Source organism: Pseudomonas lini, assembly GCF_001042905.1.
GTDB classification, from domain to species: domain Bacteria; phylum Pseudomonadota; class Gammaproteobacteria; order Pseudomonadales; family Pseudomonadaceae; genus Aquipseudomonas; species Aquipseudomonas lini.
Window position 1 is genome coordinate 572411 of sequence record NZ_JYLB01000003.1, and the last position, 115343, is coordinate 687753.

Here is a 115343-nt window from a genome sequence, read left to right on the forward strand (position 1 = left end):
AACAGCGCTACTGGAACACCCAGATCGCAGTGAACACCGCGCCGGTGGCGACAGTCGCCGAGCGCCAGACCCTGTCGGCCCGTTGGGATGCGGCTCGCACTCATCAATGGCTGACCGAGTCCCACGCCGCGTATCGCACGCAACCGGAAGAACTGCTGATCGCCGCCCTCGCCGCGACGCTGGCGGAAGCTGAAAGCCGTGCCGATATCGTGGTGGATCTGGAGCGCCATGGTCGCGATGCGCCGTTCGAGGGCCTGGATGTCAGCCGCACCGTCGGCTGGTTCACCACCCTGTACCCGTTGCGCGTGAATTCCAGCGGTGCCCCCGGCGACCGGGTGCGCAACGCCAAGGAGGCCTTGCGCGCTGTACCGGGCAATGGCCTCGGTCACGGGCTGCTACGCCAGCGTGGCGCGTTGCCGCCAAGCCGTGGCGATGTGCTGTTCAACTACTTGGGGCATGAGCAAACGCCACAGGGCTGGTTGCGCGCCAGCAGCCTGACCCCGCCGCCAGAAGTGGCACTGGCCAACCGGGTGACCCATGGCCGTGAGGTGGTGGCGTGGCTGGAAGACGGCGTGTTGCATGTCGAATGGCACAGCGTCACGCCGAGCGCCGACAGCCGCTTTCCTGCTCGCCTGCTGGAGCACCTGCAAGCGCTGGTCGGGCATTGCCTCGACCCACAGGCGGGGGCGCTGATGCCATCGGATTTCCCGCTGGCCAAAGGCATGAACCAGGCGACCCTCGACACCCTGCTCAAACGCTTGGGGCCGAAGAAGTGAGCCCCGGCATCGACCTGTATTTGACTTCGGAGTGCGCCGTTCGCGGCGCACGTGCCTCCTCGTTTTTCTGGATTGAACACTGCTGCCATGCATGACCAAATCGAAAACATCTATTCGCTGACGCCGCTGCAAAAAGGCCTGCTGTACCACGAGGCCTATGCGCCCGAGTCCCGGGTTTACTACCAGCAAATGAGCATCGGACTGGCCGGGGACCTCGACCTCGATGCGTTCCGTCAGGCCTGGCTGGCCTTGATGCAACGCCACGCAGTGTTGCGCACAGCGTTTCTCTGGGAAGAGCTGGACGACGCCTACCAGGTGATCCTCAAGGAAGTCGATCTGCCGCTGCGGGAAGTCGATTTGCGCGGTAACCCGCAAGGGCTGACGGCATTGGCGGCGGAAGATCACGCACAGGCTTTCGAGCTGGGCGCGGCACCGTTGATGCGTTTGACCCTGGCGCGACTGGACGATCAAAACGCTCAAGCGCACTGGTCGCTGCTGTGGACCCACCATCACCTGTTGCTCGACGGCTGGAGCGTCGGTTCGCTGCTGGCGGACTGGCGTGATCTGTACCGCGCGGCACGACGCGGGCAAAGCGCGGCGCTGGAAACGGTACGTCCTTTTCAGGATTACGTGGCTTATCTCAGCGAGCGCCCCTCGGCCGATGAATTCTGGCGCAGTCGTCTGGCGGACTTCGCCAACACTACCCGCGTACCCGAGTCGGACCCCCGCGGCCTGCTCGCCGACCCGGTGGAGGCACACCTGCCCTGCACCGAGCATCAACTGATGCTGGATGCCGCAACAACCGTTCGCCTGACCGGCTTCGCCCGGGACAACAACCTGACCGTCAACACCTTGCTGCAAGCGGCTTACGCTTATCTGCTGGGCCGCCATAATGGCAGCGACGAAGCCCTGATCGGCGTCACCGTGGCCGGGCGTCCGCAGCGCCTGAGCGGCGTCGAGCGCATGGTCGGTCTGTTCATCAACACCTTGCCGTTGCGGGTACGCTGGGACGATGCGCCGACCGTTGGCCAATGGCTCGCGGGCATCCAGGACTGGAATGCCGAAATGCGCGAGCACGAACACACACCACTGGCCAGTCTGCGGGCATTGACCGCGCTGCCGCCTGGTGGCGAGTTGTTCGAAGCGATCATGGTATTCGAAAACTTCCCGTTCCCCCGGGAGCTTGATCAGATCGACGACGGTCTCGTCGGGTTGCCGGATGCCGAACACTCCGCGCCTTTGCGCCACACCGGTGGACGCAACAACTATCCGATGTCGCTGATCGCCTCGATGGAAAGCGAACGCTTGCAGCTGCATCTGGTGCATCAGCGCAAACGCTTGTCCGATGCCGCGGGTGCGCGCCTGCTGCAGCAATTGGTGGCGCTGCTCGAGGAACTGGGCCGCGATGCCACCCGACCACTGGCCGACGTGCCGCTGTGCCCGGAGCAGGAACTGAGCCTGACCCGCACCTGGGGCAATGGTGCAACCCTCGAACTGCCTGACGCTCCGCTGCACGAACTGATCGCCGACCAGGCCCGACGCCATCCCGAGCGTGAAGCCGTGCGTGACGCCAACGGCGTGCTGAGCTATGGCGAACTACTTGAAGCATCGACTGGACTGGCCAGTGTCTTGCGCCAGCGCGGTCTGCAACAAGGTGACCGCGTCGCGCTGGCCCTGCCCCGTTGCAACGACGCAGTGGTCTCGCTGCTGGCGGTGATGCAGGCCGGCGGTTGCTTCCTGCCGCTGGACCTGGGCCAACCGGCCTCGCGCCTGAGTGCGCTGATGATCAGTGCCGACGTGGACTTCATCATTGGTGTGCCGACGTTCGATACCGCCTCCGCTCAGGTCGTCGACGCATCAGCCCGCGCCACCGGCATCGACCTGCCAGCGGTGGATCAACAGGCCTGCGCCTATGTGATTTATACCTCCGGCTCCACCGGTACGCCGAAAGGCGTGCGCCTGTCCCATCGCGCCATCGTCGCGTATGTCAGTGGCATACTCGCCGAGCTGGGTTGCGCCCAGGCTGAACAACCCTGGCGCCATGCATTGCTGTCGACCCTGGCGGCGGACCTCGGTTACACCCAGTTGTTCGGTGCGCTGGTCAGCGGTGGCAGCCTGCTGCTAGTGGACGACGACACCCGTGCCGACCCGAACGCCTTGGCGCAGTGTTTTGCCGAATTCATCCCCGATCTGGTAAAGCTCACCCCCAACCATCTGCACGGCTTGCTCGCCGCTCACCCCGACGCCAGCCTGCTGCCACGCCATGCTTTGTTGCTCGGTGGCGAAGCACTGCAAGGTGCGTTGCTGGACACCATCCGAGCGCTGCGTCCGGAACTCGCGGTTTACAACCACTACGGCCCGACCGAAAGTGCCGTGGGCATTTGCCTGTCACGTATCGATCAACCACTGGCCGGTGTGCAACCGCTGGGCCATCCGCAGTCGAACCGGCAACTACGGGTTCTCGATAGCCACGGTCACGCTGTGCCTGTCGGGATGCCGGGTGAGCTGTGGGTCGGCGGTGAAGGCCTGGCCATCGACTACCTCGGCGATCCGGCGCAAACCGGCGCGCGTTTCATGGCCGTTGCCGACCTGCCCCGCGCCTACCGCACCGGCGATCGCGTGCGCTGGCTGGAATCCGGCGAACTGGCGTTCCTGGGACGCGTCGACAACCAGATCAAACTGCGCGGCTATCGCATTGAGCTGGGCGAAGTCGAAGCCCAGATCAAACGCCTCTCGAACAACATCGAGCAAGTGCTGGCTCGCGTGGTACAGCCAGCCAACGAAACACCGCGCCTGATTGCCTGGCTGGTCGCCAGCACGTCTCTCTCCACCGACAAACTGCGCTCCGACCTGGCCCTTCGGGTTCCGGATTACATGGTGCCGGCAGACTTCATTGCCCTCGACGCGATCCCGCTCAATGCCAACGGCAAGCCGGACATCGCAAGCCTGCCATTGCCCGATGCCCCGACCAGTCAAGACAACTACGAGGCCCCGCGAGATGCGGTGGAAATCGCCTTCGCCGAGATCTGGCAGGATGTGTTGCGGGTCGAACGCGTCGGTATTCACGACAACTTCTTCGCCCTGGGCGGCGATTCGATTCTCAACCTGCAGATCATCGCTCGCGCCCACCAACGCGGCATGAAGCTGACGCCCAAGCAGTTGTTCGAAAACCGCACCATCGCCGAAATTTCTGCGGTGATCAGCCAAGGGGCGAACTACAGCCGTGATACGTCCAGCGCCGTGCGCCATGTGCCGCTGACACCGGGTCAGCACGCTCGGCTCGAAGCCGGCCCACTGACGGCGGACTGGCGCTGCGTGGCCATGAATGCACCGATCAGCGTCGAGGTGTTGAACCGCGCCGTGTTAGCCCTGCAACAGCAACACCGTGCGCTGCAACTGGGTCTGGTCCGACAGGCTGACGGCACTTGGGCACAGACCCTGCCCGCCACACCTAAACCGGTCAGCGCCAGCCGTCAGCCACTGAAGCTCGACGACTCGAACGCATTGGCCGAACTGGCCGAAACCACCCTGGCCACGCTGGATCACGCGGCAGGCGAAGGCTGGCACGCGTGCCTCTCGGAACACGGCGACGCCGTGCTGTTGGTCACCCATGCACTGCGTCTGGATGCGGTCTCCTGGGCCTTACTGATGACTGACCTGGCGCTGGCTGTGGCTCAAGCGCAATACGATCGTGCGATCGAATTGCCGCGTCACGGCGGCAATCTGGATGAATGGGCCGAGCATCAGAACAACTACGCCGCCGATGAAGACGGGTTGGAATCGGCCTGGGAATACTGGCTGCAATACGCCGGTGAAACCCTGCCGTCCGCCCCGCAACCGGGTGACATGGCCACTGAAAGCCGCGTGCAAATTCCGGCACCACTCAGTGCTCGCCTGAGCCTGCTGCAACGACGTAGTCATGCGCCCTGGGCGTCGCTGGTGGCCACGGCAGTCGCCGCGGAACTGGCACATCAAAGTGCTGAGCAAGGCGTCTGGCTGACACTGGATCGCGGCCGCTGCGAGCGCGCACGCTTGCCGCTCACCAGTCCCCTGAGCCATACCGACTTCAACCCGGCCACGGTAGTCGGTGCGCTGAGCCACGCCGTTCCTCTGCGCCTGACCGTGACACCGACCGCCAGCGCCGCACAGTTGCTCGCACAGATCGACGCGCAACTGGCCGCTGCACCGCACGCGGGTGACGACTACGGCGTGCTGCGTTACCTGACCAACAACGACTACTTGCACGAACCACTGCTGAGCCTGCCGCAGCCGACCGTGCGTATCGTCATGGCTGGCGAATGGCTGGCCCACGAGGGCCCTTTGGGCGAAGTCATCGCCCGCAGCTCGCAGATCGATTCCACCGGACTGACCCTGACCGTCAGCCTGCAACATGGCCATCTGCAGATCGATTGCCGTGGCCCGGGAGCCGAGCGCTGGGCCGAGGCGCTGGAACAACGTCTGAACCTGCTGGCTGCCGATGCCGAGCAAGCCGTTCCAGGAGCCCATGCATTCGCGCTGTGCCGCGCCGCCGGACACGACCTCACGGCCCTGGGTGCGAACTTCGACTGGGCCGGTATCGATGACTTGCTGCCCCTGTCGCCAATGCAGGAAGGCATGCTGCTGCACACCTTGCTGCGTCCGAACAGCGGCATTTATTTGATGCAGCAACGTTATCGCTGGGACGGCGAACTGGACCGCAGCGCCATCGAATACGCCTGGGCACAACAACTGGCCCGACACCCGATGCTGCGCACCGGCTTCTGGTGGCAGGACGGCAAGGCCGCGCTGCAATGCGTCTACCACGAGACCGACCCGGCGTTCGCCTGGTACGACTGGCGTGGCCTCGACGAAGCGGCTCGCCAGCGCCAACTGGACGCCGTGCTGGACGCCGAATGCCGCCAGGGTTTCGACATGCGCCGCCCGCCCCTGACGTTCCTTCGGGTGTTCCAGGTGGCCGATCAGGAATTCCTGATCGTGCGCAGCTTCCATCACATTCTGACCGATGCCTGGTGCTTCGGTCTGTTGATGGCCGATCTGTTCGCCCACTACCAGGCACGGGTACTCGGTCAACCCGTGGCCCGCCCGTTACTGCCATCGTTCAGCAACTACATCCATTGGCTGCAATGCCAGGACAGCTCCATCACCGAGCAATTCTGGACTCGCGAACTGGCCGGTTTCAGCGCGCCGACGCCGCTGGTGGTCGATCGCCCGGCTGTCACCGAGCAAGCGGTCGAAGCGGTGGCCAACCTTGACGTCACTCTGTCGATTGCCGACACCCGCGCACTGACCGCCTTGTGCCAACAGCACTCACTCACGCCCAACACCTGGATTCAGGGTGCCTGGGCGTTGCTGTTGTCGCGCTACAGCGGCAGCGATGACGTACTGTTCGGCGTCACGGTGTCGGGACGTCCGACCGATCTGCCAGGTGTGGAAGACATCGTCGGGCTGTTCATCAACAGCCTGCCGCTGCGGGTCAAGGTTGACGACTCACAATGCGTGGTGCCATGGCTGCAAGCGCTGTTCGCGCACAACTTCGAATTGCGTGCCTACGAACATGCGCCGCTGGTGGACATTCAGCGCTGGAGTGAGATCGAGCATGGTCGGTCGCTGTTCGACAGTCTGGTGGTGTTCGAAAACGCCCCTTTCGACGCAGGTCTGTCGGACCGTCAGGTGGACTTCAACGTCGACATCTATGAAGACCGCGTCCACACCAACTACCCGATGACCGTGGTGCTTTACCCGGGTGATCGTCTGGGTATTCGCCTGACCTATGATGCCGCGCGTTTCGACACCGACACTGTGCAGCGCATGCTCGGCCACCTGCGTCAGTTGCTGACGCAAATGGTCGCTCAACCTGATGCACAACTGGCCTCGCTGTCGCTGTTGACGCCGGACGAACGCCAGACCCTGCTGGTGGACTGGAACCGCAGTGAACTCGACTTCCCGCTGGATCAAACCTACGCCGAGCTGTTCGCCCGGCAAGTGGCAGCACATCCGCAACGCATCGCTGCCGTGTGTGGCGCCGACAGCCTGAGCTACGCCGAGCTGGATCAGCGCTCAAACCGTCTGGCCCGCGCCCTGATCGAAACCGGCGCGGGTCGTGACACCCTGGTGGCCCTGGCCGGCGAACGCGGCCTGCCGCTGCTGAGCATGATGGTCGGGGTACTCAAGGCTGGCGCAGCCTACTTGCCGTTGGACATCAAGCATCCGCCACAGCGCCTGAGCGAGATTCTCGAACTGTCCGGAGCGAAGATTCTGTTTACCAGCGACAGCGCTGATTCGGTCATCGGCCCGGCATTGGCCGCCTGCACCGCGACGCCCCGACGCCTGCGCACCGAAGTCCTGTGGCTGGCGGGCGACGCAGCACCATTGGACGTCGCGGGCAGCCCTGACGACTTGGCCTACGTGATCTTCACCTCGGGTTCCACCGGCACGCCCAAAGGCGCGATGGTCGAGCAACGGGGCATGCTCAACAATATCTTCGGCAAGGTACCGACGCTGGGTCTGTCAAGCGCGGACCGGATTGCCCAGACCGCCTCTCCGGCGTTCGACATTTCGGTCTGGCAATTTCTCGCCGCACCCATTCTTGGCGCCACCGTGCATATCCTGCCGGACGTGATTGCCCATGATCCCGAGCGCCTGCTGGAAGCGCTGGAGAACGAACAACTGTCGGTGCTCGAAGCCGTGCCGACGATGATCCGCGCCCTGCTCGACCTCGCCCGCACCGACACGCAACTGTCGGCACTGCGCTGGTTGCTGCCGACCGGCGAAGCCCTGCCACCGGCGCTGGCCCAGGCCTGGCTGAGCCGCTTTGCCCATGTGCCGTTGATGAATGCCTATGGCCCAGCGGAGTGCTCGGACGACGTGGCTTTCCATCCGCTGACCCGTGTGCCGAGCGAAGGTGGCAATGCGATGCCGATTGGCCGGCCCACCGCCAACAACCATCTGTATCTGGTAGACGCGGCACTGCGTCCGGTGCCGGTGGGCGTACCGGGGGAAATTTGCGTCGGTGGCGTCGGCGTCGGTCGTGGTTACCTGAACGATCTGGAAAAAACCCGGGCCGCGTTCGTCCCGCACCCGTTCGAACCCGGTGCCCGTTTCTACCGCACCGGTGACCTGGGGCGCTGGCGTGCAGACGGGGTGATCGAGTTCCTCGGTCGCCGCGACCAACAGGTGAAAATTCGTGGTCACCGCATCGAACTGGGAGAAATCGAAGATCACCTCGGTCGTCATCCCGCCGTGCAAGCAGTGGCCGTGATCGTCAACGCCGACCAGCGTGGCGACCTGCAACTGGTTGTGTACTGGACCGGTGACGACACGCCGGTGGCCGTGCTGCGCGAATGGCTTGCCCAACGCCTGCCGTCGTACATGGTGCCGGCCCATTGGCAACAGCTGGAGGCACTGCCGCTGAACGCCAACGGCAAGGTCGATCGCAAGCTGCTGACCGCTCGCCCACTGGACAACAGCGATCCGAGTCTTCAACGACCGCTGAGTACCGACATCGAACTGCAACTGGGCGCGATCTGGGCACAGATTCTCAACGTGGCCGCCATTGGCGCCGACGACAACTTCTTTGCCCTTGGCGGACACTCGTTGCTGGCAACACTGGTGGTCTCGCGGATTCGCAGCCAGCTCGCGGTGGACCTGCCGTTGCGGGCGGTATTCGATCACCCGGTACTGGAAAACCTGGCACGCGCCATCGACAGAGCTCGCTTGCAGACGGCCCCACTGGCGCTCCCTGCCATTACCCGGGTAGAACGTTCGCTACCGCTGCCGCTGTCGTTTGCCCAACAACGTCTATGGTTCCTGGAACAACTGAACCCTGGCTCCAGCGGTTTCAACATTCCGTTCGCCCTGACCCTGAGCGGGGCACTGAATGTCGAAGCCCTGCGCCTGGCATTCGAACAATTGATCGCGCGCCATGAAGTGCTGCGCAGCACCGTGCACAGCGATCATGGTGAACCCTGGCAGCGAATCGAGCCGGCGCAGACGTTTGTCTTGCCGATCAGCGATCTGCAACAGGTCTCGGCGCAGGAACAGGAGCCGGCCATCCAGTTGCAATTGGCCGAGGTCTTCGGCCAACCGTTCGACCTGACCCAAGCGCCGTTGATTCGTGCACGATTGCTGCAACTGGACGCGCAGACCCACGTGCTGGCCATCGCCATGCACCACATTGCCGTGGACGCCTGGTCCATTGCGCAACTGGTGGATCAACTGGCCACGGACTACATCGGCTTTGGCACGGCGACTGCCCGCATCGAAACCCCGGCCCTGCAATACGCCGATTTCGCCGTGTGGCAACGCACCCACCTGCCGGGCCCGGTCTGGCAGCAACAACTGGCCTATTGGCGCCAGCAGTTGCAAGCCAGCCCGGCGCCGCTGTTATTACCGGGCGCCCAGACCCGCGAGCATGGCGGTTGTGCACGTCATCGCAGTCGCCTGCCCGCATCGCTGGCCCGGGCCATCGGCGAGCTGGCGACAGCCCGCGAGGCTTCGCCGTTCATGCTGCTGCACAGTGCACTGAACGTATTGCTGCATCAGCAGACCGGGCGCGAAGACCTGCTGGTGGGCACCGACATCGCCAACCGTCATCAACAACAGACCGAAGACATGGTCGGCTTCTTCGTCAATCAGTTGGTGCTGCGTTGCCGCGTGACGCCCGAGCAGACATTTAATGAGCTGCTGAGCGATGCCCGACGTGTGGCGCTGGATGCCTTCGCCCATCAGGACTTGCCGTTCGACGCCCTGGTGGCCGATCTGCTGCCGCAGCGGGACGCACGCTACACGCCGTTCTTCCAGGTCAAATTGGTGGTGCAGAACACCCGTCAACAGGACCTGCATTTGCCAGGCCTGGCGATCAGCGAGCGAGAACTGGAGCCTCAGGCTTCGGATGTGGACCTGCTGATCAACATCGTGGATGACGGCGAAGGTCTGCTGGTGGTGTACGACTACAACACCGGGCGTTACGCCAGTGCCTACATCGAACTGCTCGACAGCTTGTTCATCTGTCTGCTGGAACAGCTAGTGCTGGACGCTGACACCCGCGTCGCCCAGTTGCTGCAACCACTCAATCAACTGCAACAGACCCGTCGCGAACAGGCTCAAGCCACGCTGCGTGACGCCGGCAACGCGCGTCAGAGCACCTTGGGCCAGGCCCGTCGCCGTAGCGTCGTGAAGGATGCCGAACAATGATTGTCATCGGCCAATCGACGCTCATGTCCCACTTTTCTGTACAGGTCTCAGCATGACTCAGACTCACGAAAACACGCTATTGGAAGGCTTTGAACTGTCGCCGCAGCAAGCTCACCTGTGGCGCCTGCAACAAACTCGCCTGGCCCCGACAGCGCAGCGGGCCACGCTGCGCATTCGCAGCGAACAGCCTCTCGACGGCGCACGGTTGAACCATAGTTTACGGGCGCTGATGCAACGCCACGAGATTCTGCGCACCCGTTACCAGCAACTGCCGGGGCTGTCGTTGCCGATGCAGGTGATCGACGATTCGATCGCTGATTTGCAGGCATTGGGGATCGAGCTACAACTGGACGTCGATGGCAGATCAGCAACGCTTCATTTGCCAGCGCTGCATCTGGACAGCACCAGCCTGGGTTACCTCGGCGAAGAGTGGGCCCAGGGCTACTTGCAAGCGGCGTCTGAGGAACCGCCGCTGCAGTACGCCGACTACGCCGCCTGGCGTCTGGAGTCGGTGGACGACGAACAGAGCCGGCGGTTCTGGGATGAGCAGTTCAGTGCGGTGGTCGTGGATCTGCCGTTGCCCTGGCAGCACCAGAACACGGCGCCATCCGGGCCTATCGAAACGGACCGGGTGCAACTGCCACTCGACGATGCAACCCTGCAACGCCTCGATCAGCAAGCGGCCAACCTCGGCGTCACCAGCGGCATTCTTATCCTCGCCACCTGGGTAACCCTGTGGCAACGCTACAGTGAAGCCGAACGACTGACACTGGCCTACGAACACCAGGCACGTCCGGACGTATTGGGCGATGCCCTCGGGCTGTTCTCCGAACCGTTGCCACTGAGCCTCGACACCGCGCCCGAGCTGTCGTTTGCCGCACTGTGCCAGCAACTGACCGAGCGCGTTGGCCTGCTCAACGATGCCCGGGACAGCTATCCAAGCCACTTGAGCAACGTGCCATCGTTATCGGGCGTGGGCTTTCGCGAACTCTCGGTGGCGCCGCACAGTGCCCTGAACGATGCCGGTTGGCAGATCGAACAGGCTGACAGTGTCAGTGCAGGCTGCGCGTTGCTGTTGCAGTATCAACCGCGCTCGGCCAGCACTTTGTCGCTGCATTTTGACGCCACGCTCTACACGCCAGGCCATGTTGAAATTCTCACGGGGCAACTGCTGAGCCTGATCGAACACAGCCTGCGTGAACCCTCCACCAGCCTGAACCGACTGGCGACCTGCAGCGCCGCCGAGCAACAATGGGTGACCGGCGCATTGGCCACTTCGCCAATTCTGAGCCCCGCGCAAGAACAGCTTTATGCGGCCACGTTCGCACTGCCCAACCTGGCCGCCTGCTTCTCCAAGGGATCGGCCACCAATGCCGGACGCCCGGCGGTAACCGGCCCGAGCGGCACCTTGAGCCATGCCGAGCTGGATCTACGTGTCAGTGCCCTGACCCGGCAACTGCTCGCCCAAGGCCTGGAGCCCGGTGCGCGGATCGCGCATTTCCTGCCGCGGGACATCGATGCGGTGGTGGCGCTGGTCGCAATTCTGCGCGCCGGTGCCTGCTACGTACCGATCGATCCGGCCTACCCCACCGAGCGCATCGAACATATTCTTCGCGATAGCCAGGCACGGCTGGTGCTGACCCACCGCGCTCGCGTGCAAGACCTGCCGGCGGACTGGCAACCGAGTGCGCTGGCGATTGATCAAACCATGCCGGCGGTGCCGCTACGGGATGAGCCTGAGGTCTCACGGGATCAGCCGGCCTACCTGATTTACACCTCGGGCAGTACCGGGCAGCCCAAGGGTGTGGTCATCAGCCATGCCAACGCCCTGCATTCCCTGGCGGCGCGGCTGGCGGGATATCCACAACCGGTGGAACGCTTCCTGTTGCTGTCGTCGTTCGCCTTCGACAGCTCCATCGCCGGGCTGTTCTGGAGCCTGGCCCAAGGCGGTTGCCTGCACCTGGCCAGCGAAACCGAACAGAAAGATCCGCTGCAACTGGCGCGGTTGATCCGCAGCCACGGCGTGTCGCACCTGTTGGCGCTGCCTTCGCTTTACGCATTGTTGCTGGACGAACTGGGCGACAGCCCGAGCCCGCTGAACACCGCGATTGTCGCCGGCGAAAGCTGCCCGCCAGCCCTGGTGGACAACCACTATCGCCGCCAGCCCGGCGCTCAGCTATACAACGAATACGGTCCGACGGAAGCCTCGGTATGGAGCACCGTCGCCCTCTGCCAGCCTGATCAGGACGCGGGTTCCGTACCCATCGGTCGCGCCATTGCCCACACCCGGGTGTACCTGCTCGACAGCGACGGTGCACCCGTGGCCCGAGGACTCAAAGGTGAAATTCACCTTGCCGGACCAGGATTGTCCGAAGGTTATTTGGGCCTGCCGCAGATGACCGCCGAAAAATTCGTCCGGGCCAGTCATCCCTCTCTCGACGGCCAACGTCTGTACCGCACCGGCGATTTCGCCTGGCAGGATCTGGACGGGCAACTGGTGTTCCTCGGACGTACTGACTCGCAGATAAAACTGCGCGGTTACCGCATCGAGCTGGGCGAAATCGAAACCGCGCTGTGCAGCGTCAGCGGCGCCAAACTGGCGGTGGTCTTGCTGGACACCACCCAAGCCGAACCGAGCTTGCGTGCTTTCGTTGAGTCGTCCACTCAGCTTCAGTCCAGTGCCGTGCGCGAATCTTTGGCGGCGCTGTTGCCGGCGCACATGATCCCTGCCGACATCCAGTGGCTGGCGCAACTACCACGCACCGCCAACGGCAAGGTCGATCATCGCGCCTTGCTGGCCCGAGTGCCGAACCGCAGCCTCGCGGCTTACGCGACGCCCGAAGGTCATGTCGAACAGGTGCTCGCAGCGGTATGGCAGGAGCTGCTGGAAGCCGAAGTGATCGGTCGCCACGACGACTTTTTCGCCCTCGGTGGCCATTCGTTGCTGGTGGTGCGCATGACCGCAAGGCTGCGTGCCATGCTCGGTATTGAAGTGCCGGTCAACGTCATCTTCCAGCACCCGACGCTGATCCGGCTCGCCGAGCAGATCACCGAGCCGCACAATCGCTCAGCCGTCATTACCTTGCAGGCCGGCGAAGCGGGACAGACGCCGTTGTTCTGTTTGCATCAACCTGCGGGCGGGGTACATCACTATGTGCCAATGGTCGCCGGGCTGGCGAAGGAGATGCCGGTGTATGGCATTCCGCTGCCCGAGTCGTTGCGCAGCCAAGACCTGATGGCGCTGGCCAGCGAGTACCTGCCACAGATCCGGCAGATTCAGGCTCAAGGCCCGTATCACCTGGGCGGTTGGTCCATGGGCGGATTGCTCGCGCTGGAGCTGACCCGGCAACTGGAAGCGCAAGGGCAAAGGGTCGAATGGCTGGGGTTGTTTGACAGCACCTTCCACGCCGAAGACGAGACGCTGGCGTGGGATGCACTTTACTCCTTCGTGCAGCAAGAGCTGAGCAGCGACAGTCGCCAGCGACTGGCCGCGCTCGCCCCGGAATGTCTGACGGAACTGCGCACGACCACCGCCGGGCTGGGTCAAGTGGAGCAATTGCGTTTCGCCTTGCTGCAATGGTCGACTGCCAACGGCCTGAGCCTCAACGCACCGCACGCCTACGTCGAGCAGACCTTGAATGTGATGGCCGACGCGCGTCGTTGGGTCAACGGCTATTCAGTGCCCGCCGTGCGTGCCACCCTGCACCTGTGGTGGGCCGAACAGACCCTCGTCGAGCGCCCGACCCTACCTGCGCAGTGGGACGCGATCAGCCAGCGAACCTGTCATTATCAGGTCGCCGCCGATCACGAGACGATTCTCGGACAGTCCGCCTTCCATGAACAACTCAACAAGTCGCTGGCCGTGGCCTCGACGGAAACCGTCGCATGAACCTGATTCTCTATCTCTACCGCCAATCGGCACGCCTGCTGGCGCTGGCCTCCATCACCGGTGCACTGGGCGGTCTGGCCAGTGCGGGGCTGGTGATTCTGATCAACCGCGGGCTGGCCAACCCCCAGCAACTGCCAGAACTGGCCCTGGGGTTTTTCGGGCTGTGCGTCGGCATGCTGCTGAGCAAACTCTGCTCGGAACTGTCGCTGCTGCACCTGACTCAAAGCGCAATTTTCCAGATGCGCATCGACCTGTCGCGCAAGCTGCTCGCCACCCCACTCAAACGCCTGCAAGGCATGGGCAAACACCGTTTGCTGGTGATCCTCACCGAAGACGTGCACACCTTTACCGCTGCGTTCGAGTGGGTGCCGCTGCTGTTCGTCAACGCTGTGGTGACCTTGGCGTGCTTTGCCTATCTGGCCTGGCTGTCGTGGTCGTTGCTGGCGATTCTGGCGTTGTTTTTGTTGGTCGGGTTGGTGGCGTTTCACCTGGCCGAACGCGGGCCATTGAGCCATCTGGAACGGGTGCGGCAGCAAAAGGACGTGCTCTATCAGCACTTTCGCAGCCTGATCGAAGGCAGCAAGGAACTGCAGCTGAACAACGCCCGTGGTGAAGCCTTCGTCGAGCGGGTCATCCGTCCGGGGGCCGACGAGTTTCGCGTGCGTTTTCTGCGCGGCATGGCCGGGTATTCGGTGGTGGCCAACCTCGGCACCCTGCTGTTTTACCTCAACCTGGGCGTGCTGTTGTTCATCGTGCCGTTCTGGCTGCCGCAGCCGATCACGGTGCTGACCAGTTTCACCATCACCCTGCTGTACCTGGTGCGGCCGATTTCCGATCTGATGATTGCCCTGCCGTCGCTGCGTCAGGCCAGTATCGCCCTGAACCGTATTCGCCAACTGGACGCCGAGCTGAGCACCGAAGCCCAGGCCGCCGCGCCGGTCGGTAACCTGTTCGCCAGTGAGGGCCCGATGCGCCTGTTGCTCAACGGGGTGTGCCACCGCTATCCCGGTGAACACGAGGATCATCCCTTCATGCTCGGCCCGGTGGACCTGACGTTGGAACAGGGCGAACTGGTGTTCGTGGTGGGAGGCAACGGCAGTGGCAAAACCACGCTGTCGATGCTGCTGCTCGGACTGTATGCGCCGGAAACTGGCTGCGTCGTGCTCAACGGCGTGGAGGTGGACGACGACAATCGCGAGCAATACCGCCAGCACTTCGCCGCCGTATTCGCCGACTTCCACCTGTTCGAGCATTTGCTGGGTGACGAGGGACCGGACGCCGAGCACCGCACCGCCGAAGCGACGCGTTATGTAAAGGCCTTGGGGCTGGGGCATAAAGTCAACATCGTCGACGACCGCTTTTCCACCGTGGATCTGTCCACGGGTCAACGCAAGCGACTGGCGCTGGTGTCGGCGTACCTGGACGACAAGCCGTTTTATCTGTTCGACGAGTGGGCCGCCGACCAGGATCCGACCTTCAAGCGGGTGTTCTACATGGAGCTGTTGCCGGAGTTGAAAGCCCGGGGCAAGACCGTGATCGTGATCACTCACGACGACGCTTACTTCCAACAGGCCGACCGGGTATTGAAAGTCGAGAACGGCCGCCTGACTCAGGTCCAGGCCGACGCAGCTTATGCCTGATCGGAGACCGTGATGTCAGCGCCCGGCACTCGCGTACAATTATCGCGGTACGGGGGCGCATCACCCAGTTGATGGTGCAGGCAGCACACCTTGCGCATAGAACGGTGCCGTCGCTCAACCGTCCTGATAGATGTAGTGCAGGTAGCTCACCTGTTCTTCCACAGGCAGGCGATGCAGCTTGGGGCATGACTCGCAGAGCACTGGCGGCTCGCCTTCGACCGGCTTATGCAACTGGTAATGCAGGCAGCAATGTCGGCGCAACGCAAGGCGGGGACAAACCTGCGGCGCAGGTGACTCGACCATGCGTTGCAGGCCCCGCAACTTCAGGCGCCCGTCGTTCACGGTGACCTGCTCCAGCCACTGGTGCGCCTCGGCGAATCCGTCCCTGGACAAGTCGGCATCCATTCTCGCGAAGGCGCCATCCCAGAAGGCTACCAGGTTGCCCCACAATATTTTCGGCGCCAGGCCACCGGCGGCGGCCAAGGTGGTGAAAAGCGGTGCCAGGTGCTCGTGGATCAATCGGGACCAGTAAGCTGCACGTTGTTCGTGTGTCAGCGTCGGTAATCGGGCGGGCAACCCCAGCGCCTCGGGTTGACCCTGAGCATGCAACAGCACAGCCTCCTCGCCCCAGAAGTCGACCGCGCCATGACGCGTAAGGACGCAGGCCAGGGTGGCCGGCAGAAGGATACCCAGATAGTTCATCGACCACTGCGAGACCACAGCCGCACGATTCACCCCCGGATACTGCAGGGCGAACCGGGTCAGCAGCGGTTGCAGCACGGCGGGGTCGGCAAGTTGGCTCAACGCGGTGGAAGGCTGATCACCAGGTTCATGCCGGATCAGCCGCTGTATCGGCGGCCATGCCTGGTTCAGCCATTCTGGAAATTCGATAATGCCCCCGTGGCTTTCCCTAATTAATGCAAACGATTAGCATTGGCCGATCCTATCCTCCCTCCCCTGCAAACTCAACGTCGCTAGCGACCGGGCTCATCAAGACCACATGCACACACTCCGCAATTTCTGGCGTCTCGCGCGGCCTTTCTGGGCATCCGAGGAGAAGTACCCGGCTCTGTTGCTGCTTTTGGCCACCGTGCTCATGACCCTGTGCCTGGTGGGAATCAACATCCTGACCAACTTCTGGAACCTGCATTTCTATAACGCATTGCAGGCCTTGGATTACGCAGGCTTTCTCCTGGGCAGCCTGCAGTTCATCCTGCTGCAGATCGGCATGGCCGCCTTCACCGTGGGCGCGTTCCATTTTCAGCAGAAGCTGACGATACGCTGGCGTCGCTGGGCCACCCGGAACATGCTCGATCAATGGCTGGCCAGCCAGCGTTACCAGAAGCTGAAACTGACCGAGACGGAGGTCGATAACCCCGATCAGCGGATCGCCGAGGACATCGACCTCTTTATCATCAAGTCGCTCAAGTTGAGTCTGGGGCTGTTGACATCGGTGGTGTCGCTGTTTTCCTTCCTGCATATCCTCTGGCAGGCCTCCAGCCTCGTCAGCGTGCCATTCAACGATCAGTCGCTGGTCATCCCGGGGTTGCTGGTGTGGGTGGCTCTGGTGTACGCGATATTAGGCACCGGCGTCGCGTTTTGGCTGGGGCGTGCGCTGCCAAGTCTCAACTTCATGCAACAGCGGCGCGAAGCAGATTTCCGTTTCTCGCTCATCCGCCTGCGGGAAAACGCCGACTCGGTCGCCCAGTACCGGGGAGAAGCCCTGGAAAACGCACGTTTCAACCAGCGCCTGGAAGCGGCACTGGAGAACTTCTGGGCGCTGGTAAAAAAACAGAAGCTGATCATGGGCTACTCGACCTTCTATTTGAACAGCGCCACGGTCATTCCAATGTTCATCATGGCGCCTAAGTTCTTCGCGGGCGCATTTCCCCTTGGCCGCCTGACCCAGATAAGCGCTGCCTTCGGCGAGGTGCACGCGGCCATCGCCTACCTGGTGAGCGTGTTTCCAGAGCTGTCCGAGTGGAAATCAGTGATCGACCGGTTGATCGGTTTCCAGGAGCGACTGGATAACGTTGAGGTCCAGTCGAAGGTCAGACTCGGGCAACAGACCAGCGGCCTCGATATCAAGGATCTGGACATCTGGCTGCCGAACGGCCGGCAATTGTTCAAAGGTTTCAACCTTTCACTTGAGCCCGGCGACAGTCTTTTGATCAGCGCGCCGTCCGGCTACGGCAAATCGACACTGATTCGTACGATCACGGGGCTTTGGCATCATGCTTCTGGTTCCACCTGTTATGACCGTGAGCGTGCTCTGACACTTTCGCAAAAACCTTACCTGCCGCTCGGCAGCCTGCGCGAGGCGCTCTGGTATCCCAACCCTCCCAAACGCGAAGAAGATGCCGCTCTGAGCCTGGCCATGCAGCAAGTCGGACTGCACCACTTGAGCGATCAATTGGATGAGGAACGAGACTGGTCGCAGACCCTCAGCGTCGGCGAACTGCAACGCTGTGCGTTCGTCCGGGCACTGCTGGCCCGCCCCACGGTCCTGTTTCTCGACGAGAGCAGTTCGGCACTGGACTCGGCGAACGAGGCGCGCTGCTATCAATTGCTCAAACAGACGCTACCGGAAACGATCCTGATCAGCGTCGGACACAATGCGTCGCTGGAGCGCTTCCATTGGCAAGTCCTGGAACTGCAAAGCGAGGCTCAGTGGGTGCATCGAAAGGTGAAGCAACCTGTATGAGTTCGCGCGGACTTCGGGTGCCGGGTTCAGGTCGAGCTGACGTATCATCGTTCGCCCCGCGTCCCTCCATGGCTATGCTGCCCACCGATTCGAGCTTTCTCGGCCTTGTCAGTTGCCACGTTGGCATTTGATTCCCCTTTGCGTCCGGCCTCTTTAACTTTTTGAGGGTCGTCGGAAAATCCGTGACGCGGATTCTGTCGTTTGGTCATGGCTAATCTCCTTCAAAGTAAAAACTTGTCACCTTCGTTGGATCAGCACGGCTAACTCTCGTCTCCGTTGGTACGACCAACGGGGTTTAATGGGGGTAACCGGGCATACCGCGGGCATCTTCCGGTGTCTGGATATTGCCCGCAGAGTCACTTTTCTGATGCCTGGCTGTCGTCCCTTCGGGCTCTTCGTCGCGACCGGCAGTGGCCTGAATGCAGCCATCATCAGTCGGATTGCCCGGATCGTTCACGGGCAGATTTTCAATGCTGGTTGGATGGGACCTCATGGGAGTCTCCAATTCAGGGAGATTGGTCTACTTTGGAATGGCCCGTGGCATCCAAGTGCAGGGTAAAAGACGAATGGCGCCACCCCATGCAACAACCAGCGGACAACACTCTTCAACAACGTTGTGGTACACGCTCAGTACCGGCTAAGCGCTAGATCGAATATCACGCAGCTAAGAAAAGGTTTGTGGGGGTAAATGTGGGATGTTTTTCAGACATGAAAAAGCCCAACCTGGGAGTACCCGGTCACCTTGACCACCACCATGTCAAGGTGACCACGATCAACATTTAATTTACCCTCGAGGCGGCCGTGATGGAGCTTTCCAACTGGGTCGAACAACGCGGCTCGCGTCGAGTGTCCTGCTCACGGTTATCAAGGGCAGGCTTTACATCCTCCAGCGCCGCCCATGGTTGGACGTTTGCACCGAACATCGTGCACGTTGGGGAATGGAAATTGCGTTGATCTATCTACCTCTTGCTGCATCCCGCCGCAGCGCTTGCACCACACGGCTCCATTCAAAATGGACCAGCTCTGATGCCAGGCAAGGATCTTATCCAGAGTCGTCACTCTGCTGATACCTGTACAAAACATGTACAAAATATACTAGACCATGGGTTCTTGCCTTCAAGACCAGCCGGAAGAGAATGGCGGGTGGGGTCTGAAGCAAATGAGTAGGGTTATACAACCAACAAGCTCGGTTGCTCATAAGCGCATCGCACCGCTTATATCCGCTACCCGTTGCTTGACTTTTAAAGATCGCCGTCCTAGCCTCTCTTAGGATTAAACAAAACCATAACAAATGTGGTTAATTTAGCTTTAAGGGATAGATTCAGTCGTCACTCCTAATGGAATAAGGAGTTCATCAAATTGCCCATCAACGCCAAGAATTTAACCGTATATTCATCAAAAACATACGATGACTTTCTAACTGCGCGCGATCAACTGATCATGCGTAAGTACATTTTTAATCAGCACAAGCTGAAATCAAGAACAAGTACCTCAACTGAAAACAGGACACCACGCCCCTTCCTGGCAACAAATCACAGTCAAACAAGACCACTAAGTAGTTCGACACACTTACTGGCGAATATTTAAAATATCATGCCTGAACAGGGCATCAACAACAAACAAAATCTATAACAAAGGAGTAATCGCATACAACCAGACATATAAAACAGCTGGAGCAAAACCCAAACTAACTACTGCAGACGCAATGTTAATTTAATAAAAGGAATTATACCAATGGCTAAAAGAAGCGTTGATGTTTATTTTGAAAACTACCTCGACTCCACCTTGAGTCTAACTCAAAATTCTCTGAAGTTAGATCATGGGGAATGGGATACTTATCCTCCGCAGAAGATATTGAAGCCGAGCTCTAATGTGTCCGGCAAAGGCTATTGGAAGACAGAGTCGGACGGGTTCGCTACGGGCACGGAGGCACTTTGCTCCTACGCTTTTTATGATTTTGTCACTGAGGAAATTTGCAATATAAATATCCACTGGGACGACCCATACGTGGGGTCTAATTCGTATGAAATCACGACCGATAGCGATAACGTTAAAGTTTCATATAGTGGTGGAGACGGCGATAACGCTACTGTGACCTTCAGGGCAGAAAAAAGATAACATAACGGAGCGGGGCCTTAGTTGATCAGATAGCCGCCGAGAAAATCTCGAGCGGCTATTTCAAAACTAAATTTTAGAAAGTCGATCTCGTGATACTGCTCGCTGTAACTCATGGACCTGGAGCCGCCACCTCCTGCACGTACACCTGGCACGCCGCCGGCCTGATCAGCCCCCGGTCACCGTCGTCGGTGATACCGACAATTCGTTGAGCATGCGCTGGGTCAAGGTGACCCCAAAACCAGCAATTGATATATAAAGAAAAACAGGTCATTTAAAGGAGGTACAAAACCGCCACATCACCCTATAAGAATAAATAACTTAGCGTTGGATATTCTTACAGTAGTTCACCCTTTCTCCGGCGTTCTGCCAACCGAACACAATCCCCCCGCACCACCGCAGGTGAACTTGCGTCTGAAAGGATCATCCACACCATGTAATCGATGGTCATTGACCGGTTGCCAACCTGAATGCTGTAAAGATTGTTGAACGCGACTTCTGCCTGGGGCATTCTTCGCGACGCAAATTTACATGGACGGTAACATTTGATGCGCCCTGCACCTATGGATGTGCCTATCCCCTGCGCCTGCACGCTCGATACCTCGCTTCATCCCAGCGGCCTGAAAACCTCATTACGCCTTTATGGGCTCGTTCGCATCGTCGGTTTCTGCGACACATTTGCGAGCACACCGGTTGAAATTCTTTGCGCGACGTCCGGCAAAGGCAAGGCGATTCGGGCCTTCGTTTCAAGGCTGGACGCTGAGTTGGTTGCCAGGTCGATGCCTGACTCAGGCTATCGTGTCGTACCGCTGGCACAATTCGACCCTACTGGATTTATCCAGCAACACCAGGGTTGGCTGACCGTCCACATCACCTGCGGTTTTGCCTCACAGTGCGGCACGTTACGACTTGCAAATGGCGACTTGCCACAAGCTTGGGCTGGTTTATCCATGCCCAGACGGGCCCCTGGAGCCCGGGGCGTTTCATCCACTGGGGCGAAGAAGTCGCCGAGATATTGCTCAGTACCTACCGCAGCGTCGGCATGCCCAATTACAACGCCTGGCTCAACCAGCTTGATGGCTATTCCATTCAGGCCATGGACAGCTGCGTCGAAATCGCCTGGCAGGCGTTATTGGCTTGCCGTCCCATGCGCGAAAACCACCGAGCACTGTTCAACCCTAGGGATGAGTGCTGGCGCTTTTCCGACTCGCCCATCGACCATTATTACCCCACTTGAAACCTTGAAAAGGAACTTCCCATGAGTGGCAAACCTGCTGCCCGAGTTACAGATCCCACCAATTGTCCGCTTCCGGGACATGGCACGAATCCGATTGCCAGTGGCTCCCCCAATGTGAATTTCGACGGCCTTGCCGCCGCTCGCATGACCGATAAATCCGCAGCCCGATCACCGGTGCCGTCAGCTCTACGGTTCTCATCAATGGGCTGAATGCCGCTACTCAAGGCAGTTCAGGTGGCCACGGAAACGTGGTTATAGGTGGATCCGGCACGGTCATTATTGGCGACACCTTCGTACCAGCCCCCTTCAGCGGCCTTCTGCCGATGCCAGTGCATTTCAGCGACAAGTTCAGACTAGTTGACCAAGACTCGGGCGAGCCTCTACCCAATCTTAATTACGCCATCCAGCGCGCTGACGGCAGCATGGAACACGGTGTAAGTGATCCGATGGGGTATACGCATGTAGTGAGTTCGCACCTGTCCGAAACAATCAAACTGTTTCTGGAGGACTAAGGCATGGCAGCAGATGCCCTTCATACAACCGACTGCACACAATCTTCCCCAGACCAAAGAACAAGTTTCATTATTTCTGTTTGCCCAGAGGGGCAGACAGTGAGCGTCAAAATCTATATTGGTGACTTTCATCATGGCTGAAGTGGTTAGCAAGAATGGCAGGAAAATGTCTCCCGTAGCCACAAGAGCGGTGACGCCCGTCAAAGACTCCACCCCAAAAACTGTATCGCTGGACGCAAAGAAACAGGTAAGACGGGCCGAGAATGAGGAGTATTTGAAGAATAAGAACGTGAAGGCATTTTTGGTTGCCATTGCCGAATCTGAAGGCGGTAGCTACCACGCGAAATATGGTTATGGCTGGGCACCGGGTTTTAAAACTGGAAAATGGACTTTCACTGATGAGTCCACCCATCCGGGGGCAGGTCACGGCGGAAAAACTACGGCATCGGGCATGTATCAAATTACCATTGCCACTTGGCGCGAGTATGCCGAAAAGATGGGACTCACCGACTTTACGCCTAATACGCAAGACCTTATCGCGGTCGACATTCTGCGCACCCTCGGTGTGATCGACAAGATCAAGGCCGGCGACATCCCGGGAGCAATGCCGAGGCGGCAACGAGGTGGGCAGCACTCCCCGAAGGGCCTGGTAAGAAAAATCATTATCCGCCGCAACCGTATGCCGAGTATCCAAAGTTTTTGGAGAGCTACAAATCGGCTGGAGGGACTGTCAAATGAAGTTTTCAATCCTCGCGCTCGTCGCACTTTATTGCATTGGCACCAGCACAGCGTTTGCCGATGGCTCACAGGCGACAAGCGACAGGCGCGGGCCGGCAGGCATCGCCGTCGGTGAGCCCTTGGTCGCGGCCAGGGCCAAGCTGATCAAACAAGGATGGAAGCCGACGCGGATGCATACCTCCGACGGCTATGAATATAGTGGCGTGGAGCGGGAGCTGGCTGCACACAAGTTCTTCGAGGTCGATGTCTGCTCTTTTGATAGTTCGCGTTGCATCTTGTTCTACTCAAAGAGCGGCACCTGCCTGCGCGTCGACACCATTGGGGAACAACTCAATGACATGACGGTTACGCGATGGACCGATGAGTGTCCTGACGCGCCTCCAAAAACCAAGTAAGCGCGGCGCGGGATAGCAACCGACGAAGTCCTGACCGATCAGATGCTCGATGTGATCAGCCTCCAAGACCTAATGGAAGCTTTCGTCGAGCAGAACAAGGAAAGCACCGCAGAGGAGCGCTGGGAGCATCCGGATATACGCTTCAAAGAGTTCGATTACGGCGGCCTCCACATCTACTTCGACAAGAAGCCGAAGGATGACTCTTCGCTCTACAGCAATCGCGCGCGAGACGAGTACAGCCTATATAACGCTATCCACATCTCGTTCGATAAGCGCGGAAAGGATCGTGACGAAAAGGGTCGCGAAGTTGGCATCGTCTACGCTGCCAATATCGACAACGAGAAGGTTGGCCAAACCCTGCGGTTCAGGACCAAGTTCGAGAAGCTGCTGGCTGCACTCTACTTTGGGTCCGCCAAGATCGTCGTGGACTGCGAAGAAGACGAGTTCGGCTACGGCATTTACGATTGAACAACCAGCGCCACGTCAACCTGACGATAACTGCCGGATCCTCTCTATGAGCGCGCATAGGGGTGTGATCTGGCGTGTGACTGGTTTGCACACTTGGCTAAAAAGAACGTTGCGCGTGGGTGCGAGCAGCGCTTCCGACTGGAAGATAGCCAGCCCCTCTCGCCAGATCACACCCCGATGCGGACGAATCCAAGTAGTTTTAAAGGTTGCAGCTGTATTGATATTCGAAGGGAAAAAATACTGTATCGACCACCAGCGAAAACGGCGCGTCGATCAGTAAAAAGGGGATTAACTTTCCGTGGGATTGGCCCACCAGCCACCAGTCGAACCGCACTCCGATGTAGGGGCATCGATGTTTGTCGTAATCCATCCGCATAGCGGTTGCCGCACACCCACTTAAACTGGCGATCAAAACCAGCAAAATCATTTTCCGAAACACGTAACGTCCTTATTACTTCTTTGCGCAGATCTGCGTAGACGCAGTTGCGAATAGTTAGTCACGCCCTTCCCCTTCGGCACCACCCGCATGCACTCCCCTCCGCGCCAACGGCAACCAGCGGAACGCCGAAGAAAAACTTAACGTGTGTCCGGGATTAGTTGACCACTACAATCATGCGGCGTTAAAAACAGGCTCGGAATGCTCATTTACAACCCGTAAACTCCGCTTCCTCGCCTGTTTTTTCCTTGCCTGATCGCCACTCGGCGACTTTTCGTACAGACCCTAGCAAGCAGGTGGTTGGTCAGTGCACCACTGACGGTTGGGTAGCGACCGAGACGGTGAAGGTCACGACAAACAGCACGACGAGTACCCAGAACATCCCCATGACTGTCAGCATGACGACCTTCAGGCTTTGATAAAGCCAGCGCAACCAATGGCCTTCGGGTTTTGCTTCTGAGCGGGTTCTGAGTACGCCTTTCAAATAGAAGCCGAGGAGGGCCAGCAGTGCGCCATCAATCAACAGCGCAGGCAGGCCGGCTTCGGGGAAAATGCTTCCCCACCGATAGAATGACGACCGGCTCAGGAACACCACATAACAAATGAGGCTGCCGTAGGGGATGGCTCTCCACCATTTACCGGCCAGCGCTCCGACCATCAGGCACATAATCACCATGAACGGGTTGAGGAGAATATTGATCATCCACTCCAGAACGTTGGGGAAGTAGCCCGGGGAATGGATGCTGCGCCAGATGTGTTCAAACATTGTCCAGGTTCCTGACTTCTATGGAGTAAGTGCTGCTTCGGTGCTTCCGCGCCGCGGCACGGTATCGGCGTATTGTCGGGTTACATAAGTCCTGTTGTGTAAATTAGGGTCTGTACGAAAAGTCGCCGAGTGTCGATCAGGCAGAGGGTGTCCTGAAGTTTGTGTAAACGGTCATTAGGCGCACACTGCCTTTCCCAAGGAGTCTCAATGACCGAGCCCAAGCGCACTAAACGAGTCAAACCCGAACTGGTGAAGCTGGCCGACAGCCTGTTGGCCAATTACCGGAAGCCCGAGGACCTGATCGGCGAAAACGGTCTGCTCAAACAGCTCACCAAGATGCTCGTCGAACGAGCCCTGGAAGCTGAAATGATCGAGCACCTGGGTCATGACAAAAGCGCCGCGGTTACCAATGCCGAAGGAAATGCTCGCAACGGCCATAGCGGTAAGACGTTCAAGGGCGACTTTGGCGAGCTACCGTTGGAAATCCCCCGTGATCGTCAGGGCATGTTCGAACCGCAACTGGTCTCTAAACACCAGACACGCTGGACCGGCTTCGATGACAAGGTCATTTCGCTGTACGCCCGAGGGATGACCGTTCGGGAAATTCAGGGGCACCTGCAGGAGATGCACGGCACAGAGGTCTCTCCCAGCCTCATCTCGGCGATTACCGACGCCGTTAGCGAAGAGGTCAAGGTACTCACGGGGGTACCTATTCTTCCTTACCGCGCCAGACAATCTGGGCTAACCGAAAATAATGCCACTATGATATCAGCGGAGAAAATTCTACGCTGCGCGCATTACACCCACGCCTATCGATCGAACGACTAGATCCGGCTTGAGAATCGAGGGAGTATTAATTTTTTGTGGGGGTAAATGTGGGGGTATTTTTCAGACATGAAAAAGCCCAACCTTTTCAGATTGGGCCAAGTCATTGAAAAATATGGTCGGGACGGAGTGATTCGAACACTCGACCCCTAGCACCCCATGCTAGTGCGCTACCGGACTGCGCTACGCCCCGACTAGGCGTTAAATCTGTTCCTCATCTCGAGGAACGCTCAAGAATATATCGCAAGCTTTTGAAAACTGGAAGTATTTAAAAGCAGGAATTTATTTCTTGAGAACCACCAGAACATCTTCCAACTCGGCGATCATCTGGCGGATCATTTGTTTGTATTGGGTGGTGTCGTCTTTGGCTTCATCGCCGGACAAACGCAAGCGTGCGCCGCCGATGGTAAACCCCTGATCGTAAAGAAGCGCGCGGATCTGCCGGATCATCAGCACGTCCTGGCGCTGATAATACCGGCGGTTTCCGCGGCGTTTGACGGGGTTGAGTTGAGGAAACTCCTGCTCCCAGTAGCGCAGCACGTGCGGTTTTACGGCACATAGCTCGCTGACTTCACCAATGGTGAAGTAGCGTTTGCCCGGGATGACGGGTAGTTCGTCGTTATGACTTGGTTCCAGCATAAGCCTCAACTCGGGCCTTCAACTTCTGCCCTGGACGAAAGGTGACCACACGGCGAGCCGTGATCGGGATTTCTTCTCCCGTTTTCGGATTGCGGCCAGGCCGCTGGCGTTTGTCCCGAAGGTCGAAATTGCCGAAACCGGACAATTTGACTTGTTCGTTGTCTTCAAGAGCGTGCCTGATTTCTTCAAAAAACAGTTCGACCAATTCCTTGGCCTCCCGCTTGTTCAGGCCCAGCTCTTCATACAGACGTTCCGCCATCTCAGCTTTCGTCAAAGCCCCCATACGTCACTTCCTTAACGTGGCGTTCAACCTTTGTTCGAGCGAGGTGAGGATGTTTTGCGTCGTGGTATTCACCTCATCGTCATTAAGAGTGCGCGATGGATGCTGCCAGGTCAAGCCAACTGCAAGGCTTTTTCTATGCGGATCAATGCCTTTACCCTGATACACGTCAAATAGCCTGAGGTCTGTCAGCCATTCACCTGCATTTTCACGGATTACGTCCAGTACGGCAGTGGCCGCAACGTCTTTGTCCGCCAGCAGTGCAAGGTCACGACGCACTTCAGGAAAGCGCGATAACTCCTGGAATTTAGGCATTTTGCCCAATGCCACTTCGGCCAGAACCAGCTCGAATACGAAGACCGGACGGTCGAGACCGAGGGTTTTCGACAATTCAGGGTGAATCGCGCCAACGAAACCTACCAAACGGCCTTCACGTTCGATACACGCGGTTTGACCCGGGTGCAATGCTGGGTGTTTGCCCGGCACGAAAGTGAACGAATCCAGTGCACCAGCGAAGCCCAGTACCGCTTCCACATCGGCTTTGACGTCGAAGAAGTCCACGACATCGCGACCTTGTGCCCAGCCTTCCGGCAGACGGCTACCGCATACCACACCCGCCAGCATCGGCTCTTGCTTCAGGCCTTCCAGCTGACCGACGAAGCGCAGGCCGCTTTCGAACAAACGGACGCGATCCTGCTGACGGTTCAGGTTGTGCTGAAGCGCCTTGACCAGACCAGGCCACAGGGACGAACGCATGGCAGCCATGTCGTTGGAAATCGGGTTGGCCAGCAGCAGCGGCTCGACACCCGGATTAAACAACTCGAACTGTTTCGGATCGATGAAGCTGTAGGTGATCGCTTCCTGATAACCACGAGCCACCAGCAGACGACGCAGTTCAGGCAGATCGCTGCGCGCCTCGGCCTTGGCTTGCGGTGCCAGACGGGCTTGCGGGTAACGAACCGGCAGACGGTTGTAACCGTACAGACGGGCCAACTCTTCGATCAGATCGACTTCCAGGCTGATATCGAAACGGAAGCTTGGCACTTCAACGCGCCACTGCCCTGCCCCATCAGCAGAAATGGTCAGGCCCAATGCGCTGAGCAGACGCTCGACTTCGGCCGAATCCATTTCCATACCCAGCATCTGAGTAATGCGCTGGGCACGCAGGGTGATCGGCGCGATCGACGGCAGATGCTGCTCGCTGACGGTCTCGATGATCGGACCCGCTTCGCCACCAGTGATGCCCAGCAGCAGGCCAGTGGCACGCTCCATGGCTTCACGGGCCAGTTGCCAATCCACGCCACGCTCGTAGCGGTGCGAGGCATCGGTGTGCAGGCCGTAGGAACGCGCCTTGCCAGCGACGGCAATCTGGTCGAAGAACGCGCTTTCCAGGAAAATATCGCGAGTGGTCGCGGTGTTGACGCCGCTGTGCTCGCCACCCATGACGCCGGCGATAGCCAAGGCACGGGTGTGGTCGGCGATCACCAGCGTATCGCTACGCAGGCTGACTTCCTGACCATCAAGCAGCACCAGCTTCTCGCCTTCTTCGGCCATGCGTACGCGGATGCCGCCATTGATTTCGGCGAGATCGAATGCGTGCAGCGGTTGACCCAGTTCCAGCATCACGTAGTTGGTGATGTCGACGGCAGCGTCGATGCTGCGCACGTCTGCACGACGCAGACGCTCGACCATCCACAACGGCGTAGGCTTGGACAGGTCAACGTTACGGATCACACGACCCAGGTAACGCGGGCACGCGGCTGGCGCGAGGACTTCAACCGAACGCACTTCGTCGTGCACAGCGGGAACGCTGGCAACGACCGGACGCGTGACTTGGGCGGCGTACAGCGCACCGACTTCGCGGGCCAGACCGGCCAGGGACAGGCAATCACCGCGGTTCGGGGTCAGGTCGACCTCGATGCTGGCGTCGTCCAGGCTCAGGTACTCACGAATGTCCTGACCGACTGGCGCATCGGCCGGCAATTCCATCAGGCCATCGTTGCCTTCGCCGATTTGCAGCTCGGCCTGGGAGCACAGCATGCCGTTGGATTCAACGCCACGCAGCTTGGCTTTCTTGATTTTGAAGTCGCCCGGCAGTTCGGCACCGATCATGGCAAACGGGATCTTCAGGCCCGGACGCACGTTTGGCGCGCCGCACACTACCTGGAAAGTCTCCGAGCCACTGCTGACCTGGCAAACGCGCAACTTATCGGCGTCCGGGTGTTGCTCGGTGCTTAGCACCTCGCCCACCACCACACCACTGAATTCACCGGCGGCCGGCGTAACGCTATCGACCTCAAGACCGGCCATCGACAGACGAGCAACCAGCTCGTCGCGACTTACCTGCGGGCTTACCCAGCCACGCAGCCATTGTTCACTGAATTTCATCCTGCTCTCCTAAGAATTCGTTACGACTAGCGAAATTGCGCGAGGAACCGCAAGTCGTTGTCGAAGAACAGACGCAAGTCGTTCACGCCGTAACGCAGCATGGCCAGACGCTCAACGCCCATGCCGAAGGCAAAGCCCGAAAACTCTTCCGGGTCGATCCCGGACATACGCAGCACATTCGGGTGAACCATGCCGCAGCCCATCACTTCCAGCCAGCCAGTCTGCTTGCAGACGCGGCAGCCTTTACCGCTGCACATCACGCATTCCATGTCGACTTCAGCGGATGGCTCAGTGAACGGGAAGTACGAAGGACGGAAACGCACGGCCAGTTCTTTTTCGAAGAACACGCGCAGGAACTCTTCGATGGTGCCTTTCAGGTCGGCGAAATTGATATCGCGGTCGACCAGCAGGCCTTCGACCTGGTGGAACATCGGGGAGTGAGTGATATCGGAGTCGCTACGGTACACACGGCCTGGGCAGACGATGCGGATCGGCGGCTGTTTCGATTCCATGGTGCGGACCTGTACCGGCGAGGTATGGGTGCGCAGCAACATGTTGGCATTGAAATAGAAGGTGTCATGCATCGACCGGGCCGGGTGATGGCCTGGGATGTTGAGCGCTTCAAAGTTGTGGTAATCGTCTTCGACCTCAGGGCCTTCGGCGATGCCGTAGCCGATGTGGGTGAAGAATTGTTCGATACGTTCCAGAGTGCGAGTAACCGGATGCAGACCACCGGAGGTCTGGCCACGGCCAGGCAGGGTCACGTCAATGGACTCGGCAGACAGTTTGGCGGCCAGGTCGGCCTCTTCAAACAGTGCCTTGCGGGCATTGAGAACCTCTGTGACACGCTCCTTGGCAACGTTGATCAGCGCGCCGACTTGCGGGCGCTCTTCTGCCGGCAAATTCCCCAGGGTCTTCATCACCTGAGTCAATTCGCCCTTTTTGCCAAGGTAGTGAACCCGGATTTGCTCCAGGGCATTGATATCTTCAGCGCTTTGCACAGCCTCTAGTGCTTGAGAGACGAGCGCATCCAGGTTTTCCATGTACAGACTCCAGATACAAAATAGGGGAAGAGCTTGAAGGCTCTTCCCCTATTTATGACGTTTAACACCTGGCCCCACAGAGGTGAGGCCGGGTGACTGTCGGGGGTACTTAAGCCAAAGTGGCTTTAGCTTTCTCGACAATCGCAGCAAACGCCGCTTTTTCGTTCACTGCCAGATCAGCCAGAACCTTACGGTCGATCTCGATGGACGCTTTTTTCAGGCCGGCGATGAAACGGCTGTAGGACAGACCGTTGATACGTGCACCAGCGTTGATACGAGCGATCCACAGAGCGCGGAACTGACGTTTTTTCTGACGACGGTCACGGTAGGCGTATTGGCCTGCCTTGATTACCGCTTGCTTGGCAACACGGAATACGCGCGAGCGAGCGCCGTAGTAGCCTTTAGCAAGTTTCAGAATTTTTTTGTGACGTTTACGGGCAATGACGCCACGCTTTACACGAGCCATGAGTTACTTCCTCTATTCTTGACTAAAATTAACGAAGGCGCAGCATGCGCTCGACTTTTGCCACGTCAGACGGATGCAGCAAGCTGCTACCGCGCAGTTGACGCTTACGCTTGGTCGACATTTTAGTCAGGATGTGGCTCTTGAAAGCGTGCTTGTGCTTGATACCGTTAGCAGTTTTCAAAAACCGCTTAGCAGCACCACTTTTAGTTTTCATTTTTGGCATGTTCGGATACTCCGCATTCAGTTGATAAACATAATCAGAAGGCCTGCCGTGCCCTATTGATTACTTCTTCTTTTTCGGGGCGATGACCATGATCAGCTGGCGTCCTTCCATCTTAGGATGCTGTTCGACCGAACCGTACTCGAGCAAGTCACCTTCAACTCGCTTGAGGAGTTCCATCCCCAGCTCCTGGTGGGCCATCTCACGGCCGCGGAATCGCAAGGATACCTTGGCCCTGTCCCCATCACTCAGGAAACGTACCAGGTTGCGCAGTTTTACCTGGTAATCCCCTTCCTCCGTCCCTGGACGAAACTTGATTTCTTTAACCTGAATCTGCTTCTGGTTTTTCTTGGCCGCGGCAATCTGCTTCTTCTTCTCGAAGATCGATTTGCCGTAGTCCATCAGTTTGCAAACAGGGGGTACTGCATCGGCGGAAATTTCCACCAAATCCAGTTTGGCCTCTTCAGCCTTAAGAAGCGCGTCTTCAATTGACACAATCCCAAGCTGTTCACCTTCAGCTCCAATTAACCGAACCTCGCGTGCCGAGATATTCTCGTTGATCGGGGCTTTCGGTGCAGCTCGTTTATCTTGTCTCATTTCACGCTTAATAATAATTACTCCGAATCTGGGCGACCACGCCGGGAAACCGCTTGCGCGAGAAACTCAGCGAACTGGGCGACGGGCATCGAGCCCAGGTCAGCACCTTCACGAGTACGCACAGCGACAGTCTGCATCTCGACTTCCCGATCTCCGATAACCAAGAGATAGGGAACCTTGAGCAAAGTATGCTCGCGGATTTTAAAGCCGATCTTTTCATTTCTCAAGTCAGACTTGGCACGAAATCCGCTTTCATTGAGGGTTTTTTCAACCTCAGCGGCAAAATCAACCTGTTTATCAGTGATATTCATGATCACTGCCTGGGTCGGAGCCAGCCACGCGGGGAATGCACCCTCGTAGTGCTCGATCAGGATTCCGACGAAACGTTCGAACGAACCCAGGATCGCCCGGTGCAACATAACCGGGTGCTTGCGACTGTTGTCTTCAGAGACGTATTCGGCTCCCAGACGGACAGGCAGGTTAAAATCGAGCTGAAGGGTACCACATTGCCAGACGCGACCGAGGCAATCTTTCAGTGAGAATTCGATTTTCGGACCGTAGAACGCACCCTCGCCCGGCTGCAGATCGTACGGCAAGCCAGCGCTATCAAGGGCTGCAGCCAGTGCAGCTTCGGCGCGATCCCACAGCTCGTCGGAACCAACGCGTTTTTCCGGACGAGTGGACAGCTTCATCTCGACGTCTTTGAAGCCGAAGTCGGCATAAACGTCCATGGTCAGCTTGATGAACGCAGCGGATTCGGCCTGCATCTGCTCTTCAGTACAGAAGATGTGAGCATCGTCTTGAGTGAAGGCGCGAACGCGCATGATGCCGTGCAGCGCACCCGACGGCTCGTTACGGTGGCAGGCACCGAACTCGGCCAGACGCATCGGCAGCTCGCGGTAGCTTTTCAGGCCCTGATTGAACACCTGCACGTGGCACGGGCAGTTCATCGGCTTGATGGCGTAATCGCGGTTTTCCGACTGCGTGGTGAACATGTTGTCGGCGTAGTTGGCCCAGTGCCCGGATTTCTCCCACAGGCTGCGGTCAACGACTTGTGGAGTTTTGATCTCCAGGTAGCCGTTGTCGCGCTGAACCTTGCGCATGTACTGCTCGAGCACCTGGTACAGAGTCCAGCCGTTCGGGTGCCAGAACACCATGCCCGGCGACTCTTCCTGGGTGTGGAACAGGCCCAGACGCTTGCCGATCTTGCGGTGATCGCGCTTCTCGGCTTCTTCGATGCGCTGGATGTAAGCCGCCAGTTGCTTCTTGTCTGCCCATGCGGTGCCGTAAACGCGCTGCAATTGCTCGTTCTTGGCATCGCCACGCCAGTAGGCGCCGGACAGCTTGGTCAGCTTGAAGGATTTCAGGAAGCGCGTGTTCGGCACGTGCGGACCGCGGCACATGTCGACGTATTCTTCGTGATAGTACAGGCCCATGGCCTGCTCGTTCGGCATGTCCTCGACCAGACGCAGCTTGTAGTCTTCGCCGCGGGCCTTGAACACTTCGATCACTTCGGCGCGCGGAGTGACTTTCTTGATGACGTCGTAATCTTTCTCGATCAGCTGTTGCATGCGCTGTTCGATGGCGGCCAGGTCGTCAGGCGTGAAAGGACGCTCGAAGGCGATGTCGTAATAGAAGCCTTCGTCGATGACCGGACCGATGACCATCTTGGCCGTCGGGTACAGCTGCTTGACCGCGTGGCCAACCAGGTGGGCGCAAGAGTGGCGAATGATCTCCAGCCCCTCTTCATCCTTTGGCGTAATGATTTGCAGCGAGGAATCGCTGTCGATGATGTCGCTGGCGTCGACCAGCTTGCCATTGACCTTGCCGGCCACGGTGGCCTTGGCCAGACCAGCACCGATGGATGCGGCGACCTCGGCTACGGAAACCGGGTGATCGAATGAACGTTGACTGCCGTCGGGAAGAGTAATAGTTGGCATGGCGCCTCCTCTCCTAGTGGTGACCCCTACCAAAGGTCACGTGGGTTGGGATGAGCCAGTACAAGATCCGATCCAGGCCATTCAATAACGAACGCCTGCCTTACAGCGGCAGGAGCCTTGCGGCCAACCGGAAAACCGAACCAGAGTGACTGGGATTCAAATCAGGGTTATTCGCGCCTCTGCCGCTGCCGGGACTGAAGGTCATCCGGAGCCTGCAAACGCCCGAGCGAAGCATGCTAGCACAGATGAACGGTCATCGCGGCGGCAAGGTTTTCTGCGGGGGCAAATCAGGCATTTTTATGCCAGAGTGCTGAACTTGAACCCCGCTTTACCCCTCAGATAACAAGACATTGACCCAAAAGGAGCATCCCAGCATGCGTCTGAATCGTTTATTCGCCATCGTCGCACCCGTCGTCCTGTTGCTGCCGCTGGCTGCCCATGCCGATTGGCCAAAGGGCGAGCGCGAGAAATACATGGCTCAGTGCACTCAAGCGGCCACCCCGCAGATCGGCGCTGCAGCTGCAAAGTCTCACTGCGCTTGCGGTGCCGACGCGATCAAATCGTACCCGGCTGGCGACATTCAGGCCCTGATGGATAACAAGGCCAGCCCGGAGCTGCAACAGAAAGCGCTGGGTCAAATAGCCAAATGCAAGGCCAATGCACCGGCGAAAAAGTGAGAAAAAAGTCCTTTTAACCCGGCTCACTGCCGATAAAAAGTGATGAAATTTAGCTTTTTCGTACAAATTTTTAAGGTTTTTCAGCTTTTTTTATTGTCTTTACTTTCAGCTGAAAGCCTTTTAAACCGGGGCTTTCAGCCACACGAAGCAACAAAGAAAACGTGACTGCAGGGCAAACAGCACACCCAGGGGGCTCCCAAAGCGAACATTTCGACTATGATAGTCCGGTGTGCCCAGTTGGCCTGAGCAGCACAGTACTACTGAAAATATATGTTTCTTGGAGATACACCATGTCTAATCGCCAAACCGGCACCGTTAAATGGTTCAACGATGAAAAAGGCTTCGGCTTCATCACTCCTCAAGGTGGCGGTGACGACCTGTTCGTACACTTCAAAGCTATCGAAAGCGACGGTTTCAAAAGCCTGAAAGAAGGCCAGACCGTTTCCTTCGTGGCTGAGAAAGGCCAAAAGGGTATGCAAGCTGCACAAGTCCGCGCAGAGTAATTTTCTGCCGCACTAAAAAAACCCCGTCCATGTGACGGGGTTTTTTATGGGCGAAACAAAAGCCTGAAGCAATCAGCCGCAGTTGACGCGGGTGACCACCAGGTTGTTGTCGGTGTTCAGGTTCAGGCGATCGGAGCGGTACTCCAGGGTCACCATGTCATCAGGCTTGAGGAACCGGGCATTCTGCGCGCCTGCGCGGGTACGTGCCTGCTCCAGCAATTGGGGCGAAGCCTTTTTGCCAATGGTGAATTCGGCAGCCTTTGCTTCACAACGGCTGTGGCCGGTGTCGGTCGCCACAGGGTCCTTTGCCGACTCGGTGGACGTACTGCTGCAACCGGCCAATAGAGTGGCGGCCAACAAAGTACCCAATGACGCGAGCTTCCAAGGCATGAAGCCTCCTTTTTTCAATAGTTAAGCTGAGATCGTGCGACCGCCATTTTGGCGTTTGGTTTCAAGGCGGGCTTTCGCCTCGCCCTCGATCCGGATAGCGGCGAGTGTGCCTGAGCATCGGTACGCCGTTCATCCCTCAATCGTGACTGAATATGAACGACGCTCAATAGACGTCGATGTAGTCAAAAGGCGGTTTCGGCCAATTCTGCTTGAGCGCATTGAAAATCTGCATGACCCAGACCTCGTCGCTGGCCGCGACCAATCCGACATAACCGGAACCCTTGGCCCAGGTCTCCAGACGAAACAGCAACCCGTCGATGTCCGTGCCGCCCACAGTGCCCGACGAAATATAGGCGATACCGCCCTTGGTAACCCGCAACTGAGTGTGTTCATCATCGCTGGCAGAAGCCAGCAGCTGACGCACGGCTTCGAGGGTCAAGCCGTCAGGAGTGTTCAAATCGATCTGCACAGCACGGTCCTTGAAAATTCATCAAAGACCAAGTGTCGCATAGCCCTCCCCTCATGCCTAAGTCGGAGTGCCAAACGTTCCGCAAAATGGTTAACTCGACACTCAGACATCCTGATTTCACGAGCGCCATCATGACCACCGTAAGCATCGACGCCGACATCAAAGCCAAGTGGCCACAAGGCCATAGCTCTTACAGCCCGGGCAGCCCGGAAGAGTTGGCAATCATTGGTATCGATTTGCTAGTCAAGGAACTGGGGACACAAGCCGCACAGACATTCATCGCCCAGATACTCGAGAGATACCCCGCCGATTTTATGGGCCTGACAGATAGCGAGTGATTGTAAAAACCCGCAGGCTGGCACCTGCGGGTATACAGCTTACTTCAGGCGAGCCAAACGCTGGGTCAGCAGGTCGAAGAAGCCCTGAGCGTCGCCATTTTCGACCCAGAAGGCATTTTTCGGTGCTTTCAGGCCGTCATACCAGTCGACAATGGTCTGACCGAAGGTCGGCCCTTCGCGACTATCAACCACAACGTTGACTGAACGGCCAGTGAACAGCTCCGGCTTGAGCAGATAAGCGATGACTGTGGCGTCATGCACCGGGCCACCCGACATGCCGTAGTGCTCCATGTCGCCTTTGACGTACTCGTTGAGAATATCGCCCACCAGCTTGCTGGCATTGTTGTTCAGGGCGGCGATCTGCTTCAGGCGCGCTTCACTGGTCAGGATCTTGTGGGTCACGTCCAGCGGCAGGTAGGTCAGTTTGACGCCACTTTTCAGCACCACTTCCGCAGCCTGAGGGTCGGCGAACAGGTTGAATTCGGCCACCGGGGTGATGTTGCCGCCGTTGAAGTGCGCCCCGCCCATGATCACCACTTCCTTGATGCCCTGAACAATTTCAGGCTCCTGGATCAGCGCCAGCGCCAGGTTGGTCTGTGGACCGAGCATGGCGATGGTGATGCTGTGGGGTTTGGCTGCTTTCAGGGTATCGATCAGATAGTTGACCGCATTGCCTTCGGCCAGACCTTTCTTCGGTTCGTGCACCGTGACGCCCGACAAGCCTTCCTTGCCGTGAATGTTCTCGGCATAGATCGGCGTGCGCATCATTGGCTTCGGCGCGCCCGCGTAAACAGGCACCTCTTCGCGCCCTGCCCACTCGCGGGCCAGACGCGCATTACGCGAAGTCTTGTCCAGACGTACGTTGCCAGCAACGGTGGTCAGCGCACGAATGTTCAGTTCTTCCGGCGATGCCAGGGCAAACAGCAAGGCGACCACATCATCGGCCCCCGGATCGGTGTCGATGATCAAGTCGATCTTTTCCGCCGCTTGGGCGCTTGTTGCGGTAATCAGGGACAAAAGCAGCAGACTCCGGAGCAGGTGGTGCAGTTTCTGAGCATAACGGTGCATAGCGCACTCCTTGTGCGTGGGAAGAACGGAAAGTTAGAACGTTACTCCAGCCACCAGCACGATGTTGCAGTACGGCTGACATTCGCCTGTACGAATAATCGCCCGTGCTTGTCGGCTGAGTACTTTGAATTGGTCATGACTGAGCAGTTCGCGCCGGCCCAGCGCACCTTCGGCATACAGTTCGTCCAGCGCGCTCAAGGCCGACGGTTTTTTGTCCAGAATCTCATGGGCCAGCACATGGCTTTCGACCTGCATTTCGCTGAGCACAACCTTCAAGGTACTGACGAAATCCGGAATCCCGTGGGTCAAGGCCAGGTCGATCAATTCGACGCCGGGCGGAACCGGCAGGCCGGCATCGCCGATCACCACCGTGTCGCCATGGCCCAGGGAAGCGATCAGCCGCGACAGCGCGACGTTGAGCAAAGGAGTCTTTTTCATGGTGCTTTAAAGGCCTGTACGTCGGGCAAGGTGGGAATCGAAGGTTGCGCACCAGCCCGGGTGACCGACAGCGCTGCGGCGACCTGGCCGAAACGGATCGCATCGGCCTCGCTTTTGCCGGCCGCCAAGGCTGCTGCGAAACCACCGACGAACGTGTCGCCGGCCGCGGTGGTGTCGACCGCCTTCACTTTCGGTGCCGGGAAATGCTCGAAGCGTTTGCCATCGGCGAACAGTGATCCTTGAGAACCCAGGGTGATGATCACTTTGCCGGCGCCCATGGCGATCAAGCGGGCCGCGGCGGTTTCGGCGGTGCTCAGGGTATCCACCGGCAAACCGCTCAAGGCCGAGGCTTCGCTTTCGTTGGGTATCAGGTAATCGATGGCCGCATACCAATCCGCCGGCAGCGGGCGACTGGCCGGCGCCGGATTGAGAATCACGGTTTTACCCAGCTCACGACCGCGCTTCAGAGCATGGCCGACCGTGGCATCCGGCACTTCCAGCTGACAGATAATGACATCCGCCGCTTGTAACACCGCGTCGAAACGGTCGATCACTTCGGGCGTGAGCGCGCCGTTGGCACCGGCAACAATCACGATCGCGTTCTGACTATTGTCATCGACCACGATCAACGCCACGCCGCTGGAATCTTCGACCGTGCTGACCGCCTGGCAATCGATCTGCTCGGCCAACAATGCCCCGCGCAGTGCTTCGCCATAGGCGTCGCTGCCGACACAACCGACCATCGACACCTGCGCCCCCAGCCGTGCCGCGGCCACGGCCTGGTTCGCGCCCTTGCCGCCGGAAACCGTGGCAAACGATTGGCCAATCAGCGTTTCACCACCACGAGGCAGCCGTGGCGCCCGGGTTACCAGGTCCATGTTCAGGCTGCCTATTACCACTACTTTTGCTGGCATACATCACTCGTCAATTCTGTTTCTGCGGTGCTTTTGGTTTCAGCGACTTTCTGTTTTCAACGAAAGTGGGCGAATGCGCTGGCCAGCGGCGCAGTCGATTCTCGCAGGACAATGCTGGGCGTCACGATGCGCTGATCGGTCGCCAGACCCGGCGTGGCAATCCTGCGCAACAGCACTTCGGCCGCCATCTCGCCAAGCTGCAGGATCGACTGGCCCACGGTAGTCAGCGCCGGATAGACGTAACGGCTCATCTGGATATCGTCGAAGCCGATCACCGACAACTCGGTGGGCACACGAATATTACGCTCGGCGGCGGCGCGCAACACACCGATGCCAATCATGTCGTTGCCAGCGAAGATTGCGCTGGGCGGGTTCTTTTCCAGCAGGATCGCGGCGGCGTTGTAACCGCCGGTACTGGTGAAGTCGCTTTCCAGCATGCGCTCGCGCGGCACTTCGACACCCGCCTCTTTCAAGGCGCGGCAATAACCGGCCAGACGCATCTGCGCCACGCTGGTACTCGCCGGCCCACCAATCGTGGCGATGTCCCGGTGCCCCAGATCCAACAAATGCCGGGTCGCCAGATAAGCGCCATATTCGTGATCGATGCGCACCAGATCGGCATCGAGACCTTCGAGCCCACGGTCGACGATCACCATTGGGGTACGCACACCCGCCAGACCTTCGGCCAGGCCGCTGTCACCACCGGCCGAGGCAACGATCAAGCCGTCAATGCGTTTTTCCAGCAACACGCGAAGGTAGCTGCGTTGCTTGTCCGGGTTGTCGTCGGAGTTGCAGAGGATGACGCAATAGCCATTGCGCTCGCAGTAATCCTCGATGCCACGGGCCAACTCGGCGAAGTACGGGTTGAGGCTGTTGGGCACCAGCAGGCCGATGGTCGCGGTGGTTTTCGCTTTCAATGACCGAGCCACGGCGCTGGGCACGTAGTCGAGGCTTTTGATCGCCGCCTCGACCTTGATCCGTACTTCCTCACTGACCGGCCGCGTCTTGTTCACCACGTGGGAAACCGTGGTGTAGGAAATACCCGCGAGTGCCGCTACATCCTTGATTGTTGCCATGACTCAGGTCCGCCGGCTTGCGCGCTGACTGCGATAAGTATCAAGCACCACCGCCACCACGATCACCGCACCGGTGATGATGCGTTTGGTCGGTTCGGTCGCGCCGATCTGCGCCAGACCGGCCGCCAGTACGGAGATGATCAGGACGCCGAAGAATGTGCTGATGACCGAGCCGCGCCCGCCCATCAGGCTGGTGCCGCCGATCACGACCGCGGCGATCACCTGCAGCTCCAGACCGGAGCCAGCATTCGGGTCCGCCGCTTCCAGGCGCGAAATCTGAAACAACGCAGCGATACCGGCCAGCAGCCCCATCAGGCTGAACACCAGGATTTTGTAGGGCTTCGGATTGATCCCCGCCAGACGCACCGCCTCTTCGTTGGTGCCGATGCCGATCAGGTAACGACCGAACACGGTACGCGTCAGCACGGCCTGGGCGATGAAGATAATCAGCAAGGCAATGATGAATGACGGCGAGATGCCGAATGCGATCGGGTTGGACAGCCAAGCGAAGGCATCACCGATGTAGGCAGTGCGCGAACCGGTCATCTGATACGCCAGACCCCGCGCCATCTCCAGCACGCCGAGGGACACGATGAACGACGGAATCCGCCATGCCACGGTGATCGAGCCGGTGATAGTCCCGGCCAATGCCGCTACCGCCATGCCGAGCAAGGCCGCAGGCAAGACGCTCCAGCCCCAACCGAGAATCGCCACGCTGACTGCCGAGGCCGCAAGCGCCAGCACCGACCCCACCGACAAGTCGATACCGCCGATGATCAATACGAAGGTCATGCCGACCGCCAGCACCATCAAATCGGGAATCTGGTTGGCCAGGGTGCTGAAGGTGTCGTAAGACAGGAAGTGGCTGCTCAGGACCGAGAACAGCGCGACCATTGCCAGCAAGGCACCGGCCAGGCCCAGATAAGTGCCGAGGCCGTAAAAGTTGCCACTACGTTTGCCGGCCAAAGATGCAGTATTCATGGAAGATCCCTAGGCGCTACTTCGTTGAGCAACGCATCACGTTTTTGGTAGCCGGCGAAAGCCGCGGCAAGCAAATCATCCTGGGTCCAGCTGTCACGCTCAAAAGTGTCGATCAGACGCCCTGCCGACAACACACCGATGCGATCGCAGATCAGCATCAGTTCGCGCAGGTCGCTGGACACCACTACCAGCGCTTTGCCCTGACGGGTCAACTCACCGAGTAGTGCGTAAATATCGAACTTGGCGCCGACGTCGATGCCACGGGTCGGCTCGTCGAACAGCATCACCGTGCAGTCGCGCTCGAGCCAGCGGCCGATCACGACTTTCTGCTGATTCCCGCCGGACAGTTCCGAGACCAATTGCGTCGGGCTGGAACTGCGAATGCGCATGGCGTTGATCTGACGCTGGGCCAGAGACATCTCGTCACCGTTATTGACGAAGCCACCGCTGGAAATCACCGGCATATTGCCCAAGGCAATATTGGCGCTGATCGATTGCGTCAGCAGCAGGCCTTCGCCCTTGCGATCTTCGGTGATCAGGGCGATGCCGTGACCGACCGCGTCGGCCGGCGAACGAATACTCACCACCTGAGCCGACGCCCCCAGCGCGACGGTGCCGCTGTCGGCTGTATCGGCACCGAAGATCAGGCGCAGTAACTCGGTGCGCCCTGCCCCGATCAAACCGGAAATCCCGTAAATTTCACCGGCGCGCACCTGGAAGGACACGTCGCGAACCTTATCGGAACGGGTCAGCCCTTTGACCGTCAAGGCCGGCGCGCCAATCTTGCGCGGCCCCATGTCGATGTGCTCGCCCAATTCACGGCCGACCATCAGGGTGACCAGTTGCTCGCTGTTGTAATTGGCCATCGGCTCGACACAGACCAGGTTGCCGTCGCGCAATACCGCAATGCGCTGGGCCACCCTTGCCAGTTCTTCGAGGCGGTGGGAAATGTAGATGATCGACACGCCGCGAGCCTGCAGACGAGTGATCTGCTCGAACAGCATTTCGACTTCACGGGCCGTGAGCATTGCTGTCGGCTCGTCGAGGATCAGCACGTGGCAATCGCCGATCAGGTTGCGGGCGATCTCGACCATTTGCTGATGGCCGATTCCCAGTTCGCCAACCAACGTATCTGGATCGATGGCGTCCAAGCCGACCTGGGCCATGGCCTCGATCGCCGCCTTGCGCAGCTGCTTGCGGCTGATCCAGCCGCCGTGGCTAGGCAGGTTGTCGAGAAACAGGTTTTCCGCCACCGACAACGTCGGCAACAGATTGAGTTCTTGCATGACCATGCGGATGCCCAGCTCTTCGGCCTGGCTCCGGCTGCCGGGACGGTAGTCCTGCCCCTGGAACTGCATCTGGCCGGTGGTCGGCGTGACCAGTCCGCCAATGATTTTCGACAGCGTGCTTTTGCCGGCACCATTCTCGCCGGTCAGCGCCAGCACTTCACCGCGCATCAGCGTCAGGTCGATACCGGTGAGGACGGGTTGGGCATAGGTTTTACCGATACCGCTGACCGAGAGGACAGCGTTCGGGGCGCAAAAGGACATAAAAACTCTCCATGTGCTCGCCCCAAGAGGCGAGCACCGTTGTGTCGCCAGAAGGACTACTTGGTAACCAGCACTACCGGAGTTTCGATGACGCCATTGACGCCGCTATCGACTGTCTCGCCCTTGATGATTTTCAGCGCAGTCTCGATGCCGAACACCGCTTGCCGGGCAGCAAACTGGTCGGCGGTGGCCAGGACGCGGCCATCCTTGAGCATTGGCTTGATGGCGTTGATGTTGTCGTAACCGACCACTTGCACCTTGCCGGCCTTGCCCGCCGCGCGCACGGCAGATACTGCGCCGACGGCCATGCTGTCGTTGCCGGCCAACAGGGCCTTGATGTTCGGGTATTCGCTGAGCATCGACGAGGCAACCTTGCCGCCCTTGTCGATTTCCCAATCGCCGGACTGCAGGGACACGACTTTGATCTGCGCCGCCTCCATCGCATCCTTGAAGCCCGCCGTGCGCTGCTGGGCATTGGTGGTGGTGGAAACGCCTTCGATGATGCCGACTTCGTCACCGGCCTTCAGTTGCTTGGCCAGGTACTCACCCACCAGACGCGCGCCTTTGCGGTTGTCCGGGCCTACGAACGGAACGGTGATGTTTTTGCTTTTGACCACGGTCGGGTCCAGCTGGTTATCGATGTTGATCACGGTGATGCCGGCATCGACTGCTTTCTTGATGACCGGAACCATGGCCTTTGAATCTGCTGGTGCAATGACCAATGCGTTGACCTTGGACAAAATCATTTGCTCGACGATGCGCGTTTGGCCGGCCGTGTCCGTTTCGTCCTTGATGCCGTTGGAGATCAGCTCGAAGTCGCCGGAGTGGTCTTTCTGGTAGGCCTTGGCGCCGTCTTCCATGGTCAGGAAGAATTCGTTGGCCAGGGATTTCATGACCAGTGCGACTTTAGGTTTTTCAGGGGTTTCGGCGAAAGCCGAAGAGACGGGCAATGCGGCGGATGCGGCAGCCAGCATTGCGACAGCGAGAAGACGTCCAGCGAATGGCAGCTTCATGGGTTCACTCCGATCTTATGATTATTCTGAGCAACGCTTGCGCTGGACCCTGCCCTTACGGGATCAAGCCATCAAAGGCGACCGCGCAAACGTTTGCGTAGACCGAACTATGCGAACCCTATGGAGATTTGTCAACGACCCGTTTTGTGTCTCGATTGGCAAAAGCCAACCTTTTTTCTCACGCCGTGGTGCTTACCAGATTGCCACTGCTGGAACCCTTGGCCAGCTCTTTCACCAGATTGCCCGTCACTTGAGCGAGCGCACCACTGGTATCGGCGATTTGCCCCTGAATCGACATGACAGCGATGGCTTTGGCTTCCGGGGTCGGATAATTCGCTGCCTGAGCGGCCGCCAGTTGCTGCTGCTGTTCGCGCAGTTGCTGCTGAAGTTCCTGCATGCGTTTGAGCAGTACCTGCACCGCAATACTTTGATTGCTGCTTTTTTCGGATTTGCTTTCGCCCTGAGTCTGCGCGCCGCCACCGGTTCTGACCTGGTTGTCACTACCCGCCTCTTCACCCAGCGCTTGGGCCGAGGCGTCGGACGTCGCTTCACTCAAGGCATTGATGGTCGCCGGGGACTTGCCCGCGATAGTGATGGCGCCTGTATTTGGAAAACCGACAGTAAACGACATGTGAACTCCTGGAGAAAGATTCCTTTAAAGGAGCATCGACCTGCGCGGGAGTTTCTTTAGCACTGATTTCCGATTTGGCAAGGCGATTTTCTCAATGGAGGTCGGAGAGCCGAACAAAAAAATCACACATGTTCGGAAACCCGGACGAGAAAGCGCGAAGATCATTCCGTGCTTTTCAATAATTCCTATAAAAATTAGAAGGTTAAAAGATCTTCACCTCCAATGTTGGACTGGTACAGATCCTGCTCTTCTCCTACACCCCTGGCGTTCAGATCTGCTTGGGGCCGTGTCTAGATGAACCTGCATCCGCACCGTTTCACTACGAGAGAAAACAATAATGAAATCTGCCTTCAACACTTTTATTCCGGGCGCTTTGGCCCTGCTATTGCTTCTGCCCTCCGCCCTTCAGGCAAAAGAAGTCGAAACCCAACAGAAACTGGCGAACGTGGTGATCCTGGCCACCGGCGGCACCATTGCTGGCGCGGGAGCCAGCGCTGCAAATAGCGCCACCTATCAAGCGGCGAAAGTCGGTATCGAACAGTTGATCGCAGGGGTTCCGGAACTGAGCCAATTGGCCAACGTTCGCGGCGAACAGGTCATGCAGATCGCCTCCGAAAGCATCACCAACGACAACCTGCTGCAACTGGGCCGTCGGGTGGCCGAACTGGCCGACAGCAATGACGTCGATGGCATTGTCATCACCCACGGCACCGACACCCTGGAAGAAACCGCTTACTTCCTCAACCTGGTGGAAAAAACCGACAAGCCGATCATCGTCGTCGGCTCCATGCGCCCTGGTACCGCCATGTCGGCCGACGGCATGCTGAACCTGTACAACGCCGTCGCCGTGGCCAGCAGCAAAGACGCGCGCGGCAAAGGCGTACTGGTGACCATGAACGATGAAATCCAGTCGGGTCGCGACGTCAGCAAAATGATCAACATCAAGACCGAGGCGTTCAAAAGTGCCTGGGGCCCACTGGGCATGGTGGTCGAAGGCAAATCCTACTGGTTCCGCTTGCCAGCCAAGCGCCACACCATGGATTCGGAATTCGACATCAAAACCATCAAGAGCCTGCCTGACGTCGAAATTGCCTACTCCTACGGCAACGTCAGCGACACCGCCTACAAAGCCCTGGCTCAATCGGGCGCCAAAGCTATCATCCATGCCGGCACCGGCAATGGCTCGGTCTCGTCTCGAGTGGTTCCCTCCCTGCAAGCCCTGCGCAAGGACGGCGTACACATCATTCGTTCTTCCCACGTCAATGCCGGTGGTTTCGTACTGCGTAACGCCGAACAGCCTGACGACAAGTACGACTGGGTTGTGGCGCACGACCTGAACCCGCAAAAAGCCCGCATCCTGGCCATGGTCGCGCTGACCAAGACCAACGACAGCAAAGAGCTGCAACGGATGTTCTGGGAATACTGATTCGCCCTCGCCCGACCTGTTCCGGGTCGGGCACCGTTGTCACCACTCGCCAACCTTGGTGAGTGGTTCACGACTTTTCCGATAAAAAAAATCCCACCGTCCTACACCAAACGGAAAAAACTACTGTCAGAGGATTTTCTTGAATTTTAAGCAGTTGCGAAAATGCTTACAGTTAAATACTGTATGCACGTACAGCTTAATAAGGATAATTCCGTGGCCACTACCTCTGTCTCTCCTGACACCTATGAACGCCTGGGTATGCGCGTTCAGAAAATCATCAATTCCCCCACCGCCCAGAAAGCCAAAGCAGCACTGATCTTTCGTCTTCCGGATGAACCCGTGGATGAGTGGGAACGCTTGCTCGAAGAAATCGACGAGAACGACAACGTCACCCTCGCCCATCGCGACGATGGCGGTGTGCAGATTTTCTGGGTTGTACCGAAGGAAGATTGAGTCAATGAGTGTCCGATGGTTTGCTTTACTGCTTCTGTTCATCGCCCTCGGCGCCCAGGCTGGCGCCCCACGCACCTTCAACGAAGCCAAGAAAGTCGCGTGGAAGTTATATGCACCGCAATCCACCGAGTTTTATTGCGGCTGCAAATACACTGGCAACCGTATCGACCTCGCTGCCTGCGGTTATGTGCCGCGTAAAAATGCCAAACGCGCCTCGCGCATCGAGTGGGAGCACATTGTCCCGGCCTGGCAGATCGGCCATCAGCGCGAATGCTGGCAACAAGGTGGTCGCAAGAACTGCACGCGGTATGACCCGACCTATCAGAAAGCCGAGGCCGATCTGCACAATCTGGTGCCGAGCATCGGCGAGGTGAATGGCGATCGCAGCAACTTCAGCTTCGGTTGGTTGCCGGTGCAAACCGGTCAATACGGTTCGTGCCTGACACAGGTCGACTTCAAGGCGAAGAAGGTCATGCCCCGCCCTTCCATTCGCGGCATGATCGCCCGGACTTACTTCTACATGAGCAAGCAGTACGGCTTGCGCCTGTCAAAACAGGATCGGCAATTGTATGAAGCCTGGAACAAGACCTATCCGGTACAGGCATGGGAACGTCAGCGCAACCAGAGCGTGGCGTGCGTGATGGGGCGCGGCAACGAGTTTGTCGGCCCGGTAGACATGAAAACCTGCGGCTGACCGGCCGCTGAAGACACAAAGGCCTGGGGCATTACACCCCAGGCTTTTTTCGTTTCTAACCGCCGCTTTTGGTTACTGAGCCGTCGGGTGCTCAACGACCAGCGACTCGATGTTCCTTTTTTTCGCCCGAGTGAGCGCTGCCGTCACTTCGGCTTGTTTGGCTTCTGCCTCGGTTTTCGAATTAAACGGTCCTATCAGGATACGAACCTTTCCGTTCTCCCTGATGACGCTGGAAACGAAGCTATGCTCAATCAACCAGCCGCTCAGGTCGCTGACCGCCTGGGGGGTTTCGCCGCGTACCTCGACGTCCCATTGCGGACCGGTTGTCGCCGCGGGTGCGGAAGCGACTGTCGGTTGCGGCTTTTGCGCGCTAACCCCCTTACCCTCATCGCACCCGACCAACGTCAATACTGCGATTACCAAGGCCATTTTGCGCACAACGCTTCCCTCTGAATGCTGAAAGCGGCGATTTTAACACTCATGGATCCTGTTCGAGCGCCGCAAAATGGGCGCAAAACAACGAGAATGATGGTTGCGGCCTCTGTATAGTTACGCCTTGGGAATTAATGCAGCATCTGCGCGTCAGAAAGAGGCACCCAAACTGCGAGACTTCGCACTAATCTATACCTATACCGACCTCTGCACTGTCCGAATCAGGTGCCCTACAAGCAATCAAGGAGAAAACCATGCTGATACTCACCCGCAAAGTCGGTGAAAGCATAAACATCGGTGACAACATAACGATCACCATTCTGGGCGTTAGCGGCCAGCAAGTCAGGATTGGCATCAACGCCCCGAAAGACGTTGCGGTGCATCGCGAAGAAATTTATCAACGTATTCAGGCTGGCCTGACCGCCCCAGACAAGCCGCAAACACCCTGAATCCTGCTGTGGTCAGTAGCCAGCCCATTCAACCTCGAATAACGGCTGGCTAAAGATTCAAGCACCGCATCGCTCTCCGCCCAGCCTCTCTTTGCTATGCCTTCACAATGTGGAGCCGATACTACCGCCCTCGCCCCATACCTGACTGTCAGACGTTTCGGATTTGCTGCGAGAAAGGTCGTCTTCCTTCCCGGCTAACCAAACGTTACCCCACGTACCATGCCCGCGGCAGCCACGACCATCAGCACCAGCAGTAGCGCTTCGATATGACTGATACGGGCAAACAGCGTTGCGCGCCCAGTATCGATAGCCGCCCCACGCCCCAGCGCAATCCGCCATTTGATCAGCGTCACCATCGGCGCAATTTCAAGCAACAGGATAAGGACGAAGAGCGTCATCTTGAGATGAAACAGCGGTTGGTGGAGATAGTAATCAGTACCTTTTTCGTACCCGCCAAAGGCTCGTATTCCACCCGTGACCAAAAGAATGACTGCAGAGATCCCCCACAGATTATCCGCAACCAAAACGCTGCGCGCCTCCCCCACCCCGGCAGTCAGACGACGTAAAGCCGTACCACGAGTCAGTACCGCCCAGAAGCCCAGCGCAAAGGCCAAGAGATGAATCGCCGCCAGAAACCAGTGAGCCAGCATCGACATACTCCTAATAGACGAAGTTGAAACAGCCCTACAGTAGTAGTTCATCGGAGGATGATTTGCCCACGCACCCGGCTCTGCTGATTACCCGCACATCAGGGCGACCCATCGCCGGTTGTTTAACGTCAGACTCTATTGGCAAATAGCGGGCGCAAAAAAGCCGGGCTCCTGATGGGATACCCGGCTTTTGAGAACGTTGGACTTAATCCGTTCTTTTTGAAGTCGAAGTGCGAGCCTTACTCAACCCCTTCGTGTTGTGATCACCAGGCGTAGAGGCCGAAATGGCAGAGGCTTTCGTCACTCCTCGCGTATCCCGGGAATTCGCAATGCCCGAAGTCACGGAACCATGGCCGCTATCGCCATTACGATCGCTACCGTAGTGATTGCCACTGATACCACGGTCGCGGACAGCTTTACCTGCGTGATCACTGCTCAAGCCATTGCCGTGGCCATTGCTGACGCCGCCGGAATGCCCGGAACCACCGTGGCCACCGCCGTTACCACCGCCATTGCCACCACCGTTACCACCACCATTTCCGCCGCCGTTACCACCACCACCACCACCACCACCACCACCACCACCACCTTTCGCGTAGGCGGAACTCATGATGGACAGGTCAGCGGGCAATAATGGGGCGGCTGCAAGCATCATCACGCATGACATGACAGCGGCAAAACTCTTGTTTTTTAATAACATGGGTGGGTTCCGTGAGGTTGATATTGCACGGAGTAATTGACCCTTTCGGCCCCACACAGTTCAAAGGTCAACGACCAACGGGCAGGCAATGTGCAGTTATCGAACAATGCACATTGCTTCCCATAGTTTTACTGGTCGTTATGCAGCGAGGGCGCGATTGGACTTTGTCATTTTCACTTCAATCGAATGCGCCATTGAGAACCTCGTAGATGATCCCGGTAGCAATGGCCACCAATATCAAGTCAGTTCCCGCCTGCCGCCACTCGTAGCCATCGTAGTGTGGAAGCCTGCCGAGCAATCGGCCATCAAGTTTCTTGGCGATCCCCGGCGGTAGCGGTTTTCCGCGTGCGAGATTTTTTTGAATACCGGGTGGCAAGGCGGGCCCGGGGCTCCAGTAGTCGCGATAACCACCCACGATTCCAATAACACTTCCGTGATTGATGCTCGGGCCGTGACTCCAATCGTCACCCCCTGAACCTTTGCCTTTGTTTCCTTGGCTGGGGTTGCCATGGCCCTGAGTGTTTTGTGGATTTCCCTTGCCGCTTCCCTGGCCCTTCCCGTTTCCCGGGTCGGCCAATGCAGTCATTGAAGCGGACGCCAAGGCAAGACACGTCATAGCGGCAATCAACGAGCGAGATCTAAACATATCCGTTCTCTCAGAAAGGGGATGCCCCCTGCAATGTAGACGGTTATGGGTGTGTTAGTTCAGAAACTATCCTTGCAGAGTTTTGCAAATCGCAGACAACAAAAAAGGGCCCACCTTTCGGTGAGCCCTTCTAGACCGCCCAGCAGAGCGGATTTTGTTTGGTAGGCGCGATTGGACTCGAACCAACGACCCCCACCATGTCAAGGTGGTGCTCTAACCAACTGAGCTACGTGCCTGCTGTGAGGCGGCATTCTACGGAATTCCGGAGGGGTGTCAACACCTTTTTTTCACCTAACCCTATGAATATGCAAAATATTTAATTTTGCTGTGGCAAAGAAGATTTTCCGCTGGCTGGCGGTCGTTTTTTAACTCGGGTAGGATCGATGCACTCGTAAAATATATTAAACAGAGGCTGCAGGATGGCGAACACTCCCTACCCAGAGTCCTATTACGCCGCATCGGCTAATGGAGCGCCGCCGCGCCCGGCCTTGCAGGATGATGTAGAGACTGATGTCTGTGTCATCGGTGCTGGTTATACCGGCCTGTCCTCTGCCCTGTTTCTGCTGGAGAACGGTTTTCGGGTAACGGTCCTGGAAGCGGCCAAAGTGGGTTTTGGCGCATCGGGGCGCAACGGTGGCCAGATCGTTAACAGCTACAGCCGTGATATCGATGTGATCGAGCGCAGTGTCGGCCCCAAGCAAGCTCAGCTGCTGGGGCAAATGGCGTTTGAGGGTGGACGGATCATTCGTGAGCGGGTGGCCAAATACAACATCCAGTGCGACTTGAAGGACGGCGGTGTATTCGCCGCCATTACCGCCAAGCAGATGGGCCATCTGGAATCCCAGAAGCGCCTGTGGGAGCGCTTCGGTCACACGCAACTTGAGCTATTGGATCAGCGACGCATCCGTGAAGTAGTGGCTTGCGATCAATACGTCGGCGGCATGCTCGACATGAGCGGCGGGCATATTCATCCGCTCAATCTTGTCTTGGGCGAAGCAGCCGCCGTGGAGTCGCTGGGCGGCACTATTTACGAGCAGTCGCCAGCGGTGCGCATCGAGCGCGGCGCCAATCCGGTGGTGCATACGCCTCAGGGCAAGGTCAGGGCCAAATTCATCATCGTCGCCGGCAACGCGTACATCGGCAATCTGGTGCCGGAGCTGGCGGCGAAGTCGATGCCCTGCGGGACTCAAGTGGTCGCCACCGAACCCTTGGGCGAGGAATTGGCCAAGCGCCTGTTGCCTCAGGACTACTGCGTCGAAGACTGTAACTACCTGCTCGACTACTACCGCCTGAGCGCAGACAAACGCCTGATTTTCGGCGGCGGTGTGGTCTATGGCGCCCGAGATCCGGCGAACATCGAGGCGATCATTCGACCGAAGATGCTCAAGGCCTTCCCACAGCTCAAAGACGTGAAAATCGATTACGCCTGGACCGGCAATTTTCTGCTGACGCTATCGCGCCTTCCCCAAGTCGGACGACTGGGCGACAACATCTACTATTCCCAGGGTTGCAGCGGCCATGGCGTGACGTATACGCACCTGGCGGGCAAAGTGCTGGCCGAAGCATTGCGCGGCCAGGCCGAGCGCTTCGACGCCTTTGCCGACCTGCCCCACTACCCGTTCCCCGGCGGGCAATTGCTGCGTACACCGTTCGCTGCGTTGGGCGCCTGGTATTACGGATTGCGGGACAAGTTCGGATACTGACCGAGAGAGGTGAAAAGGTGCCAGCGAAGGCGTCATCAAGCGCGCCTTCGCCGGCAAGCCTGGCTCCTACGTAAAGCGGTTCACTCAGAAGTCGACCGTCGCCGAAAGGAGGTAGGTGCGCGGGGTCGCAAGCGTCAAGCCAGGCTCGCTGTCATCCGAGGCCCCGGCCGAACTCCAGTAGCGTTTATCCGCCACGTTCTCGACATTGGCACGCAGGGTGATGTTCTTTTCGTCGACCTTGAATGCGTAGCGGGCACCCACGTCGAAACGCTCCCAGGAGTCGATTTCCTTGTTGTTGGACTGGTCCAGATACTGCGAGCTGGAGTAGAGGCCGCGACTGGTCAGGGTCAGGCCCTGTATGGTCGGCACGTCCCACTCGGCGCCCAGGTTGACGTTGTATTTCGGCGTGGCCGGTGCCCGGTTGCCGTCAAAGGTGCCATTGGTGGTGTCGCTCAACTCACTGTCGATGTACATGACACCGCCGAGCAGGCGGAAACCATCGAGCGGTTCACCGAACACACTCAGCTCCACGCCCGTATTCTCGCGCTTGCCGTTCGGGCCGAAAACCCGCGTCGTGGCGTTGGTCTCATAGGCCGGCTGCTTGATCCGGAACACCGCGGCAGTCACGGCGAACGCACCCGCGTCATACTTGGCGCCGACCTCGACCTGCCGGCTGATGAATGGCGGGAATATCTCGTCCTCGTTCACAGAGGTCGACGGCGCGATCTTGCCCTGGCTCAGGCCTTCCATGTAGTTGGCATACAGCGACAGCTTATCGGTTGCCTTAAACAGGATGCCGCCCGACGGCGAAACCTTTTCCTCATCGTAGGCCGTGGCGCCTTTGACATCATCCGTCCAGTCCTCAACCTTCACGCGCTGCCAGCGGGCGCCGAGGGTCAGCAACAGCCGGTCATCGAAGAAGCCCAGAGTGTCGGACAACGCCACGCCGCTGAAGCGGTTCTCGGTGTAGACCTTCGAATCGAGTCGAGTGGGTCTTACAGGCGTTGGTGTTTCCACGGGGTCGTAGAGGTTGCTGCGGGCCGCCGCATAACGGGCGCCGCCATTTTCGAAGTCCATGTAGAAATAGCTGGCGGCCAGATTGACCTCATGGCTTACCGGGCCGGTATGAAACCAGTTGCGCACCCCCGCCGTTGCCGTCCGGACATTTTCGTCACGGGTGAAGTCACGCGGCTGAACGCTGAAATCGCCAGCATCATTGGTGACCGCAACGGCATGCCGGAGGAAGTCATGATTGCTTTTACGCGCGCCCACGCCGCCGTACAGCATGACCGAATCGCTGACATCGAATTCGCCGTTCACCGCTCCGAAAGTGTCGTTGGTGCTCGCCTTGCTCCAGGGTTGCGCATAGTTGTCGCGCACATCGTTCGCATTCGGCACCTTGGCATTGGCGCCGACCTGCACGCGTTCCTGCGGGGCATCGGTATCACGCTCGGTGCGCCCGATGTCCGTCGAGAGTCGCAGGCGCTCACCGCGAAAATCCAGGCCCAGCACAGCCATCTCGCGGTCGACACTCTGGTGATCCCATTCTGTGTCGCCGGACTGCTTCACGCCGTTAAAACGAATACCGAACTTGTTGTCTTCACCAAAGCGCCGACCGACATCCACCGCACCGCCGACCTGGCTGTCGGAAGCGTAGCTACCGGTAAACGAAGTGATGGGCTTGTCGGTCGCGCGCTTGGGCACCACGTTGATCCCGCCACCCACACTGCCCCGCGGCGAGATGCCGTTGATGAGCTGGCTCGGGCCTTTGATGATGTCGACGCGGTCGGCCATCTCCATGTCGATCGTATAGGTCGGCAGGACGCCGTAGAGACCGTTGTAGGCGACATCACTGTTGAACAGGCTGAGCCCGCGAATGGTGAACTGCTCATAACGCCCACCCGCCGGATTGGTGGCGCGAACCGAGGGATCACTGGCGATCAAGTCGCCCAAGGTACGAGCCTGCAGGTTTTTGACCGCCTCGCCGGTGTAGGTGGTCATGCTGAACGGCGTTTCCATGAAGTCTTTCGAGCCTAGCAAGCCTTGCGAACCGCGGCGCGCGACTTGGCCGCCGGCATATACCTCGCCGTCCGCCCCGCCCGTGGCACCGAGAATCGAGGTGGGGGCCAGTTGCAGGCTGCTGCCTTCTGGCGCCGGAGTCAGGATGTAGGCCTGCTCGCCCACCGGTTGCAGTTGCAGACCGGAACCCTGCAACAGCCGGGCAAAGCCCTCCTCGACCGCGAACTCGCCGGAAAGACCAGAACTGGTGCGACTGCCCACCAGCGCCGGGTCGACCGAGAGATTGACGCCAGACAGACCGGCGAAGCGGGTCAGCGCATCGCTCAGGCTGCCGGCAGGCACCTGATAATTGCGCCGGGCACTGTCTTCGGCCCAACTGGCAGTGATGAATAACGGACTGGCACTCAGGCCCAGCATCAGGCTCAAGCGCAACAACGGACGCAGGCGGGAAGAAGCCGGGCGCGGACAGCAAGGTATTACTGCGGGCATTGATAGAGTTCTCTTGATTCGTTCACATGCCTTGAATGACAAGCGAGTCGAAAAAAGGGGACAGGCTTCACACACTATTTTTGCGCGGCAGCAACGTCACCCAATAACGGGTACGTGAATGCACCTCCAGCGGCAGGCTGGCCGCGAGCAACGCGAGGACGCGATCGGTGTCGTCCAGACGAAAACTGCCGGTGACACGCAACGCTTCAAGCTCCGGCTCCCAACGCAGCACACCCGGTCGATAAGTGCTGAGTTCGCGCAGGAAATCTCCCAGCGGCTGGTTTTTCGCCATCAGCACGCCCTCTCGCCAACCCGGCGCAAGCACATCGAATGGGCTGATCGGCCCGACACCGGTTGCTTGAAGACTGACTTGTTGACCACTGCGCAAAGCCAACGCCGCCCCCTGCAAGGGCTGCAATTGCACGGTACCGTTGTACACCGACACGCGGCAACCGCGCACCTCCTGACGAACACAGACTTCGCTTTGGCTGACGATGATTTGTCCAAACATCGTTTGGATCGTCAGCGGTGATGTGATTGGCACCTTCAGCGACAGTTCGCCTTCAATCAGCCTCAAGCGACGGCTCTGCAAATCCACATCGACGGCACTGGCCGTGTTGAGTTGCAAGGAACTGCCATCAGCGAGCTGCACCTGTTTGCGCTCCCCGGTGGCCGTATGCAGATCGGCTCGCCAGACATCCAGGGGCAACTGTCGGCTGATCAGCCAAGCCGCCGGCACCAACGCCACCGCACCCAATGCACGCTTGAGCACCACACGCCGACCCGGCTCGGGGCGATCCAGACTTTTGAGCGCCAACGCTGAAGGCAGATCGGCAAACCGCTGACGCAAGGCTTGAGCCTTCTGCCAAGCCTGCTCGTGACTGACGCAACTGTCGCGCCAACGCTGCAGATTCGAACGATCCTGCTCATTGGCACTTCCAGATTCCAGCAAGGCGAGCCACTGCGCGGCAGCTCGCACGGCCTGACGAGCATCGGGCGCTGAACTGCTCACAGCTCCACCAACAGACAATGCTCATAGGCTTGCGCCATGTAGCGTTTGATCGTGCGCTCCGATACCCGCAGGCGCTCGGCGATTTGCTGATAGTTCAAGCCTTCCAGCTGACTGCAGAGAAACGCCTTACGCACTGCCGCCGGCAATCCATCGAGCAGTTCATCCAGGGCTTGCAGGGTTTCGAGCAACAACCAGCGCTGCTCGGGCGACGGCACACAGTCTTCCGGCAACGCCGCCAGCGCCGTCAAATATGCCTGCTCGAGGCTTCGTCGTTTATAGAAATTACTCAGCAGGCGTTTGCCCACGGTCAGCAGATAGGCACGGGGCTCTTGCAGATCAGCAATTCGTTGAGAGCTGGCGAGTAAACGCAGGAACGTATCCTGACTGAGGTCCGCCGCATCACAGCCATTGCCCATGCGTCTTCTCAACCAGCCTTCAAGCCAGCCACGGTGATCGCGGTACAAGTCGTGGAAGGTTTGCTCCTTCGGCATCGCCACATCACTCATCTCAAGAAGCCCTGCGCCAAGGAGTTATCGTAAATGAGAGTGATTCTAATTAATGTCAGAGCTGTGAACCAAGTCCTTTATGCAATTGGGGCGCAGAAAGGTTGGGCGGGAAGGACATGAGAGAGGAAAAGCCAAATCGCAGACACAAAAAACCCCGGTCTTTCGACCAGGGTCTTTGCTATCGACTCGAAACAGACACTGGCTTTACCAGCAGCTTGCTTCGTAGCTCCAAGGCGTTCAGTGGGCCTTGAGGCAGATATGGCGCAGCGGACGGGACTCGAACCCGCGACCCCCGGCGTGACAGGCCGGTATTCTAACCGACTGAACTACCGCTGCGTATCGCTTTGGACTTTCGCCCAAGTAACTCGTCTGACTGGAAAGCTTCGAGGCTTTTCAATCTCGAGGCAGGTAAACCTGACTCGGAAAATATGGCGCAGCGGACGGGACTCGAACCCGCGACCCCCGGCGTGACAGGCCGGTATTCTAACCGACTGAACTACCGCTGCGCGTCGGTGGAGGCTTTTAAAAGCTTCCATCTTGCTTTCGCAAGACTCTCGGAAGTGGTGGGTGATGACGGGATCGAACCGCCGACATTCTGCTTGTAAGGCAGACGCTCTCCCAGCTGAGCTAATCACCCGTTTGCATCTCCGAGGCCGCGAAATTTACGCAGGTACCGAAGCTAAGTCAATACCCCGCTTGAAGTTTTTCTGAAAAAGACAAAATTGTGTCTTAACAGTCAAACCGCTTTCGCGAGCAAGCCCGCTCCCACACTGGATCTGCGGCGGACCACAGGTTTGTGATCGATATAAATTCAGTGTGGGAGCAACTGTCTTGATGGTTTTTATTTTGAAGGCATATCGATAGACAGCGGCACATTCACATCAATGCTGGCTACATCCATCGCAGCCACGCTTGGATTTACTCGCTGTAAATCATCTTCTTGGTCATGCCACCATCGACCACGAACTCCTGGCCCGTAACGAACCCGGCATTCTTCGACAGCAACCACGCCACCATCGCCGCCACGTCCTCGACCGTCCCTACCCTGCCCGCCGGATGCTGCGCATGATCAGCGTCGGTCAGCGGTTCGGCACGCCGCACCGCAGGGTCTCGCGTGTCGATCCAGCCTGGACTGACTGCGTTAACGCGAATCTCCGGCCCTAAGCTGATAGCCAAGGCGTGAGTCAGGGCCAACAGACCGCCCTTGCTCGCCGCATAAGCCTCTGTGTCGGGTTCTGACTGGCCGGCACGGGTCGAGGCCAGATTGACGATGGCGCCGCTGTGAGCACGCAAGTACGGCGCACAGTGCTTGGCCAACAGCATCGGCCCGCTGAGGTTCACCGCCAGCACCCGGTTCCAGTAGGCCAGATCGAGGCTTTCCAGGGTGATGTTGTGCGGGTCGGCCACTGCTGCATTGCACACCAGCGCATCCAAACGACCGAACTGTCCCAGCACCTCAGCCACGCCTAGTGCCACCTGTGCTTCATTCGCGACATCCATGGCGATGAACCAGGCGTTTTCGCCAAGCACCTTCGCCACTTTCGAACCGCGCTCACGATCCAGATCAGTCAGCACCACCTGCCAGCCTTCGCTGATCAGCCAGGCCGCGATCCCCAGACCGATGCCGCGCGCAGCACCGGTGACCAGCGCGACGCGGCCATGGGTGCCCGTGGTCGGCGTCGACAACTCGATCACAAGGCAGCCAACCCGCGCGCCAGATCGGCCTGCAGGTCTGCCACGTCTTCCAGACCGACCGCAACGCGGATCAGACTGTCACGAATCCCCGCCGCTTCACGCTCTTGCGGCGCGAGACGGCCGTGAGAGGTGGTGCTCGGGTGCGTGATGGTAGTTTTGCTGTCGCCCAGGTTGGCAGTGATGGAGATCAGGCGAGTCGCATCGATAAAGCGCCAGGCGCCCTCTTTGCCGCCCTTGACCTCGAAACTCACGACCGCACCGAAACCCTTCTGCTGACGCTGGGCCAGTTCGTGCTGCGGATGGCTCTTGAGGCCAGCGTAATGGACCTTTTCGATGCCGTCCTGCTGCTCCAGCCATTCGGCCAGTTGCTGGGCATTGGCGCAGTGCGCCTTCATACGCAGGCTCAGCGTTTCCAGACCCTTGAGGAAGATCCAGGCGTTGAACGGGCTCAGGGTCGGCCCGGCGGTACGCAGAAAACCGACGACTTCTTTCATTTGCTCGCTACGACCGGCCACAACGCCGCCCATGCAGCGGCCCTGGCCGTCGATGAACTTGGTCGCCGAGTGCACAACGATGTCCGCGCCCAACTTCAGCGGCTGCTGCAACGCAGGCGTGCAGAAGCAGTTGTCGACCACCAGCATCGTGCCCTTGGCGTGAGCAATTTCCGACAGCGCCTTGATGTCTACCAGCTCGGCCAGCGGGTTGGACGGCGATTCGACGAACAGCAACTTGGTGTTGGCCTTGATCGCCGCATCCCAGCCGGACAAGTCCGCCAGGGGCACGTAATCGACTTCGATGCCGAAGCGCTTGAAGTACTTTTCGAACAGACTGATGGTCGAGCCGAACACGCTGCGCGAGACCAGAACATGGTCGCCGGCGCTGCACAGGCTCATGACCACTGCCATGATCGCAGCCATGCCAGTGGCAGTAGCCACGGCCTGCTCGGCGCTTTCCAGCGCGGCAATACGCTCTTCGAACGCGCGCACTGTCGGGTTGGTGTAGCGCGAGTAGACGTTGCCCGGTACTTCGCCAGCAAAGCGCGCGGCCGCGTCGGCGGCGGTACGGAATACGTAGCTGGAAGTGAAGAACATCGGATCACCGTGTTCGCCTTCCGGCGTGCGGTGCTGACCGGCGCGTACGGCCAGGGTATCGAACGCTACGCCTTCGAGGTCGCTGTCCAGCCGACCGGCATCCCAATCCTGACTCATGCTGTCACTCCTTGCCCTGCTCTTGATATAGAGAATTAATCAGTAGATACAAAACCGGCCCCTCAGGGCCGGTAGTTACTCAGTTGTTATACAGATCAATGATCGCACTGACTGCCTGGGTCTTGACCTTGGAGGCATCGTTGCGTGCCTGCTCGATCTTGTTCAGGTAAGCCTCGTCGACGTCGCCGGTGACGTACTGGCCGTCGAACACCGCGCAATCGAACTTCTCGATCTTGATCTTGCCGCCACCGACCGCTTCGATCAAGTCAGGCAGGTCCTGATAGATCAACCAGTCGGCGCCAATCAGGTCGGCAACGTCCTGGGTCGAACGGTTGTGGGCGATCAGCTCGTGAGCGCTCGGCATGTCGATGCCGTAGACGTTCGGGTAACGCACGGCCGGTGCCGCGGAGCAGAAGTAGACGTTTTTGGCGCCGGCTTCGCGAGCCATCTGGATGATCTGCTTGCAGGTGGTGCCGCGAACGATGGAGTCGTCTACCAGCATCACGTTCTTGCCGCGGAATTCCAACTCGATGGCGTTGAGCTTCTGGCGTACGGATTTTTTCCGTGCAGCCTGCCCCGGCATGATGAAGGTCCGGCCGATGTAGCGGTTCTTCACGAAGCCTTCGCGAAACTTGACGCCCAAGTGGTTCGCCAACTCCAGGGCCGCGGTGCGGCTGGTGTCCGGAATCGGGATGACCACGTCGATGTCGTGATCCGGACGCTCACGCAGGATCTTCTCGGCAAGCTTCTCGCCCATGCGCAGGCGGGCCTTGTAGACCGAGACGCCGTCGATGATCGAGTCCGGACGCGCCAGGTAGACGTGTTCGAAAATGCACGGAGTCAGCGACGGGTTGGTCGCGCACTGACGGGTGTGCAGCTTGCCGTCTTCAGTGATGTAGACCGCTTCGCCCGGTGCCAGGTCGCGAATCAGGGTGAAACCGAGTACGTCCAGCGAAACGCTTTCGGAGGCGATCATGTACTCAACGCCTTCGTCAGTATGACGCTGACCGAAGACGATCGGACGGATGCCGTGCGGATCGCGGAAACCGACGATGCCGTAGCCGGTCACCATCGCCACGACCGCGTAACCACCGACGCAACGGTTGTGCACGTCGGTGACGGCAGCGAACACGTCTTCTTCGGTCGGCTGCAACTTGCCGCGCTGGGCCAGCTCGTGTGCGAACACGTTGAGCAGCACTTCCGAATCGGAGTTGGTGTTGACGTGGCGCAGGTCAGATTCGTAAATCTCCTTGGCCAGCTGTTCAACGTTGGTCAGGTTACCGTTGTGCGCCAGAGTGATGCCATACGGCGAGTTGACGTAAAACGGTTGGGCTTCGGCCGAAGTCGAGCTGCCCGCGGTCGGGTAACGCACATGACCAATGCCCATGTGGCCGACCAGGCGCTGCATGTGACGTTGATGGAACACGTCACGCACCAGCCCATTGTCCTTGCGCAGGAATAACCGGCCATCATGGCTGGTCACGATACCGGCAGCGTCCTGGCCGCGGTGCTGGAGGACGGTTAGCGCGTCATACAGCGCCTGATTGACGTTCGACTTACCGACGATACCGACGATGCCACACATGCGACGCAACCCCTACTTAATGGATCTGAACTGAACACAACTCACTGAGGCGTTTTGGCCGTCGGCAAGAGGTGCTCCTTGAACGGTATATCAGCGGGTACGCTGATTCCGCTGGCAAGCCACTGACTACTCCAACCCAGGATCAGGTTTTTGGACCAGTCTGCAACCAATAGAAATTTTGGCACGAGCTGTGATTCTTTCCACCACCCGTCCTGCTGTACCGGCCCCAGGCTCAACAGCCCGACCGCCACAACCACCAGCAACACGCCACGCGCTGCGCCGAAGGCCATGCCGAGAAATCGATCGGTCCCGGATAGCCCGGTGACGCGAACCAATTCGCCGATAAGATAATTGATCATTGCGCCCACGATTAAAGTGGCGACAAACATGATGGCACAGCCCGCGATCACGCGAGCCGACGGCGTTTCGATGTATCCGCCGAGGTACTCGGACAATGAGCCACCGAACATCCAGGCAACGCCTCCTGCGATGATCCAGGTCAGCAGCGAGAGTGCTTCTTTGACGAAGCCGCGGCTAAGACTGATCAAAGCGGAGATGGCGACGATTGCAACGATCGCCCAGTCAACCCAGGTAAATGGCACAGTACAGCCTACAGACAGATAAGGCGGCGCATTTTAGCAGAGCCCATGGCTATCGGTAAGCTGAGATTGTCAGTGCTTTTCAAATCGGGGCGATTGTTTTAACCGCGCTCAGGCTGGAAACGCACTACAAAACCCTTGAGGTTCTGCTGACGACTCAACAAGTCACGCAGACGATCGGCTTCCGCACGTTCGATCAGCGGCCCGACGAATACCCGATTCTTGCCATCGGCGGAGCGGATATAGGCGTTATAGCCTTGGCTGCGCAGGGTTTTCTGCAGGCTTTCAGCGCTTTCTCGACTCGTCAGGCTGGCCAGTTGCACCGACCAGCTGACCGACAGGCCATTGGCATCGACGCGGCTTGGCGTGGTAGCGGGCTTGCTCGGTGCGGCGGCAATTGGCTGGGCAGGTGCCGGTACTGGCTTGGCGACTGGCGCCGGAGGTGGCGTGACCGGTTTGACAACCGGTGGCGCTGGAGCCACAGGAGCACTTGGCGCAATCGGTGTCGACGGCGCTTGCTGCGCGGCAATTTCCTCATCGCTTGGCACAGGTTCCTGCGGCAATGCCTGCGGTTCAGGCACTATCACTGGCTCGACCTGCACTTGCGGCACAGCCGGCGCTTGCGGTGCAGCCGGTGTGTCGACTCTCACCTGGCGCTGTTCGTCCTGACGGGAAAACAGCATTGGCAGGAAAATCACCGCCAGCGCTACCAGCACCAGGGCACCAACCATGCGCTGCTTGTACGCCTTATCCAGCAAAGCCATTTGCCGCTTCCTCCGTGGAGTGCCGGGCCAGCCATTCAAGGGCCTCGGCGACACAATAAAATGATCCGAACAACAGAATTTCGTCGTCGCTCGTCGCCTGCGCGCACTGCCCTTCCAGGGCGGCGGCCACGCTGTCATAAGACGTTACCGAGGCGCCAAGGTTCTGCAACGCCGCGTGCAACTGCTCAACGGGCCGCGCCCGCGGCGAATCCAGCGGGGCAACAGCCCAATGCTGGACACTAGCATTCAATTCACCGACAACACCATCCAGATCCTTGTCCGCCAACAACCCGAACACCGCCAGACGCTTGCCTGCCGGTGGCCGACTGGCCAGGCGACGGGCCAGGTATTCTGCCGCATGGGGGTTGTGCCCCACGTCCAGCAACACATTCAGACGCTTGCCCTGCCAGTCGAACTGACGGCGATCGAGACGACCGACCACGCGTGTCGCTTTCAGGGCTTCAATAATCTGTGCATCTACCCAAGGCAAACCAAGCAGCAGGTAAGCCTGCAATGCCAGTGCGGCGTTTTCCATCGGCAGATCGAGCAATGGCAGATCGTGCAACTCGACTGCACGCCCTTGAGCATCAAGGCCGCGCCATTGCCAGTTGTGATCGGTGATACCCAGGTCGAAATCGCGCCCACGCAGGAAAAACGGGCAATTGAGCTCGCGCGCTTTATCCAGCAGAGGTTGAGGGGGATTCAGATCGCCACAGAGCGCAGGCGCGCCCTGGCGGAAAATGCCGGCTTTTTCGTAAGCCACGGACTCACGGGTATCACCCAGGTAGTCCGCATGATCGACGCCGATGCTGGTGACCAGCGCCAGATCCGCATCGACCACGTTGACCGTGTCCAGACGCCCGCCCAGCCCCACTTCCAGCACCACCGCATCAAGCCCTGCCTGTTGAAACAGCCAGAACGCCGCCAAGGTGCCCATTTCGAAGTACGTCAGGGAAGTGTCGCCACGACCGGCCTCGACCGCAGCGAAGGCTTCGCACAGCTCGGCGTCAGTAGCTTCGACACCATTGACCTGCACCCGCTCGTTGTAACGCAGCAGGTGCGGAGAATTGTAGACACCGACGTTAAGGCCCTGCGCCCGCAGCAACGAAGCCACGAACGCGCAGGTAGAACCCTTGCCGTTGGTGCCGGTGACCGTAATCACCCGAGGCGCCGGCTTGCCCAGTCCCATGCGGGACGCTACCTGTTGCGAACGCTCCAGCCCCATGTCGATGGCCGAAGGATGCAACTGTTCAAGGTAGGCGAGCCACTCGCCAAGGGTGCGTTGGGTCATAGGTTGGCAGGCACCGGCGGAACCACGATCGGCTCGATCGGCGCGGCGACGAATTTTGGCGTCGGCAGGCCCATCATTTGTGCCAGCAGGTTACCCAGACGCGGACGCAGTTCCTGACGGTGAATGATCATGTCGATCGCGCCGTGTTCCAGCAGGAACTCACTGCGCTGGAAGCCTTCCGGCAGTTTTTCGCGAACGGTTTGTTCGATAACGCGCGGGCCGGCGAAACCGATCAGGGCTTTCGGCTCACCGACGATCACGTCGCCGAGCATTGCCAGACTGGCGGAAACACCGCCGTAGACCGGGTCGGTCAGTACCGAGATGAACGGAATGCCTTCTTCACGCAGACGCGCCAGCACCGCGGAGGTCTTGGCCATTTGCATCAAGGAGATCAGCGCTTCCTGCATCCGCGCACCACCGGAAGCGGCGAAGCAGATCATCGAGCAACGGTTTTCCAGGGCGTAGTTGGCGGCGCGCACGAAGCGCTCACCAACGATGGCGCCCATCGAGCCACCCATGAAGGAGAATTCGAAAGCCGATACCACGACCGGCATGCCCAGCAAGGTGCCGCTCATGGAGATCAGTGCATCTTTTTCGCCGGTCTGCTTTTGCGCAGCGGTCAGGCGATCCTTGTACTTCTTGCCGTCGCGGAATTTCAGACGGTCAACCGGCTCCAGGTCCGCGCCCAGTTCGGCACGGCCGTCAGCGTCGAGGAAGATGTCGATGCGCGCGCGCGCACCGATACGCATGTGGTGGTTGCACTTGGGGCAAACGTCCAGGGTCTTTTCCAGCTCCGGACGATACAGCACCGCCTCGCAAGACGGGCATTTGTGCCACAGACCTTCAGGCACCGAGCTCTTCTTGACCTCGGAACGCATGATCGAAGGGATCAGTTTGTCTACTAACCAGTTGCTCATGCTTTCTTTCTCCAGTACCGGCGGCCCGAACGCTCTGGTTCGCAGCCCCGCGTATGCCCTTGAGCTAAATTCATATGTGTGGCGATGATTGATCGGGTGGCCGGGTCAGCGAGACGTGACCTGCGTACAACCCCAAATATCCTCAGCCATGCCTGTGGACGGCGGCAGTGTGCCAGCCGTCACATCAACGTAGGAGTTCCTACAACCGCTTTGATGAATGCCCGAATCTTTGCGTGATCCTTGATGCCCTTGCTCGCCTCTACTCCACCGCTGACGTCCACCGCATAAGGCCGAACCCGGGCAATCGCCTCGGCGACGTTGTCCGGTGTCAAACCGCCAGCCAGGATGATCGGCTTGCTCAGGCCTTGCGGTATCAGAGACCAGTCGAACGCTTCACCGGTTCCGCCGGGAACGCCTTCGACGTAAGTGTCGAGCAGGATCCCGCTGGCACTGGCGTAGGCATCGCAAGCTACTGCGATGTCATCACCGGCCTTGACCCGCAACGCTTTGATGTATGGCCGGTGCCAGCCTTCACAGTCGGCCGCGGCCTCATCACCATGGAACTGCAACAGGTCCAGCGGCACGGCGTCGAGGATTTCCCCCAACTCGCAGCGGCTGGCATTGACGAACAAACCCACGGTGGTCACGAACGGCGGCAAGGCCTTGATGATCGCCCTCGCCTGCTGGAACGTTACGGCCCGCGGGCTTTTGGCGTAGAACACAAATCCGAGAGCATCGGCCCCGGCCTCGACCGCCGCCAACGCATCCTCTATGCGGGTAATCCCACAAATTTTGCTGCGAACGGCTGACATGTCGATAGAACCTCAGGACAAATCCGGGAAAGTCCCGGATGGTAACAAAAGCGTTCGAGGGCGTCAGCCGTCAAGTTCCGAGAAACCGGTGAGGAAGTGTGGGCCGATGTAACGCTCGGGCAATTCGAACTCATCGCGATACTCGACCTGCACCAGATACAGGCCAAATGGATGGGCCGTCACCCCGCCGGAACGACGTACACGGCTTTCCAGGACTTCCTTCATCCACTCCATGGGACGCTCGCCGGCACCAATGGTCATCAGCACGCCTGCGATGTTGCGCACCATGTGGTGCAGGAACGCGCTGGCGCGGATATCCAGCACGATCATTTTGCCATGGCGCGTGACGCGCAGGTGATGCAGCTCCTTGATCGGCGACTTGGCCTGACACTGACCGGCGCGGAATGCGCTGAAGTCGTGGGTACCCACCAGATACTGAGCAGCCTCGGACATGCGCTCGACGTCCAGCGGACGGTGGTTCCAGGTGATTTCATCGTTCAGGTGCGCCGGGCGGATCTGATCGTTGTAGATCACGTAACGATAACGACGGGCGATGGCCTTGAACCGCGCATGAAAATCCGCCGGCATGACTTTGGCCCAACTGACGCTGACGTCATGCGGCAAATTGATGTTGGCACCCATGACCCAGGCCTTCATCGAACGTTCGACCTGGGTATCAAAATGCACCACCTGCCCGCAAGCATGCACACCGGCGTCGGTGCGCCCGGCGCAATGCAGCGACACGGGTGAGTCGGCAACTTTGGACAAGGCCTTTTCGAGGGTTTCCTGCACCGTGGCCACGCCGGAGGCCTGACGCTGCCAGCCGCGATAACGCGAGCCTTTGTATTCCACGCCCAGCGCGATCCGGAAAAAGCCGTCGGCCGCCATTTCGGCGGCCGGATTATCTATATTTGCCAAGGGGGTGCCAGCCTGCTGATCTACGCAAAGGCAGGCATTATAAGGCCGCCGGACCGGGATGCCAGAGCCGCGTGTTTTCTGCGACCTACCCGACCGGTGCAATGCCGGTTTGGATGTTGAACGGGATGGCCTCATCGCGGGCAAGCCTCGCTCCCACAGGTTTTGCGTCGTACACAAGATATACAGCCAGCAAACATCCCTGTGGGAGCGAGGCTTGCCCGCGAAGACGATCCAACAGGCGCCATCGCATCACCGCCCAAACAAAAACGGCAGCCTCAATGGGCTGCCGTTTTGTTTACGCCTTACCGATGACTCACGCCAGACGCGACAGCATTTCCTTGGCTTCGCTCTTCTGACCGGGATCGCCCTCGGTCACCACCTCATTGAGGATGTCCCGAGCGCCGTCGTTGTCGCCCATGTCGATGTAGGCCTGGGCCAGGTCGAGTTTGGTGGCGACTTCGTCGGTGCCGGAGAGGAAATCGAAGTCCGGCTCATCAGCCGCGGAGGCCAAAGCGTCTTCGGCGGTGAAGCTCGGCTCACCGAGACTCTGGGACAGACGATCCAGCTCCGCATTGACGTCGTTGAGTTCACTTTCAAAGGCGTCAGGCTGATCGCTTTCGAAGGCATCAGGCTGATCCGGGGCGGCAGCGTCCATTTCATCGGCCAATGACAGGTCGAAATCCGCAGGCAACTCCAGGTCGTCGAGCGTCGGCTCGGTCACGGGTGGCGCTTCGGCGGCGGGCAAGTCCTTGAGGTCTTCATCCAGACTCAGCAGGAAGTCGTCTTCGGCCAACGTTGCCGGCGAGGCATTGCCACCCAGATCCATGTCCAGGTCGAAGTCCGACAGATCGTCGAGGTTTTCCTTGATTTCAGTCTGTTGCTGCAACACCGACTCAAAGCTCAGATCGTCGTCCAGCGGGAATTCGTCCAGCTCAGCCAGAGCTTCTGGCGCTGGTGTTGGCTCCGGCTCCGGTGCTGGCTCTGGCACCGCCGCAACGGCAGGCGAGATTGGAGTAGCCACATCCAGATCGTCCAGGCTCAGATCGAATGCGCTGTCAAAGTCGGACAATGCCGGTTCCGGGGCTTGCGGTTCGTCCAGCAGCAAGTCCTTGACGTACTGCGCGTCCAGCTCGGCGGCGATCGCAGCGGCAGCCAGACCGCTGGCCGCCACAACAGCCATGGCCGGGAAGCGACTTTTCAACTCTTCGACCCGAGCGAAGTTATCGCCGTTGGCTACCAGTTGACGCTCTTGGGCGACGAACGCATCGCGGTCACCCTGCTGACCGTAGACCTCCATCAGCTTCAAGCGCAGGTCACTGCGTTGCGGCTCTTGCTTGATAGCGTCTTCCAGCAATGCAGCAGCCTGATTCAGACGACCGCCCGCAATGTGCGACTGCGCCTGAGCCAGTACGTCGTCGGAACGCTCGGAACGCTCGGCGGCAGGCGATACCAGTGGCGCAGCGATCGGCGGCGTTACCACAACCGGGGCAATCACCGGGGCCGGAGCGGGTGCAGGCGTTGGTGCGGTCGCAAGTTTCACGCTCGGCGGCGGAACTTCCAGGCCTTCGAAGCTGCTTTCCGGCAGGTCCTGGTCGACGGAGAACTCTTGTTCCTCCTCCAAGGCACGGGCCATGCGCAGATGCTTCTCGGCCTCTTGCTGGGCTTTGCGGCGACGGGCCAGCAACAGCAGCAAGAGCAGCAGAACCACCGCACCGCCACCCACCAGCCCCAGCAGGATCGGGTTGGTCAGCAGCTCGTTGAATTTCTGATCATCGGATGTCGCAGGCGTTGGCTCGGTGGCTGGTGCCGGAGCGGCCTCTGGTGCGGCGGCTTCTGGTGCAGCAGCCTCTGGCGCAGGAGCCGGAGCCGCGTCCGCAGGCGTTGCCGCAGGGGTGGCCGCCAGCTCAGCAGACATCGCCGGAGCGCCCGAAGCTGGTGCATCCGCGCCGGCTTCGGCCTGCAACTTGGCCAATTGATTGTTCTTCAGTTCGATCAGGCGTTGCAGCTTGTCCAGCTGACTTTGCAGATCGTTCATGCGGCTTTTTTGTTCAGCGTTGTCACGACGAGCCGCGTCGAGGCTTTCCTCGGTGACAGCCAGTTTGTCGCTCAAGGCTTTCGCATCACCGGCGGCACCTTTGCCACCCTTGCCGGTGTCGGCAGAGACCAGGCTCAGTTTGTCTGTTGCGGCTTGCGACGAAGCACCTTCACCGCGAGCGCGTTTGGTGGCGTCGAGTTGCTGCTGACCGGTTCCCGGTTTCGCCACGTAGCGACGGCCCTGACGCCACGCGGTGTTCTGCGCGGCGACCTCAGCGATGGCCTTGGGTTGTGGCAGGTTAGTGCTCTGCACCTGATCAGGCAGGCGCAGCACCTGACCGGTTTTCAGTCGGTTGATGTTGCCGTCGATGAACGCATCCGGGTTCAGCGCCTGGATGGCCAGCATGGTCTGCTGGATCGAACCGCCATTGCGCACCTTCGCGGCGATTTCCCACAGGGTATCGCGCGGAGTGGTGGTGTGTTGCGACGGCTTGGCGGCGCTAGTGACCGGCGCGGTCACTGTTTCGGATGGCGCCGGTTGTGCGGCGGCATCGGCGGTCTGCGGCGAGAATTTGGACGGATCGAGCAGCACGCTGTAATCGCGTAGCAGACGACCGTTGGGCCACATCACCTGAACCAGGAATTTCACCATCGGTTCGGAGAGCGGTTTGCTGGACGTGACGCGCAGGATGCTTTTGCCGCTGGCGTTGAGCACCGGGGTGAAGGTCAGGTCATTGAGAAACGCCTGACGATCGACACCGGCCTTGGCGAAATCTTCGGGCGAGGCCAGGCTCGGCACCACTTCGGCAGCCGTGAGGTCCTTGACGTCGAGCAACTCGATTTCTGCTACCAGAGGCTGGTTCAGCGTCGATTTCAGGGTCAATTCCCCGAGCCCGAGGGCATGCGCCATACCGGAGGACAGCGCCGAGGCGGCCGCTATTGCTAACACCAGTTTGCGAACTTGAACCATAACCTCTTCCTTTGTTTGAACATTCCTCGGCCAGCGAGAAGGTGTTGATTGCCGCTGCCGTAAGGCATTGCGCGCGGCGGCGAAAGGTCGTCGCGCGCGATCATTTCATTCATGCAATGGGAAGCCCTGCGGGGTGGCTCACCTTAAGCATTCCGGCCAAGCATGACGCTCGACGGGAATCATTCGATAAATTGTCGCCAAGTATCTTTTACAGCAGGTCTTTTATCAACAATTCAGCCACCTGCACAGCATTGAGCGCGGCACCTTTGCGTACGTTATCTGACGTCAACCACACATTAAGTTCCGCCGGGTCGTCGATCCCGCTGCGAACCCGACCAACGTAAACCACGTCCTGCCCTACCGCATCGCCTACCGGGGTCGGATAATCGCCCGCCTCGACCAGTTCGATACCGGGCGCCGCTTCCAGGGCTGCGTTGACTTTCGCCAGATCGACAGCGCTCGAAGACTGCAAGGTCACGCTAAAGCTATCGCCGAAAAACACCGGAGCTTGAATACAAGTGACGGAAATCTTTAATAAAGGCAGCGCCATGACCTGACGCAGTTCGCGTACCAGGCGTTTTTCCAGCAACGTATGGCCCTGATCATCAGGTTTGCCGACTTGCGCCAGCAGGTTGAAAGCCATCTGCCGATCGAAGAACGCTGGCTCCAGCGGACGCACATTAAGCAGCTCGGCGGTTTGCCGGGCCAGCTCGGTGACCGCTTCGCGGCCTTGGGCAGAGACCGCCAGACACGCCGTCAGGCTGATGCGTTGCAGGTCGAGCAAACCGAGCAACGGAGCCAGCACCACCGCCAGCGTCGCGGCCGAAGGGCTTGGGCTGCTGACCTGGAAGGGCTTTTTCAGGCCGGCCAGAATTTCAGCGTTGGCCTCAGGCACCACTTGCGGCGCCTGATCGGCGGGCAAGGCGCCGGACAGGTCGATCAGCGAGCAACCGGCGGCCGTGGCACGCGGAGCGAAACTGAGGGTCACCGCCGGGCCGGCGGCAAAGAACACCAACTGGACTTTGCTGAAATCGAATTCATCGACTTCCCGCACCCGCACGTTCTTGCCGCGAAACGGCACCGAATGCCCGGCCGATTCACTGCTGGCCAGCAGGTGCAGGTTACCGACCGGAAAGTCCCGCTCTTCGAGAATCTGGACGAGTGTTTCGCCGACAGTACCGGTGGCGCCGATCACGGCAATATCAAAGGACTGGCTCATGGTTCTACCTCTGGCGAAACGGGGGGAGCGGCACTTTACCGGGTGGTTGGCAGTGAGGCAATTCGGCGGAGACCTGCGGCGCCAGTTCCGGCCTCATCGCGGGCAAGCCCGCTCCCACAGGTTTTGTGTTGCTCCCATATTTTGCATACGACCCCAACCTTGTGGGAGCGGGCTTGCCCGCGATGACGGTATAGCTGACAACCGAGTACCCTCAGACTGTCGCGCATAAAAAAACCCGCACCTCTTTCAAGGCGCGGGCTCTTTCATTACTTCAACAGATCAACGCTCAAGCAGAATCCGTAGCATGCGACGCAGCGGTTCGGCCGCGCCCCACAGCAGTTGGTCACCGACGGTGAAGGCACCGACGAACTGCGAACCCATGTTCAGCTTGCGCAGACGGCCAACCGGCACGTTCAGGGTACCGGTAACCTTTGTAGGGCTCAGCTCCTGCATGCTGATTTCACGGTTGTTCGGCACCAGTTTGACCCAAGGGTTGTGCTGGCTGATCAGCCCTTCGATGTCGGCGATCGGCACGTCTTTGTTCAGCTTGATGGTCAGCGCCTGGCTGTGGCAACGCATGGCGCCGACGCGCACGCAGATACCGTCGACCGGGATCGGGCTCTTGAAGCGACCGAGGATCTTGTTGGTCTCGGCCTGGGCCTTCCACTCTTCGCGGCTCTGACCGTTCGGCAGTTCCTTGTCGATCCACGGGATCAGGCTGCCGGCCAGCGGTACGCCGAAGTTTTCGGTCGGGTACGCGTCGCTGCGCATGGCTTCGGCGACACGGCGGTCGATGTCGAGGATGGCGCTGGCCGGATCGGCCAGTTGATCGGCGACAGCGCCGTGGGTCACACCCATTTGCTTGATCAGTTCACGCATGTGCTGCGCGCCGCCACCGGAGGCCGCCTGATAGGTCATGGCGCTCATCCACTCGACCAGACCGGCTTCAAACAGGCCGCCCAGGCCCATCAGCATCAGGCTGACGGTGCAGTTGCCGCCGATGTAGTTCTTGGTGCCCGCGTCGAGCTGCTGGTCGATGACCTTGCGGTTCACCGGGTCCAGCACGATCACCGCGTCATCCTGCATGCGCAGGCTGGAAGCGGCGTCGATCCAGTAACCCTGCCAGCCAGCTTCACGCAATTTCGGGAAGACTTCGCTGGTGTAGTCGCCACCCTGGCAGGTCAGAATCACGTCGAGGGTTTTCAGCTCTTCAATGCTGTAAGCGTCCTTGAGCGGAGCAATGTCCTTGCCCACGGACGGGCCTTGGCCACCGACATTGGAAGTGGTGAAAAACACCGGCTCAATAAGATCGAAATCCTGCTCTTCCAGCATCCGCTGCATGAGCACGGAACCGACCATACCGCGCCAACCGATCAGACCTACACGTTTCATCGCAACTACACCTTCTTAAAAGTGGGCCGCTGCTTTCATGGTTGAAAGTTGCAGCGGGCCAAAGAGATTACAGATTCCGCAGCGCGGCGACTACTGCGTCGCCCATTTCCTGCGTACCAACCTTGGTGCAACCGGCCGACCAGATGTCACCTGTGCGCAGGCCCTGATCCAAAACCAGGCTCACGGCCTTCTCGATGGCATCGGCCGCGTCCTGCAGATTGAAGCTGTAACGCAGCATCATCGACACCGACAAAATGGTCGCCAACGGGTTGGCAATGCCCTTGCCAGCGATGTCCGGCGCCGAACCGTGGCACGGCTCGTACATGCCTTTGTTGTTGGCATCCAGCGACGCCGACGGCAGCATGCCGATGGAGCCGGTGAGCATCGACGCTTCGTCGGAAAGAATGTCACCGAACAGGTTGTCAGTGACGATCACGTCGAACTGCTTCGGTGCACGCACCAGTTGCATGGCGGCGTTGTCGACGTACATGTGGCTCAGTTCGACGTCCGGGTAGTCCTTGGCCACTTGCTCGACGACTTCACGCCACAGTTGGCTGGACGCCAGCACGTTGGCCTTGTCCACCGAGCACAGCTTCTTGCCGCGCACACGCGCCATGTCGAAACCGACACGGGCGATGCGGCGGATTTCAGTTTCGCTGTACGGCAAGGTGTCGTAGGCCTGACGCTCGCCGTTTTCCAGTTCACGCACACCGCGTGGCGCACCGAAGTAGATGCCGCCGGTCAGTTCACGGACGATCAGGATGTCCAGCCCCGCCACGATTTCCGCCTTCAGGCTGGAAGCCTCGGCCAGTTGCGGGTACAGGATTGCCGGACGCAAGTTGCCGAAAAGGCCCAGTTGCGCACGGATTTTCAGCAGACCGCGCTCAGGGCGGATATCACGTTCAATGGTGTCCCATTTCGGACCGCCCACGGCGCCCAGCAATACGGCATCGGCGGCACGGGCACGGGCCAGGGTTTCGTCAGCCAGCGGCACGCCGTGCTTGTCGATGGCGGCGCCACCGATCACGTCATGACTCAGTTCGAAGCCCAGGCTGTACTTGTCGTTCGCCAGCTCCAGCACCTTGACTGCTTCGGCCATGATTTCCGGGCCAATACCGTCACCCGGGAGAATCAGAATCTGCTTGCTCATGCTTTCCTCATGTCATCAGTCGGCACGCCCTTGGGCATGCCCGGAAAAAGTCTTGGCGCTTATCGTTCAGCCATCAGCACCAGCACATCTGTACTGAACGAACCATCGGCCTCAATCTCAAAATATTCGCGAACTTCATTGCCCATCGATTGCTGTAACTCGAGGATCGCCGCGCGCATTACTTGCGGCGTGCGCATGCGCTCGACCCAGGACGTGTATTCAAGGCGCAGCCGTTGGCGCGTGGTGCTGCGGGTATGCAACCCCGCTTCGCTGACCTGACGCAACCACTCACCGGCAGAATAATCGCGCACGTGGCTGGTGTCGCGCAGCACTTCGACGCTTTGCAGGTAAGTGTCGAACAACGGGCTGCCCGGTGACAACACATCGATGAACGCCGCCACCCCACCCGGCTTCAGCACCCGACGAACTTCGCGCAGGGCCAGCCCGAGGTCGCTCCAATGGTGTGCCGAATAACGGCTGAAGACGAAATCGAACTCGCCATCGGCGAATGGCAGGCGCTCGGCGGCACCCAGTACCGTGGACACGTTGCTCAAGCCGCGATCGGCGGCAGCAGTGGCCACCACGTCGAGCATCTGTTGGGACAGGTCATAGGCCACCACTTCCTTGGCCAGCGAAGCCACGTGAAAACTCACATGACCGGCGCCGCAACCGAGGTCGAGCACGCGGGCATCACCCTGCCCCGCCAGTTCAGCCTGTAGCAGCGCGAATTCAGTGCCTTGAGCGTGTACGGCGCTGCTCAGATAGGCCGAGGCCTGCTCACCGAATTGCTTTTGTACTACCTGACTGTGCTGGGCGGTGCTGGTCATAGTTATGTCCTGATATTTGTGTTGTCTGATCTGCCGCCTTCGCGAGCAAGCCCGCTCCCACATTTGAAATGCATTCCAATGTGGGAGCGGGCTTGCCCGCGATGAGGCCGGCACTGCCTGCATCAATTCCGGATCAATCACGCGTCGCGAAACAACCAAGGCTGGCTCGCGCGATGCTTGGCTTCAAACGTGGCAATCGCCTCGTGGTCCTGCAAGGTCAGGCCGATATCGTCCAGGCCATTGAGCAGGCAGTGTTTGCGGAAAGCGTCGATTTCGAAATTCAACACCTTGCCATCTGGACGAGTCACGGTCTGGGCTTGCAGATCAACCTGCAACTGATAGCCCGGAGTCGCCTCAACCTGCTGGAACAGTTCATCGACTTCAGCGTCGCTCAAGATGATCGGCAGCAAGCCGTTCTTGAAGCTGTTGTTGAAGAAGATGTCGGCATAGCTCGGCGCGATGATGCTGCGAAAACCGTACTCTTCCAGCGCCCACGGCGCGTGTTCGCGGCTGGAGCCGCAACCGAAGTTCTCGCGGGCCAGCAACACGCTGGCGCCCTGATAACGCTCGGCGTTGAGGACAAAGTCCTTGTTCAACGGGCGCTTGGAGTTGTCCTGATACGGCTGCCCGACATCCAGGTAACGCCATTCATCGAACAGGTTCGGGCCGAAACCGGTGCGCTTGATCGACTTCAAGAACTGCTTGGGAATGATCTGATCGGTGTCGACGTTGGCACGATCCAAAGGCGCGACAAGACCAGTGTGCTGGGTAAAAGCTTTCATGCTGCGCTCCTTTAGATCAATTCACGGACGTCGATGAAACGACCGTTCACAGCGGCGGCGGCGGCCATGGCCGGGCTCACGAGGTGGGTACGACCACCGGCGCCCTGACGGCCTTCGAAGTTACGGTTGGAGGTCGACGCGCAATGCTCGCCCGACTCCAAACGGTCCGGGTTCATCGCCAGGCACATCGAGCAACCAGGCTCGCGCCATTCGAAACCGGCTTCGAGGAAAATCTTGTCCAGGCCTTCGGATTCGGCCTGAGCCTTCACCAGCCCCGAACCCGGCACCACGATGGCCTGTTTGATGGTCGACGCCACTTTGCGGCCCTTGGCGATCACGGCAGCGGCGCGCAGATCTTCGATCCGCGAGTTGGTGCAGGAGCCAATGAATACGCGGTCCAGCTGAATGTCGGTGATCGCCTGATTGGCGGTCAAACCCATGTACTTCAACGCGCGTTCGATGGAGCCACGCTTGACCAGGTCCATTTCCTTCGCAGGATCGGGAACGTTCTGATCGACAGCCAAGACCATCTCAGGCGAGGTGCCCCAGCTGACTTGCGGCTTGATCTGAGTGGCATCGAGTTCGACGATGGTGTCGAACTTGGCATCCGCGTCGGAAACCAGGTCTTTCCAAGCCTCGACAGCCAAGTCCCATTCCGCGCCTTTCGGAGCAAATGGACGGCCCTTGACGTAAGCCACGGTTTTTTCGTCGGCGGCCACCAGACCTACGCGAGCGCCGGCCTCGATCGCCATGTTGCAAATGGTCATGCGACCTTCAACGGACAAGTCGCGAATCGCGCTACCGGCGAATTCGATGGCATGGCCGTTACCGCCGGCGGTGCCGATCTTGCCGATCACCGCGAGGACGATGTCCTTGGCGGTCACGCCGAACGGCAATTGGCCTTCGACGGACACCAGCATGTTCTTCATCTTTTTCGCGACCAGGCACTGAGTGGCGAGCACGTGCTCGACCTCGGAAGTGCCGATACCGTGAGCCAAGGCACCGAATGCGCCGTGGGTCGAGGTGTGGGAGTCGCCGCAGACCACGGTCATGCCCGGCAAGGTTGCGCCCTGCTCCGGGCCGATGACGTGGACGATGCCTTGGCGGACATCATTCATCTTGAATTCGACGATGCCGTATTCGTCGCAGTTATCGTCGAGGGTCTGAACCTGCAAACGCGAGACCTGGTCGACAATCGCTTCTATGCCGCCCTTGCGCTCCGGAGTCGTCGGAACGTTGTGGTCCGGGGTCGCGATGTTGGCATCGATGCGCCAAGGCTTGCGCCCGGCCAGACGCAGGCCTTCGAAAGCTTGCGGCGAGGTCACTTCGTGGATGATGTGACGATCGATATAGATCAGCGCCGAGCCATCGTCGCGCTGCTTGACCAAATGCGAATCCCAGAGCTTGTCGTAGAGCGTTTTGCCGGCCATCAGACGGTTCCTCATCAGCTTGTTTCTATGCCCCGGATCTTGAAAGTTTCAATAACCCTTTGGCTTGTGAGGTCGATCCTAGGGGGTTACATTAAATAACTCAAATTCATATTTTTCATGCTTTGCATAACCATTTGGAATACAACTGAGACATCATCATGGACCTCGCCAACCTCAATGCTTTTATCGCGATTGCCGAGACCGGAAGCTTCTCCGGCGCCGGCGAACGGCTGCACCTGACGCAACCCGCCATCAGCAAACGCATCGCCGGCCTGGAACAACAATTGAAGGTGCGGCTGTTCGATCGACTGGGCCGGGAAGTCAGCTTGACCGAAGCCGGTCGCGCCCTGCTGCCACGGGCCTATCAGATCCTCAATGTACTGGATGACACCCGCCGCGCCCTGACCAACCTGACCGGCGAAGTCTCCGGTCGTCTGACATTGGCCACCAGTCATCACATAGGCCTGCATCGTTTACCGCCCTTATTAAGGGAGTTCACCCGACGCTACCCACAAGTGGCGCTGGATATTCAGTTCCTCGATTCGGAAGTGGCTTACGAAGAAATCCTCCATGGCCGCGCCGAACTGGCGGTAATTACTCTTGCACCGGAGCCCCATGCACTGGTCAAGGCCACGCCCGTGTGGGACGACCCGCTGGATTTCGTGGTCGCCCCGGAGCATTCGCTGATCGCTAACGGTCCGGTCAGCCTGGCGGATATCGCCCTGCATCCCGCGGTTTTCCCCGGCGGCAACACCTTTACCCACCACATCGTACAGCGCCTGTTCGAGGCCCAGGGCCTGACGCCGAACATCGCCATGAGCACGAATTACCTGGAAACCATAAAGATGATGGTCTCGATCGGCCTCGCCTGGAGCGTTCTTCCGCGCACCATGCTGGACGATCAAGTGGCGCGCATACCTTTGCCGGGCATACAGCTCACTCGCCAGCTAGGCTATATCCTGCACACCGAACGGACGCTGTCGAACGCGGCACGGGCCTTCATGGCTCTGCTGGATGCACAAATCGATCAGCCAGGGACTCGCGGCTAAGCTGTGCTTCTTCTTTTTGTGCTACGCCTATAGAGCCCCAAAACCCTGTGCCTAACGCCCAATTCAGCCCAAGGCCTGTCATCCATGCCCAAATCTGTTGAACGTATGCCGCCGATGCCGCGAATTCAGGCGCTTGACCCCAAACGGTCCGAGCAGAGCTGGGAAAGCGCCCCGCAGTTGCTGGCGGCCCTCAACGGCGCTCGGCTCGGCGCCTGGTATTGGGACATCGAGCGGGGGCAAATCAGTTGGTCCCGGGGTACTCAGGCGTTGTTCGGCTTCGATCCTCGGCAACCGTTGCCCGAGGACCTGGAATACCTTGATCTGCTGCCTCAGGAGGATCGGGCGAAAGCCATCCGTGCATTCAATGCAGTGATCGCCGGCGCCCCGCTGGAACAGGCGATGCACCACCGCATCCGCTGGCCCGACGGCAGCCTGCATTGGCTGGAAATCAACGGCAGCCTGCTGCCGGACAAAAACGGTCGGCCGCGAATGATTGGGGTCATTCGTGAAATCACCCATCAGCGCCAGCGCGAACAGGCGCTGAGCAGCTCGGAAAAACGCTTCGCCACGCTGTTTCACCTGTGCCCGAACATGGTCCTGCTGACCCGTCAGGAAGACGGCCTGATCAGCGAAGCCAACCAGTATTTCGAAAGCCTGTTCGGCTGGCCGGTACAAGACGCTATCGGCCGAACCACGCTGGAACTGGGCCTTTGGGTCAACCCGGAGCAACGGGTGCAACTGGTCAAAGCCACCAAGGCCAAAGGCGAGCTGATCAACATGGAGGTGCAATTTCGTGCCAGCAATGGGCAAGTTCACGACGGCATCCTCAGTGCGCAAAAGGTCGAACTCGAAGGCCAGCCTTATCTGCTGAGCACGTTCCTCGATACCACCGAACGCAAAATTGCCGAGCACGCACTCAAAGACAGCCAGGAACGCCTCGACCTGGCTCTGGATTCGGCGCAACTCGGCACCTGGGACTGGCACATTCCCAGCGGCATGCTTTACGGCTCGGCGCGGGCCGCACAGTTGCATGGGCTGGACCCCAAGCCCTTCCATGAATCCTTCGATGCGTTTTTCGAAGGCGTGCCCGGCGAAGAGCGCGACACCATGCGTGACGCCTACCGCAGCTTGCGCGAGGGCCCGGCTGGTAATTATCAACTGACGTACCGGGTGCAGCTGCAGGACGGCAGTTCGCGCTACCTGGAAAGCCGCGCCAGACTCTACCGCGATGACCACGGCAACCCGCTGCGCATGGCCGGCACACTGCTGGACATCACTGATCAGGTGGAACGCGAACAGCAACTGGTGGCATCGGAAGAGAAATTCGCCACCTTGTTCCAGGTCAGCCCGGACCCGATTTGCGTCACGCGCCAGGACACCGGCCATTTCATCGAGATCAACTCCAGTTTCACTCAGACATTCGGCTGGAACACCGGCGACGTGATTGGCCGCAGCGCCGACGAAATCGGCCTGTGGGATGCTTCGGCGAAAAGCCTGCAAAGGATCGAGCGGGTGATCCGCGAACAGGGCCTGAACAATGTGGCAATCATCGTTCAGCACAAGAACGGGCAGTCCCTGACCTGCGTGATATCCAGCCGGCAGATCAGCGTCGGCGACCAACCGTGCATCGTCACCACCCTGCGCGACATCACCCAACAGCAACGCTCGGAAGCGGCGCTCAAGGCCAGCGAGGAGAAGTTCGCCAAGGCTTTCCACTCAAGCCCCGACGCCATCACCATTACCGAGCGCGACACCGGACGCTACCTGGAGGTTAACGATGGTTTCTGTCGCCTGACCGGCTACCGCGCCGATGAAGTGGTCGGCCGCACGGTGTATCAAGTCGGTATCTGGGCCGAAGAGAAACAACGCTCAGCGTTGCTGGCGGAACTACAGATCAAGGGCCGGGTTCACCATCAGGAAATGCTCGGGCGCAACAAACGCGGCGAGTTGCTGACCGTCGAAGTCTCGGTGGAGCCGATCACCCTCAACGAAACCGCGTGCCTGCTGCTGACCGCGCGGGACGTCAGCTTGCTGAAAAACGCCGAAGCGCAGATCCGTCACCTGGCCTACCACGACCCGCTGACCAACCTGCCCAACCGCGCTTTATTGATGGATCGTCTGAGCCAGCAGATCGCCCTGCTCAAACGCCACAACCTGCGTGGCGCGCTGATGTTCCTCGACCTCGACCACTTCAAGCACATCAACGACTCCCTCGGCCACCCGGTGGGCGATACGGTGCTGAAGATCATCACCGCGCGCCTTGAAGCCAGCGTGCGCATGGAGGACACCGTCGCGCGCCTGGGCGGTGACGAATTCGTGGTGTTGCTCAGCGGCCTGGAAGGCTCGCGCAGCGACGTCAGCGCTCAGGTCCGGGAGTTGGCGGACACCTTGCGCGAACTGCTGTCCGAACCGATGTTCCTCGACGGACAGCGCCTGCAAGTGACGCCGAGCATCGGCATCGCGCTGATCCCCGACCACGGCTCGACCCCGACCGACTTGCTCAAACGTGCCGATATCGCCCTTTACCGCGCCAAGGACTCGGGCCGCAACACCACGCAGATGTATCACAACACCATGCAAAAGGCCGCCAGCGAACGCCTGCGCATGGAAACCGACCTGCGCCTGGCCCTTTCCCGGGGTGAGTTCAGCGTGCAATACCAACCTCAGGTGGATGCTCGAGACAACCGCATAACCGGCGCCGAGGCTTTGGTGCGCTGGCACCATCCACAACTGGGCGCGCAATCGCCCACCGAGTTCATCAAGGTGCTGGAAGACAGTGGGCTGATTCTGGAAGTCGGCACGTGGATCCTCGACGAAGCCTGCAAGGCCTTCAAACAACTGACCGCCAAAGGTCTGATCGACCCGCTCGATTTCAGCCTGTGCGTGAACATCAGCCCCCGGCAATTCCGTCAGACCGATTTCGTCGAACGCATCGAACACAGTCTCGGCAGCTACGGCCTGCCCTGCTCATTGCTAAAGCTGGAAATCACCGAAGGCATCGTCATCCAGAACCTGGACGACACCATCAGCAAAATGCGGCGCCTGAAAAAACTCGGCGTGAGCTTTGCCATGGACGATTTCGGTACCGGTTATTCCTCGCTGACCTACCTCAAGCGCCTGCCGGTAGACACTCTGAAAATCGACCAGTCGTTCATCCGCGACGCCACCACCGACCCCAACGATGCCGAAATCATTCGCGCCATCGTCGCCATGGCCCGCAGTCTGGAATTGGAAGTCATCGCCGAAGGGGTGGAAAACCTGGAGCAACTGGCGTTTTTGCAGGGGCTGGGCTGCCATTTGTATCAGGGGTATTTGCACAGTCGGCCGTTGCCGGTGGAGGAGTTTCAGAAACTGCTCAAATGAGTCGGACACGGGCACAAAAAAGGGCGCCAGTGGATGGCGCCCTTTTTGTTACTTGGCTCAGTGCTGCAGAGCCGGTTTTTCCGTCCCGTTGATAGGGATGCGTTTGGCTTTCGCTTCTTCCGGAATTACGCGCAGCAGATCGATACTCAACAGACCGTTGCGCAGTTCGGCGGCCTTGATTTCAATGTGATCCGCCAGACGGAACGACAGTTTGAAAGCGCGCTGCGCGATGCCTTGGTACAGGTAAGTGACGTTTTCGTCCGCGTCACGTTTGCCGCCACTGATGGTCAACACACCTTTCTCCACTTGCAGGTCCAGGTCTTCTTCCTGGAAACCGGCGGCCGCTACGACAATGCGGTATTGATCATCACCGTATTTTTCAACGTTGTAGGGTGGATAGGTGCTGCCTGGCTCATTGCGCAGGGCGGTTTCGAACAGGTCGTTGAAACGGTCGAAACCTACCGAGGAACGGAACAGTGGGGCCAGGGAAAATGCAGTACTCATGATTCAAATCTCCTGAACATAATCAGCAAGTTTTTTTGTCTCCGCGACCCGAATTCGGCATCGCGTAATCCTTAAATAAGGATCGCTGATTGCTTTTCAAGAGATTTTTTTCAGATTTTTTTGAGTAGATTCAGGCCGCTTCAGACACCTGCAAACCCAGTAAACGCGAGACATTATCCAGTTCGGTCTCACGACGCAGGACGGTAAACAGCTCTACCGCTTCGGGATAATTGCGGGTCAGCATCGCCAGCCATTGCTTCAAGCGACCCGGCGATTGACGTGGCGTCATCTGCGCCTTGGCTTGCAGCCAGAAGTCCTGAATCAGCGGCAGCAGCTCGGCCCAGGTCATCTCGACGACGTCTTCACCGGCGCGGGCCGCGGCGATTTGCCGAGCCAGATCCGGGCGCGATACCAGTCCACGACCGAGCATGATGTCTTCGACGCCGCTGATCTCGCGGCAACGACGCCAGTCCTCGACGCTCCAGATGTCGCCGTTGGCAAACACCGGCACCTTGACCACATCCTGCACCCGAGGGATCCATTCCCAGTGAGCTGGCGGCTTGTAGCCATCAGTCTTGGTCCGCGCATGAACCACGATGTGCGCTGCGCCGCCTTCAGCCAGGGCCGTGGCGCAGACCAGCGCACCGTCCGGGCTGTCGAAGCCGAGACGCATCTTGGCGGTCACTGGAATGTGCGTGGGTACGGCACGACGGACGTGTTCGACTATTTGGTTGAGCAGTTCAGGTTCTTTGAGTAGCACCGCGCCGCCACGGGATTTGTTGACGGTCTTGGCCGGGCAGCCAAAGTTCAAGTCGATGACTTCGGAACCCAACTCGCAGGCCAGTGCGGCGTTTTCCGCCAGGCACACCGGATCGGAACCCAGCAGCTGCACCCGCAGCGGCACACCAGACGCGGTTCGGGCGCCAGTCAGCAGTTCCGGGCCGAACTTGTGGTAATAGGCAGGCGTAAGCAGCTGATCGTTGATCCGAATGAACTCGGTCACGCACCAATCAATACCGCCCACACGGGTCAGCACGTCCCGCAGGATGTTGTCGACCAACCCCTCCATGGGCGCCAAAGCAATTTGCATGAAAAACACACTCAACGAAAAACGTGCGGCAGTTTACTGGATTGCGCGATCGAAAAGGTAACCCCTGTAGGAGCTGCCGAAGGCTGCGATCTTTTGATCTTGATTTTCAGCAAGCCCGGAAAGAGCAAGATCAAAAGATCGCAGCCTTCGGCAGCTCCTACAGGGGATCGTGTCAAGTGGCAGGCTGCAATGCAGGACCGTAGCCCTCGATAAACTCCGCCGGCATGCGCTTGGGCTTGCCGGTCGACAGCTCGATGCACACGAAAGTGGTCTGCGCCCGCAGCAACGTAGTGTTGTCGCTGGGGCGTTTCAACTGAAAGTGTCGGGTCATTTTCAGGCGCTGGTCCCAATCGACGATCCAGGTCGCCAACTGCAACTCATCGCCCTCATAGGCTGCTGCCAGGTAATCGATCTCGTGCCGTACCACCGCCATCGCCCGATCCAGCCGCCGGTACTCGACCAGATCCAGCCCAAGCCGTTGCGAGTGACGCCAGGCGCAGCGCTCGAGCCAGGTCACGTATACCGCGTTGTTCGCGTGGCCTAGCCCGTCGATGTCCTCGGCGCCCACTTCCAGATCAATGATAAACGGCGTTGCCCGATCCCAGCCCATGCCCCACTCCTGGTCAGATTATTTCGACCGGGGCAGTGTAACGGAAGCTCAGGCCGATTGGCGCGATTGCAGGCTGCGACCGGCCAGCAGCGAAAGAACGCCATCGATCACCCGCGGATCGGCGAGCACCCGCTGATGACCACCCTCCTCCAGGCGCAACAGACGGCTGTCGAACCAGGCTTCGTGAATCAACTGGGATTCCTTGACCGGAACAAAGTTGTCGTCCTCGGCATGGACGATCAGCCCCGGCATGTCGAGCTGATAGCGCGCAACATCCAGCGCAGCGGCGCGCATGCCGACGTCTTTCTCGACTTGGCGAATAAACGCCGAACGCGCTTTGGGCGGCAGGCGCACATAGCGTGCGAACCCACGCAGTACCCCGAGAATTCGCGCCGGGGCGGCGATCGAGACCAGGGTTTCGGTGCGCAAGCCCAACTGAACCGCGAGCATGGCACTGGCGCCGCCCATGGAGTGACCGATCACCGCTTGCAGCGGCGGCAGTTCAGCGGCCGCTTCGAGCATGGCCCGAGCGAACAGCACCACATTAGCCTCGCGACCAGGCGAACGACCGTGAGCCGGGCCGTCCAGGGCAACCACGGTGTAACCGGCATCGACCAGCGCCGTAATCAGCGCAGCAAACTGCGTTGGTCGGCCTTCCCAGCCGTGCATCAACAACACTGCCGGCCCCTGGCCCCAGCGCAGCGCCGAGAGGCCGAAACGCAAAGTGATTCGTTCAGATTTCGCCAGCAGCGGCAATTCCCAATCACGCGGCGGTAACTCGCGCGGGGTCATGAATGCCAGACGCATCTTGCTCGCGACCAGCTTCGGCGCGAACCAGCCCAAGGTGCCATTAACGCCACGAACCCAGCTCAACGTGTTCATCGCCCATCTCCTCAGGCTGACGCCTTTAGGTCATAACACCGCCGACTTGGCGGCGCGCAGCAAACGATCGGACAACTCTCCTGGCCCCAGCGCCCGTGCCAGAGCCAAACCACCGACCATCAAGGCGATGTCGGCCAAGACCTTGTCGGTGTCTTCCGGGCTGGCCGCTAACTGCGCGACCATCAATTCAACATGCTCATTCAACGCCACACGAAATTCGTCCGGCAGACGGCCCAGCTCACCGACCGACGCCGGAATCGGACATGCATGCTCGGTGGAATCACGGTGTTTGCGCGACAGATAGAACGCCGCGACCAACGCGCGACGCTCTTCGCCAGTCAACTCGGCGTCCATGTCGGCGATCAAGCCACGACGATGGCTGAGTAGCTGCTTGAACGCTTCCAGCATCAATGCGTCCTTGCTTTCGAAGTGCGCGTAGAAGCCGCCGACTGTCAGGCCGGCCGCGCCCATCACTTCACCCACGCTCGGCTCGGCCGGGCCGCGCTGGATCAGCGCTGCACTGGCAGCCTTGAGGATGCGCTCGCGGGTTTGAGCTTTTTTATCGTTCATCGTTGCCTCCGAATATTACGACTAGAATATTATTCTCATAATAATTTTCCGCAAGTCGTGAATGTGACCGCTGGTCTGAAGAACAGTTTTGAGGAAAAAGGAGAGTTGGCCAAACGCCAGACAAACAAAAGGGCCATTCAATAATTGAATGACCCTTAAAAATCCCGCAGAGCGGGTAATCGTGGCGTCCCCTAGGGGACTCGAACCCCTGTTACCGCCGTGAAAGGGCGGTGTCCTAGGCCACTAGACGAAGGGGACACAAACCCTTCTATACAACTGATCAGTGCTGAGAGCTGATCGATTCAAGGCCGGTGTGGCCAGACCTTGAACTGTAAAATTGGTGGAGCTTAGCGGGATCGAACCGCTGACCTCCTGCATGCCATGCAGGCGCTCTCCCAGCTGAGCTAAAGCCCCGGATTTTTCGCCTCGCGGCGGAGCGACATCTTGCAACATCGCTTCTGTAAAACTGGCGTCCCCTAGGGGACTCGAACCCCTGTTACCGCCGTGAAAGGGCGGTGTCCTAGGCCACTAGACGAAGGGGACGCAAACCCTTCTATACACTTGATCAACGCTGAGTGTTGATCGCTTCAAGGCCGGTGTGGCCAGACCTTGAAGTGTAAATTGGTGGAGCTAGACGGGATCGAACCGTCGACCTCTTGCATGCCATGCAAGCGCTCTCCCAGCTGAGCTATAGCCCCTCATCGCTGAGGACGGGGCGAATCTTAATGGCGCATCGGAAGGCTGTCAAACTTATTTTTAACAATTTCCAAAATTTTTTGTCGCCATAACAATCACTTACCGCCCTCCCCCCGAAAAACGGGGGTGGCGCCGAAGAGCAGGATCAAAAGATCGCAGCCTTCGGCAGCTCCTACGCAGGATCAAACGACCTTAGGCGATATTGCCCAACAGTTTTTCCCACTCCTTGTTTTCCTTCTTCGACACGCCGCCCAGCAGGTCGATAGCCTGGCGCAGACGGAAACGGGTCAGGTCCGGACCGAGGATTTCCATCGCGTCGAGCACCGATACCGAGCTAGCCTGGCCTGTGATCGCGGCGAACATCAGCGGCATCGCATCACGCAGCTTCAACTCCAGGGATTCGACCACCGCCTGGATGGTTGCAGTGATGCTGTCCTTCTCCCACTGACGCAGGCTTTCCAGCTTCCACAAAATCAACTGCATCAACTGACGAACCTGATCGCCCGAGAGCTTCTTGGATTCGAACAGCTTGGCGTCCGGGTTCACACCACCGGCGAAGAAGAAGCCGGCCAGCGGCGCGACCTGGCTGAAAGTTTCAACCCGGCCCTGCACGTGCGGTGCGATCTTCATCATGTATTCAGGATTCAGTGCCCATTTTTGCAGGCGAGCGGCGAACTCTTCCACTGGCAGGTCACGCAGCCATTGGCCGTTGAGCCACGACAGCTTCTCGATGTCGAAAATCGGCCCACCGAGGGAAACGCGCTGCAGGTCGAAGTTGTCGACCATTTCCTGCAGCGAGAACTTCTCGCGCTCGTCCGGCATCGACCAGCCCATGCGCCCCAGGTAGTTGAGCATTGCTTCCGGCATGAAGCCCATGCGCTCGTAGAACGTCACCGAGGTCGGGTTCTTGCGCTTGGACAGCTTGCTCTTGTCCGGGTTACGCAGCAGCGGCATGTAGCACAGCTGCGGTTGCTCCCAGCCGAAGTATTCGTACAAGAGGATCAGTTTCGGTGCCGAAGGCAGCCATTCTTCACCGCGCAGAACATGGGTGATGCCCATCAAGTGGTCATCGACCACGTTGGCCAGGAAGTACGTTGGAAGACCGTCGGTCTTCATCAGCACTTGCATGTCCATGCGATCCCACGGGATCTCGACATCGCCACGCAACATATCAGGCACCACGCACACGCCTTCGGTCGGCACTTTCATGCGGATGACGTGCGGCTCGCCGGCAGCCAGGCGACGCGCGACCTCTTCCTTGGAGAGCAACAGCGCACGGCCGTCGTAACGTGGGGTTTCGCCACGCGCCATTTGCTCGGCGCGCATCTGGTCCAGTTCCTCGCTGGTGCAGAAGCACGGGAAAGCATGGCCCATGTCGACCAGTTGCTGGCAGTACTTCTGATAGATATCGCCGCGCTCGCTTTGACGGTAAGGACCGTGCGGACCGCCGACGTCCGGGCCTTCGCTCCAGTCGATACCCAACCAGCGCAGGGCGTCGTAAATCTGCTGTTCGGACTCGCGGGTCGAACGCAGTTGGTCGGTGTCTTCGATCCGCAGGATGAACTCACCGCCATGCTGCTTGGCAAAGCAGTAGTTGAACAAAGCGATGTAAGCGGTACCTACGTGGGGATCCCCGGTAGGCGATGGCGCGATGCGAGTGCGGACGGTGGTCATGGCATGTCTCGAAAAGAATAAAAAGCGAAGATCAAAGCGAACTTCCAACAAGAGCCGAATGGTAACAGGCGTAGCCTGCCACGCTCCAGTGAGTGGGGTATTTAAGAAGACTGATGTCGGGATTGCGCCAGGGCTTTGGACCATGGTGCGCCTTTCGCGGGCAAGCCTCGCTCCTACAGGGCCGTGTCGTTAACCCATTTTGCGACCGACACGCCCCTGTAGGAGCGAGGCTTGCCCGCGAAGAGGCCCTCACAGACAACACAAAGTTCAAACGACCAACAACCGCTCCCGCAACTTGCCGATTTCGTCGCGCAGCTGTGCCGCAGCTTCGAATTCCAGGTCGCGGGCGAGCTGGTACATCTTTTCTTCCAGCTGACGAATGCGCTTGCTGATCTCGCTCGGCGAGCGCAGTTCGGCCTCGTATTTGGCACTTTCCTCGGCGGCCTTGGCCATGCCTTTGCGTTTCTTGCTGCGCGAACCCGGCACGACTGCGCCTTCCATGATGTCGGCGACGTCCTTGAACACCCCCTTCGGCGTGATGCCATTGGCCAGGTTGAAGGCGATCTGCTTGTCGCGACGACGCTCGGTTTCGCCGATCGCTCGCTCCATGGAACCGGTGATGCGATCCGCGTACAGAATCGCCCGCCCATTGAGGTTGCGCGCTGCCCGGCCGATGGTCTGGATCAGCGAGCGCTCGGAACGCAGGAAGCCTTCCTTGTCGGCATCGAGAATCGCCACCAGCGAGACTTCCGGCATGTCCAGGCCTTCACGCAGCAGGTTGATCCCCACCAGCACATCGAAGACGCCGAGGCGCAAGTCACGGATAATTTCGACCCGCTCCACGGTGTCGATGTCCGAGTGCAGATAACGCACACGCACGCCGTGGTCGGCCAGGTAATCGGTCAAGTCTTCGGACATGCGCTTGGTCAGCGTGGTGACCAGCACCCGCTCTTCCAGGGCCACACGCTTGCTGATTTCCGAGAGCAGGTCGTCGACCTGAGTCAATGCCGGACGGATTTCGATTTGCGGGTCCACCAGACCGGTTGGGCGCACCAATTGCTCGACCACTCGACCGGCGTGTTCCGCCTCGTAATTGCCCGGCGTGGCCGAGACAAAAATCGTTTGGGGGCTGATACTTTCGAATTCGTCGAAACGCATCGGCCGGTTGTCCAGCGCGGACGGCAGACGGAAGCCGTACTCGACCAGCGTCTCTTTACGGGAACGGTCACCTTTATACATGGCGCCGACTTGCGGCACGCTGACGTGGGATTCGTCGATCACCAACAAGGCGTCCGCCGGCAGGTAGTCGAACAAAGTGGGTGGCGCCTGGCCGGACTCACGGCCCGAGAGGTAGCGCGAATAGTTTTCGATGCCGTTGCAGTAGCCCAGCTCGAGGATCATCTCCAGGTCGAAACGGGTGCGCTGCTCCAGTCGCTGGGCTTCCACCAGTTTGTTATTGGAGCGCAGGTATTCCAGGCGCTCCTGCAATTCGACCTTGATCCCTTCGGTAGCTTCGAGCAGGGTTTCCCGCGGCGTCACGTAGTGGCTCTTCGGATAGAAGGTGAAACGCGGCAGTTTGCGAATGACTTCACCGGTCAGCGGGTCGAAGGCGGACAGGCTCTCCACCTCGTCATCGAACAGCTCGATGCGGATCGCTTCGAAATCGGATTCCGCCGGGTGGATATCAATCACATCGCCGCGCACCCGGAAAGTCGCCCGGGCGAAGTCCATGTCGTTGCGGGTGTATTGCAGGTCGGCCAGACGACGCAGCAGCGCGCGCTGGTCGAGCTTGTCGCCGCGATCGACGTGCAACACCATCTTCAAATAGGTTTCCGGACTGCCCAGACCGTAGATGCAGGACACCGTGGTGACGATGATCGCGTCCTTGCGCTCCAGCAACGCTTTGGTCGCGGACAGGCGCATCTGCTCAATGTGGTCGTTGATCGAGGCATCCTTCTCGATGAAGGTGTCGGATGATGGCACGTAGGCTTCGGGCTGGTAGTAGTCGTAATAGGAGACGAAGTATTCAACCGCGTTGTTCGGGAAGAACGCCTTGAATTCGCCATACAACTGCGCGGCCAGAGTCTTGTTGGGCGCCAGCACCAGTGTCGGGCGCTGTATCTGGGCGATCACGTTGGCAATGCTGAAGGTCTTGCCCGAGCCGGTCACACCGAGCAACGTCTGGTGCGCCAGCCCGGCCTCAATGCCCTCGACCATCAGGCGGATGGCTTCCGGCTGATCGCCGGCGGGCTCGAAGCGGGTGACTAGCTGGAATTCAGACATAAATACCTCTCGGTTCTCGGTGCGGGGATTCGCGCCTGTCCGGTCAAACCGGACAGCAACGAAAAAGACCGCAAACGACCGATGTCGCCCGAGGAAAAAACTGGATTGTGCTCAATGTGGAGCCGATTGCCATCGCTTTCAAGGCAAACGTCCTACATCAGGTAGAACCTTTGACGACATCACTCAACCAACGATCGAAAAATAATTGGAAAAACTTACCGTAAAAGCCGAATCGCCTGTCGCCATCAATCGCTGATGGCCTCTATACTAGCTCCCCGTTTGTGCACCGCTCTAGTGCATTCGGCTGGAGCGCGACACGTCCCTCCACACTCCATTCAGAGCCGCCGCAATAATGAGCCTGTTCTCCGCTGTCGAAATGGCACCACGCGATCCAATCCTGGGCCTCAACGAAGCATTTAATGCCGATACCCGTACCAACAAGGTCAACCTGGGGGTCGGTGTTTACTGCGACGAGGAGGGGCGAATTCCACTCCTGCGCGCCGTTGTCGAAGCCGAGACGATTCGCGCCGCTCAACACGTTTCCCGTGGCTACTTGCCGATCGACGGCATCGCCGCCTACGACCAGGCCGTGCAGAAACTGCTGTTCGGCAATGATTCGCCGCTGATCGCCGCTGGCCGGGTTATCACCACCCAAGCTGTCGGCGGTACCGGCGCGCTGAAAATTGGTGCCGACTTCCTCAAGCAACTGCTGCCGAACGCCGTCGTGGCAATCAGCGACCCGAGCTGGGAAAACCACCGAGCGCTGTTCGAAACCGCCGGCTTCCCGGTGCAGAACTATCGCTACTACGACGCCGCCACCCACGACGTTAACCGCGCCGGCCTGCTGGAAGACCTGAACGCCCTGCCGTCCGGCTCGATCGTTGTGCTGCACGCTTGCTGCCACAACCCGACCGGCGTGGACCTGAGCCCGGCGGACTGGAAAAACGTGCTGGAGGTGGTCAAGGCCAAAGGTCACGTGCCATTCCTCGACATGGCCTACCAGGGCTTTGGCGACGGCATCGATGAAGACGCCGCGGCCGTGCGCCTGTTCGCCGAATCGGACCTGACCTTCTTCGTTTCCAGCTCGTTCTCCAAATCCTTCTCGCTGTACGGCGAGCGCGTTGGCGCCCTGTCGATCGTCAGCGAATCGAAAGAAGAAGGCGCACGCGTGCTGTCGCAAGTCAAACGCGTGATCCGCACCAACTACTCCAACCCGCCGACCCACGGTGCAAGCATCGTCGCCGCCGTGCTGAACAGCCCGGTACTGCGCGCCCAGTGGGAAGAAGAACTGGCAGAAATGCGCCTGCGGATTCGCGGCATGCGCACCCAGATGGTCGACCTGCTGGCGAAAAACGCTCCACAGCGTGATTTCAGCTTCGTCGGTCGCCAGCGCGGCATGTTCTCCTACTCCGGCCTGACGGTTGAGCAGGTAACCCGTCTGCGCAACGAGTTCGGCATCTACGCCCTGGACACCGGCCGCATCTGCGTTGCCGCGCTGAACCAGAGCAACATCGACGCTGTGACCAAGGCCATCGTTCAGGTGATCTGAGTCTTTGCGTGATATGAAAACGGGAAGCCATAGGGCTTCCCGTTTTTTATTTGTCTTTGATAATTCCCAGTTCGGCGACTGGTCACTCTAGACTGCACACAGATCAAAAATGTGGGAGCGGGCTTGCTCGCGAAAGCGGTCTATCTGTCACATTGATGCTGGATGTCCCGCCGCCTTCGCGAGCAAGCCCGCTCCCACAGGTTATGAGTACACCCGAGAATTCTTGAGAACCCACATGAAAAACGATGACCTACGCGCCGACCGCGACGAGCTGGACCACTTCGTGCCCCGCTCCTCGGCCAAACGCGGTAATAACCTGGTGCTGCAAGTGGCTGCGGGCGTGTTCCTTGGCGGCCTGGCGTTGTGGCTGGTGCAACTGACCGCCACGATGCTGTACGCCAAACTGATGCTGGGCACCATTACCTTCGGCGGTTAAGCCAATTCGGTCGCACGTTGGCTGGCCGCGTCGTCATAGGCCACATAAAGCGACTCGGCCACCTGGCTTTTGATCGCCTTGGTGCTTTCCAGGCCCAGTACAAAACCTTCGGCCTTGCCGCCCGCACGGTTCAATTCGTCAGCGGTGCTGGCCTGAGTGATGGCGTCGAACAGTTTCTCGGCGTGCGGGCCAACGCCTTTGGGCAGGCTGATCTGAGCGATGCTCATGCGAACACCTCGCTGTTTTGAGGTGTGAGGGTTAGGTGATTCATGGCGCATACCTTTTCGGCTGAGGGCCGGCAGCGCGTGTCACCACTTCCGGGCGACCATGGTAGACCTCTACCGCGATTCTGGTAACCGCCAATGGCCGATAACCCCCTCTGATCCGATGAAAACATCAAACTGCCAACAGAGGCTTGACTTCTCTTTTTGAATCAGTAACATAGACGCCATTCCGCGATAGCTCAGTTGGTAGAGCAAGTGACTGTTAATCACTGGGTCCCTGGTTCGAGTCCAGGTCGTGGAGCCAGACAGCAAAATCGAAAAGCCCCTGAATCGAAAGATTCAGGGGCTTTTTTGTGCTCGCTATAAAGTCAAAAGATCGCAGCCTGCGGCAACTCCGGGGATCGCATCGCACACGAATCCCCGTAGAGCTGCCGCAGGCTGCGATCTTTTGATCTACCTGCCTTTTTATCGGGTACCGCCGTCAGACATGCTCACTGCTTTTCGCATGCACCGCTCGCGGCTCTGCATGCCCATGCTCTGCCTCCACCACCGGAATCTCATTCCCGTCGCAGTCACGCAGCTTGCCTTCGCTGAAGTAATCCCCTTCCCGCAATGCCGCCAGATCCTGATAACGCAAGACCCGCTCGGTACCGGCCGCAAACACCGATTGTTGATCCGAGTTGCCGGCGGTGAGGTGGTTGAAGGCCAGGTTCAGAACGATGGCCATGATCGCCGAAGAGCTGATGCCCGAGTGGAAGATCGTCGCGAACCAGCTAGGGAAGTGGTCGTAGAAGTTCGGTGCAGCGATGGGGATCATGCCGAAACCGATGGAGGTGGCGACGATGATCAGGTTGACGTTGTTGCGGTAGTCGACCTTGGACAGCGTCCGAATGCCGCTGGCCGCCACGGTGCCGAACAGCACGATGCCGGCGCCACCGAGCACGGAGGTTGGTACGGCGGCGATGACCCGACCCATGAATGGCAGCAATCCGAGTACCACCAGGAACACACCGCCAGTGGCCACCACGAAACGGCTCTTGATCCCGGTTACCGCCACCAGCCCGACGTTCTGGGCGAAGGCGCTCTGGGTGAAGGAGCCGAAGATCGGCGCGATCATGCTCGACAGCATGTCGGCGCGCAGGCCGTTGCCCAGGCGTTTGGAGTCGACTTTGGTGTCAATGATTTCACCGACGGCCAGAATGTCGGCGGAGGTTTCCACCAGGGTCACCATGATCACAATGCACATCGACAGGATCGCGGCGAAGTGGAAGGTCGGCATGCCGAAATGGAACGGTGCCGGGAAGCCGAACATCGGGCCTTGGGTGACGGACGAGAAATCCGCCATGCCGAGGAACACGGCGATAACTGTGCCGATGACCATGGCCAAGAGGATCGACAAACGGGAGATAGTTGCACTGCCGATCTTGCTGAGTAGCAGCACCAGCACCAACGTCACCGCCGCCAGGCCGATGTTCGCCATGCTGCCGAAGTCCGGAGCATGGCTGTTGCCGCCCATGGCCCAGCGTGCGGCCACCGGCATCAGCGTCAGGCCGATAGTGGTGATCACAATGCCCGTCACCAGCGGCGGAAAGAACTTGGTGATTCGCGAGAACACCGGCGTGATCAGCAAGCCGATCAGCGACGCGGCAATCACCGCCCCGAGAATTGACTGAAAGCCGCCCTCCCCACCACTGCTGACAATCGCCACCATGGTCGCAACGCCGGAGAAAGACACACCCTGCACCAGCGGCAACTGACAACCGAAAAACGGTAAACCCAGGGTCTGCAGCAATGTCGCCAGCCCCCCTGCGAACAATGAAGCAGCAATCAACAAACCGATGTCCGCCGGCGAAAGCCCGGCAGCCTGACCGATGATCAAAGGCACCGCGACGATACCGCCGTACATGGTCAGAACGTGTTGCAGGCCATAAGCCATATTCGCGCCGATCCCGAGATTCTCATCCTCGGGCCGTTGTTGTGAAACATGGGGCGTTTTCATGGTTGGGGGGTTCCCTGGTTTTTGTTGTGCGCACACTGTATTCAATAGTCGGGACAAATGTCTATAGAGTTGTATACAACTAACCGGTCAGATTATGGACAGATGTTCACACCGCCCTTTAGCCGCAGAGCCCCCAGCCTAAAAACTCTTGAAATACATCCTTCCTCCCCTTTCCCTCCCCACCGCTAATCTTTTGCTTTCCAAGCGACCGCCGGCACGGCCGCCTCTCGCTTATACATATAAAGTATGCATAATGAAGTCATTCGAAATTCAGTACCACAAGGCAAAGAACGCGGCCAACAAACTAAAGCATCAAGGCATCAGCCTCGCCGACACAGAACCGGTGTTTTATGACGAACGAGCCCTGACGCTTCAGGACAACCACCATGATGAGCCGCGATGGATCATCGTCGGGCTGGATGCCAAAGGTCGACTGCTGGTCGTTGCATACACCTACCGCGACCCGAATTTCGTGCGAATCATTTCCGCGCGCATCGCCACCAAAAACGAGCGTCGCCACTATATGGAGGCTTGACCGATGAAAGATGAATACGACTTCAGCAACGCCAAGCGTGGAGCGGTTGCCTCCAGCAAAGGCAAGACCCGAATCACCATCATGCTCGATGATGTCGTCATAGAGGCCGCGCGTGCGTCGGCAGAAAGCGAGGGGTATGGCTATCAGACGGTAATCAACAATACCCTGCGCCAGGCATTGCTCAGCGATAAAGGCAAAACGGCGAAGCCCGATCAGAACCCTGCCGTTGCAAATGTCGGGCATCTCAAAAAAGGAATAACGGCCTCCGAGCTGAAAAGCCTGGAGAAAAAATTGTCAGAGGCCCTCAGCGAAATCCATCACGTGATGGAGCTTGAAGTTCGTTCCTAGACACAACACCGACCAAAAGAAAAAGGGGCGAATTGATTAAATCCGCCCCATTGCATGACGCTCAACTTACCTGCGACACAGGCTCAATCAACCGCTCCAGCACCCGTTTCAACACTTCCGGCGCTGGCACTCGAATCCCGAATTCACTTTCCAGTAACCCGATCAACTCATCCACATCCGCCACCTGCCGCCGTTCGCTGTCACTGCCCATGCAATGAATGGCAAAACTGCCGTTATTCAATGTGCGTCGCCATCCCTCCCCCGTCCGCGCCACCATCAGTTGTTTCACGAAGGACGATTCGGGATAGGTCGATACGTACCAGTTGCCGAGGGTGTAATCGATGTCTTCCTGACGCTGCAGATCGAAGATGTACATCGCCCGCCATTCACCGCCGACGTTGGCGCGCAGGGTGTAGCCGTCGGCATGCGGTTCAATGCGATAGGGTTCGTGGGGCGTGAACTGCTCGACTTCGGTATCCAGCATCAGCGGTGCGGTGGGCACCATGCCGCCGAAGCCGACGTCGGTGATGTAGCGCACGCCATCCAGGGTCACCAGGCTCAAGCGGTGCGTCCGTGCGGTCCACGCGCTTTCGGGCTGGCCCATGACCACGCGACCGGTGATACCACGTGCGTCGAAGCCCAATGTCTGAAGCAAGGCCAGGAACAGGTTGTTGAGTTCGTAGCAGTAGCCACCACGACCGTCGTGGAGGACTTTCTGCTCTATGGACGGCAGATCGATGAGCACCGGTTCGCCTAATAACGTGGTGAGGTTTTCGAACGGAAAGGCACCCGTGTGGCGCAGTTGCAGTTGTCGCAGGGTTTCCAGGGTCGGTGCCGGGGGCGTATCGAAGCCCAGGCGCTGCAGGTACAGCGCAAGATTTGTCAGTCGTGTCTCGCTCATCGCTCAATCCTTTATGCAGAGGTCCGCGGATCGCTCCGCCGATGGGCGCCATGTATAAGGGAAAACACGGTCGGACTGACAATTGATTTAGCCAATCGCCGCACACGCCAAGACTATCGACGCTTGCGCGAACCCAATCGAATCCATGTCGGTGCATGATCGCTGGCATGAGGTTCGTTGCGAACCCAGGCATCGACGCCGGCCTCTTGCAGGTAAGGACTCAGTGTCGGATTGAGCAGCAGATGATCGATGCGCAACCCCGAGTTTTTCTGCCAATGCTGACGAAAATAATCCCAGAAGGTGTAGATCCGCTCCTCTGGATACAGATGACGCAGGGAATCGGTCCAGCCCTGGTCCAGCAGCCGCTGATAACACGCGCGACTCTCGGGTTGCAGTAGCGCGTCCTTGAGCCAGGAGCGCGGGTTGTAGATGTCCAGATCGGTGGGCACCACGTTGTAGTCGCCGGCCAGCACCACCGGATGGTCGCTGCTCTGCAGATCCTTGGCGTGCGAGATCAGCCGCTCGAACCACGCCAGTTTGTAATCGAATTTCGGCCCCGGCTGCGGATTGCCATTGGGCAGGTACAGACAGCCCACTAGAACCCCGTGCACGGCAGCTTCCACGTAGCGGCTATGGGTATCGCTGTCATCACCCGGCAAACCGCGTCGGCTCTCCAGCGGTTGTGCATCGCGCGCCAGAATCGCCACCCCGTTCCACGACACCTGGCCGTGCCAGACGGCGCCATACCCGGCCGCCTCCAGTTCGGCGACGGGGAACGCGCCGTCGACCGATTTGAGCTCTTGCAAGCAGACGATGTCTGGCTGTTCTCGCGCAAGCCAGGCCAGCAGATTCGGCAAGCGGGCGCGCATGCCGTTGACGTTGAAGGTGGCGATTTTCAGGTTCTTCATGATCCGACGCTCGCAACGGACGGGGCGGTATCCAGTTGTGACCGGGGTGCGCCACGGCAGTTGCCGTGGCGCACGAAACAGGCGACTAAAGGTGCGTGCCCTGCGGCGGAAAATCATCCCTTGATGCCTTGAGCAACGGCAGCAGAGCATACTTGTCCACCGGCCGACTGAGGTAGAACCCCTGCACTTCATGGCACTGGTCCGAGATCAGGAAGTCCAGTTGCTCCAGTGTCTCGACGCCCTCTGCGGTGACGGTCAGGCCCATGGCCTTGCCCAGGTTGATGATCGCCTGCACCACGGCGCGATCGTTGCTGCCATTGCTCATGGACGCAATGAAGCGCTTGTCGATCTTGATCCCGTCGAACGGGTACGTGCGCAGGTAACCCAGCGAAGAATAACCGGTGCCGAAGTCGTCCATGTTCAGTCGTACGCCCAACTCCTTGAGTGCATTCATGGTCGCCAAGGCGCCATCGACGTCGATGAGCATCACGTTTTCCGTGATCTCCAGTTCCAGTCGACTGGCGGGCAATCGGCTCTGGATCAACGCCTCCCGGACATCCTCAATCACATCGCTACGGGCAAACTGCACCGGCGACAAGTTGACCGACACCATCATCGCGCCCGGCCAGGTCAGGGCCGTCTCGCACGCCTCGCGCAACACCCAGCGCCCTAATGGCACGATCAGATCGGTCTGCTCGGCCAATGGAATAAACGCGTCGGGGTTCAACAAGCCTTGCACCGGATGCTGCCAGCGCAGCAGCGCTTCGACCGAGACGATCTGCTTGCCATCGACGTGATAACGCGGCTGGTAATGCATCACGAATTCGTTGTTCTTGATCGCCTGGCGCAGGTCGCTTTCCAGTTGTCGGCGGTGCTGGATCTGATCGTTCATGTGCGCCGCAAAGTAGCACCATGTCTTCTTGCCATTGGACTTGGCCTGATACAACGCGATATCGGCACAGCGAATCAGCTCCTCCGGAAGATGCCCCTGGCGCCGACTCAGGGCGATACCGATGCTCGCACCGATGTGCAGCGTGTGATGATCGTAATTAATCGGTTGATGCAGGCTGTCGAGCAAGCGCTCGCAGAACCGGTCGATTTCCGCGTGGCTGTCCATGCCGTGGAGCACCAGCACGAACTCGTCGCCACCCAATCGGGCAACCAGATCGATATCCCGCGTACACTCGCGCAAACGGATCGCCACTTCCAGCAATACCGCATCGCCGGCCGGGTGGCCGAGGGAATCGTTGATCGGCTTGAAGTTATCCAGGTCGATCATCAACAACGTCAACGCCGCCGATTGCTCTTTCAGTGCCAGCGCGTCTTCAAGGTAGCGTGCCAGCTTGTTGCGGTTCGGCAAGCCAGTCAGTGCGTCGTGCAGCGACAGATGCTGGATCTGCGCATGGGCGGCGACTTCATCGGTGATGTCGCTGGCCGTCCCGCGAAAACCCAGTACCGCGCCCTTGCGCTGGATCGGTCGCGCCGACACCCGGCACACCCGTTGTTGCCCCGACTGATCGCGGTAAGAGCAGCGCAAGTGGCTGACGGCTTGCTCTTCATCAAGTTTGTTCAGCCATAGCGACAAGGGCGTTGTGTCGCAGTTGAGCAGTTGCCCGATGTTCTGCCCCAACCATTGCTGATCGGAAAATCCGGTGACGGTGCTGAAACGCCCCGACAGATAGGTGATGCAATGCTGGTCGTCGATTTCCCAGATCCAGTCGGACGCGGCCTCGGCCACTGCACGAAAACGCTCTTCACTGGCCTCCAGCGCCTGGTTCGACAAGTCGAGACTGGTGTAACTGGCGTCCACATGCCCGGACGTGCGCAGGACATATCGAAAAAAGTACGCCGTCAACAACGCCAGAATCAACAGCGCTCCACCCAGGGGCGGCAGCAGCGACCAGAGCAATTGGTGACCCGGCCGCTCAAGTCGGGAGACCAGGCTGTAACCGGTGCCGGTCAGAGCCACAGCTGGCTGACCAGGAACAATGCCGTCGTCGGCCGTCAGGCTCAAATCATTCAACCCGTAATCGGCACTCAAGGTATTGAGCTTTTCAGGGTTCAATTGATCGACATATATCAGCACTGAGGTGCTCTTGGGATCGACCGCCGGGCGTTCGTCATTGGGCACGATCGCGGCCGCCGTCAACAACGCCGGTTTGCCTTCGAACAAGGTGTACCGGCTGACAGGCTCGATGAGGCTCTCCTGGCTCTGAACCTCCTCTATGAGGCTCGCCATCGACGTCGACAGATAGGCCGTCGCTTCGCCCTGCACCTGAAGCCCGCGCACTATGGCGTATTTGGTTCGCTGACGATCGATCACGAAAACGCCATCGTAATGATCGATAGTGAACAGGGTTTTACCCACGTTCTGATCGACGTAGGCCCACTGCACATCGACCTTGTCGTTCAGATGGTCGTAGGCGGTCGTCCAGTTGGCGTAACTGGCAATGTAGTTTTTCGAGGCGGTGATGCGGTTCTCAAGTGCGCGTTGCGTGTAGAACGTGGTTTTGCTCAGATCCTGAGCATCGAGCCGTGCGGCAATGCTGAACAGGGCCATCAGCGCGATCAACACCCCAACTACAAACAGCAGGCCGATGACCAACATCAGGTTGCGGGTAATCGGTGTATGACGCGCAGGTGCAGCGGTGGTAATGGCGGTCAAATCCATGCACTTGTTTCCTGTCAATCGATCGCCTTATCGGGTGAGGCCGGCGGGGTCTGGTCTGTCGTCATGACAGCCAGGCTCTCCACTGACCATAGCAGCCATGCTCGGTCATCGCCCCTGAATAACGCAAGTCATTGCCGCACTTGAAGAACCCAGGCTCCGTGCCATCCCGCCCCACCACTTGTCATCCAACCGGCACCAACCGCCTCGCCACCGCACCAATATCAGATAACGGCTCATTTTGTGGATACGTACCCTGATGAACATCAGCATCACCTCCCTGTTATTGGCCGGACTGTTGGCCGGGGCATCTGCCAACATTTTTGCGGCGTCCGGAGATGGCGCGGACGCCACCGGCACCAAGTCCGGCGGCATCAGCAGCTCGACGATGCCACCCGACAACACCCCCGGCTCGCCTGCGGGCGGGACAAGTTCGGACACCCATGGAAGCAGCGGCACGGGCACCGATGGCGGGGCCAGCGGCTCCGGCTCGGGTGCCGGAGGCGGAACGGGGTCTGCCGGAGGTGGCACTGGCGGTGCTGGCGGTGGGACGGGTAGTTCGACGCATAAAAGCAATCCATGACACCAATATCGGACCTGTAGGAGCCAGGCTTGCCGGCGAAGGCACTCTCAAGGACGCCTTCGCCGGCAAGCCTGGCTCCTACAGGTTGCCCCCCATGGAGGAAAATTTCAGCGGTCCGAGCGCATCAGTGCCTCGACGCCCCCCTCCATGGACAGCACCGCCGAACGATTTCGCCCCGAATGCTTGGCCTGGTACAACGCCGCATCCGCGCGCTTGATCAACATTTCGGTGCTGTCGTGCCCTGTCGGCACAAACGAATAACAGCCAAGGCTGACCGTCACGTAGCCCGTGGGTGAGCCGCTGTGGATGATGTTCTTGTCCATGACGCTGCGGCGGATCTGCTCGGCGATCGTCAGCGCACCATGAACGTCGGTGTCCGGCAGCAACACCGCGAACTCTTCACCGCCGTAGCGCACCGCCAGATCGGCATTGCGGTGACAGCAACTCTTCAGCGCCCGCGCCACTTCGGCCAGGCAATGGTCCCCCGCCACATGACCGTAGGCGTCGTTATAGCGCTTGAAATAATCGATATCGAGCATGATCAGGCTCAGCGGACTCGACCGCCGGGCACCGCGCCCGAACTCGATCTCCAGCGCCCGCTCGAACAATCGACGATTGGCCAACCCGGTCAGGCTGTCGTGGGTGGCGATCAATTCCAGGGTTTTCTGCGCCTCGCGCAAATCCGCCTCAATGCGCTCGCCCGCGCGCACCTGATGAATGAACATCCAACCGAACAACCCCACGCCAAGGACGACCAGAGCGACGATCACACTGGATCGAATCGCCGTGTCGTACCAGTCCTTGAAGATCGCGTCTTCGGAAGATGCCGCCGCGACCACCACGGGATAGGCATCGAGCTGACGGTAGCCATACAACCGGACGATGCCATCCACCACCGAGCCGATCATGGCGTTGCCCGATGTCGCACTGGGCAAGAGTGTTTGAAAAATCTCGCCCTGAGCCAATGACGTGCCGATCTGCGATTCCACAAACGGCCGTCGCGCCAGCAGTGTTCCATCGGCCAACGCCAAAAACATCGTGCCATTGTTATCGAGGCTGAAGCTTTTGAAGAACTGATCGAAGTACGACATCTTGATCCCGGCCAGCAACACGCCCTGGAAATTGCCGTCCTGATCGTTTACCCGCCTGGAAACCGGAATGATCCATTCGCCATTCTCCCGACTGCGAATCGCCGGGCCGATGTGTGCCTGGGACGATACGTTCTGCTGGTGAAACCTGAAATATTCGCGGTCCGCTACACCTGGGCCACGGGGCAGATTTTCGAACGACGTCACGACCCATTGCCCCCGCTTGTCGAACAGAAATATCCCGTGCAATTGATGCAACGCCTGCACCCGCCGCGCGAAGGTTTTCTGCAAGCGTGGCGTCTGGGCAACGTCGAAACCCTCAGCCTCAATCCAGTCCACCAGACTGGTCAGCACCAGATCGGCTTTCATGAACGTGTCTTCGGCCTGCTGCGCCATGGCCCGAGTCAGGTTCGATGATGACACCTCGGCCAACGCCAGGTCATGCCGACGCGACTGCTCCAGTTGCAGGTAAAGCAGCCCACAGAGGCAGAGGCACACCGCCGCAATAAACAGCACCGCGGCTTTGAGCAGGGGCAGCCGCTTCAAGGCACCCTCGGGCGCGTGGTGCGGATCGGGAATGGGGATAGGCAAAAGCGAGTCCTGAAAGGGTAAGGCATGGGCAAAGGCCCAAAACCCTTATTCTTTTTGAGCTTACTCTACGGGGTTGTGCGGGGCAATTGCGCCAGTTTTACAGAGACCAAGTACCCGCGCGAGTGAAATACAAAAACCGTCTCTGCTAGGATGAAAAACCTCAGGAGCCTATCGAACGCTTCGATATCGGCTGCCGCGCCTACCCCGGCCCGTTTACCCAAGGAGGAAAAACATGAGCGCTGCGCACCACTCCGCCCCCATTGACACCGTTGTGTTCGATCTCGGTAATGTCCTTATTCGCTGGAACCCCAGAAACCTTTACCGAAAGCTGTTCGGTGAAGACCTGGAGGCCATGGAAACTTTCCTGTCAGAGGTCTGCCATACCGCCTGGAACGAACAACAGGACCAAGGCAGAACCTGGCAGGAGGCGATTGAGGAAGCCATCGCCCGACATCCGTCCCAGGAGGCCTTGATTCGCGCCTACCGCGAGCGCTGGGTAGAAATGCTCGATGGCGCCATAGAAGAGACGGTGCACATCCTCGATGAACTGCATGCCAAAGGCGTGCGGTTATTGGCACTGACCAACTGGTCCGCCGAAACCTTTCCGATTGCCCTTGAACGCTTTGAGTTCTTGCAGCGATTCGAAGGCATTCTGGTATCGGGTGCCGAGGGGATTATCAAACCTTCGCCGGAGATTTTTCAGTTACTGCTATCGCGGTTTGACGTTGATAGCCGCCGCGCGGTGTTCATCGATGATCATGCGCCGAATATTGCGGGAGCACGCCGGACGGGATTTCATGCGGTTCAGTTCTTCAGCCCGGAACAATTGCGCGAGGAACTGGTGGCGCTTGGGCTGCCTGTAGAACAAAGTCAATCAGCGAAATAATGCCAGTTAAGATGTGGAACCTGTGGGAGCGGGCTTGCTCGCGAAAGCGGTGTCTCAGGCGACTTCAATGTTGACTGTGCCGCCGTCTTCGCGAGCAAGCCCGCTCCCGCAGGTTTACGCACCTTGACTGACTGGAATCGGCCCCTAAGGACGCCCCATTTTTTTCAGGACCGTACCGACAGCCAACCCATCACCGCGAAGGCGGAACCCGAATATCCCCCGCCCGGCATTGCGTCTTCACGCCCTTCCCGCACGCGCCGAACCCCAGGTCCTTGCCCATGCACACCCGTACTTCCGACAACTCCGGGCCATTGCAAATCACGGCAATGCCATTGGCTGGGATCCCGGGGTTGCTTTGGCGAAACATCTGCGCGATTTCCTGGGCTTCAAAGTAATACGAGCTGCTGAACGGTTGCAGCTTCTGCGGGATCTTGACCGCACCAAGCGCCTTGTCGGACGCGTCCAGGTAACCCATGGCACCGAGACCGCTGCACGTGCCGTGCTTGGCCCATTCGTGATTGAGCAGCTTCTGGGTCGGGAACAAGGTCAGGCCCTTGGCGTTTTCCGCCGGCGACAAGGTCACCCTCGGTGGGCAAGACTCCGGCCAGCCACCCTTGGCGTATTGCGGCCAGAGACCGTGAAGCACGAAGCCGTAGCCTTTACCGGAGCATTGCGCATCGTCTTTGTGAGTCAGGCAGAAGGTCGGCGACCAAGAGAGCGTCAACAGGTAGTAATCGAACACCCCTGCAACCGATTCCGCCTGGACTTTACTGCTCTGGGTTTCGCGGGCGCTGCTCAGGCCGATGTTGCCGAAGGTCAGCGCGATCAACGCGACGATTGCGTAAAATTTCTTCATTACCCACTCCTTGGGATGATTGATTTGGCCGTAAAGGGCCGAAGAATGGTTTTGTCACGCGGGTGTTTCAATCGCATGACGCAAGGCAAAACCGCATGACCTTGAAGGAGCTACGATTAACTGACATCACGACAGGAAATCGAAATGAGTAAAGCAGACGAGCTCGCCGAGAAGCTGAAACAATCCCGGCAAACCAGTGCCGACGCGACCATCGCCGATCAGGCCATCGACAGCTGGCCTGCCCAGGTCTATGAGCTGTATCACCAGATCGAAACCTGGCTTCAGCCACTGATCGAAGTGGGCCTGAAGCTGCGACGCAATTCCACTCACGTTTTCGAGAGGGCTCCGGACGGGGCGAGTTACGATTACGCCATCGACCAACTGCTGATCGAAGGCAACCATCACAGCATCACCTTCGATCCTGTCGCTCGCTTCACCGCCGACGGTGCCGGACGAGTCGAAATACGCTCGGCAGACAAAGAACTCGCCCACCTATTGCGAACCGTGACCGAACATGGCGAAACGCAGTGGTGGCTGCGGGCGATCGAGCAATCCATACAACAACCGGATGCGGTAGCGCTGACGGAGCACAATCTGCTCTCAGTAGTACAAGAGGGGTTGGAACTCTAAGGGTCTACAACTTGCTCTGCCCTACCGCCATTGAGGGAGGCGCCGCTCGCCTCCCGTCCAGCGTTGGCCGCTCCGAAGGCAGATTCAGCGCCCGCAACACCGGCTTATCGTACCCATACACATCGGGCTTGAACGTCACTCGCCCATCAAGGCTCAGGTCCACCGTCCAATAAGCCAACAGCACCGGCACTTTCACCGGGAGCCTGATGTTCTGCGTCTTGCCGTTGGCTAACTGCTTTTGAATCCCTGCGCTGTCCCAGCGAACCGGGTCGTTGAACAACAGCTCCACCAACTGCAGCGGGTTTTCTACCCGAATACAGCCGGAACTGGTCGCGCGATTGGATTGCGCAAACAACTCGCGATGCGGTGTGTCGTGCAGGTAAATCGCATAGTCATTGGGAAAGCGAATGACCACCTGCCCCAGCGAGTTATCCGACCCTGCATCCTGACGCAGCGTAAGGCCGCGCGGGTTGTCCCAATCCACGGTCAACGGGTCGAGCACGTTGCCTTCTCGATCGATCACACGAATCCGGTTTGCATCAAGATAGCCAGGGTTGTTGCGAATCTTCGGCAGCATATCCTTGACCAGAATGGTCGGCGGCACGGTCCAGGTCGGGTTGAACGTGACGTAGGTGATCTCCGATTGAAAAATTGGCGTGCTGCGATACGGTTTGCCCACCTGCACCCGGGAGCGCCATGTCAACTTGCCATCGCGATAGAACGAAACCTTGTACCCGGCGATGTCGACGATGACAAAGGTGCCCTGAAGTTTGTACAACAGCCACCGCGCCCGCTCCATGTTCACGCGGACCTGATCGATTCGTGCCTCGACCGGCACATTCAGCGCCGCGAGTGTCGCCGGACCCGCCACACCATCCGCCCCGAGGTATTGCTCGGTCTGATACTTCTTCACCGCCGCCATGACGGTGTCGTCGTAGTCGGAGCGCGCGTTCATTTTCGCGGTCAGATAACCACCCGCCACCAAACGGGCTCGCAACTGCGCGACCGAGGCGTCGTCCATGCCCGGCCTGAGCGTCTGCCCTCCTGGAATCTTTGGCCAGCCGCCACTGTCGCGAACCCTGCGCAATTGCGCCAGGCCCTGTCGCAACGTGCCATAAATCGCTTCTTGTGGCGGCGCCTGGGCGAACGCGCGCGCGACGTCATGGCTGTCGAGGGCGGCGAAGAAAAGATTGACGTCCTCCCGAGGGTCGATGCCGAGCGGGTCGAAATTCCAATGGATGTCCAGCCGCGAAGGGTCAACCTTGCCGCGCCGCAGCTGCAGCAGCGCCGTGATGAACGTCTGGGTCGCCGAGATATCAAAAGCTGCCTGCTGCCCGGGAGTTGGCGCAGTTGTCTGCATCGAGTTTCTGGCCGTGACCAGTTCGGCAATTCGAAAATCCTCGGGGTCCAGGCCATCAACCCCGGTCTCGCTCAGGCTTTTCAACAACTGGACGACATCGTCATCGTCCGTCCAGGCAGCGCGATAGCCACGATGGCTATAAAAATCCAGCACTGCTCGGTTAACGTCGACCCGTTGATGACGCGGCGAGGTGAGCAATGGGGGAAAGGCCGAACTCAATGGCGCCAATGCCGCTTGAATCGCCTGACCAACGTAGTCGCCAGGCGCTGCCTCCGCGACCACGCTAACGGGAGATGACGGCTCAATCGGCGAAGTTTCCGCAATTGCCATGCCGCTTATCAGAAAGCCCATAAAAAATATGCGGCTTATGACGAATAACCTTGTTAACTGCCCCATGGATAATCCTTAATCTCCCGTTTTCAACCGGCTAGCGTCGTGCGCGCTGCTAGACTCGAAACAATCAGATGAGACTTGCGTATGGCCCTAGACCGCTTCGGCTTTTTAATGACGGCCCTGTTGCTGACCGCGTTTACCTTACCGGCAGCCTACGCCGATTCGCTTGAAGCCGCGCTGATCAAAGCGGCCCCCAATGCCAACGCCAAGGTAATTGCCCTGGCCGTACGCGCTTCCCAATGCAGCCGGGCCAAAAGTGCGGCTCCGGCTCAAAGACTAGCAGTGATCGATTATTCCCTGCCCTCGACCGCGCAGCGTCTTTGGGTGTTCGACCTTAAACAACGCAAATTGTTGTTCCATGAACTGGTCGCCCACGGTCGCAACAGCGGCGAAAACATGGCCCGTCAGTTCTCCAACCGTAATGCCAGCTTCGCCACCAGTCTGGGTTTGTACCGAACCCAGTCCAGCTATGTCGGGCAGAACGGCTATTCGTTGCGCATGGAAGGTCTGGAGCCGGGTTTCAACGACAACGCTTTCGAGCGGGCGATCGTTATTCATGGCGCGCCGTACGTCAGTCCTGACTTGGCGCGGGCGAATGGCCGGATCGGTAGAAGCCTGGGTTGCCCGGCGGTGAGGCCTGCGATTGCGCATCAGTTGATCGACTCGATGAAAGATGGGCAACTGTTGTTTTCTTACTATCCGGATCAACGCTGGTTGAAGTCTTCTTCGTATATCAATTGCGGTAACGCGACCGTGGCGGACTCGTCCAAGCCGAATAAAAGTCATTGAATACCGTGTGAAACTGTCAAAACTGTAATGTTGGCCTCAGCCTGCTGAAAGGCGCCGCCCGTTAGCCTCCTCTTATAGAAGTTCTCTTCCTCCGCTCAGGATGGACCTGAGGGCTTCACCAGATTGACGGACGGAAAAAACGGCATGCATTCCAACACCTCAAGACGCACCTTCGTGAAGGGCCTCGCCGCTGGCGGAGTCCTCGCTGGCCTAGGGCTGTGGCGCACGCCCGTCTGGGCGGTCACCAGCCCTGGCGAACCGAATGTGCTGGCCGGTACCGAGTTCGACCTGTTCATCGGCGAAACCCCGGTCAACATCACCGGCAACCCTCGAACGGCGATGACCATCAACGGTGGCATTCCCGGCCCCCTGCTGCGCTGGCGTGAAGGCGACACCGTCACGCTGCGGGTGAAGAACAAACTCAAGGACAGCACCTCGATTCACTGGCACGGCATCTTGCTGCCCGCCAACATGGACGGCGTGCCAGGCCTGAGCTTTCACGGCATCGAGCCGGACGGGATGTACGTCTACCAGTTCAAGGTCCGGCAGAACGGCACTTACTGGTATCACAGCCATTCGGGTTTTCAGGAACAGTCCGGTGTTTACGGGCCATTGGTGATCGACGCCAAGGAACCGGAGCCGTTCCAGTACGACCGCGACTATGTAGTGATGCTCACCGACTGGACCGACGAAGACGCCGTCGGCCTGATGAAGACGCTGAAAAAGCAATCCGATTACTACAACTACCACAAGCGCACCGTGGGCGATTTCATCCACGACGTCAGCGAGAAAGGCTGGGGCTCGACAGTCGCCGATCGCAAGATGTGGGCCGAGATGAAGATGAACCCCACCGATCTGGCGGACGTCAGCGGCACCACTTACACCTACTTGATGAACGGCCAGGCGCCAAACATGAACTGGACGGGCGTATTCCGCCCTGGTGAAAAGCTGCGCCTGCGTTTCATCAACGGCTCGTCGATGACCTACTTCGACGTGCGCATCCCCGGCCTGAAAATGACCGTGGTCGCGGCGGATGGCCAACACGTCAAACCGGTGAGCGTCGACGAATTCCGCATCGCGGTGGCGGAAACGTTCGATGTGATCGTCGAGCCGACCCAGGACGCCTACACACTGTTCGCCCAGTCGATGGATCGAACGGGATTTGCCCGCGGCACCCTTGCGGCGAAGGCTGGGTTGTCGGCGCCGGTGCCACCGCTGGATCCGCGACCTCTGGTGACCATGGATGACATGGGCATGGGCGGGATGGATCACGGTGATATGGCGGGGATGGATCACAGCGCCATGGCCGGCATGCAGTCCCATCCCGACACGGAAAAAGACAACCCGCTGGTGGACATGCAAGCCATGAGCACCTCGCCGAAACTCGACGACCCGGGCCTGGGCCTACGCGACAACGGTCGCCGCGTGCTGACCTACTCAGACCTGCGCAGCACCTTCGAAGACCCTGACGGCCGCGAGCCCGGTCGCACCATCGAGTTGCACCTGACCGGCCACATGGAGAAGTTCGCCTGGTCGTTCGACGGCGTGAAATTCTCCGATGCCGAACCGCTGCGCCTCAAGTACGGCGAGCGAATCCGCATCGTCCTGGTCAACGATACGATGATGACTCACCCCATTCATCTGCACGGCATGTGGAGCGACCTCGAAGACGAGAACGGCCAGTTCATGGTGCGCAAACACACCATCGACATGCCGCCGGGATCGCGGCGCAGCTACCGGGTCACCGCCGATGCGCTCGGCCGCTGGGCCTATCACTGCCATCTCCTGTACCACATGGAAATGGGCATGTTCCGTGAAGTTCGCGTGGAAGAATGAGGCGCTACCCATGACCAGACTGATTCGCTCTACCCGCCTCGCTTTGGCGCTCGCTGGCTTTACGGTTTCTTCAGCCATGGCCGCTACCGATGACATGCAGGGCATGGACCATAGCCAGATGCCGGGCATGGATCACAGCCAAATGCAGAGCATGGACCACAGTCAAATGCAGAGCATGGACGACGGGCAGATGCAGCCCGCCGCGCCGACCCAAAGCCGCACGCCGATCCCGGCACTGACCGATGCCGACCGCGCCGCCGTGTACGCCAGCCCCGCGGGCCATGCCGTACATGACACCGCCCTCAACCATTACTTCCTCGCCGACAAACTCGAATGGCAGGACGCCGACGACGGCAACGCCCTGGCGTGGGATTTGTCCGGCTGGATCGGCGGCGACATCGATCGCCTGTGGCTGCGCTCCGAAGGCGAACGCGTCAATGGCAAAACCGAAGACGCCGAAGTCCAGGCCCTCTGGGGCCACGCGATCAGCCCATGGTGGGACGTGGTGACCGGCGTGCGCCAGGATTTCAAACCCGGCGATCCGCAAACCTGGGCCGCGTTCGGCGTGCAAGGCATGGCGCTGTACAACTTCGAAGCCGAAGCCACGGCCTTCATCGGCGAAGGTGGCCAGACCGCCGCACGACTGGAAGGTGACTACGACATCCTGCTCACCAACCGGCTGATTTTGCAGCCGACCGCCGAGCTCAACGTCTACGGCAAAAACGACCCGCAACGGGGCATCGGCTCCGGGCTCTCCAACACCGAAGCCGGCCTGCGATTGCGCTATGAAATCCGCCGGGAATTCGCGCCCTATATCGGCGTGACCTGGAACCGCACCTACGGCAAAACCGCCGACTACGCCAAGGACGAAGGCGAGGACCGCAGCGAAGCCCGCCTCGTCGTCGGCGTTCGGTTGTGGTTCTAAACGCTTCAACTCAAAAACCTAAAAACCAACCGCTTAAAGCGGAAAGAGGCCTTGCATGCGCATGATTAAAACTACCGCTGTTGCCATTGGGCTGCTCATGAGCGCACTGGCTCAAGCCCACCCGAAGCTGCTCTCCTCCACCCCGGCGGAAGGCGCGGATGGCGCGGCGCCAAGCAAGATCGAACTGCACTTCTCCGAAAACCTCGTGACCCAATTCTCCGGCGCCAAACTGGTCATGACCGCAATGCCCGGCATGGCCCACTCGCCCATGCCGATGAAAGCCAAAGTCTCCGGCGGCAGTGACCCGAAAACCATGGTCATCACCCCGCTTTCGCCATTGCCCACCGGCAGCTACAAAGTCGAATGGCGCGCCGTGTCTTCGGACACTCACCCGATCACCGGCAACGTTACGTTCAAAGTGAAGTGATGGATGAGCGACTCGGTCAGCATTGCCCTGCGGTTTGCGTTGTATGTGGATTTGATGCTGTTGTTCGGGGTGGCGCTTTTTGGGCTGTACAGCCTTAAAGGGCAGGAACGGATGTCGGGCGCAGTGTTGCCGTTCCGGTCGATGTTGGCGGGGACGGCAGTGCTGGGTGCGCTGCTGTCCGTCGCGAGCATGCTGATGATGGCGAGTGCCATGAGCGGGGAATCGGACTTCGCCGCGCTGCGTCCGCACATCGAAATGATGGTGCTCGAAACGGACGTGGGATTGGCCTGTGTGGTTCGCATCGTTGCCTTGGTGACTGCCGGTTTGGCGGTGATGCTCCGTGCGCCTGGCTTCAGCTTGTGGGTCGTTGCTTTTGCCGGCGGTCTCGCCCTCTCCAGCCTGGCCTGGAACGGACATGGGGCGATGGATGAAGGCAGTCGTCGTTATTGGCATTTCGCGGTGGACATTCTGCATTTGCTGGCGGCGGGGGTCTGGCTTGGAGCATTGGTGGCGTTTGCGCTGATGTCGAAAATTAATGCTCTGCAGACCGAAGCGCGCATCCGGTTGTTGGCCCGCGCGGTTAATCGATTTGAGGTGATTGGCGCGGTCATCGTGGTGCTCATCACGGTGACGGGAGTTGTGAATTATCTGTTCATCGTCGGGCCGAAGCTGGATGAAGTTTTTCTCAGCACTTATGGGATTTTGCTGTTCATCAAAGTGGTGCTGTTTGCCGGCATGCTCGTGCTCGCCGCGTTGAACCGGTTTCACCTTGGGCCGTTTTTGGAGCGGTCGTTGCAGGACGGGCAATACACCACCGCCGCCAATGCGTTGCGGCGCAGTGTGGTGGTGGAATTGGTGGCGGCTGTGGTCATCATCGGGCTTGTGGCTTGGCTAGGAACGCTGAGCCCGGAAATGGGTGCGCTGTAGGGAATAAAAGCATCCGATGACTGGCCATAGCAGTCAGTGGACAGGATGAGGGGCCTTTACTAGCGTCTAACCACACCAGATTTCAAGCCAGAGGGTTCAACACCCAAGCGCCAAGGTGAAAAAGCGGCGCACTTATCGAAAAGGAGATCGAAAATGGCTGAAGTAATGAAGGTAGTGGATGTCGACTTAAAAATACTTAAATCAAACCCACCGCAGCTACACATATCGGCAATTGGCCTCGTCGGTACTGCTGGATGGACAAACCCGAGACTGGAGCCACGGGTTTATATTCAGTTCCCGCCTGACGGCATTCAAGACTTCGATTTTGTTGCTGATCCGCCCCAAGGAACTGTTATTCAGGTCGTCCTTCCCATCGACGCATCAAAACTTTGGAAAGAGCCGCCACTCGATAAACTCAAGGGAGTAAGAGTCCACTCTGCCAGCAACTCGATTGAAGCGCATCTTAAGAGTTCGAGGTCCTTGGCTTGTGGATAAACAACTAATGTGAAGGGATACGTGTCGGGCCTTGCCTGACACGTATCATGCGCTGGTGTGAATGGGATATCGGGACAGTGGATGACAGTCGAGAAGCGCTTTCACTACACTGACTCCCGCTTGAACCCCACTCCATCACAAAAGCCCGATAACAATGAAAACTATAAAAAGCACAATGATGCTCTGTGGCCTGCTCGCGTTAGCCAGCGGCGTTCAGGCAGAGCAAAGCCCTTCCCATCTCGACACCGTCCTGCAACAAGGCCAACTACGCGTTTGCACGACCGGCGACTACAAACCCTATACCTTCAAAGGTGAGGACGGCGAATACTCGGGGATCGACATCGCCATGGCCCGCTCACTGGCCGACAGCCTGGGCGTGAAGGTTGAGTGGGTCCAGACCACCTGGAAAACCCTGATGCCCGACATGCTCGCGGGCAAATGCGACATCGGCGTCGGCGGCATCTCCGTCACGCTGGAACGCCAGAAAAAAGCCTTCTTCAGCACCACGCTGGACGTCGACGGCAAAATCCCGTTGGTGCGCTGCGAAAATCAGGCGCAATACCAGACCATCGAACAAATCAACCAACCTTCGGTTCGCCTGGTCGAACCGGCCGGCGGCACCAACGAAGCCTTCGTTCACGCCTTCCTGCCCAAGGCGCAATTGCAACTACACGACAACGTGACCATCTTCCAGGAATTGCTGGACAAGAAGGCTGACGTGATGATTACCGATGCTTCGGAAGCGCTGTATCAGCAGAAACTCAAACCCGGTTTGTGTGCGGTCAATCCGACCCAGTTCATGCAATACGGCGAGAAGGCCTACCTACTGCCACGTGATGACATCAGCTGGAAGTTGTATGTCGATCAGTGGCTGCACCTGGCCAAGGTGACGGGGAATTACCAGAAAATTCTGGGTCAGTGGATAGCGGTGCCAGAGGCGAAATAGTCCGCTGCTACCCATTCCATGTAGCAGCTGGCGAAGCCTGCGTCCGGCTGCGCAGCAGTCGTAAAGTCAGAACACGCGTCACATCAGGCAAATCACGCAACGGCGGAAGCATTTCAGCCGTTGCGTCATTCCTTAGTCGTGCAGCAAGCCCGAGCTGTATTCATTGAAGCTGTTGCCGATCGCGCTCCCACCAAAGTTCACCTTATTGGGGCTATGGCCATCGAACTGTTGGCAGGCTTCTGAGAAGCACGTGCTGGTGCTCATACCCGAACAAGCGCTCAACAGTAATGCGCCGGCGATCATCACGACTTTGAACAGGTTCGAGATCATTTTCAGTTTCCTGTGGGCTAAAAGCATGGCAACACCATCTTAGGTGGTCATCCTATGCCTCAAGCCCCTCAAACTTGATGAAACATTGCTGAGCGACAGCGTTGGTTCAGCTAGTGCGTTTTCTTGAAGCGAAAAAAGGGCGTTCCGCAGGAGCGCCCTTTTCTATAACAACAGCTCCGTCTGCCCCCATGGCTTCGCCGAACTCTCATTCCCGCTACCCATTCCGAGTCTGCTAAAGTCGCCGCGGCATATTCGTTGACAAGGAGTCCGACATGGCTAAGCCGGCCGCACGAAAAACCGATCCCTACAGTTGCCCACTCCCCGGGCACGGCACCAATCCAATCGCCACAGGCTCTCCTGACGTCTTCTTTGATGGGCTATCCGCTGCCCGCAAGGGTGACACCTGCACCTGCGGCAGCGCATTGGCGTCGGGGGTATCCGCAACTGTATTCATTAACGGCCAGAACGCCGCGACTATTGATACCGGCGGCACACATGGCAGCGTTGTGGTTGGCGGATCAGGCACAGTGATCATTGGTGATTCGCACACACCTGCTCCCTTTATCCCGCCATTACCGCTTTCCATTCAAAAAACATATGGGCAGTCGTTCAGCATCACCGATAGCGAAACTGGCAAACCTCTGGCCCTCAGGGACTTTGTGGCGACCGTTAATGGTGTACAGGTTCCAGGCGTAACAGATGCGAACGGGATAGCACACGTAAAAACCCCATCGCCAGACGCTCAAATCTCACTTCACATCAAATTCAGCGCTCCAGCTCGAACACTGCACGAACTGTCGGAGGAACAGTAATGGCCGCCAAGTTTTCGACACAAGCCACCGCACAAGAAATAAAGCCTGGTGAGCTCATGTGCCCAATTCCGATCACCGTGAATGATCGAGCTGCGACACGCGAAGCGATCATAAAAAAGGTGCAATCACAGGGAGGAGCGTTTACTGAACGCTCTGCTTGGGGTGCCGTAAAAGGTAAGCCGGAGATGGTCATGGACTGGGACTACACCATGATTGCCTTGCACCACGCCGGACGCAGTCATAGCTGCACACCTGGAGCGACTCAGATGCAGGAAATCCAGAAAGGACATATGAGCCAAAAGTACGATGACATCGGCTACCACTATGGGATTGCCTGTGATGGCCAAATACTCGAAGGACGAGACATCCGACTACAAGGCTCGAGTGTGCTGAAATTCAACACAGGCTTGATCGGCATCGTCCTACTGGAAAACCTGACCACACCCGAAGAGGGTGGTGACTGGGTAGCCAAGGGACGTGAAGCCCTTGACTACATGGGCTACGGCACTACAAATGTGATACCTGCCGCGCAAATCGACGCATTAATGCACTTGATTGAGGCGCTGAAAAGCGTATTCGTCATCAAGCATTTTGGCGGTCATAGAGAGTATCCGGGGCAAGCCTCGGAAGGAAAGATTTGCCCGGGAAACATAGGAATGGATTTGGTTAAAAACATAAGAATCAAAACTCAGTTACTTCCCCCTCCGGCACCTCAAGAATGAAAAAGCTATTGGTTGCAGCAGTGCTGGCGTTACTGGCTGTGCTTTACATCGGCTACTACGAAGCCCTTGAAGATGGCGATATAGAGACGATTCTATTCATCAAGAAACACCCTACACTCCAAATGAAATTTTACAACATACATGCTAATGACGGTGAGATTCGAAAAGTGGAGCATCTCACGAATGAGGAACGAACATGGATTATTGACTATTGCAAGTATCGACTGGGAATAGAGACAGATCTGAAAACCCAGAATAATATTGAAACATGTAGCAAAAAATAGCCTCATATTTTATTCAGCTAATCTCATAGTAAATAGTACTGCCACTCGAGATAAACATGCCCTTCAAGATCATAAAATCCGCTTCGGCCTTCATCGACAAAAATTGGAGTAACCACAAAAAGGTTATCTTCGCTGCAGGAGTATGCATTGCGGGCTTTTTTGCTTTCGCCAATGACGCAATTGATTTATTAAAACCATTAGCAGATAAGTTAAACGCTTCGCAAGGTATAGACAACCCTGAAATAGTCGTAATCAATGCCCGCCTCACACCATTTTATCCAACCACAAAGATAGAAAGAGAGAAAGACCAAGTTTTTTTGCAAGTCAAGCTTAGAAATTACGGAAAATCTCCAGTCACATTCACCTCCGCAGATATCTCGGTACTAAAAAGTAAAACCGCAGGACAAGGTGTAGCTTTCACCCAGTCAAGATGTGCATTGAGCAACGACCCGAACTCAAATACACCTATCGAGATTAAAGCCGGAGAGTCCAAATGGATAACAATATCAAACGCAATTCACCTACCTGGATTATCAACATGGCTGACCGACGCTGAACTAGCCAAAATCACGGTACAAACACCCGAAGAACCGTTCACAATAAGTGAGAATTTTTACGTCAAGGACATCAATAGTAAATTCTCTGTGCTTTTTGGCTCTGATTCCATAATACAAGCGACGCTTTACACGGGAATAAAAATACAAGAACGCGTGCTTCCATTTCAGCTAAGCAAAGGCAAAGACATTTTTGCAAACGACGGAAGCCTTCAACAAGATTGGTTTATCGCTAACTGGAAGCACTGGAACCCTAACGCTATAAGTTTTGGGAAAGACTGCTCCGATGATAGTTAACTTACTTCAGAGCGGATGTTTTCCCCAGATCACAAAAGGGTGCCCATTTAAGGCTACCCATCTGGCGCGATGACGCTTAAACCTGCGTCTGCAACCGCCGCCCCACTGCAGAGTGACCGCATCACCCTGCCAAGGAATTGGGGACAGACCACGGCTTTTTCGGGAAGACATTGTGGCCTGTCTCCAGTTTCCGATAACTCAACCTTTAGGAGGGGACACGTCAAACTTGATGAAACATTGCTGAGCGACCGCATGGGTTCAGCTGCCATCATCGTTACCGCACGGGATAGCAGGCACCGTTAAAAATCAACGACACTCGCCAATCGCGGTGCAGGGTCAATCCTTTTTGGGTCGTGGCGGGTTGTCCTGACGATAGATGTGCTGGGGATTGATGACCAACTGACTGACCTGGCTGTCCAACTCTTTGCTGTGATACAGGTCCAGGCATTTGAGCAGCTCAAAGCGGACGCCTTGACGCTCTGATTCGACCAGTGGATTGTGATAATCACGAGCCAGAAACTGGTCAACCAGAGGTCTACCGGCTTGAGGTGCTTGCTCCAGATCGAAATAGGTCCAGTCCATAAGCGCACTGGCACTGCTTCCGGCGTCCTGGGCGGCTTTAGGTTCGCTCTTGTAGGCTGTAGCGATGCAGTCTGCCAGCACCATATCCTTGTAATTTTGCGCGTAGGTGCGCCCGCCTGCCTGTGGGGAGTTGGTCGGATCATCCTTGGACCAACTGTTGGAAGGCGCGGCTGCCCAAGCCAGTACCAACACCGCAGTCAAATTGTTGACCCACCTTAGGGCCGGATAACGGCTGTTAATGCTCATTGCAACATTGCCGCCGATGACTGCCGCAACTTTTCCAGATGGATTGAGGGTGTCGTAAATCCGTTGAGAAGCCGCCCACGCGCTAGAAAATGAGGGTCGATTCATGTTTCATCCTTGAGTTTAGGAAGCAGAAAATCTGCGGCAGTTTAATTCTTCATGCTTGAGGTGACATAGACCTGAACGACGAGGTCATGAAGGTGTGTTGCCCGGAAGGGTGTCTAGCAGATCCGTCACGGAGCTGATGCGATAACGTCCTGCAGCTTATTCGGTACATGAACGCCACATTCACGACGGCTAACCATAAAAAAGACGTCAGATACTTCCTTGTTTTCTTCGAAGAAACTCGCTCGTTTAAATGGGGTGTTTAAAGACACTCGCGGTTACTTCACAAAGGCTACAACGCCTTGCGTCGTTGCCTACGACTACGCCAGAATCCACCGGCTTGTGCGCTTAAGGTCAGGGCTTTATCGTTTCCCCGTCGCTGAAAAACAGCGATCGGGTTTGGTAGCCCGTACATGAGATTTGCACAGCATCACCATTCGCGGCGTTTTCGTCTCGGCTTTATGGTGGTCATGCACAGGGCACCTTCGGGTGCGCCGGCTTCCTCATGTCCCGGTCTACCAACCTGCGCATGGCCGCCACCTTCGTTTGGTAGCGAGGTTGGATGGCTCCTTTATTTACGGCATGAGGAGTTTTATCTATGTTCAAACCAACACCCAATCCGCCGATCACAGACCCGGCATCCCCCTACGAATCACTTGATTCCAAAAAACTCAACGAAGCCGCCGAACGCGCCCTCGACTACTATCTCAAACCGGCCGCTCAAATCATGGCCACGGCCAACGAATCCGAGCGCATGTTCCTCGCCAACCCGGCATACAACACCGAATCCTTGCTGGCCAATGCCTGCGAGTCACTGGGATCGGCCACGGTTATGCTCAGTGATTTTGCAGCGCTGCTGGAGGGGACACACCGCAAAACCCTGCTGGGCATTGCGCAAGTGGTCATGCTGGGTGAACTGGCGGTGAATCAGGCGTTGGATAACGTGGAGCCATCTGAGTAATTAATGCTGCACATCTGCGTGGGGGAGGCGTGAGCCTCTCGCGCCCCCCCCCCTCCAAAAACGCAGGTGACGATAACCAGATGCCAACCCAGCGCAAAGCCGTGAGTCACCTTTCAAAGCAAGTCTGATACAGTCGCCCCCGGTAAATTTCATTGACAGGAAGTCAAACATGGCAAAGCCCGCCGCACGTATCACCGACCCCACCAGTTGTCCCATGCCCGGACACGGCCCCAAAGCCATCGCCTCCGGTTCTCCCGACGTGTTCTTCGACGGACTGGCAGCCGCGACCAAAGGCGATACCTGCACCTGTGGCAGCGCTTTAGCCTCGAGCGTGGCAGCAACGGTCTTTATCAATGGCAAGAACGCCGCACTGATTGGCACTGTCGGTACCCATGGCGATGTCGTGATTGGTGGCTCGGGCACGGTGATCATCGGTGATTCGCATACACCAGCACCGTTCACGCCCCCACTCCCGCTTTTACTACAAAAAACCTACGGACACACCTTCAGCATCGTCGATAGCGAAACCGGTCAACCTTTAGCCGGAAGAAGTTTCACTGCCACCGTTAACGGTGAAAAGATCATTGGTATTACTGATAGCGCAGGAATAGCGCACGTCAAAACCCCCATCAAAGATGCCACTATTTCTGTGAGCATAGACTTTACCTCTCCAGCCCGGACGCTTAGCGAACTCACGGATTGATCAAACATGGCTGAACAATTTACTACTGAAGCAAAAGCAACCGAAGTCAAACCCAAAGAACCAGCAGCTCCCACTACCATCACTGTCAACGATAGAGCCGCTACCAGAGAAGCAATCCTTAGACTCGTCCGCAAAAAGGGTTGTGAATTTATAGAACGATCATCTTGGGGAGCACATAAAGCAAAAGGCGAAATGGTGGATGACTGGGACTACTCGATGATCGCACTTCACCATGCCGGTAGAAGTGTAGGTTGTGGTGCCGGCGCAGGACAGATGCGTGCGATTCAGAGCGAGCACCAGACCAAGTTCGATGACATCGGTTATCACTACGGCATCGACTGTATGGGTAAAATATTCGAAGGACGCGACATCCGGTTCAAGGGCTCAAGCGTACATAACTACAACACAGGCGTAATTGGCATCGTTTTGTTGGAAAATTTGACAACCGCCGATGAAGGTAGCGATATGGTTGCCGTTGCCCGCCAAGCTCTTGAAGCCATCGGCGGTAATATGGATCAGAAAATCCCAGCCATACAAATCGACACCCTACTGAACTTAATTCAGGCCCTGACCAGCGTTTTTAGGGTGACTACTTTGGGTGGCCACCGAGAATTCCCCATGCAAGCCGGCGAAGGAAAGATTT

Annotated in this window: 104 protein-coding genes, 10 tRNA genes and 3 pseudogenes (2 of these 117 running past the window's edge); 44 read left to right on the plus strand and 73 right to left on the minus strand. The window is 58.6% G+C overall.

Annotation, left to right across the window (positions count from 1 at the left end):
* The 4 genes from TU81_RS11185 to TU81_RS11200 form a co-directional block, all read left to right on the plus strand.
* Positions 1-776, plus strand: the end of a protein-coding gene (locus TU81_RS11185) for a non-ribosomal peptide synthase/polyketide synthase (RefSeq protein WP_048395090.1). 13171 nt of this gene lie to the left of the window's left edge; the window shows 776 of its 13947 coding nt (coding positions 13172-13947); its start codon lies off the left edge, out of view; its stop codon occupies positions 774-776.
* Positions 777-863: 87 nt separating this feature from the next.
* On the plus strand, positions 864-9968 hold the full coding sequence (locus TU81_RS11190) for a non-ribosomal peptide synthetase (RefSeq protein ID WP_048395092.1): 9105 nt from the start codon (positions 864-866) through the stop codon (positions 9966-9968).
* 52 nt (positions 9969-10020) lie between these two features.
* Complete coding sequence (locus TU81_RS11195; RefSeq protein WP_048395094.1) at positions 10021-13857, plus strand: non-ribosomal peptide synthetase; 3837 nt, start codon at positions 10021-10023, stop codon at positions 13855-13857.
* A complete protein-coding gene (locus TU81_RS11200) occupies positions 13854-15497 on the plus strand; it encodes a cyclic peptide export ABC transporter (protein WP_038980128.1) in 1644 nt (547 codons plus the stop codon). Before TU81_RS11195 ends, TU81_RS11200 begins: the two co-directional genes overlap by 4 nt.
* 114 nt (positions 15498-15611) lie before the next feature.
* Here TU81_RS11200 and fhuF read toward each other — a convergent pair whose 3' ends face one another.
* Positions 15612-16301 carry a siderophore-iron reductase FhuF gene (fhuF, locus tag TU81_RS11205; RefSeq protein ID WP_082157834.1) on the minus strand — a complete coding sequence of 230 codons (690 nt, stop codon included), beginning with the start codon at positions 16299-16301 and terminating at the stop codon, positions 15612-15614.
* Between the two features lie 196 nt (positions 16302-16497).
* On the opposite strand from fhuF, the gene TU81_RS11210 reads away from it, so the two are divergent.
* Positions 16498-18201 carry an ABC transporter ATP-binding protein/permease gene (locus TU81_RS11210; RefSeq protein WP_048395096.1) on the plus strand — a complete coding sequence of 568 codons (1704 nt, stop codon included), beginning with the start codon at positions 16498-16500 and terminating at the stop codon, positions 18199-18201.
* A 44-nt stretch (positions 18202-18245) separates the two neighbouring features.
* Here TU81_RS11210 and TU81_RS29515 read toward each other — a convergent pair whose 3' ends face one another.
* Together TU81_RS29515 and TU81_RS11215 are read right to left on the minus strand one after the other, a co-directional pair.
* Positions 18246-18410 (minus strand): KGG domain-containing protein, encoded by a 165-nt coding sequence (locus TU81_RS29515; protein ID WP_082157835.1) that lies wholly within the window; start codon positions 18408-18410, stop codon positions 18246-18248.
* An 86-nt stretch (positions 18411-18496) separates the two neighbouring features.
* On the minus strand, positions 18497-18694 hold the full coding sequence (locus TU81_RS11215; RefSeq protein ID WP_053078284.1) for a hypothetical protein: 198 nt from the start codon (positions 18692-18694) through the stop codon (positions 18497-18499).
* Positions 18695-19935: 1241 nt separating this feature from the next.
* Here TU81_RS11215 and TU81_RS11220 point away from each other — a divergent pair.
* Positions 19936-20319 carry an aegerolysin family protein gene (locus TU81_RS11220; protein WP_048395098.1) on the plus strand — a complete coding sequence of 128 codons (384 nt, stop codon included), beginning with the start codon at positions 19936-19938 and terminating at the stop codon, positions 20317-20319.
* Between the two features lie 109 nt (positions 20320-20428).
* Here the strand turns inward: TU81_RS11220 and TU81_RS30770 are convergent.
* Positions 20429-20545: pseudogene (locus TU81_RS30770) on the minus strand (lysis protein); the annotation flags it as partial.
* 705 nt (positions 20546-21250) lie between these two features.
* Between TU81_RS30770 and TU81_RS29525 the strand changes: the two are divergent.
* The 5 genes and pseudogenes from TU81_RS29525 to TU81_RS11240 all read left to right on the plus strand — a co-directional run bounded on the left by TU81_RS29525 (position 21251) and on the right by TU81_RS11240 (position 23666).
* Complete coding sequence (locus TU81_RS29525; protein ID WP_082157836.1) at positions 21251-21553, plus strand: hypothetical protein; 303 nt, start codon at positions 21251-21253, stop codon at positions 21551-21553.
* A gap of 21 nt (positions 21554-21574) precedes the next feature.
* Positions 21575-22065 (plus strand): annotated as a pseudogene (locus TU81_RS11230) (PAAR domain-containing protein).
* Positions 22066-22198: 133 nt separating this feature from the next.
* Positions 22199-22918, plus strand: a complete 720-nt coding sequence (locus TU81_RS30600; protein ID WP_197679455.1) for a lysozyme family protein — start codon at positions 22199-22201, stop codon at positions 22916-22918.
* 55 nt (positions 22919-22973) lie between these two features.
* On the plus strand, positions 22974-23198 hold the full coding sequence (locus TU81_RS30775) for a hypothetical protein (protein WP_231983800.1): 225 nt from the start codon (positions 22974-22976) through the stop codon (positions 23196-23198).
* A gap of 42 nt (positions 23199-23240) precedes the next feature.
* Entirely contained in the window at positions 23241-23666 is a 426-nt protein-coding gene (locus TU81_RS11240; RefSeq protein WP_175581797.1) for a hypothetical protein, read from the plus strand.
* A 199-nt stretch (positions 23667-23865) separates the two neighbouring features.
* On the opposite strand, the gene TU81_RS11245 is transcribed toward TU81_RS11240, so the two are convergent.
* Together TU81_RS11245 and TU81_RS11250 are read right to left on the minus strand one after the other, a co-directional pair.
* Positions 23866-24105, minus strand: coding sequence for a YceK/YidQ family lipoprotein (locus tag TU81_RS11245; protein ID WP_048395102.1), 240 nt, complete (start codon positions 24103-24105; stop codon positions 23866-23868).
* A 301-nt stretch (positions 24106-24406) separates the two neighbouring features.
* Complete coding sequence (locus TU81_RS11250) at positions 24407-24868, minus strand: hypothetical protein (RefSeq protein WP_048395105.1); 462 nt, start codon at positions 24866-24868, stop codon at positions 24407-24409.
* 207 nt (positions 24869-25075) lie between these two features.
* Here TU81_RS11250 and TU81_RS11255 point away from each other — a divergent pair.
* Positions 25076-25582: pseudogene (locus TU81_RS11255) on the plus strand (transposase); the annotation flags it as partial.
* 227 nt (positions 25583-25809) lie between these two features.
* On the opposite strand, the gene TU81_RS11260 reads toward TU81_RS11255, so the two are convergent.
* The 9 genes from TU81_RS11260 to thrS all read right to left on the minus strand — a co-directional run bounded on the left by TU81_RS11260 (position 25810) and on the right by thrS (position 33266).
* Positions 25810-25886, minus strand: a tRNA-Pro gene (locus tag TU81_RS11260).
* An 89-nt stretch (positions 25887-25975) separates the two neighbouring features.
* Positions 25976-26332 (minus strand): MerR family transcriptional regulator, encoded by a 357-nt coding sequence (locus TU81_RS11265; RefSeq protein WP_003179985.1) that lies wholly within the window; start codon positions 26330-26332, stop codon positions 25976-25978.
* Positions 26313-26615, minus strand: coding sequence for an integration host factor subunit alpha (ihfA, locus tag TU81_RS11270; protein ID WP_002553164.1), 303 nt, complete (start codon positions 26613-26615; stop codon positions 26313-26315). Before ihfA ends, TU81_RS11265 begins: the two co-directional genes overlap by 20 nt.
* Positions 26616-26618: 3 nt before the next feature.
* Complete coding sequence (pheT, locus tag TU81_RS11275; protein WP_048395107.1) at positions 26619-29000, minus strand: phenylalanine--tRNA ligase subunit beta; 2382 nt, start codon at positions 28998-29000, stop codon at positions 26619-26621.
* 26 nt (positions 29001-29026) lie between these two features.
* On the minus strand, positions 29027-30043 hold the full coding sequence (gene pheS, locus TU81_RS11280; protein WP_007905876.1) for a phenylalanine--tRNA ligase subunit alpha: 1017 nt from the start codon (positions 30041-30043) through the stop codon (positions 29027-29029).
* Between the two features lie 109 nt (positions 30044-30152).
* The gene (rplT, locus tag TU81_RS11285) at positions 30153-30509 is read right to left on the minus strand and encodes a 50S ribosomal protein L20 (RefSeq protein WP_007905879.1); all 357 of its coding nucleotides are present in this window, start codon (positions 30507-30509) and stop codon (positions 30153-30155) included.
* A 28-nt stretch (positions 30510-30537) separates the two neighbouring features.
* Positions 30538-30732 carry a 50S ribosomal protein L35 gene (gene rpmI, locus TU81_RS11290; RefSeq protein ID WP_002553160.1) on the minus strand — a complete coding sequence of 65 codons (195 nt, stop codon included), beginning with the start codon at positions 30730-30732 and terminating at the stop codon, positions 30538-30540.
* Between the two features lie 60 nt (positions 30733-30792).
* Entirely contained in the window at positions 30793-31344 is a 552-nt protein-coding gene (gene infC / locus TU81_RS11295; protein WP_172435341.1) for a translation initiation factor IF-3, read from the minus strand.
* Positions 31344-33266, minus strand: coding sequence for a threonine--tRNA ligase (gene thrS, locus TU81_RS11300; protein ID WP_048395110.1), 1923 nt, complete (start codon positions 33264-33266; stop codon positions 31344-31346). Before thrS ends, infC begins: the two co-directional genes overlap by 1 nt.
* A gap of 374 nt (positions 33267-33640) precedes the next feature.
* On the opposite strand from thrS, the gene TU81_RS11305 reads away from it, so the two are divergent.
* The gene (locus TU81_RS11305) at positions 33641-33943 is read left to right on the plus strand and encodes a hypothetical protein (protein ID WP_038980108.1); all 303 of its coding nucleotides are present in this window, start codon (positions 33641-33643) and stop codon (positions 33941-33943) included.
* Positions 33944-34233: 290 nt separating this feature from the next.
* Positions 34234-34446: a cold-shock protein gene (locus TU81_RS11310; RefSeq protein ID WP_007905882.1), complete on the plus strand. Its 213-nt coding sequence runs from the start codon at positions 34234-34236 to the stop codon at positions 34444-34446.
* A 72-nt stretch (positions 34447-34518) separates the two neighbouring features.
* Here TU81_RS11310 and TU81_RS11315 read toward each other — a convergent pair whose 3' ends face one another.
* Entirely contained in the window at positions 34519-34836 is a 318-nt protein-coding gene (locus tag TU81_RS11315; protein ID WP_038980107.1) for an I78 family peptidase inhibitor, read from the minus strand.
* 163 nt (positions 34837-34999) lie between these two features.
* Positions 35000-35305: a hypothetical protein gene (locus TU81_RS11320; protein ID WP_048395113.1), complete on the minus strand. Its 306-nt coding sequence runs from the start codon at positions 35303-35305 to the stop codon at positions 35000-35002.
* Between the two features lie 131 nt (positions 35306-35436).
* On the opposite strand from TU81_RS11320, the gene TU81_RS11325 reads away from it, so the two are divergent.
* Positions 35437-35643, plus strand: a complete 207-nt coding sequence (locus TU81_RS11325; RefSeq protein WP_038980105.1) for a hypothetical protein — start codon at positions 35437-35439, stop codon at positions 35641-35643.
* Between the two features lie 39 nt (positions 35644-35682).
* Here TU81_RS11325 and TU81_RS11330 read toward each other — a convergent pair whose 3' ends face one another.
* The 8 genes from TU81_RS11330 to TU81_RS11365 form a co-directional block, all read right to left on the minus strand.
* The gene (locus TU81_RS11330; protein ID WP_038980104.1) at positions 35683-36711 is read right to left on the minus strand and encodes a nucleoside hydrolase; all 1029 of its coding nucleotides are present in this window, start codon (positions 36709-36711) and stop codon (positions 35683-35685) included.
* Positions 36712-36744: 33 nt separating this feature from the next.
* Positions 36745-37149 carry a D-ribose pyranase gene (gene rbsD, locus TU81_RS11335; RefSeq protein ID WP_038980103.1) on the minus strand — a complete coding sequence of 135 codons (405 nt, stop codon included), beginning with the start codon at positions 37147-37149 and terminating at the stop codon, positions 36745-36747.
* The gene (gene rbsK, locus TU81_RS11340) at positions 37146-38063 is read right to left on the minus strand and encodes a ribokinase (RefSeq protein ID WP_048395115.1); all 918 of its coding nucleotides are present in this window, start codon (positions 38061-38063) and stop codon (positions 37146-37148) included. The genes rbsD and rbsK overlap by 4 nt, the downstream gene beginning before the upstream one ends.
* Positions 38064-38119: 56 nt before the next feature.
* The gene (locus TU81_RS11345) at positions 38120-39139 is read right to left on the minus strand and encodes a LacI family DNA-binding transcriptional regulator (RefSeq protein ID WP_048395117.1); all 1020 of its coding nucleotides are present in this window, start codon (positions 39137-39139) and stop codon (positions 38120-38122) included.
* 3 nt (positions 39140-39142) lie between these two features.
* A complete protein-coding gene (locus TU81_RS11350) occupies positions 39143-40120 on the minus strand; it encodes an ABC transporter permease (RefSeq protein ID WP_007905898.1) in 978 nt (325 codons plus the stop codon).
* Positions 40117-41670: a sugar ABC transporter ATP-binding protein gene (locus TU81_RS11355; RefSeq protein ID WP_048395118.1), complete on the minus strand. Its 1554-nt coding sequence runs from the start codon at positions 41668-41670 to the stop codon at positions 40117-40119. Before TU81_RS11355 ends, TU81_RS11350 begins: the two co-directional genes overlap by 4 nt.
* A 56-nt stretch (positions 41671-41726) precedes the next feature.
* Positions 41727-42683 carry a sugar ABC transporter substrate-binding protein gene (locus TU81_RS11360; protein ID WP_048395120.1) on the minus strand — a complete coding sequence of 319 codons (957 nt, stop codon included), beginning with the start codon at positions 42681-42683 and terminating at the stop codon, positions 41727-41729.
* 178 nt (positions 42684-42861) lie between these two features.
* Positions 42862-43314: a hypothetical protein gene (locus tag TU81_RS11365; protein WP_038980097.1), complete on the minus strand. Its 453-nt coding sequence runs from the start codon at positions 43312-43314 to the stop codon at positions 42862-42864.
* Between the two features lie 337 nt (positions 43315-43651).
* Here TU81_RS11365 and TU81_RS11370 point away from each other — a divergent pair, with 337 nt between their 5' ends.
* The 3 genes from TU81_RS11370 (at position 43652) to TU81_RS11380 (ending at position 45887) form a co-directional block, all read left to right on the plus strand.
* Positions 43652-44740 carry an asparaginase gene (locus TU81_RS11370; RefSeq protein WP_038980096.1) on the plus strand — a complete coding sequence of 363 codons (1089 nt, stop codon included), beginning with the start codon at positions 43652-43654 and terminating at the stop codon, positions 44738-44740.
* Positions 44741-44902: 162 nt separating this feature from the next.
* Complete coding sequence (locus TU81_RS11375; protein WP_038980095.1) at positions 44903-45193, plus strand: DUF1654 domain-containing protein; 291 nt, start codon at positions 44903-44905, stop codon at positions 45191-45193.
* A 4-nt stretch (positions 45194-45197) separates the two neighbouring features.
* Entirely contained in the window at positions 45198-45887 is a 690-nt protein-coding gene (locus TU81_RS11380; RefSeq protein WP_038980094.1) for an endonuclease, read from the plus strand.
* A gap of 72 nt (positions 45888-45959) precedes the next feature.
* Here TU81_RS11380 and TU81_RS11385 read toward each other — a convergent pair whose 3' ends face one another.
* Positions 45960-46325, minus strand: coding sequence for a sporulation protein (locus TU81_RS11385; protein WP_048395122.1), 366 nt, complete (start codon positions 46323-46325; stop codon positions 45960-45962).
* Positions 46326-46573: 248 nt separating this feature from the next.
* Between TU81_RS11385 and csrA the strand changes: the two genes are divergently transcribed.
* The gene (csrA, locus tag TU81_RS11390; protein ID WP_007905913.1) at positions 46574-46768 is read left to right on the plus strand and encodes a carbon storage regulator CsrA; all 195 of its coding nucleotides are present in this window, start codon (positions 46574-46576) and stop codon (positions 46766-46768) included.
* Positions 46769-46962: 194 nt separating this feature from the next.
* Here the strand turns inward: csrA and TU81_RS11395 are convergent, their stop codons facing one another.
* The 4 genes from TU81_RS11395 to TU81_RS11410 all read right to left on the minus strand — a co-directional run bounded on the left by TU81_RS11395 (position 46963) and on the right by TU81_RS11410 (position 49000).
* Positions 46963-47418: a DUF2214 family protein gene (locus tag TU81_RS11395; RefSeq protein ID WP_048395124.1), complete on the minus strand. Its 456-nt coding sequence runs from the start codon at positions 47416-47418 to the stop codon at positions 46963-46965.
* 205 nt (positions 47419-47623) lie between these two features.
* Entirely contained in the window at positions 47624-48118 is a 495-nt protein-coding gene (locus tag TU81_RS30780) for a hypothetical protein (RefSeq protein WP_082157837.1), read from the minus strand.
* A 178-nt stretch (positions 48119-48296) separates the two neighbouring features.
* Positions 48297-48764, minus strand: coding sequence for an anti-virulence regulator CigR family protein (locus TU81_RS11405; RefSeq protein WP_038980091.1), 468 nt, complete (start codon positions 48762-48764; stop codon positions 48297-48299).
* A 159-nt stretch (positions 48765-48923) separates the two neighbouring features.
* A tRNA-Val gene (locus tag TU81_RS11410) sits at positions 48924-49000 on the minus strand.
* A 183-nt stretch (positions 49001-49183) separates the two neighbouring features.
* Between TU81_RS11410 and TU81_RS11415 the strand changes: the two genes are divergently transcribed.
* Entirely contained in the window at positions 49184-50467 is a 1284-nt protein-coding gene (locus TU81_RS11415; RefSeq protein ID WP_038980090.1) for an NAD(P)/FAD-dependent oxidoreductase, read from the plus strand.
* An 84-nt stretch (positions 50468-50551) separates the two neighbouring features.
* On the opposite strand, the gene TU81_RS11420 is transcribed toward TU81_RS11415, so the two are convergent.
* The 22 genes from TU81_RS11420 to leuC all read right to left on the minus strand — a co-directional run bounded on the left by TU81_RS11420 (position 50552) and on the right by leuC (position 74086).
* Entirely contained in the window at positions 50552-52975 is a 2424-nt protein-coding gene (locus tag TU81_RS11420) for a TonB-dependent receptor (RefSeq protein ID WP_048395128.1), read from the minus strand.
* A 67-nt stretch (positions 52976-53042) separates the two neighbouring features.
* Positions 53043-53987, minus strand: coding sequence for a FecR domain-containing protein (locus tag TU81_RS11425; RefSeq protein ID WP_048395130.1), 945 nt, complete (start codon positions 53985-53987; stop codon positions 53043-53045).
* Positions 53984-54493 (minus strand): sigma-70 family RNA polymerase sigma factor, encoded by a 510-nt coding sequence (locus tag TU81_RS11430; RefSeq protein ID WP_048395132.1) that lies wholly within the window; start codon positions 54491-54493, stop codon positions 53984-53986. The genes TU81_RS11425 and TU81_RS11430 overlap by 4 nt, the downstream gene beginning before the upstream one ends.
* 259 nt (positions 54494-54752) lie before the next feature.
* A tRNA-Asp gene (locus TU81_RS11435) sits at positions 54753-54829 on the minus strand.
* 93 nt (positions 54830-54922) lie between these two features.
* A tRNA-Asp gene (locus TU81_RS11440) sits at positions 54923-54999 on the minus strand.
* A gap of 55 nt (positions 55000-55054) precedes the next feature.
* A tRNA-Val gene (locus TU81_RS11445) sits at positions 55055-55130 on the minus strand.
* Positions 55131-55411: 281 nt separating this feature from the next.
* Positions 55412-56188 (minus strand): SDR family oxidoreductase, encoded by a 777-nt coding sequence (locus TU81_RS11450; RefSeq protein WP_038980086.1) that lies wholly within the window; start codon positions 56186-56188, stop codon positions 55412-55414.
* Complete coding sequence (locus TU81_RS11455; RefSeq protein ID WP_048395135.1) at positions 56185-57396, minus strand: O-succinylhomoserine sulfhydrylase; 1212 nt, start codon at positions 57394-57396, stop codon at positions 56185-56187. Before TU81_RS11455 ends, TU81_RS11450 begins: the two co-directional genes overlap by 4 nt.
* A 79-nt stretch (positions 57397-57475) precedes the next feature.
* Entirely contained in the window at positions 57476-58981 is a 1506-nt protein-coding gene (gene purF / locus TU81_RS11460; RefSeq protein ID WP_007905939.1) for an amidophosphoribosyltransferase, read from the minus strand.
* A gap of 41 nt (positions 58982-59022) precedes the next feature.
* A complete protein-coding gene (locus TU81_RS11465; RefSeq protein ID WP_038980084.1) occupies positions 59023-59583 on the minus strand; it encodes a CvpA family protein in 561 nt (186 codons plus the stop codon).
* Positions 59584-59681: 98 nt separating this feature from the next.
* Positions 59682-60344, minus strand: a complete 663-nt coding sequence (locus TU81_RS11470; RefSeq protein ID WP_038980083.1) for an SPOR domain-containing protein — start codon at positions 60342-60344, stop codon at positions 59682-59684.
* On the minus strand, positions 60328-61635 hold the full coding sequence (folC, locus tag TU81_RS11475; RefSeq protein ID WP_048395137.1) for a bifunctional tetrahydrofolate synthase/dihydrofolate synthase: 1308 nt from the start codon (positions 61633-61635) through the stop codon (positions 60328-60330). Before folC ends, TU81_RS11470 begins: the two co-directional genes overlap by 17 nt.
* Positions 61632-62552, minus strand: a complete 921-nt coding sequence (gene accD, locus TU81_RS11480; RefSeq protein ID WP_048395139.1) for an acetyl-CoA carboxylase, carboxyltransferase subunit beta — start codon at positions 62550-62552, stop codon at positions 61632-61634. The genes folC and accD overlap by 4 nt, the downstream gene beginning before the upstream one ends.
* A 179-nt stretch (positions 62553-62731) precedes the next feature.
* Positions 62732-63364 carry a phosphoribosylanthranilate isomerase gene (locus tag TU81_RS11485; protein ID WP_048395141.1) on the minus strand — a complete coding sequence of 211 codons (633 nt, stop codon included), beginning with the start codon at positions 63362-63364 and terminating at the stop codon, positions 62732-62734.
* A gap of 63 nt (positions 63365-63427) precedes the next feature.
* Positions 63428-64252, minus strand: a complete 825-nt coding sequence (truA, locus tag TU81_RS11490; protein WP_038980079.1) for a tRNA pseudouridine(38-40) synthase TruA — start codon at positions 64250-64252, stop codon at positions 63428-63430.
* 343 nt (positions 64253-64595) lie between these two features.
* Positions 64596-67286, minus strand: coding sequence for a FimV/HubP family polar landmark protein (locus TU81_RS11495; protein ID WP_048395143.1), 2691 nt, complete (start codon positions 67284-67286; stop codon positions 64596-64598).
* Positions 67287-67494: 208 nt separating this feature from the next.
* Positions 67495-68505, minus strand: coding sequence for an aspartate-semialdehyde dehydrogenase (locus tag TU81_RS11500; RefSeq protein ID WP_048395145.1), 1011 nt, complete (start codon positions 68503-68505; stop codon positions 67495-67497).
* A 279-nt stretch (positions 68506-68784) separates the two neighbouring features.
* A complete protein-coding gene (gene asd / locus TU81_RS11505) occupies positions 68785-69897 on the minus strand; it encodes an aspartate-semialdehyde dehydrogenase (RefSeq protein WP_038980075.1) in 1113 nt (370 codons plus the stop codon).
* Positions 69898-69964: 67 nt separating this feature from the next.
* Positions 69965-71047 (minus strand): 3-isopropylmalate dehydrogenase, encoded by a 1083-nt coding sequence (gene leuB, locus TU81_RS11510; RefSeq protein WP_008007203.1) that lies wholly within the window; start codon positions 71045-71047, stop codon positions 69965-69967.
* 59 nt (positions 71048-71106) lie between these two features.
* Entirely contained in the window at positions 71107-71874 is a 768-nt protein-coding gene (locus TU81_RS11515) for a class I SAM-dependent methyltransferase (protein ID WP_048395148.1), read from the minus strand.
* Positions 71875-72011: 137 nt separating this feature from the next.
* Positions 72012-72656, minus strand: a complete 645-nt coding sequence (gene leuD, locus TU81_RS11520; protein ID WP_030132381.1) for a 3-isopropylmalate dehydratase small subunit — start codon at positions 72654-72656, stop codon at positions 72012-72014.
* An 11-nt stretch (positions 72657-72667) separates the two neighbouring features.
* Positions 72668-74086, minus strand: a complete 1419-nt coding sequence (gene leuC, locus TU81_RS11525) for a 3-isopropylmalate dehydratase large subunit (RefSeq protein WP_038980073.1) — start codon at positions 74084-74086, stop codon at positions 72668-72670.
* A gap of 158 nt (positions 74087-74244) precedes the next feature.
* On the opposite strand from leuC, the gene TU81_RS11530 reads away from it, so the two are divergent.
* Positions 74245-75135 (plus strand): LysR family transcriptional regulator, encoded by an 891-nt coding sequence (locus TU81_RS11530; protein ID WP_007905966.1) that lies wholly within the window; start codon positions 74245-74247, stop codon positions 75133-75135.
* A gap of 84 nt (positions 75136-75219) precedes the next feature.
* Positions 75220-78498 carry a bifunctional diguanylate cyclase/phosphodiesterase gene (locus tag TU81_RS11535; RefSeq protein WP_048395152.1) on the plus strand — a complete coding sequence of 1093 codons (3279 nt, stop codon included), beginning with the start codon at positions 75220-75222 and terminating at the stop codon, positions 78496-78498.
* Between the two features lie 57 nt (positions 78499-78555).
* Here TU81_RS11535 and TU81_RS11540 read toward each other — a convergent pair whose 3' ends face one another.
* The 11 genes from TU81_RS11540 to uvrB all read right to left on the minus strand — a co-directional run bounded on the left by TU81_RS11540 (position 78556) and on the right by uvrB (position 86807).
* A complete protein-coding gene (locus TU81_RS11540) occupies positions 78556-79002 on the minus strand; it encodes an Hsp20 family protein (RefSeq protein WP_038980071.1) in 447 nt (148 codons plus the stop codon).
* A gap of 130 nt (positions 79003-79132) precedes the next feature.
* Complete coding sequence (locus TU81_RS11545; protein ID WP_048395154.1) at positions 79133-80092, minus strand: tRNA dihydrouridine synthase; 960 nt, start codon at positions 80090-80092, stop codon at positions 79133-79135.
* Between the two features lie 172 nt (positions 80093-80264).
* The gene (locus tag TU81_RS11550) at positions 80265-80702 is read right to left on the minus strand and encodes an acyl-CoA thioesterase (RefSeq protein ID WP_038980069.1); all 438 of its coding nucleotides are present in this window, start codon (positions 80700-80702) and stop codon (positions 80265-80267) included.
* 48 nt (positions 80703-80750) lie between these two features.
* Entirely contained in the window at positions 80751-81584 is an 834-nt protein-coding gene (locus TU81_RS11555; RefSeq protein WP_007905981.1) for an alpha/beta fold hydrolase, read from the minus strand.
* Between the two features lie 30 nt (positions 81585-81614).
* Positions 81615-82154 carry a TetR/AcrR family transcriptional regulator gene (locus TU81_RS11560; protein WP_038980068.1) on the minus strand — a complete coding sequence of 180 codons (540 nt, stop codon included), beginning with the start codon at positions 82152-82154 and terminating at the stop codon, positions 81615-81617.
* Positions 82155-82336: 182 nt separating this feature from the next.
* A tRNA-Glu gene (locus TU81_RS11565) sits at positions 82337-82412 on the minus strand.
* 80 nt (positions 82413-82492) lie between these two features.
* Positions 82493-82568: transfer RNA gene (locus TU81_RS11570), tRNA-Ala, on the minus strand.
* Between the two features lie 53 nt (positions 82569-82621).
* Positions 82622-82697 (minus strand) — tRNA-Glu (locus TU81_RS11575).
* Positions 82698-82776: 79 nt separating this feature from the next.
* Positions 82777-82852 (minus strand) — tRNA-Ala (locus TU81_RS11580).
* A 190-nt stretch (positions 82853-83042) separates the two neighbouring features.
* On the minus strand, positions 83043-84524 hold the full coding sequence (gene gltX, locus TU81_RS11585; RefSeq protein ID WP_038980067.1) for a glutamate--tRNA ligase: 1482 nt from the start codon (positions 84522-84524) through the stop codon (positions 83043-83045).
* A 267-nt stretch (positions 84525-84791) separates the two neighbouring features.
* Positions 84792-86807: an excinuclease ABC subunit UvrB gene (gene uvrB, locus TU81_RS11590; protein WP_038980066.1), complete on the minus strand. Its 2016-nt coding sequence runs from the start codon at positions 86805-86807 to the stop codon at positions 84792-84794.
* A 352-nt stretch (positions 86808-87159) separates the two neighbouring features.
* Here uvrB and TU81_RS11595 point away from each other — a divergent pair, with 352 nt between their 5' ends.
* A complete protein-coding gene (locus tag TU81_RS11595) occupies positions 87160-88356 on the plus strand; it encodes an amino acid aminotransferase (RefSeq protein WP_048395156.1) in 1197 nt (398 codons plus the stop codon).
* A 235-nt stretch (positions 88357-88591) separates the two neighbouring features.
* Complete coding sequence (locus tag TU81_RS11600) at positions 88592-88792, plus strand: hypothetical protein (protein ID WP_007905992.1); 201 nt, start codon at positions 88592-88594, stop codon at positions 88790-88792.
* Here the strand turns inward: TU81_RS11600 and TU81_RS11605 are convergent.
* Positions 88789-89019 carry a hypothetical protein gene (locus TU81_RS11605; protein ID WP_008007186.1) on the minus strand — a complete coding sequence of 77 codons (231 nt, stop codon included), beginning with the start codon at positions 89017-89019 and terminating at the stop codon, positions 88789-88791. The two genes, TU81_RS11600 and TU81_RS11605, sit on opposite strands and share 4 nt — an antisense overlap.
* Positions 89020-89244: 225 nt before the next feature.
* On the opposite strand from TU81_RS11605, the gene TU81_RS11610 reads away from it, so the two are divergent.
* Positions 89245-89320: transfer RNA gene (locus tag TU81_RS11610), tRNA-Asn, on the plus strand.
* A gap of 177 nt (positions 89321-89497) precedes the next feature.
* On the opposite strand, the gene TU81_RS11615 is transcribed toward TU81_RS11610, so the two are convergent.
* Positions 89498-91015 carry a nucleobase:cation symporter-2 family protein gene (locus TU81_RS11615; protein WP_048395157.1) on the minus strand — a complete coding sequence of 506 codons (1518 nt, stop codon included), beginning with the start codon at positions 91013-91015 and terminating at the stop codon, positions 89498-89500.
* 253 nt (positions 91016-91268) lie between these two features.
* Between TU81_RS11615 and TU81_RS11620 the strand changes: the two genes are divergently transcribed.
* A complete protein-coding gene (locus TU81_RS11620) occupies positions 91269-91550 on the plus strand; it encodes a BrnT family toxin (RefSeq protein WP_048395159.1) in 282 nt (93 codons plus the stop codon).
* Between the two features lie 3 nt (positions 91551-91553).
* Positions 91554-91898 (plus strand): BrnA antitoxin family protein, encoded by a 345-nt coding sequence (locus tag TU81_RS11625; protein WP_038980063.1) that lies wholly within the window; start codon positions 91554-91556, stop codon positions 91896-91898.
* Between the two features lie 61 nt (positions 91899-91959).
* On the opposite strand, the gene TU81_RS11630 is transcribed toward TU81_RS11625, so the two are convergent.
* The 3 genes from TU81_RS11630 to TU81_RS11640 all read right to left on the minus strand — a co-directional run bounded on the left by TU81_RS11630 (position 91960) and on the right by TU81_RS11640 (position 96378).
* On the minus strand, positions 91960-92799 hold the full coding sequence (locus tag TU81_RS11630; protein WP_048395161.1) for an arylamine N-acetyltransferase family protein: 840 nt from the start codon (positions 92797-92799) through the stop codon (positions 91960-91962).
* 113 nt (positions 92800-92912) lie between these two features.
* Positions 92913-93707 carry an exodeoxyribonuclease III gene (gene xth / locus TU81_RS11635; protein WP_048395163.1) on the minus strand — a complete coding sequence of 265 codons (795 nt, stop codon included), beginning with the start codon at positions 93705-93707 and terminating at the stop codon, positions 92913-92915.
* 85 nt (positions 93708-93792) lie between these two features.
* A complete protein-coding gene (locus tag TU81_RS11640) occupies positions 93793-96378 on the minus strand; it encodes a bifunctional diguanylate cyclase/phosphodiesterase (RefSeq protein ID WP_048395165.1) in 2586 nt (861 codons plus the stop codon).
* A gap of 256 nt (positions 96379-96634) precedes the next feature.
* Here TU81_RS11640 and TU81_RS11645 point away from each other — a divergent pair, with 256 nt between their 5' ends.
* On the plus strand, positions 96635-96958 hold the full coding sequence (locus tag TU81_RS11645; protein WP_390176083.1) for a hypothetical protein: 324 nt from the start codon (positions 96635-96637) through the stop codon (positions 96956-96958).
* A gap of 107 nt (positions 96959-97065) precedes the next feature.
* On the opposite strand, the gene TU81_RS11650 is transcribed toward TU81_RS11645, so the two are convergent.
* The gene (locus TU81_RS11650) at positions 97066-98637 is read right to left on the minus strand and encodes a sensor domain-containing diguanylate cyclase (protein WP_038980058.1); all 1572 of its coding nucleotides are present in this window, start codon (positions 98635-98637) and stop codon (positions 97066-97068) included.
* A 232-nt stretch (positions 98638-98869) separates the two neighbouring features.
* Here TU81_RS11650 and TU81_RS11655 point away from each other — a divergent pair, with 232 nt between their 5' ends.
* Positions 98870-99523: an HAD family hydrolase gene (locus tag TU81_RS11655; protein WP_038980057.1), complete on the plus strand. Its 654-nt coding sequence runs from the start codon at positions 98870-98872 to the stop codon at positions 99521-99523.
* A gap of 190 nt (positions 99524-99713) precedes the next feature.
* Here TU81_RS11655 and TU81_RS11660 read toward each other — a convergent pair whose 3' ends face one another.
* Complete coding sequence (locus tag TU81_RS11660; RefSeq protein ID WP_038980056.1) at positions 99714-100379, minus strand: ribonuclease T2; 666 nt, start codon at positions 100377-100379, stop codon at positions 99714-99716.
* Between the two features lie 144 nt (positions 100380-100523).
* On the opposite strand from TU81_RS11660, the gene TU81_RS11665 reads away from it, so the two are divergent.
* Entirely contained in the window at positions 100524-101009 is a 486-nt protein-coding gene (locus TU81_RS11665; protein ID WP_038980055.1) for a hypothetical protein, read from the plus strand.
* Between the two features lie 4 nt (positions 101010-101013).
* Here TU81_RS11665 and TU81_RS11670 read toward each other — a convergent pair whose 3' ends face one another.
* The gene (locus TU81_RS11670; protein WP_048395167.1) at positions 101014-102765 is read right to left on the minus strand and encodes a L,D-transpeptidase family protein; all 1752 of its coding nucleotides are present in this window, start codon (positions 102763-102765) and stop codon (positions 101014-101016) included.
* Between the two features lie 81 nt (positions 102766-102846).
* Here TU81_RS11670 and TU81_RS11675 point away from each other — a divergent pair, with 81 nt between their 5' ends.
* The 7 genes from TU81_RS11675 to TU81_RS11705 all read left to right on the plus strand — a co-directional run bounded on the left by TU81_RS11675 (position 102847) and on the right by TU81_RS11705 (position 109107).
* On the plus strand, positions 102847-103551 hold the full coding sequence (locus tag TU81_RS11675; RefSeq protein WP_038980053.1) for a murein L,D-transpeptidase catalytic domain family protein: 705 nt from the start codon (positions 102847-102849) through the stop codon (positions 103549-103551).
* A 144-nt stretch (positions 103552-103695) separates the two neighbouring features.
* A complete protein-coding gene (locus tag TU81_RS11680) occupies positions 103696-105387 on the plus strand; it encodes a copper resistance system multicopper oxidase (RefSeq protein WP_048395170.1) in 1692 nt (563 codons plus the stop codon).
* 10 nt (positions 105388-105397) lie between these two features.
* Positions 105398-106312, plus strand: a complete 915-nt coding sequence (locus tag TU81_RS11685) for a copper resistance protein B (protein WP_048395171.1) — start codon at positions 105398-105400, stop codon at positions 106310-106312.
* A gap of 55 nt (positions 106313-106367) precedes the next feature.
* The gene (gene copC / locus TU81_RS11690) at positions 106368-106739 is read left to right on the plus strand and encodes a copper homeostasis periplasmic binding protein CopC (RefSeq protein WP_038980050.1); all 372 of its coding nucleotides are present in this window, start codon (positions 106368-106370) and stop codon (positions 106737-106739) included.
* 3 nt (positions 106740-106742) lie between these two features.
* Positions 106743-107666, plus strand: a complete 924-nt coding sequence (gene copD, locus TU81_RS11695; RefSeq protein ID WP_048395173.1) for a copper homeostasis membrane protein CopD — start codon at positions 106743-106745, stop codon at positions 107664-107666.
* A gap of 153 nt (positions 107667-107819) precedes the next feature.
* Positions 107820-108161: a hypothetical protein gene (locus TU81_RS11700; RefSeq protein WP_048395175.1), complete on the plus strand. Its 342-nt coding sequence runs from the start codon at positions 107820-107822 to the stop codon at positions 108159-108161.
* 154 nt (positions 108162-108315) lie between these two features.
* Positions 108316-109107 (plus strand): transporter substrate-binding domain-containing protein, encoded by a 792-nt coding sequence (locus TU81_RS11705; protein ID WP_048395177.1) that lies wholly within the window; start codon positions 108316-108318, stop codon positions 109105-109107.
* 132 nt (positions 109108-109239) lie between these two features.
* Here TU81_RS11705 and TU81_RS11710 read toward each other — a convergent pair whose 3' ends face one another.
* Positions 109240-109437, minus strand: coding sequence for a hypothetical protein (locus TU81_RS11710; protein WP_048395179.1), 198 nt, complete (start codon positions 109435-109437; stop codon positions 109240-109242).
* Between the two features lie 272 nt (positions 109438-109709).
* On the opposite strand from TU81_RS11710, the gene TU81_RS11715 reads away from it, so the two are divergent.
* The 4 genes from TU81_RS11715 to TU81_RS11730 are packed head-to-tail and all read left to right on the plus strand — an operon-like array spanning position 109710 to position 112106.
* Entirely contained in the window at positions 109710-110249 is a 540-nt protein-coding gene (locus tag TU81_RS11715; RefSeq protein WP_048395181.1) for a PAAR domain-containing protein, read from the plus strand.
* Entirely contained in the window at positions 110249-110971 is a 723-nt protein-coding gene (locus TU81_RS11720) for a peptidoglycan recognition protein family protein (protein ID WP_048395182.1), read from the plus strand. The genes TU81_RS11715 and TU81_RS11720 overlap by 1 nt, the downstream gene beginning before the upstream one ends.
* A complete protein-coding gene (locus TU81_RS11725; protein WP_048395184.1) occupies positions 110968-111255 on the plus strand; it encodes a hypothetical protein in 288 nt (95 codons plus the stop codon). The genes TU81_RS11720 and TU81_RS11725 overlap by 4 nt, the downstream gene beginning before the upstream one ends.
* A 56-nt stretch (positions 111256-111311) precedes the next feature.
* A complete protein-coding gene (locus TU81_RS11730; protein ID WP_048395186.1) occupies positions 111312-112106 on the plus strand; it encodes a hypothetical protein in 795 nt (264 codons plus the stop codon).
* A 336-nt stretch (positions 112107-112442) separates the two neighbouring features.
* Here TU81_RS11730 and TU81_RS11735 read toward each other — a convergent pair whose 3' ends face one another.
* Positions 112443-112934, minus strand: coding sequence for a type VI secretion system amidase immunity protein Tai4 (locus TU81_RS11735; RefSeq protein ID WP_050682456.1), 492 nt, complete (start codon positions 112932-112934; stop codon positions 112443-112445).
* A 700-nt stretch (positions 112935-113634) separates the two neighbouring features.
* On the opposite strand from TU81_RS11735, the gene TU81_RS11740 reads away from it, so the two are divergent.
* From TU81_RS11740 to TU81_RS11750, 3 genes are all read left to right on the plus strand, one after another.
* Positions 113635-113997, plus strand: coding sequence for a DUF6124 family protein (locus TU81_RS11740; RefSeq protein ID WP_048395188.1), 363 nt, complete (start codon positions 113635-113637; stop codon positions 113995-113997).
* Positions 113998-114166: 169 nt separating this feature from the next.
* A complete protein-coding gene (locus TU81_RS11745; protein WP_048395190.1) occupies positions 114167-114700 on the plus strand; it encodes a PAAR domain-containing protein in 534 nt (177 codons plus the stop codon).
* Between the two features lie 6 nt (positions 114701-114706).
* Positions 114707-115343, plus strand: the 5' portion of a protein-coding gene (locus TU81_RS11750; protein ID WP_048395191.1) for a peptidoglycan recognition protein family protein. It continues 77 nt past the right edge of the window; only the first 637 of its 714 coding nucleotides appear in the window; it begins with the start codon at positions 114707-114709; its stop codon lies beyond the right edge, outside the window.

Coding starts and splice junctions, on each gene's coding strand:
- TU81_RS11190 (WP_048395092.1), top strand. CDS start 864: ATGCATGACCAAATCGAAAACATCTATTCGCTGACGCCGCTGCAAAAA.
- TU81_RS11195 (WP_048395094.1), top strand. CDS start 10,021: ATGACTCAGACTCACGAAAACACGCTATTGGAAGGCTTTGAACTGTCG.
- TU81_RS11200 (WP_038980128.1), top strand. CDS start 13,854: ATGAACCTGATTCTCTATCTCTACCGCCAATCGGCACGCCTGCTGGCG.
- TU81_RS11210 (WP_048395096.1), top strand. CDS start 16,498: ATGCACACACTCCGCAATTTCTGGCGTCTCGCGCGGCCTTTCTGGGCA.
- TU81_RS29515 (WP_082157835.1), bottom strand. CDS start 18,410: ATGACCAAACGACAGAATCCGCGTCACGGATTTTCCGACGACCCTCAA.
- TU81_RS11215 (WP_053078284.1), bottom strand. CDS start 18,694: ATGAGGTCCCATCCAACCAGCATTGAAAATCTGCCCGTGAACGATCCG.
- TU81_RS11220 (WP_048395098.1), top strand. CDS start 19,936: ATGGCTAAAAGAAGCGTTGATGTTTATTTTGAAAACTACCTCGACTCC.
- TU81_RS30600 (WP_197679455.1), top strand. CDS start 22,199: ATGGCTGAAGTGGTTAGCAAGAATGGCAGGAAAATGTCTCCCGTAGCC.
- TU81_RS30775 (WP_231983800.1), top strand. CDS start 22,974: ATGCATACCTCCGACGGCTATGAATATAGTGGCGTGGAGCGGGAGCTG.
- TU81_RS11240 (WP_175581797.1), top strand. CDS start 23,241: ATGCTCGATGTGATCAGCCTCCAAGACCTAATGGAAGCTTTCGTCGAG.
- TU81_RS11250 (WP_048395105.1), bottom strand. CDS start 24,868: ATGTTTGAACACATCTGGCGCAGCATCCATTCCCCGGGCTACTTCCCC.
- TU81_RS11265 (WP_003179985.1), bottom strand. CDS start 26,332: ATGCTGGAACCAAGTCATAACGACGAACTACCCGTCATCCCGGGCAAA.
- ihfA (WP_002553164.1), bottom strand. CDS start 26,615: ATGGGGGCTTTGACGAAAGCTGAGATGGCGGAACGTCTGTATGAAGAG.
- pheT (WP_048395107.1), bottom strand. CDS start 29,000: ATGAAATTCAGTGAACAATGGCTGCGTGGCTGGGTAAGCCCGCAGGTA.
- pheS (WP_007905876.1), bottom strand. CDS start 30,043: ATGGAAAACCTGGATGCGCTCGTCTCTCAAGCACTAGAGGCTGTGCAA.
- rplT (WP_007905879.1), bottom strand. CDS start 30,509: ATGGCTCGTGTAAAGCGTGGCGTCATTGCCCGTAAACGTCACAAAAAA.
- rpmI (WP_002553160.1), bottom strand. CDS start 30,732: ATGCCAAAAATGAAAACTAAAAGTGGTGCTGCTAAGCGGTTTTTGAAA.
- thrS (WP_048395110.1), bottom strand. CDS start 33,266: ATGCCAACTATTACTCTTCCCGACGGCAGTCAACGTTCATTCGATCAC.
- TU81_RS11305 (WP_038980108.1), top strand. CDS start 33,641: ATGCGTCTGAATCGTTTATTCGCCATCGTCGCACCCGTCGTCCTGTTG.
- TU81_RS11310 (WP_007905882.1), top strand. CDS start 34,234: ATGTCTAATCGCCAAACCGGCACCGTTAAATGGTTCAACGATGAAAAA.
- TU81_RS11315 (WP_038980107.1), bottom strand. CDS start 34,836: ATGCCTTGGAAGCTCGCGTCATTGGGTACTTTGTTGGCCGCCACTCTA.
- TU81_RS11325 (WP_038980105.1), top strand. CDS start 35,437: ATGACCACCGTAAGCATCGACGCCGACATCAAAGCCAAGTGGCCACAA.
- TU81_RS11330 (WP_038980104.1), bottom strand. CDS start 36,711: ATGCACCGTTATGCTCAGAAACTGCACCACCTGCTCCGGAGTCTGCTG.
- rbsD (WP_038980103.1), bottom strand. CDS start 37,149: ATGAAAAAGACTCCTTTGCTCAACGTCGCGCTGTCGCGGCTGATCGCT.
- rbsK (WP_048395115.1), bottom strand. CDS start 38,063: ATGCCAGCAAAAGTAGTGGTAATAGGCAGCCTGAACATGGACCTGGTA.
- TU81_RS11345 (WP_048395117.1), bottom strand. CDS start 39,139: ATGGCAACAATCAAGGATGTAGCGGCACTCGCGGGTATTTCCTACACC.
- TU81_RS11350 (WP_007905898.1), bottom strand. CDS start 40,120: ATGAATACTGCATCTTTGGCCGGCAAACGTAGTGGCAACTTTTACGGC.
- TU81_RS11355 (WP_048395118.1), bottom strand. CDS start 41,670: ATGTCCTTTTGCGCCCCGAACGCTGTCCTCTCGGTCAGCGGTATCGGT.
- TU81_RS11360 (WP_048395120.1), bottom strand. CDS start 42,683: ATGAAGCTGCCATTCGCTGGACGTCTTCTCGCTGTCGCAATGCTGGCT.
- TU81_RS11365 (WP_038980097.1), bottom strand. CDS start 43,314: ATGTCGTTTACTGTCGGTTTTCCAAATACAGGCGCCATCACTATCGCG.
- TU81_RS11370 (WP_038980096.1), top strand. CDS start 43,652: ATGAAATCTGCCTTCAACACTTTTATTCCGGGCGCTTTGGCCCTGCTA.
- TU81_RS11375 (WP_038980095.1), top strand. CDS start 44,903: ATGCTTACAGTTAAATACTGTATGCACGTACAGCTTAATAAGGATAAT.
- TU81_RS11380 (WP_038980094.1), top strand. CDS start 45,198: ATGAGTGTCCGATGGTTTGCTTTACTGCTTCTGTTCATCGCCCTCGGC.
- csrA (WP_007905913.1), top strand. CDS start 46,574: ATGCTGATACTCACCCGCAAAGTCGGTGAAAGCATAAACATCGGTGAC.
- TU81_RS11395 (WP_048395124.1), bottom strand. CDS start 47,418: ATGCTGGCTCACTGGTTTCTGGCGGCGATTCATCTCTTGGCCTTTGCG.
- TU81_RS30780 (WP_082157837.1), bottom strand. CDS start 48,118: ATGTTATTAAAAAACAAGAGTTTTGCCGCTGTCATGTCATGCGTGATG.
- TU81_RS11405 (WP_038980091.1), bottom strand. CDS start 48,764: ATGTTTAGATCTCGCTCGTTGATTGCCGCTATGACGTGTCTTGCCTTG.
- TU81_RS11415 (WP_038980090.1), top strand. CDS start 49,184: ATGGCGAACACTCCCTACCCAGAGTCCTATTACGCCGCATCGGCTAAT.
- TU81_RS11420 (WP_048395128.1), bottom strand. CDS start 52,975: ATGCCCGCAGTAATACCTTGCTGTCCGCGCCCGGCTTCTTCCCGCCTG.
- TU81_RS11430 (WP_048395132.1), bottom strand. CDS start 54,493: ATGAGTGATGTGGCGATGCCGAAGGAGCAAACCTTCCACGACTTGTAC.
- TU81_RS11455 (WP_048395135.1), bottom strand. CDS start 57,396: ATGAGTCAGGATTGGGATGCCGGTCGGCTGGACAGCGACCTCGAAGGC.
- purF (WP_007905939.1), bottom strand. CDS start 58,981: ATGTGTGGCATCGTCGGTATCGTCGGTAAGTCGAACGTCAATCAGGCG.
- TU81_RS11470 (WP_038980083.1), bottom strand. CDS start 60,344: ATGGCTTTGCTGGATAAGGCGTACAAGCAGCGCATGGTTGGTGCCCTG.
- folC (WP_048395137.1), bottom strand. CDS start 61,635: ATGACCCAACGCACCCTTGGCGAGTGGCTCGCCTACCTTGAACAGTTG.
- accD (WP_048395139.1), bottom strand. CDS start 62,552: ATGAGCAACTGGTTAGTAGACAAACTGATCCCTTCGATCATGCGTTCC.
- TU81_RS11485 (WP_048395141.1), bottom strand. CDS start 63,364: ATGTCAGCCGTTCGCAGCAAAATTTGTGGGATTACCCGCATAGAGGAT.
- truA (WP_038980079.1), bottom strand. CDS start 64,252: ATGGCGGCCGACGGCTTTTTCCGGATCGCGCTGGGCGTGGAATACAAA.
- TU81_RS11495 (WP_048395143.1), bottom strand. CDS start 67,286: ATGGTTCAAGTTCGCAAACTGGTGTTAGCAATAGCGGCCGCCTCGGCG.
- TU81_RS11500 (WP_048395145.1), bottom strand. CDS start 68,505: ATGAGCCAGTCCTTTGATATTGCCGTGATCGGCGCCACCGGTACTGTC.
- asd (WP_038980075.1), bottom strand. CDS start 69,897: ATGAAACGTGTAGGTCTGATCGGTTGGCGCGGTATGGTCGGTTCCGTG.
- leuB (WP_008007203.1), bottom strand. CDS start 71,047: ATGAGCAAGCAGATTCTGATTCTCCCGGGTGACGGTATTGGCCCGGAA.
- TU81_RS11515 (WP_048395148.1), bottom strand. CDS start 71,874: ATGACCAGCACCGCCCAGCACAGTCAGGTAGTACAAAAGCAATTCGGT.
- leuD (WP_030132381.1), bottom strand. CDS start 72,656: ATGAAAGCTTTTACCCAGCACACTGGTCTTGTCGCGCCTTTGGATCGT.
- leuC (WP_038980073.1), bottom strand. CDS start 74,086: ATGGCCGGCAAAACGCTCTACGACAAGCTCTGGGATTCGCATTTGGTC.
- TU81_RS11530 (WP_007905966.1), top strand. CDS start 74,245: ATGGACCTCGCCAACCTCAATGCTTTTATCGCGATTGCCGAGACCGGA.
- TU81_RS11535 (WP_048395152.1), top strand. CDS start 75,220: ATGCCCAAATCTGTTGAACGTATGCCGCCGATGCCGCGAATTCAGGCG.
- TU81_RS11540 (WP_038980071.1), bottom strand. CDS start 79,002: ATGAGTACTGCATTTTCCCTGGCCCCACTGTTCCGTTCCTCGGTAGGT.
- TU81_RS11545 (WP_048395154.1), bottom strand. CDS start 80,092: ATGCAAATTGCTTTGGCGCCCATGGAGGGGTTGGTCGACAACATCCTG.
- TU81_RS11550 (WP_038980069.1), bottom strand. CDS start 80,702: ATGGGCTGGGATCGGGCAACGCCGTTTATCATTGATCTGGAAGTGGGC.
- TU81_RS11555 (WP_007905981.1), bottom strand. CDS start 81,584: ATGAACACGTTGAGCTGGGTTCGTGGCGTTAATGGCACCTTGGGCTGG.
- TU81_RS11560 (WP_038980068.1), bottom strand. CDS start 82,154: ATGAACGATAAAAAAGCTCAAACCCGCGAGCGCATCCTCAAGGCTGCC.
- gltX (WP_038980067.1), bottom strand. CDS start 84,524: ATGACCACCGTCCGCACTCGCATCGCGCCATCGCCTACCGGGGATCCC.
- uvrB (WP_038980066.1), bottom strand. CDS start 86,807: ATGTCTGAATTCCAGCTAGTCACCCGCTTCGAGCCCGCCGGCGATCAG.
- TU81_RS11595 (WP_048395156.1), top strand. CDS start 87,160: ATGAGCCTGTTCTCCGCTGTCGAAATGGCACCACGCGATCCAATCCTG.
- TU81_RS11600 (WP_007905992.1), top strand. CDS start 88,592: ATGAAAAACGATGACCTACGCGCCGACCGCGACGAGCTGGACCACTTC.
- TU81_RS11605 (WP_008007186.1), bottom strand. CDS start 89,019: ATGAGCATCGCTCAGATCAGCCTGCCCAAAGGCGTTGGCCCGCACGCC.
- TU81_RS11615 (WP_048395157.1), bottom strand. CDS start 91,015: ATGAAAACGCCCCATGTTTCACAACAACGGCCCGAGGATGAGAATCTC.
- TU81_RS11620 (WP_048395159.1), top strand. CDS start 91,269: ATGAAGTCATTCGAAATTCAGTACCACAAGGCAAAGAACGCGGCCAAC.
- TU81_RS11625 (WP_038980063.1), top strand. CDS start 91,554: ATGAAAGATGAATACGACTTCAGCAACGCCAAGCGTGGAGCGGTTGCC.
- TU81_RS11630 (WP_048395161.1), bottom strand. CDS start 92,799: ATGAGCGAGACACGACTGACAAATCTTGCGCTGTACCTGCAGCGCCTG.
- xth (WP_048395163.1), bottom strand. CDS start 93,707: ATGAAGAACCTGAAAATCGCCACCTTCAACGTCAACGGCATGCGCGCC.
- TU81_RS11640 (WP_048395165.1), bottom strand. CDS start 96,378: ATGGATTTGACCGCCATTACCACCGCTGCACCTGCGCGTCATACACCG.
- TU81_RS11645 (WP_390176083.1), top strand. CDS start 96,635: ATGAACATCAGCATCACCTCCCTGTTATTGGCCGGACTGTTGGCCGGG.
- TU81_RS11655 (WP_038980057.1), top strand. CDS start 98,870: ATGAGCGCTGCGCACCACTCCGCCCCCATTGACACCGTTGTGTTCGAT.
- TU81_RS11660 (WP_038980056.1), bottom strand. CDS start 100,379: ATGAAGAAATTTTACGCAATCGTCGCGTTGATCGCGCTGACCTTCGGC.
- TU81_RS11665 (WP_038980055.1), top strand. CDS start 100,524: ATGAGTAAAGCAGACGAGCTCGCCGAGAAGCTGAAACAATCCCGGCAA.
- TU81_RS11670 (WP_048395167.1), bottom strand. CDS start 102,765: ATGGGGCAGTTAACAAGGTTATTCGTCATAAGCCGCATATTTTTTATG.
- TU81_RS11675 (WP_038980053.1), top strand. CDS start 102,847: ATGGCCCTAGACCGCTTCGGCTTTTTAATGACGGCCCTGTTGCTGACC.
- TU81_RS11680 (WP_048395170.1), top strand. CDS start 103,696: ATGCATTCCAACACCTCAAGACGCACCTTCGTGAAGGGCCTCGCCGCT.
- TU81_RS11685 (WP_048395171.1), top strand. CDS start 105,398: ATGACCAGACTGATTCGCTCTACCCGCCTCGCTTTGGCGCTCGCTGGC.
- copC (WP_038980050.1), top strand. CDS start 106,368: ATGCGCATGATTAAAACTACCGCTGTTGCCATTGGGCTGCTCATGAGC.
- copD (WP_048395173.1), top strand. CDS start 106,743: ATGAGCGACTCGGTCAGCATTGCCCTGCGGTTTGCGTTGTATGTGGAT.
- TU81_RS11700 (WP_048395175.1), top strand. CDS start 107,820: ATGGCTGAAGTAATGAAGGTAGTGGATGTCGACTTAAAAATACTTAAA.
- TU81_RS11705 (WP_048395177.1), top strand. CDS start 108,316: ATGAAAACTATAAAAAGCACAATGATGCTCTGTGGCCTGCTCGCGTTA.
- TU81_RS11710 (WP_048395179.1), bottom strand. CDS start 109,437: ATGATCTCGAACCTGTTCAAAGTCGTGATGATCGCCGGCGCATTACTG.
- TU81_RS11715 (WP_048395181.1), top strand. CDS start 109,710: ATGGCTAAGCCGGCCGCACGAAAAACCGATCCCTACAGTTGCCCACTC.
- TU81_RS11720 (WP_048395182.1), top strand. CDS start 110,249: ATGGCCGCCAAGTTTTCGACACAAGCCACCGCACAAGAAATAAAGCCT.
- TU81_RS11725 (WP_048395184.1), top strand. CDS start 110,968: ATGAAAAAGCTATTGGTTGCAGCAGTGCTGGCGTTACTGGCTGTGCTT.
- TU81_RS11730 (WP_048395186.1), top strand. CDS start 111,312: ATGCCCTTCAAGATCATAAAATCCGCTTCGGCCTTCATCGACAAAAAT.
- TU81_RS11735 (WP_050682456.1), bottom strand. CDS start 112,934: ATGAGCATTAACAGCCGTTATCCGGCCCTAAGGTGGGTCAACAATTTG.
- TU81_RS11740 (WP_048395188.1), top strand. CDS start 113,635: ATGTTCAAACCAACACCCAATCCGCCGATCACAGACCCGGCATCCCCC.
- TU81_RS11745 (WP_048395190.1), top strand. CDS start 114,167: ATGGCAAAGCCCGCCGCACGTATCACCGACCCCACCAGTTGTCCCATG.